Genomic DNA, 114,249 nt, shown 5'->3' on the forward strand with positions numbered 1-114,249 from the left:
TCCATGGCGTGCTCGACCACGACGACGGTGTTGCCGGCGTCGGTGAGGCGTGCGAGCTGTGCGGTCAGCAGCTCGACGTCGGCAGGGTGCAGGCCCGTCGTCGGTTCGTCGAGCAGGTAGAGCGTGTGCCCGGTGCGCGCGCGTTGCAGTTCGGTCGCGAGCTTGATGCGCTGGGCCTCGCCGCCGGACAGCTCCGGTGCGGGCTGTCCGAGTCGCAGGTAGCCGAGGCCGACCTGGCGCAGGGCCTCGAGCCCGCGGGCGGCTGCCGGCAGCGACGCCAGGAAGGGCGCCGCCTGGTCGACGGTCATGCTCAGCACGTCCGCGATCGACGCCCCGTCCCACTGCACCTCGAGCGTCTCGTCGTTGTATCGCGCACCGTGGCACTCCGGGCAGGGCGCCCAGCTGCCCGGCAGGAACAGGAGCTCGACCGACACCGAGCCCTCGCCCTGGCACACCTCGCACCGACCGCCGGCCACGTTGAACGAGAAACGGCTGGCGGTCCAGCCGCGGGCCTTCGCGTCGTCGGTCGCCGCGAACGCGGCACGCACGGCGTCGAAGAGCCCGGTGTAGGTGGCGAGGTTCGAACGCGGGGTTCGGCCGATCGGCTTCTGGTCGACCTGCACGACACGGTCGACGAGCGGGTGCGACGTCGCGACGCCGGGCAGGACCCCGCCGACGAGCGACGACTTGCCGGACCCACTCACGCCGGTGACCGCGGTGAGCACCCCGAGCGGCAGGTCGACGTCGAGACCCTGCAGGTTGTGCAGCGTGAGGTCGCGCAGCTCGAGGGTCCCGACGGGGGACCGGACGGTGCGCTCGCCGTCGCTCCGGTCGCCCGGGTGCAGGAAGCGTCGGGTGACCGATGCCTCGACGTCGGCGAGACCGTCGACGGGGCCGCTGTACAGGACGGTGCCCCCGCCGGACCCGGCGCCCGGGCCGACGTCGACGATCCAGTCGGCGCGCCGCACGATGCTCATGTCGTGCTCGACGACGAAGACGCTGTTGCCGCCGGCGCGCAGGTCGTCGAGGACCTCGACCAAGGACTCGGCGTCGGCGGGGTGCAGGCCGGCGCTCGGTTCGTCGAGCACGTAGACGACACCGAACAGGCCGGAGCGCAGTTGTGTCGCGATGCGCAGGCGCTGCGTCTCGCCGGGGAGAGCGTCGGGGTGGCCCGGTCGAGCGCGAGGTACCCGAGGCCCAGGCCGACGAGCACCTCGACCCGGGTGAGCAGGTCGCGGGAGATCGCGACGGCGACCTCGGTGTGCTCACCGGACGACGCACGCGAGGTCGCTGCGGCCGCGTCGGTCAGGGTCGCGATCGGGCGCAGGACGTCGGCCAGCGCCGTGAGCGGCAGGCCGTTCAGGTCGGCGATCGAGTGGCCGCCGACGGTGACCGCCAGCGCTGCCCGGGTCAGTCCGGTCCCGCCGCAGAGGCCGCACGGACCGGACTCGACGAACTGCAGCACCTTGGTCCGCTGCGTCTCGCTCTGCGAGTCGGCGAGGGTGTGCATCACGAACTGGCGTGCGCTCCAGAACCGTCCCTTGTACGGCTTCGCGACGCGGTCGCGCTTGGGGTGGACCTGGACGACGGGCTGCTCCTCGGTGAACAGCAACCAGTCGCGGTCCTGTCGGGAGAGCTCACGCCACGGCGCGTCGATGTCGTAGCCGAGCACCGCGGTGACGTCGCGCAGGTTCTTGCCCTGCCACGCCCCGGGCCACGCCGTGATCGCGCCGTCGCGGATGCTCAACGACGGGTCGTGGACGGCCGAGGCCTCGGTGACCTCGTGGGCGATGCCGAGTCCGTGGCACCGCGGGCAGGCCCCGGCCACGGTGTTCGGTGAGAACGAGTCGGACTCGAGCCGGTCGGCCCCGGACGGGTAGGTGCCGGCGCGGGAGAACAGCATGCGCATCGAGTTCGACAGGGTCGTCAGCGTGCCGACGGTCGAACGGCTGCTCGGAGCACCGCGGCGCTGCTGCAGGGCCACAGCGGGCGGCAACCCGGTGATCGAGTCGACGTGCGGCGTCGAGCCCTGCGCGATGAGCCGTCGGGCGTAGGGAGCGACGGACTCGAGGAAGCGGCGCTGCGCCTCGGCGAACACCGTGCCGAACGCGAGCGAGGACTTGCCGGAGCCGGAGACGCCGGTGAAGGCGACGATGCGGTTGCGCGGGATGTCCACGTCGACGTCCCGCAGGTTGTGCTCACGGGCGCCGCGGACACGGATGAAGTCGTCGGGCCCCGGTTGGTCGTCGGTCACGGTCGAGCGGGGAGCGGGCATCTGCTCGATGGTAGGCGGGTGCTGCTGAACGTGGTGAAGGGCCGTCCCGGTTGCCCGGGGCGGCCCTGCACGTGTGGTGCTGGTGTTACTTGATCTGTGCGGTGATGGTGGCGGTGCCGACGAGGAGGCCGCGCTTGACGGCGTCGGTGCCGAAGGTCTTGTTCAGCAGGCCGGCGGCGTCTTCGGAGACGTGGACGGTGGTGCCGGTCAGGATGGCGTTGTCGCCCTCGAGCTGGAGGGGCTTGAGGGAACCGCCCCAGAGCTCGAACAGGTACGCGTTGGACGCGGCGACCTTGCCGTTGACCAGGACGTCACCGTAGAGCTTGGAGGAGCCCGGGTTCACGACGAAGTTCTCGAGCGTGACGGTGGTGTCGCCGGCCTTGAGGGTGAGGCCGGAGTCGTCGTGGTTGAGCAGGCCCTGCACGTAGGGCTTGTAGTTGCCGTCCGGCGACCAGTAGGTGACCGACCCGGCGGTGATCGGGAACGACACGGAGCCGTCGGCGAGGGTTGCGTCGCCGGAGACGCCGGGGGTGAGCTTGAGGGCGGTGAGGGCGTCGGTGAAGCCGGAGTCGAGCTTCACGGCGGTGGAGCCACCGAGGACCTCGGGGACGGATGCGACGGGTGCGGGGATCTTCGACGACGACGACGAGACCGTGTGGATGGTCGGGGTGGCGGCCTGGGCGGAGGAGATGCCGAACGCGGCACCGCCGAGCACGAGGGCGCCGGTCGTGGCGAGGGTGATGGAGGTCTTCAGGCTCTTGCGCATGGTGATCTGTCCTTTGCTGAGGTGTCGCGCTCGGCGCGGCTGCTGTGTGCGCGCCGAACACACCCTGGTGCAGGGTGGAGAACCAGCAATGTGCGGCTGGTGAGCGCTCCGGGTGGTTCCCGGTCTGTGCAGGTGATTCGGGGCCTCCGGCAAACGGATTGGACCGATCTGTCTCCGTTACCGGTCTGTGACCTTCGCGCCCTGGGTGCGACCAGCGGACGGACGGGAGGCCCGGTGCCAGCTGGCACCGGGCCTCCCGTCCGTCGTCGTCGTGCGTTCAGAACGCCTTGCCGGGATTCAGGGTGCCCGCCGGGTCCAGGGCGTCCTTCACGGCGCGGTGCATCGCGAGGACCCGCTCGCCGAGCTCCTGTCGCAGGCCCGGCAGCTTGAGCAGGCCGACACCGTGCTCACCCGTGACGGTGCCGCCGAGTGCCAGACAGTCCGCGACGATCTGGTCGAACGCCTCCTTCGCGCGGGCCTTCGCGGCGGCGTCGCCCTCCGGAGCGATGATCAGCGGGTGCAGGTTGCCGTCGCCGGCGTGCGCGATGTTCGCGATGGTGACGTCGTGCGCCGCCGCGGTCGCCTGGATCCGCCGCAGCATCTCGGGCACCGCGCTGCGGGGCACGCAGATGTCCTCGGTGAGCACCGGGCCGAGCCGCTCGAGTGCCGGGTACGCCAGTCGCCGTGCCTGGAACAGCCGGTCGATGTCGTCCGGGTCCGTGGCGCGCTCGACGTCGGTCCCGCCGGCCTGCGCGAAGACCGCTGCGACCTGGTCGGCGAGCTCGTCCCCCGCGGCACCACGCTCGTCGACCCGGGCCAGCAGCAGGGTGTCGACGTCGGACGGCAGCCCGAGGTGCATCCATTCGTCGACGGCCCGGAGACAGGTCCGGTCCACGATCTCGAGTGCGGCGGGGATGATCCCGGCACGCGAGATCGCGGCGACGGCGTCCCCGGCGGCGCTGAGCGAGGGAAGTACCCGATCACGGCGCGTTCGTCGCGTCCGGCCAGGGGGAGCAGCTTGACGGTGACCGACACGACGATGCCGAGCGTGCCCTCCGAGCCCACCATCAGGCCAGCCAGGTCGTACCCGGCCACGCCCTTCGCCGTGCGGCGCCCGAGCTCCACCACGGAACCGTCGGCCAGCACGACGGTCATCCCGAGCACGTAGTCGCGGGTGACGCCGTACTTCACGCAGCAGATCCCGCCGGCGTTCGTCGCGACGTTGCCGCCGATCGTCGAGATGGCCGAGCTCGCCGGGTCCGGCGGGTACCAGAGTCCGTGTTCCGCGACGGCAGCCCGGAGCGCGTCGTTGATCACACCGGGCTGGGCGACGGCGTAGCGCTCGTCGGTGTTCACCTCGAGCACCGCGTCCATCAGCTCCAGGGACAGGACGACCGATCCGGCCATCGCGTTCGCCCCACCGGACAGACCGGTCCCGGCGCCGCGCGGTACGACCCGCACGCCGGCGGCTGCCGCCCACCGGACGGTGGCGACGACGTCGTCGGTGCTGCGTGCGAGGACGACGGCGAGCGGTGCCGTGGAGTCGGCCCACTCGGCATCGTCGTGGCGGTACCGCTCGAGCGACGCCGGGTCGCGGAGGACCTGGCCCGGCCCGAGCAGGTCGTCGAGGGCGGCGGTGTCGACGGCGTGACTGGCGGTCATCGGTTCGGGGGTCCTTCCGGGCGCTGCGGTGCGGCGCCGACGACGATACCGCGCTGAGTGGACGACCCGTGTCGTCTGCCAGGGACGCCGGACGACGGTGAGGCACGCGGCGGTCCCGTCGCGGTGAGCAAGGAGTGTCCATGTACTTCCACGCACAGACCTGGATCAACGAGATCGCCGACGGCGAGCCCGACCCGGCCGCCGCCAACGCCCTGCAGGAAGGGCTCGGCGGGCAGTTCGGCGAGATGCGCACGATGATGCAGTACCTGTTCCAGGCGATGAACTTCCGAGGACCGGCGGCGAAGCCGTACCGCGACCTCATCCAGGGCGTCGGTACCGAGGAGATCAGCCACGTCGAGCTCATCGGCACCACGATCTCCCGCCTGCTCGACGGCTCGCCCGAGTACACCGGCAAGCTCACCGACCCGCTGGACAAGCCGGGTGCGAAGGGTGCGACGCCGCTCAACATCGCGCTCGACACGAGCAACATCCACCACTACCTGGTCGGCGCGCAGGGTGCTCTGCCGGTCGATGCGGCGGGCAACCCGTGGAGCGGCAGCTACGTCTACAACTCCGGCAACCTGCCGCTCGACCTGCTCTACAACCTGATGCTCGAGTCCACCGGTCGCCTGCAGAAGTGCCGCATCTACGAGATGACGGACAACCCCACCGCGCGCAGCACCATCGCCTACCTGATCGTCCGCGACCAGGCGCACGAGAACGCCTACGCGAAGGCACTCGAGACCCTCGGCGTCGAATGGAAGACCCTGCTGCCGATCCCGAAGACGAACGCCGAGCGGTTCCCGGAGGTCAAGGAACTCGTCGACCTCGGGCTGCAGAGCAAGCAGTACAGCTTCGACCTCGACGGGGCGTCGGAGGCCGGCAAGATCTTCCGCGGGGCGTCACCGTCGAAGGACGGCACGGACCTGACCGCGACCGAGCAGGCCCCCGCCGGCGTGCCGTCGTTCATCGCTCCGGAGCGACTCGAGGAGTTCGCTCCCGGCCTCGACGCCGACCTGCTGGCACTCATCCAGCAGACCGCCGAACTCGAGCTCGACCAGGCGGAGACGCCGCTCTACGGGCCGGTGGTCTGAGCCCGCCTGCGCTCGCGGATCAGTCGAGGCAGAACTCGTTGCCCTCGACGTCCTGCATCACGATGCAGGACTCGTCGACCTGATCCGCGAGCATGCGGCGGAACTGCGTCGCGCCGAGTGCGACGAGGCGGGCGCTCTCCGCGTCGAGTGCCCCGAGGCGCTCCTCGCCGACCAGACCGGTGCCGACCCGGACGTCCAGATGCACGCGGTTCTTCACCGTCTTGCCCTCGGGTACCCGTTGGAAGAACAGCCTCGGGCCGGCGCCGGTCGGGTCGACGCACGCGAAGGCAGAGTCCTGGTGCTCGGGCGGCAGCGAGGCGTTGAAGGCCTGCCAGTCGACGAACCCGGGCGGGGAGCAGGGACCTCGTAGCCGAGGACCTCGCACCAGAACCGGGCGACCCGCTCCGGCTCGGCGCAGTCGAACGTCACCTGGACCTGTCGCACCGTTGCCATGCGCGCCAGGGTAATCCGGCCGCGCGGCCGGTGCGAAACGGTTCTGCGACGGACCACGAGTTGATCGACGAGTGGTCCGTCGGACACTCGTGTTCCGACTCGTGTCACTACGGTCCGGTGACGAACTGCTCCCGCACGACCGTCACCGTCGCCGCGTCCACGCCGACACTCAGGTGGAGCGGCGGCCGGTCGAGGACCAGTCCGAGCGCAGAGCGGACGCGAACGGCCTCGGTCCTGGTGAGGCGCTCGCCCACCCTGTCCCGTCTGGTGACGAGCGACGCGAGGATCGCGAGGTCGTTCAGGTGTCGGTCCGCACGTGCTCCTTCGCCGATGAGGAGCGCGGACGCCTTGGCGACCAGTGCTCCCTGCAGGGTCGGTCGGTTCACACGCCCGGTCCGGCCCGAGACCTCGACGTCGATCGTCTCCGATCGGTCGAGTGCCCCTTGACCGCCCGGCGCTGCGATCGTCCGACCACCCGTCACGCCGACCCGGTTGTCCGCTCGTTCGCCGAGGAAGCGTGGGATGAGGACGTCGATCTGGGCGTCGCCCTTCAGCCATCGGTGTTGCACGCCACGTGTCCCCTCGAGCACGGGCGGTGCTTCGCCGGCAGACTCGAACCCCAGCGCGCTGAGCACGGCGGTGAAGTCGTGGAGGACTCGCGGTCGTGCGCGGACGTCGAGCACGGCGTCAGCGTCTTGCGTTGGTCGGGGCGGAACGGCGCCTCGCTCCCAGCACAACGAATGCACCATCTGCCCGCCGACGAGCGCCCATCCACTCGGATGGCGTTCGTGGACCTGGAACAGCGCGTGCCACGCTGCGGCCTGGGCCGACGTCATGGCCGGAGCGACGATCGTCACGACGTGGCCTGGAGGAGCTCCGCAACCCGGGACCGTTCGCGGATTCCGTCGTGCCCCGCGAGGTCGACCAAGAGCAACCCGAGCGGAAGCGGCGATGGGGGCTTCTGATCAGATACGTGCAGCAGGACGTTGGGCTGGTCGGACGGGCGGAGGAGGTAGTCACGTCGGAGTGCATCGGCGTCGCCGGCCGCGACTCGAGCCTCGAGCTGCCCCGCCGCGGCGATCTCCGAGCGGGGATCGCTGAAACCCGACTTCACCAGGCGACCGTCAGCGGCGAGGTCCTCGAGGTCGGCATCGGCCACTCGGAGACGAAGTGCAGGGACCGGGCGAATCCAGGCTCCGAGCATGCGGTCCGGTTCGGCGCTCCGAAAGAGTTCGTCCCGGTAGCGGCGAAGACGGACCCGCTCCGGCGCTGAGAGGCCATCGATCGGCTGACCGGAGAGCGAGGCCAGCAGGTTGCTGCGCATCCGTGCACCGAGCGGTCGACTCGCGGCAGGACGATGCTCCGACGATTGGTCGACGAGCCACTGGCCGCCGACCTGGCGTGCTCGGATCGATCCCCTTCGATCAGCGCCCGGACGCGTCGCGGTGACAACCCCACGCGGACCGCGAACTCGGCCACACTCTCCTCAGCCATGTACACAAGTGTACCGATGGCGGAACAGAAGTGTAAGTCAGTGCTTCCCGCGGAGGCGACCGACGCCGAGGACGATCGCCACGACGACCATGCCGAGGACGACGCCGGCGACCGCCGAGACCGCGGTGTCGACGACCCACGTGATGACCGGGCCCGCGGCCTCGATCGCGTGCTCGATCGTGTGCAACAGGTCGTACGGGCCGTGCCAGAAGGTCTCGGCGAGGTTCGCGATGACCAGGTGCCCGCCGACCCAGAGCATCGCAACGGTGCCGATGACGCTGATGACCCGGAAGACCGTCGGCATCGCCCGCACGATCCGTGCTCCTGCGCGTCGCGTCCGGCGGACCGAGTTCTTCATCATCTGCAGACCGACGTCGTCGATCTTCACCAGCAGGGCGACTGCGCCGTAGACGACCGCCGTCATGACGAGTCCGATCACGATGAGGGCACCGAGCGTCGGCCAGAGCCCGAGGTCGGGGTCGAGGCCGGCCAGGGCGATGAGCATGATCTCGGTGCTCAGGATGAGGTCGGTCCGGATGGCGCCGAACACGAGCTTCGGTTCGGTGACCGAGTCGGTGGTGCCTGCGCCGTGGTGGACGCCGAACCACTCGGTGACCTTCTCCGCGCCCTCGAAGCACAGGTACGTCCCGCCGATGAGCAGGAGGTACGGCAGCACCCGGGGCGCGAACGCGGTGAGCAGCAGCGCCAGCGGGATGATGATGATGAACTTGTTGAACAGGCTGCCGAGCGCGATGCGCCCGACGACCGGCAGTTCTCGGGCGGGTGCGAGTCCCTGCACGTACTGCGGGGTGACCGCGGCGTCGTCGATGACGACACCGGCGGTCTTCGCGCTCGCTTTCAGGGCCGCGGAGAGGATGTCGTCCACCACGGCGAGCAATCCGACTGACATGACTTCGTTCTCCGCTCGTCCGGGCCTGTGACGGTGCTCAGCGTAGTGGGCGTTCGCGGTGGTCTGACGCCAGGGCGGTGCGCCACTGACGAAGGCCCCGTCGGGGGACGGGGCCTTCTCATCGGGTGGGTCAGCCGTTGAGGTGCGCGATGGCGAAGTCCGCCTCGGCAGGGGTGAACTTCTCGCCGTACTCGCTGACGAGCTGGTCGCGGATCGCGGCCGGAGACATCGACATGTTCGCCTGGTAGTCCTTGGCCTTCGCGAGTGCGTTCGCGTTCCAGTCCGCCTTGATCGTGTCGATCGCGTACTGGGCTGCCTCTGGCGAGAACTGCTCGCCGTACTCCGAGGTGAGCTGGTCGTACAGCCCGGCCTTGCTCATGTGCATCATCTCGGAGTAGCTCTCCGCCTTGGTCAGGGCCGAGGCGTACTCCACTGGCGTCGCGGGCTTCTCCGGAGTCGCTTCGGTCGACTCGGATTCCTTCTCGGCGGGCTCCGCAGCGGCCTCGGAGGGCTTCGCTGCTTCCGACGGTTCCTCGGCCTCGGCGGCCGCGGTCGGTTCTGGTGACTCTGCGACGACTGCGGACTGCTGGGTCGACTCCGAGCCGCTGACGACCGCGCCGATCCCGGCCGCGACGCCGATGGAGCTGAGCGCGGCGACGATTCCGAACACCAGGCCGGTCACGGCCAGGCCCTTCGGCTGTTGTTTCCGGAGGGCGAGGACCGCCAACACGATGGCGACCGCACCGACGATCGCACCGAAGACCGGAATGAGTCCGACCAAGAAGGCGCCGATCCCGACGAGCAACGCGGCGAGGGCGAGTCCGGAGGCTCGTTTCGGAGTGAGCGGTGCCCCCGGGAACGGGGCGAACGTCTGCTGGGGGGCCCCGGAGGGCTGTGGGTACGGGGAGGGGTCTGCGACATGCCGCCCCCTGCGGCTCGGATGTTGTCATACTCTCAAGTATCTCAAAGGTGAGAATTACCTCAAGATATGCTTCGATGCTGCTGTGCCCCAATTCGGGTGTCGTTCCGACGGGCGGACCCTGAACGCCGTCGGGGCGCCGTCCGTAGGCTGACGGCATGGCTGACTTCACCGCTGCACAGGCCGCCGTCGTGCGGATCGAACGCGCCGAGGAGGGGCGTTGGGACCTCACGGTGATCAGCGACTCGGGCGTGAAGATGGGGCACGGCGTGTACTTGTTCGACGCCGCGCACGACGACGCCGAGGACGAGCAGGCCGCCGCGCTCGACTTCGTGCGCGACTACGGCTTCCGGTTCGAGCGCGACGCCGTGCAGGCCGACGGCGCGGATGCCTACTGGGCGCCGCTGCTGCCGTCCGACCAGCAGTGACCGGCTACAGGGACGCGATCAACCGCTCGACCCGCATCCGGATGTCGTCGCGGATCGGGCGGACCTGCTCGATCCCCAGCCCGGCCGGGTCGGCGAGGTCCCAGTCCTCGTAGCGCTTGCCGGGGAACACCGGGCAGGCGTCCCCGCAGCCCATGGTGACGACGACGTCCGACTCGCGCACGGTCTCGGTCTCGAGCACTGCCGGTCGGGCGTCGGCGATGTCGATGCCCTGCTCGGCCATGGCCTGCACCGCGGCGGAGTTGACCTGATCGGCGGGCTCGCTGCCGGCGGAGAACACCCGGACGCGGTCACCGGCGAGGTGCTGCAGCCACCCCGCGGCCATCTGGGAGCGTCCGGCGTTGTGGACGCACACGAACAGGACGGCGGGGCGATCGGTCATGCGCCCATCATCCCAGCGAGGGCGGCCGTCATCCCAGCGAGGGCGGCCGTCATCCCAGCGCGGACGCCTCGAACCCGATCAGCCACGTGACGCCGAACGCGTCCCGCACGGTGCCGTCCCAGTCACCCCACGGCCGTTGCTGCAGGGCGTCGACGACCGTGCCGCCTTCGGCGAGCGCGTCGAACCAGCGCCGCAGGACGTCGGGTTCGTCGGCCCCGAGGAGCGAGAACAGCAGGCCGGTCGCCGCGAACGGCTCGTCGGTCCCGCTCGCGTCGGCGGCGAAGAGCTGCAGCCCGCCGGTGAGCTGCCCGTGGGCGACCGCGTCGGCGGGGCCGTCGGTCCGTGAGAAGTCGGCGTAGGTCGCGATCTGGACCTCGCCGCCGAAGACCCCTCGCCAGTGCTCGAGGGCCCGCCTGGCGGTGCCGGCGAGTTGGAAGTACGGCGACGGTCCGGTGACGTTCATGCCCGGACGATACCGCCGGGCGACGGCGCGCGCATCGACGCGCTGTCGCGCGACGTCCGTGGGAAGCGCGCGATGGGCTGAGCCCGGCCGGGTGCCGGACGGGAGGCCCGTGGCGCGCCCGCCACGGGCCTCCAGTCCGTCCGGTGCTCGCGTCCGGGGCGCGTCTCAGGTGAGCAGGGCGAGGGCGCGGTCCACGACGTCCTCCGGACGGCCGTCGCCGTGCAGTGCCCACCAGGTGAGGGCCGCGCTCGCCGCGGCCGCCAGGGCGTGCGCGCGCACCGACACCGCGAGGTCGTCGGGCGTCGCGCCGTCCCGCTCGGCCACGAACCGGATGATCGCGTCGGTCAGGCTCGTGACCGTGGTCGCGCCGACGTGTTCGAGCGAGGGGTTCGCCCGGATGACGCGGAGTCGGTGGCGGGTGACCTCGACGGCGTCGTCAGGGAAGGTCGCGCCGATCCGGTAGGCCGCGCGCAGGGCGACCGACGACGACTCCGTGGCCGGCCGCTGTCGGAGTGCGTCACCGAACCGCGAGGCGAACTCGTCGAGCCCGCCCCAGACGAGCGCCGCCTTGTTCGGGAACAGCCGGAACAACGACCGGCGGCTCACGCCGGCAGCTGCGGCGACGTCGTCCATCGACACGGCGTCGAAGCCCTGCTCGTCGAACAGCCGCAGCGCCACGAGGGACACCGCGTCCGGGTCGATCGTGCGGGGGCGTCCCGTCGCGTGCATGGAGTCCTTTCGGCACTGAGTGCTATAACCATCGTGGCGCAGCGAGCGCCTCTCAGTGAGGAGACGACATGACCGACAGCACCGCCGGACGTTTCACCGGCAGGACCATCATCGTCACCGGGGCGGGTTCCGGCATCGGACGCGCCACGGCGACGCGCATCGCGAACGAGGGCGGACGGGTGATCGCGACCGACGTCGTCGCCGAACGCCTCGACGTGCTCCGCTCCGAACTCGAGGGCCTCGCACTCGAGACCGTCGTCGGGGACGTCGCCTCGACCGAGACCATCGACGCGCTCATCGCTGCCGCGGGCGATCGCATCGACGGACTGGCGAACGTCGCCGGCATCATGGACGCCTTCCTGCCGCCGAGCGAGGTCGACGACGCCACCTGGGACCGCGTCTTCAGCGTCAACGTCACCGGACCGATGCGCCTCACCCGCGCCGTCCTGCCGCACATGATCGCCGCCGGCCGCGGCGCCGTCGTGAACGTCGCGTCCGAGGCCGCACTCCGTGCCTCGGCAGCGGGTGCCGCGTACACGGCGTCGAAGCACGCGATCGCCGGGTTCACCAAGAGCGTGGCGTTCTTCCACGGGCCGCAGGGCATCCGGGCGAACGCGGTCGCGCCGGGTGCGGTCGCGACGAACATCGAGGCGCCGATGCGCAGCGAGTACGCCGCCAGCCGGGTCGGCCCCATCATGCAGGTCGCGATCCCGCCGGTGGCGCAGCCCGAGCAGCTCGCCGCGGCCATCACCTGGCTGCTCAGCGACGACTCCGCCAACGTGAACGGCGCCGTGCTGCCGAGCGACGGCGGGTGGTCGGTCGTCTGACGAAAATGCTCAGATACGAGTAGAAATCTACTAGAAGTGGTAGATTTCTACTCGTATCGATCGGAGGTCCCGATGCAGTTGCAATCCCCCTTCGCGACGGTGACCACCTCCGTGGACGGCGATGTGCTCGCCGTCCTGGCACGAGCGCCAGGACCGATGACGATCGCGGACATCTGCAGCCTGGTGCCGGACCGGTCGTACGCCGGGGTCCGGAACAGTGCGGATCGGCTGGTCGAGCAGGGTGTCGTCGACGGGCACCGGACCGGACGGACGAAGTCGTTCAGCCTGAACCGGGAACACCTCGCCGCCGATGCGATCACCGCTCTGGCCGATCTCCGGCGCGCGTTCCTCGAACGACTCCGATCGGGCTGTCGACCGATCCCCTCGTGTACGCCGCGCTCTTCGGATCCGGCGCCCGTGGTGAGATGCGGCCGGACAGCGACCTCGATGTCTGCTTCATCGTCGAGCGCGGCCGACGTGCGGAGGCAGAGGACCAGATCCACGCGGTGTGCCGTGCGGCCGGTCGGTGGACCGGGAACGCCGTGCGGCCGGTCCTCTTCGACGAGGACGAGATCGACGGCATCGACCCGCTCCTCGCATCGGTCGCCGGGGACGGGATTCCCATCGCAGGCGATGGTCGATGGCTGTCCCGGAAGCTCCGTACCCTGACTGGATGACCCCGCGAACTGGCACCACCGCACCGGGCGACGAGTCGTTCCGGAGGGGCCGGCTCGCCAAGGCGACGGAGTTCCTCGACGCTGCAGAGGCCCTCCGCGCGCTCGGCGGTGATGCAGGAGTCTTCAGTGCCGGATCGCAGTTCGCGAACGCGTTCGTCACGCAGTGCGTCCTCAGCGGCATCGCCGCGGCTGACGCGATCTGCGTCGCTCGGACCGGCGAGTACTCGCGATCGGGAGCACACGACGAAGCGGTACCCGTGCTGCGTGCGGCTGCTGGACAGTCGGTTGCGAAGCACCTCGAGGTGCTGCTGGCGGTGAAGACCAAAGCCGAGTACAACGCGCGGTCGGTCAGCGACAGCGACATCGTGCGCGCCGGGGAAGCGGCCGAGGCCCTCGAGGCGGCCGCGCGGTCGGTCTGACGCGCCGGTCGATCCGGAGCGGCTGGCCCGCCTACACTGCCGACATGACCGAGGTCCCCGTCGCGCGCTCCGAGTGGGGCCGGTTCGCCCCCGACTCCGTCGAACGCCGGATGCTCGAACACACCGGCACCGCCCTCGGTCTCGTCCTCCGCCCGCGCACCGTCGTGCTCGACCGCGCCCGGGTCGAGGTCGAGGGCATCGACGACGCCGACCGCGTCGTCGTGCAGCTCGTCGCGAACCAGGGCGCCTACAAGCCCGCCTGGCGCAACAAGGTGATGGCGGACCTGTTCAAGCTGCTGTGGCTGCGGCGGTCGGTCCCCGGGGTGGAGCGGGCCGTGCTCGTCGTCGCCGAACCCGCGGCGAGGGCGCTCGCCGGGTGGGTGGCGGTGGCCGCCGAGGACCTCGGCGTCGAGGTGCTCGTCTGGGACGGGCAGACCACGGTGCCCTCGCCGCGCTGAGCCGTGCACTCGTTCACACGTTCGCAACACATGTGGTCCGACTCCGTAACACGGGCGTCCTAACCTCGTCACCAGCAGCGGATTTCCGCGTCGCAGACCAACCCGAGCTCGCGACGCACGCTCTCCGCCATACGAGACCGAGCCTGCGTGCTCGCCGACGGTATGGAGGAACGGATGACCACATCAGCGGTCCGCGTGGACGCGGTGCGCAAGGTGTACGGCAGCGGCCCGAGCGCCATGGTCGCGCTCGACGACGCCCGGCTGACGATCGAGCCCGGGAAGTTCGTGTCGCTCATCGGCCCGAGCGGCTGCGGGAAGTCGACGCTGCTCCGCCTGGTGGCCGGGCTCGAGCCCGCCGACAGCGGTGACGTCCGGGTGCACGGAGTCACGCCGGCCCAGGCCTGCGCGGCGAAGCTCATCGGACTCGTGCCCCAGGCGCCGGCACTGCTGCCCTGGCTCACCGTGCTGCAGAACGTCTCGCTCGCCGGGCGCGTGAACCCGGGCGCCGGTCGCCGCCGCGCCGCCATCGAGGACCTCGAGGAGCGCGGCACCGGCGCCGGCCCGGACATGCGCGAACTCCTGCGGATGGCAGGACTCGGCGAGGCGATGGACAAGCTCCCGCGCAGCTGTCCGGCGGCATGCAGCAGCGCGCCGCGATCGTCCGGGCCTTCGGCCTGCGCCCCGACGTCCTGCTGATGGACGAGCCGTTCTCGGCGCTCGACGAGTTCACCCGCGAGAGCCTGCAGGACCAGCTGCTCGACCTGTGGGACGAGCTGCGCACGACGGTGCTCTTCGTGACGCACTCGGTGTCCGAAGCCGTCCGGATGTCGGACACCGTCGTCGTGATGGCGCCGCGCCCCGGCCGGATCGTCGACGTCATCGACATCGACCTGCCCCGCCCGCGCAACCAGCGATTGTTCGAGGAACAGCGGTTCCACGAGTACGAAGACCTGGTCCGGACCCGCTTGCACAGCGCCTGGCGCATGACCGATGCGGCCTGAGGGAGACGGGACCATGAGCGCCACCACCACCTCCACGCCCGCCGCGACCGCCACCACGGCCGACGCCGAGCGACGCTCTGCCCGTCGACCGGTGCCGGGTTGGCTCCGACCGACCGTCTGGTTGCCCCTCGTCGTGATGCTCGCCGTCCTGGCGGTGCTCTGGCAGATCGGCGCGACGGCGATGCCGTACCTGCTGCCGCCGTTGCCCGCGGTGGGGAGACCCTCGCCACGCAGCTGCCCTACTACCTGCAGAACGCCGGCATCACCCTGGCGGAGTCACTCGTCGGCCTGGCAATCGGGTTCCTCGCCGCCTTCGTGCTCGCGGTGCTGACGAGTGAGCTTCCGATCGTCCGCCGTGCGGTCATGCCGATCGCCATCGTGCTGAACGTCACGCCCCTCGTCGCGATCGCCCCGGCCCTGGTGGTGGCGTTCGGGTTCGGGCCGCTGCCGAAGCTCGCCATCACGGCGCTCATCTGCTTCTTCCCGATCCTGATCAACACCGCCGCCGGCCTGCGGTCCGTGCCGCAGCCCGTGCTGCAGGTGTACAAGACGATCGATGCCTCCCGGTTCGAGATGCTCGTGCACCTGCGGATCCCGAACGCCCTGCCGTTCGTGTTCGCAGCCCTGCGGATCGTGTTCCCGCTGTCGATCATCGGCGCGGTCGTCGCGGAGCTGTCCGCCTCGGGTTCGACCGGCGGACTCGGCACCGTGATCAGCACGGCGTCGTCGATGAACCAGCTCGCCGTCGTCTACGCGGCGATCGCGATCCTCGCGGTGATGGGCGTGGTCCTGCTCGGACTCATCACGCTCGTCGAGCGGCGCGTCCTGCACTGGCACCGCACAGCGAACGACTGACGCGCCGTCCTCCGGCCGCACCACGCCGCCGCCCCGCGGCCCTGCCGCACCACCCGCCGGCGCGAGCCTGCCCGCGCGACGTCAGCCGCGCCTCCAGGCCGACGTCAGGCGACCCACCGACTCACCGACCCACCGACCCACCGACCCACCCGCACCACCTGCACCCGCACCCGCCCTGCACCACCCATCCCTTCCCACAGGAGTGACCATGCAGCACAGCACCATGCAGCACCGCACCACCCACCGCACCAAGGCCGCACTCGCGGCCCTCGCCACCGCCGTCGTCGCCCTCGCGCTCACCGGATGCAGCACCGGCTCGAGCGCCGGCACCACCTCGTCCGAGGGCAGCGCGATCTCGGCCGAGCGGTGCAAGGAGAACAAGGACGCCGGCAAGATCACCTACCTGTCCGGCTACCAGTACCAGTCGTCGGCGTCGATCCTCGAGTACATCGCGGCGGACGAGCTCGGCTACTTCAAGGACCTCTGCCTCGACGTGACCCTGAAGCCGGGCTCGGGTGACACCGCCCAGAACACGAAGCTCCTCGCCAGCGGCCAGGCCACCGTGTCCGCCGTCGCCGAGCAGGACCTCATCCAGGCCCGTGCGAACGGCATCGACATCACCGGGATCTCGTCGTACTCGAACGCCGGCCTCGACGTCCTGATGACGAACAAGGACATCACGAAGCTGCCGCAACTCGACGGCAAGGTCGTCGGCCACAAGGGCTACGTCCCCGCTTCGGTCCGGGCGATGATGGAGAAGGCCGGTGTCGAGTGGGACTCCCTCACGCTCGTGAAGGAGGGCTACGACCCGTCCGTCCTGCCCCGCAAGCAGAACGGCCTCGAGGCGCTGACGGGCTTCGTGTCCAACGAGCCGAACCTGCTCAAGGCCGCCGGCGACGACGTCACCGTCTGGCAGCCCGTCGACTACGACATCCCCTCGTCGATCGGTGCGATGGCCGTGAACCCCGCCTTCGCGAAGGCGCACCCGACCGCGGTCGAGGACGTCCTGCGCGCAGCCCTGCACGCCTACGACTTCTGCTCCGCGAGCGAGGCGAAGACCAAGCAGTGCGTCGGGTACGCCGCGAAGCTGTCCGGCGCGACCTACGACACCGCCCAGAACACCAAGATCTGGACCACCGAGACGAAGGTCATCGCGGACAACCCGACGCCGGACCAGCCGCTCGGCGGGATCGACCCGGAGAACGTGACGAAGCTTGTCGACATGCTGCACCAGTTCGACATCGTCAAGAGCTCGGTCACCGCCGACGACGCGAAGGGGTGGTTCACGAACGAGTACATCGACGCGATCACGAAGGACGGCGAGACCGTGTGGCCCGCACCGTGAGCCCCATCGTCACCGAGTGTTCCGCAACGACCAGAAAGGCGGCGTGAGATGCCCGCGAAGGAGTACGGGATCTTCCTCCCGATCGGCAACGGCGGGTGGATGCTCTCCACCACGGCGCCCCACCCCGAGGCGACCTACGCCTGGAACAAGCGCGCGGCGCTCCACGCCGAGACGATCGGTCTGGACTTCGTGATGTCGATGGCGAAGTGGCGCGGCTTCGGCGGCTCCACCGACCACTGGGGCCGCTCCCTGGAGTCGATGACGATGATGGCCGGCATCGCCGAGGCCACCGAGCGGGTCAAGATCTGGGCGACGATGCACGCCAACGTCCACAACCCGGCGGTCGCCGCGAAGATGTACACGACGCTGCAGGACGTCTCCGGCGGCCGGGCCGGCATGAACATCGTCAACGGCGCCTACGCGGCGGAGTTCGAGCAGTTCGGGATCTGGGACGCGGCCCTCAGCCACGCCGACCGGTACCGGATGACGGAGCTCTGGACCGAGGCGGTCACGCGCCTGTGGACCGAGGACAGCGTGACGATGCACACACCGTACTTCGACCTCGACGCGTGCGAGTCCCGCCCTCACCCCGCATCGCGGCCGACCATCATCAGTGCCGGCAAGTCCGAGGCGGCCCGGGCGTTCCAGGCGAAGCACGCCGACGGCGCCTTCCTGGCGGCGGACAGCCTGGACGAGATGCGCGACCTGTCCCGCGACGTCCACGACCGTGCCGCCGCCGAGGGACGCGAGTGCCGCACCTACTCGATGCTCACGGTCGTGCAGGACGAGACCGACGCCGCAGCCCAGCGCAAGGTGCGCGAGTGGGGTGCCGGCGTCGACCGCGAAGCACTGGCGTCGATGCGGGCGTCGTGGGGCGTCCCCGCCGAGCAGGCACGTGCCTGGGCGGACGGCGCTGCCGGTGAGGACGCGTTCCAGACCGCGTACGTCGCCGGGTCCGCCGAGACCGTCACCGAGCACATCGAGTACATCGTCGACCGGGGCGAGCTCGACGGCCTGATGCTGATCTTCCCCGAGTACGACCAGGACATGGTGCTGTTCGGGGAGACCGTCCTGCCGGCGCTCCGCCAGCACGACGCGGCGGTCGTCCGGTGACCGGGGACTCGACGCGGGTCGCGACCCGCGGCTCGTGCGGCTGCTAGACCGGGGTTCGCCAGCTGCCGGTTCGCCGGTGGGTGGTTCGCTGGCTGCCGGTTCGCCGGTCGGCGGTTCGCGTCCCGCGCTCGTCGTCGTCGACGTGCAGCGTGACTTCGGTGAGCCGGCGCGGATCGCCCCGTACGGACTCGACGCCCGCGCGTCCGTCGCCGTCGACGCCGCCGTCACCCGCATCGGTTCGCTCGTCGACGAGGCCCGCGCAGCGGGCGTCCCCGTCGTCTGGGTCGAACTCGGCAGCGACCCGGCCAGGCCGTGGCGCTCCAGCACGTGGCTGCGCGGCGGTGACCCGGCCGGACCCATGCCGGACGACGAACCCTGCCGGATCGGCACGGAGGGCGCCGAGTGGTACCGCACGGCGCCCGCGCCCGGAGAGACACGCGTCGTCAAGCGCGGCTACAGCGGGTTCCTGGGCACCGACCTGGAGGCCCGGCTCACCGCCGCAGGGATCGGCTGGGTCACCGTCGTGGGGCTCACGACCGAGTGCTGCGTCCTCGCGACCGCACAGGACGCGATGCAGCTCGGCTGGCCCGTGGTGGTCCCGCAGGACGCCACCGCCGCGTACGACACCGACGTGCACGACGCCGCACTGACGCTGATCGACCTCAACGTGGGCGTCGTGACCGACGCCGACGAGACGGTGGCGCTGTGGCGCGCGGCTGCTGCGTCTGCGTCCGCGTCTGCGTCGGTGTCGGCTTCGCCGGTGGGTGCCCGATGAGCGGCATGCACCTGGCCTACGACCTCTCCTTCACCCACACCGAGGGGCGGTGGGCAGCGGCCGGCAGCTGGGTCGGTCAGGACTTCCCCGACGTCCGCATGTACATGGAGGTCGCCCGGACCGCCGAACGCGCCGGCGTCGACATGCTGTTCTTCGGCGACGGGTCCGGTGTGCCGAGCACGTGGCGCGGCAGCATCGACCCGGCCGTCGAGTGGGGCATCCAGTGGCCTCGGCAGGACATGTCGCCCGTGATCGCCGCGATGTCCACCGTCACGGAGCACATCGGGTTCGGGCTCACCTACTCGTCCACGTTCACCCACCCCTTCTCCGTCGCCCGACTGCTCAACTCGCTCGACCACGTCACGGGCGGGCGGATGGCGTTCAACGTCGTCGCCTCGTCGCGGGGCGCGGACGCGGCGAACTACGGGTCGGACCACCTGATCGACCACGACCTGCGGTACGAACGGATGGAGGAGTTCATCGGCGTCTGCCGTGCGCTCTGGGACTCCGTCGCCCCCGACGCGATCGTCCGCGACCGCGCGACGGGGCGGTTCGCCGACCCGGCCGGGGTGCACCCGATCGACCACGACGGCCGCTTCTTCAAGGTGCGCGGCCCGCTCGCGAGCGTCCCGAGTCCGCAGCGGCACCCCGTCGTCGTGCAGGCCGGCAACTCGCCGCGCGGCATCGCCGCCAGTGCGTCGTTCGCCGACCTGGTGTTCGGGTTCGGATCGAGCGTCGCCGGACAGCTCCGGCACCGGAACGCCCTCGACGCAGCGCTCACCGACGCCGGTCGGGACCCGTCCGGCGTCGGGATCCTCTGGGCGACCCAGGTCATCGTCGGTGCCACCGACGCCGAGGCCGCCGCCCGTCGTGACTCGCTGCTGTCGTTCTGGAACCGCGAGGCCGTCGGCACCTTCATCTCGCACAACGCCGGGTACGACTTCTCCACGCTGCCGGCGACGTTCCGGCTCGGCGAGCTGCGCGACGAGATCGTCGCCGCGCAGGCGAGCCCGGCCGGCCTGGTCGGCAGCCTGGTCGCCGAGTTCGGCGAGGACCACACCATGGACCGCGACGACTTCTTCGAGCACGGCTGGCGTGCCGCGACGGGCCTCGACCACATGCTGGTCGGCGACGCCGCGGGGGTCGCCGACGCCCTGCAGGAGAACTTCGCGGCCACCGGCGGACGCGGCGGCTACATGCTGTCCAGCCCGCTCGGCATGCCCACCGGGTTCGCCGACCTGAGCGAGCTGCTCGTGCCGGAGCTGCGCGCCCGAGGTGCCCTGGCGCCGCGGTACCCGGGGTCGACGCTCCGCGAGAACCTGGCGGTGTGAGGTGACCCCGGCCCGTCGGTGGCTCGCGCTCGGCGGGCTCTGCCTCGGCTTCTTCATGCTGCTGCTGGACAGCACGATCGTGTCCGTCGCCCTGCCGGACATCGGCAGCGACCTCGGCACCGAGGCGTCGCTGTCGGTCTGGGTGAACAGCGCCTACCTGTTCGCGTTCGCGGTACCGCTCCTCGTCGCCGGTCGACTCGGCGACCGCTTCGGGCACCGCCGGGTCTACCTGCTCGGGCTGGCGGTGTTCACCGTCGCGTCGGTCGGGTGCGCGTTCGCACCGGGGATCGGCGCGCTCATCGTCTGGCGCGCCGTGCAGGGCGTCGGTGCCGCGCTGCTCACACCCCAGTGCCTGACGGTCATCCGCTCGTTGTTCGAACCACCCCGGCTCGCCGTCGCGCTCGCCGTCTGGAGCGCCGGCGGCGGTGCGGCGACCGTCGCAGGCCCGATCGTCGGCGGCGTGCTCGTCGAGGCGTGGGGGTGGCCGTCGGTCTTCCTGGTGAACGTGCCCGTCGGCATCGTCACCGCCGTCGCCGTGCTCCGGTTCGTGCCGGTGTCCCGACGCATCGCGGTGCCCTTGCCGGTGCTCGCCGTCGTCGGGGTGACCGCCGGGGTGTTCGCGGTGGTCGTCGGTGTCCAGGGCACGGGCGACGGCGTCCTCGCCGCACCCCTGCCGCGGGTCGGTCTGGTGGTGCTCGGCGCACTCGTCGTCGCTGCGGTGCTCACGGTGCAGCGCCGCGCGGGGACCGGGCGCTCGTCCCGCTCGGGCTGTTCGGTGACCGCGGGTTCGTGACCGGTTCGTGGGGCGCGACCGCCGCGTCGTTCTGCGTCGGCTCTGCCCCGATCCCGCTCATGCTCGACCTGCAGGACGGACGTGGTCTCGGACCGGGTGCCGCGGCCCTCGTGCTCGTGCCGATGGGGGTCGCCTGCCTGGCCGCCGCACCGTTCGTCGGCCGCACGACGAACACCGCGGGCCCCCGTGCGACGGCGACCATCGGCGCCGTCCTGCTCGTCGTCTCGGTGGCGCTCACCGCCGTGCTCATCGGGACCGGGGCGCCCCTCTGGGCGGTGGCGACGGCGTTCACCGGCTTCGGGGTCGCGAACGCGTTCGTCTGGTCACCGTTCTCGCTCGCGGCGGTGCTCGGGGCCGGACCGGCGACCATCGGTGCGGCGTCGAGCACGTTCAACACCGTGAAGCAGCTCGGCGCCGTCCTGGGCAGCACGGTCACCGCCGTGCTCCTCGCGGTGTCGACCGACGCGATTGCCCTCGGCGCCCTGGCGATGGCGGCCCTCGGGGCACTCGTGGCGGCGGCGTCCCTGCCAGGGCGAGCGCCGGCGGTCCTGACCGGCGCGGTCGTGCACGGCGCCGGGGTCGGGCACGGGCTCGGGTTCCCGACCGCCAACCTGCTGCCCGACGACGACGGCGCGGTGCCGTCGGACGGGGTCTACGTCGGCTGGCTCACCGCGCCGACGTGGTCCGGTGCCCGTGAGGCCCTCGTGTCGATCGGCAGCAACAGCACCTTCGCCGACCGGCCGCGCACCGTCGAGATCCACGTGCTCGACTTCGACGGCGACCTGTACGGCACCCCCATCGAGCTCACCGTCGGTCGTCGGCTCCGGCGGCAGCGCACGTTCCCCGGGCCGGACGCCCTCGTCGCCGCGATGCGTGCCGACGAGCGCCGTGCCCGCACCCTGCTCGCCCGCTCCTGAACGAAGGAACCACCATGCAGCACGACTTCATCGACGACCCGCTCGACATCCGGGAGGCGATCGCCGAGGTCCCCTCCGTCGTGGCCGCCATCGCCGCACGGGTCGAGGGCGTGCCGGTCGTCATGGTGGCGACGTCGTTCACCGTCGGGGTCTCGTACGACCCGCCCCTCGCGACCATCGCCGTGCAGCACTCGTCGACGACCTGGCCGGACCTGGCCGGGGCGCCGGTGCTCGGCATCTCCGTGCTCGCCGAGGGGCACGCGGCCCAGACCCGGCAGCTGGCCTCCCGCGATCGGTCGCAGCGACTGGTCGGCGTGCCGTCCACGGACACCGGGGCGGGAGCGATCCTGCTCGACGGCGCGCACTCGTGGCTGGAGTGCTCGGTCGAGGCCGTCCACCGCGCGGGCGACCACGACATCGTGGTGCTGCGGGTGCTCCGGTTCGCCCGCGACTCCGCGAACGCGGCGCTCGTGTGGCACCGGCCCGCTCGGCGGCCAGCAAGCGCCACCGCCTGACGTTCTTTCCCAGAACGCGGGCGATGGGAAGCGGAATCGGGCGTACCTGGTCAGAAGTTCTGGCCCGGTACGCCCGAAACGACCCGGTACGCGGCACGACCCCGCGCGACGCCCCTCAGGACGCCAGCGCCGCCATCTCGCGCACCACGGCCCGGAGCCGCACCGCGAGCTCGTCGTTGTTGCGCACGGAGTCGCGGTGGGCGGCCTCGCTGAGCGCCGACATCACGAGCGTCACCGCCGTACGTGCGGTCTGGTCGTCGGTCCTGGTGCCCACGACGCTGAGCAGGGACTGCCGCGACTCGGCCATCCACTGCATGACCATCGAGGACATCTCGGGCCGGAGCACCAGCAGCTCCTTCATCCGTCGGCGGTCCTGGGACAGCGGTACGGTCGCCGCGACGAGGGTGCAGAGGTCGTCGACCAGGCCGCCACGAGCCTCGGTGAACCATGCTGCGGAGGGCTCCGGGACCTCGACCGAGTCGAGTCCGAGGGCGGCGTGCGCCTTGGACGAGAAGTAGTTGAAGAAGGTGCGGGGCGAGACGTCGGCATCGGCGCAGATCTGCTCGATGGTGACGCCGTCCAGCCCGTGCGCGGACACCAGTGTCAGGGCCGCGTCGTGCAGCGCCTGCCGGGTCTGCTGCTTCTTGCGTTCCCGCAGGGTGCACGGCTCCGTCGCCGCTGCAGCTGCCGGGGTGGTGATCACGTGGACTCCTGGTGGTGGGGGTGGTGGTGGGCCGTCCGTGCCGGAAAGGGGGCACGGCACGGACGGCCTGGTCGGTCACCGACGGTGCGTCGGTGTGGATCCGGTCGAACCCGATCCGGTCGAACCCGATCCGGTCGAACCCGATCCGGTCGGACCCGATCCGGCCGGACCCGAGCCGGTCGAACCCGAGCCGGTCGGCACGGACCCGGTCATCGGACCGGTGAACGAGCCGGCGTCGGCAGCGGCGGCGCCGGCTTCGGCCTCGAGCTGGGCCTCGGCGGACAGGTCGGCACGCTCCTGCAGTGCGGAACGCTGGCGCAGCGGCGGCACCCGGAAGAACCAGGTGAGCACGAACGCGAGCAGGATCACGCCGAGGCCGACCCAGTAGATCGTCACGGACGAGGCGTTGAAGCCCGCCATGAACGGCCGGGTCAGGCGGCTGTCGGCACCGGTCAGGAACGACGTGTCGTTCGTGCTGGTGGCGCTGTCGCTCGTGGTGTTGCCGTCGTCGATCTTCTTCGCGAGCTCCGGGGTGAGCTCGTCGACCCAGTAGGAGCGCTGCGAGGCGTTCGACCAGTCGACGGACACGGTGCCGTCTTGCACGCTGGCGTGTGCCTGGTCGGCGACCTGCTCGAGGGCGGACTGCTCGGCCGCCGGTGTCGCCGCTGCGACCTGCTGGTCGATGACGGTCTGTGCCGAGGCGGCGGGGACCGCACCGGCGGCGACCTGCTGCTGCACGGCTGCCGTGACCTGCTCGGTGACCGCGGCGTCGGCGGCCTGCGTCGCCTTCGCGGAGGCAGCGTCGAGCTGCGACTGCACGGTCTTCGTCAGCGGGGTGACGACGGGCGTCCAGATCTTGTCCATCGCGCCCTGGTTCGCCTTCGCACTGGCGACGGTGGGGTTGAGCGCGGCGTCGAGCGCCGGGCCGAGGTCCTTCTCGTTCGCGGTCGCGTGCAGGATGTTCGCCGGCATCACCGAGAACAGGATGGACAGCAGGACCGCGGTGCCGAGCGTTCCACCGATCTGCCGGAAGAACGTGGCGGACGACGTGGCGACGCCCATGTCACGGGCCTCGACGGAGCCCTGCGAGGCCAGGGTCAGCGACTGCATGACCGAGCCGAGGCCCAGGCCGATCAGGAACATGCCGATCATCAGGAACCAGAGCGGCTTGTCGATCGACATGAAGGTCAGGACGACGTAGCCGGCGGACACGAGCGCGGTGCCGATGACCGGGAAGATCCGGTAGCGGCCGACGCGGGCGACGATCTGACCGCTCGTGATCGAGGCGATCATGAGACCGCCGACCAGTGGGAGCGTGGCGAAGCCGGACTCGGTCGGGGTGAGCCCCACGACGATCTGCAGGTACAGCGGGATGGTGAGCATCGCACCGAACATCGCGAAGCCGACCAGGAACCCGATGACGGTCGCCATCGAGAACGTGCCCGAGCGGAAGAGCTTGAGCGGGATGATCGCCGCGTCGCCCATCTTCGACTCGATGAGCAGCAGCCCGATCAGGCCGACGACCCCGACGACGTAGCAGGCGATGGCGGCGGGGAGCCCCAGCCCCAGATGCGGCCCTGTTCGGCGACGAGCAGCAGCGGCACGAGGGTGACGATGACGGCGGTTGCGCCCCACCAGTCGACCTTGGGCTTCGCGTCGTCGGCACTGTGCACCTTCGGCAGGTGCAGGAACACGATGACCATGAGGAGCGCGGCGACACCGATCGGCACGTTGATCAGCAGGACCCAGCGCCATCCCGTGATCCACAGGATCTCGGAGGAACCGGCGAGCAGGCCGCCGATGAGCGGCCCGATGACGGACGAGATGCCGAACACTGCGAGGAAGTAGCCCTGGTACTTCGCACGCTCACGCGGAGCGAGGATGTCGCCCATGATCGCGAGCGGCAGCGACATGAGGGCACCGGCACCGATGCCCTGCACGGCGCGGAAGGCCGCGAGCATGAGCATCGAGGTGGACATCGACGACAGGACCGCGCCGAGGATGAACACGACGATGCCGAAGATGTAGAGCGGGCGGCGGCCGAAGATGTCGGAGAGCTTGCCGTAGATCGGCGTCGCGATCGTCGAGGTGATGAGGTAGGCCGTGGTCACCCAAGCCTGCTGGTCGAGGCCGTGCAGGTCGTCGCCGATGGTGCGGATCGCCGTGCCGAACACCGTCTGGCCGAGGGACGACAGGAACATGCCCGCCATCAGGCCGTAGATCACCAGGAGGATCTGGCGGTGGGTCATCAGGGGCTGCGGGCCGGTCCCGCCGGAGGCTGCTGGGGCCTCGGCGGTGTGCCGACCGTGCTGCACCTGGACGGGTGCGGTGGCGGTCATCGAACTCCTTTTTCGTGCTGTGTAACTTTGCAGACCGCGCAACGATACATCTGTTGCTTCCAGCAAGCAACTAAATGTCCCACTACGCTTGCCCCATGTCCGACGACCGGCGCGCCGCCGAGCGACTCCTGCGATCCCAGCTCGACCGGCTGTGGGTCCGGCAGACCCTGCGTTCCTCGCTCATCGAGTCCCGCGGCGGCCTCGACCCGACCGCGCGGGTGATCCTGCGAGCCGTCGCCGGTCACGGACCGGTCCGGGCAACCGCGATCGCCGACGCGACGGGCCTGTCGCGCCCGGTGATCAGCCGCCGGGTGGCGTCCCTGGTCGAGGCCGAGCACCTGGTCGGCTCGCCGGACCCCGCCGACGGCCGAGCGACCCTGGTCTCGCTCGCACCCGCGGGCAAGCAGCTGCTCGACCAGCTCGACGCCGCCGGTGCCGAGGTCTTCGACGACCTGACCGAGGAGTTCGCCTCGGACGAGCTGCGCTCGCTCGCCGAGATGCTCACGCGGCTGAACGACCGGGCCGACGCGGTCCTCGGGATCGGCACCTCACGCCCGTGACGTGACCACGACATGACCGGGAGGCGCGGGGCGGGCCCGCCCCGTTCCTCCCGTCCGGACGCCCTCCGGTCACTGCGGGGCGTGCATTCGAGATACCGTTGGTGTATGAGCACGGACACCGCCACCACCACCGAGACCACCGACGAGGGGCCCGTGGTGACCTTCGCCGATCTCGGCCTGAGCGATGCTGTGCTCAAGGCCGTCAAGGACATCGGCTACGAGACCCCTTCCGCCATCCAGGAAGCCACCATCCCCACACTGCTCGACGGCCGCGACGTCGTCGGCCTCGCGCAGACCGGAACCGGCAAGACCGCCGCCTTCGCGCTGCCGATCCTGTCCCGCATGGAGCCCGGCAGCAAGAAGCCGCAGGCGCTCGTGCTGTCCCCGACGCGCGAGCTCGCCCTGCAGGTGTGCGAGGCGTTCGAGCAGTTCGCGTCGCACATGAAGCACGTCCACGTCCTGCCGGTCTACGGCGGTCAGGCGTACGGCGTGCAGCTGTCCGCCCTGCGCCGCGGCGTCGACGTCATCGTCGGCACTCCCGGTCGCATCATGGACCACCTGGCGAAGGGCACGCTCGACCTGTCCGAGCTGAAGTACCTCGTGCTCGACGAGGCCGACGAGATGCTCAAGATGGGCTTCGCCGAGGATGTCGAGACGATCCTGGCGGACACCCCCGACGACAAGCAGGTCGCCCTGTTCTCCGCGACCATGCCCGCTCAGATCCGCCGCATCTCGCAGCAGTACCTGACGGACCCGGCCGAGATCACCGTCAAGACCAAGACGAAGACCGCCGCGAACATCACGCAGCGCTACCTGATGGTCTCGTACCCGCAGAAGGTCGACGCCCTGACCCGCATCCTCGAGGTCGAGGACTTCGAGGGCATGATCATCTTCGTCCGCACCAAGAGCGAGACCGAGACCCTGGCCGAGAAGCTCCGGGCCCGTGGCTACGCCGCAGCCGCCATCAGCGGTGACGTCGCCCAGGCCCAGCGCGAGCGGACCGTCAACCAGCTGAAGTCCGGCAAGCTCGACATCCTCGTCGCCACCGACGTCGCCGCCCGTGGCCTCGACGTCGACCGCATCACCCACGTCGTGAACTACGACATCCCAGTCGACATCGAGTCCTACGTGCACCGCATCGGCCGCACTGGTCGTGCCGGCCGCTCGGGTGACTCGATCAGCTTCGTCACCCCCGCGAGCGTCGCCTGCTCTCCGCGATCGAGCGCCACACGAAGCAGCCGCTCACCCAGATGCAGCTGCCGACGATCGACGACGTCAACGAGACGCGCCTGACCCGCTTCGACGACGCGATCACCGCGGCGCTCGAGGACCAGGGCCGCATCGCCGCCTTCCGCGACGTCATCGCGCACTACGTCGATCACCACGACGTCCCCTCGGACGACGTCGCCGCTGCCCTGGCCGTGGTGGCGCAGGGCGACTCGCCGCTGCTCCTCACCGCAGCCGACGACGCCCTCCGCACGCAGATGGAGCGCGACGCCCGCCGTGGCGAGCGCGACGACCGCGGTGCACGCGACGACCGTGGCCCGCGCAGCGACCGAGGTGGCGACCGCGACCGCGACCGTGCGCCCCGCCGTTCGCAGCCGATGACCGCCTACCGCATCGAGGTCGGCCGTCGTCACCGCGTCGAGCCCCGCCAGATCGTCGGTGCCCTCGCGAACGAGGGCGGCCTGCGCCGCGACGACTTCGGCGCGATCCGCATCCAGCCGGACTTCTCCATCGTCGAGCTGCCCGCCGACATGGACGGTGGCGTGCTCGACCGCCTGACCGACACCCGGATCAGCGGCAAGCTCATCGAGATCAAGCCCGACCGCCGTGGTGGCGGCCGCCGCGACGAGCGTCCGGAGCGCAAGCCGCGCTACTGACGCGAGCCGCGTCCTCGACGCGACCACCGGCTGACGGGAGGCGCGGTGCCAGCTGGCACCGCGCCTCCCGTCCGTCTGTGAGGTGACGTTCCGCGCATGGGGTGGCGTTCCGCGCCTTGGATGCAGGAAGTCCCGACCGCCCACGCGCGATTCGTCCTCCGATCGCGAGTGCGATGGGACGTTCCGCTGCGCAGCCTTGCGGTGCGGGGAACCGCACATCACGCCCGGACCCGTTCCCCTGGCTCCCGAGCGGTGCTGTGATACCGGAAGCCGTGACGCAGGGAGCCGCGGGGAAGAGGGGAACGCACGTGTACCGAGCACTCATCACCGTTGCAGCAGCGGCGGCGCTCGTCATCGGGGAGTGGCGCCGGCGACGGCTGCCCCCTCGTCTCCGTCCTCGGCGCCGGGTGCGCCGACCTCCGTCCGGGTCTCGGGCGCTGCCGACAGCGCCACCGTCACCTGGGGTGCCCCGAAGTCCGGCGCGAAGGTCACCGGGTGGACCGTGGCGATCGCCCCCGTGCAGCAGCAGCCCGACGACGGCGTCGACCGACTGCCGGCGAAGGCACGGTCCGACCGGTTCGGTGACCTCACCCCGAAGACGACCTACACGTTCTCGGTGCGGGCGGTCAGCGGCAAGAAGGCCGGGCGCGCGGTGGCCGTCCGCTACACGGCACCGGCCGTCGTGGAGACGACGCAGTCGCTCTTCGCCCTCGACGCGTCCGGCAACGTCGTGCGGTTCGCCGAGGACGGTTCCGGCACCGGGAAGGTCGTCGCAGCGAGCGGGACCGGCTTCACCGCGGACGATGTCGGTGACGTGTTCACCCCGTCGGCCGACCACACCGCGATCCTCTTCCACCCCGCCGACGGCAGCGCGACGCGGACCCTGGCGACCGGCCTGCACCTGACGCCCGACCTGCGTTCCGACGTCGCCGGCAACCTGTACTGGATCGACTCGGTGACGGGTGCGGTGCAGAAGCTCCCCGTCGGCAGCTCCACCGCGGCCACGGCCGTCACGTTCCCGGCCGCGCAGAACTCGGCGTCCCGCTCCCAGTGGGCCGTCGGCCGTGACGGCACCGTCTCCGCCTACACGAGCACGGCCACCGGGGGCCTGGTCAACACCGCCAGCCCGACGGGCACCGTGACGAAGCGGACGGTGGCGTTCCCCGCCGGCCAGACGTACGGGTACCTGTCCGGGCTGCTCGCAGACGGGTCCGGAACCCTCTACGTGTCCTTCCAGTCGCCGGGCGGTTCGGGGTACTTCGGCTGGTACGCCCTGCCCGCCCGCGCCACGGCGTTCACCGTGATCGAGCCGCGGATCGCGTTCGAGTACGCGGCGGTCAACTCGACCGACCTCACGATCCTGCAGTCCGCGCAGTGGTGCGCCGCGATCAGCGAGGGAGCCCCGGCGGCTGCCACGTCGACCGGACCCTGACGCACCAGTTCGTCCGCAACGCCTCCGGCGCGACCACCGAGCGCACGACGAGCGGGATCACCGCGAACGGTCGTGCACCGTACGTCGGGGCGACGGATGCCCAGGGCGACGTCTTCGTCGCGATCGACGGCGGCGCGACGCCGGGGCTCTGGCGCGTGCCGGCCTCCGGCGGGGCTGCGCAGCAGCTGTCGTCGGCGCAGTACTCGCGGCTGCTGGTGATCTGACCGGCAGACCGAGGCAGGACGGGGTGGGACGCAACGGCGCGTCCCACCCCGTCCTGTGTCGCGGGCGCTGGCGGCGCGCGGCGTGCGGGACGTGCGGGCCCCAGGTTCCAAAGTATTGGATCCTCGACGCTCCCTGCGCTGATCCGTGGAACCTCGGCGGCGCACCTGCGGCGTGGTGTGGAACCTCGGCGCCACCACGCCCCGCCCGGCACCCCGCCCGGCACCCGGCACGCCGCCCGGCACCCCGCCCGCCTCACCCCACCCCCGCGACGGTCCGGCGGCACACCTCGTCCCACGGGGTCGGCTCGATGCCGAACACCGTGCGGCTCTCGGCATCGTCGACCACGTACGGTGCGGTCCACTGGTAGCTCATCTCGGCGAGCTCCCGCATCATCGGCGACACGAGCCCGAGCGCACGGATCGCCACCGCGGGCATCCGGCGGACGGGCACGGGTGCCTTGCCGGCCGAGGCCAGCACCTCGGTCAGTGCCTGCCGCTGGGTACGAGGAGCGTTGCTCGGCACCATCCACGTGCGGCCGTGTGTCCGCTCGTCCGAGGCCGCCGCCATCAGGGTCCTGGCGACGTCGAGCACGTCGGTGAAGGTGTGCGGCAGGTCGGTCCTGCCGATCATCGTCACGGCCTTCCCCTGCAGCGCGGCCGGCAGCACCCGCGTGACGTGCCCGTTCGCCCCGATGCCCGGCCCGACGTAGTCCGAGGCCCGGACCTCGACCGCGCGGACCCGTCCGGCCCGGTGCGCCGCCAGCGCGTCCGCCCACATCCGCGCGCGGAGGATCCCCTTGTGGTCGGTCGCCGCGTCCGGGGTGTCCGGGCGCATCGGTCCGTCGACCGGGCCGTACGGGTACAGGTTCCCGGTGATGGCGTAGACGGCTCCGGTCCGCTCGGCAGCGGTCAGCATCGACGCCGCGAGCGGTGGCCAGGTGCGCTCCCACTGGGTGTAGTCGCCGGGGTTCGCGCAGTTGTACAGCACGGCGGCGCCGTCGGCTGCCCGGGTGAGCGCCTCGGCGTCGGAGGCGTCGAGCGCGAGGTGTCCGACCCCTGACAGGCCGGTGTCGCGGCCCGAGCGTGTGGCGACGGTGACGTGATCGCCGCGTTCGGCGAGCAGTGCGGCGACGTGGCGGCCCACCGGGCCGGCGCCGATGACGAGGTGGTGGTGCGACATGGTCCCTGCTTCCGTCGGTTCGCGAGAGCGGTGCTCTCGCAACCAGGATGCGTGCTCGGCGACAAAAGAGCAAGAGCACTGCTCTCATTTGTGTGCAGTGCTCTCGTGTGGCATGGTGGCCGGATGGCCCCGACAGCACGCGAGCTCGCCCGGCAGACGATCCGGACGGACATCCTGGCCGCCGCGCGCACCCGCCTCACCGACGAGGGGCCCCCAGCGCTCAGCCTCCGAGCCGTCGCCCGCGACGTCGGCATGGTGTCGTCCGCGGTGTACCGCTACTTCCCGAGCCGCGACGACCTGCTCACCGCGCTGCTCATCGTCGACTACGACGAACTCGGCGCAGCGGTCGAAGCTGCGGACGCCGCGGCCGGCCCGGAACCGGGTGCACGCTGGGTCGCCGCGTGCCGCGCGATCCGATCGTGGTCCGTCGCGCACCCGGGCGACTTCGCGCTGCTGTTCGGGTCGCCCGTGCCGGGCTACGCCGCACCGCGCGAGACGGTCGCGCCCGCCGCGCGGACGACGCTCGCGCTGGTGCGGGTGGTGGCCGACGCGGCCGCGCCCGGCGGGGACGTCACGTCGGCATCGGGAGTGGACGGGAGGCCTGGATCACCCGCCGCGCCCACGGCGGCTCCCGGGGCGGCCGGTCCCGCCGTCGCGGACGCAGTGACCACCCTGCGGTCGTTCGGCATCGCACTGCCCGACGAGGTCCTGGTCCGCACCCTGATGGCCTGGTCGACGGTGTTCGGGACGATCTCGTTCGAGCTCTTCGGCCACTTCGTCGGCTCGGTGTCCGACGGCGCCGCCTACTTCGACCAGGTGATCGCGCGGCTCGCCGACGACCTCGGGTTCGCCGCAGCGTTCTGACCGGTCGTGTGGGCGGCCCGGGCCGTTGTCCACGACTCGCACTCGGGGCCTGACAGAGTGCCGGTCGCTGCGGTAGACAGGTCCTTACGCCGAGGTCGTGCCCGACGACCGGAGCGGACGGACGGCACGGTGCCCCCTGGGCAGCGGCCGGACGACACCACACCCGGGCGCGCGCTGCGGCCGGGGTCCGCGCGGATCAGGAGGCACCCTTGCGACGCAGCTCGGCCGACGGCCCCGCAGACGGAGTGACCGGGTGACCGCGCTCGAGGTCAGCCGCCAGGACCGCCGCCGGCTCACCACCGGCACGGCCCGTCGTCGGCTCGTCACGGTGCGGACGGTTGCGCTCCTGGCGTCGATCGCCGGTGTGAACTACGTCGTCTGGCGCTGGGCCGCATCGGTGAACTGGCACTCCTGGTGGATCGCCGTGCCGCTCATCCTGGCCGAGACCTACAGCGTGATCGACTCGCTCCTGTTCGCGTTCGGGGCGTGGCGCCTGCGCGAGCGCGGTGAGCCCCCGACGAAGCCGTCCTCCGACGTCACGGTCGACGTCTTCATCACCACCTACAACGAGCCCGTCGAGATGGTCGTGCGCACGGCCCGTGCGGCGCAGGCGATCACCCACCCGCACACGACGTGGATCCTCGACGACGGCAACCGCCCCGAGATGCGTGCGGCCGCCGACTCGCTCGGCATCGGCGTCATCACCCGTGGCGCCGACTGGATCGACCGTCCCCGGCACGCCAAGGCCGGCAACCTCAACAACGCCCTGCTCGCGACCCAGGGCGAGTTCCTGCTCATCCTCGACGCCGACCAGGTGCCCGAGCCCGGCATCCTCGACCGCACGCTCGGCTACTTCAAGGACCCGCGGATGGCGCTCGTGCAGACGCCGCAGTGGTTCGAGAACGTTCCCGAAGCGGACCTGCTCGGCAGTCAGGCGCCGCTGTTCTACGGGCCGATCCAGCAGTCGAAGGACGGCTGGAACGCCGCCTTCTTCTGCGGGTCGAACGCGATCCTGCGGCGCGAGGCCCTGATGCAACTCGGCATCTCCCGCTACGTGGTCGAGGTGGAGGCCTCGGTGCAACGCACGATCACGACGTCGCGGAAGCTGTTGGCCCGTGCGCGTGAGACCGAGACGGACCCGCGGGTGCTCGGTGCCCTGGACGAGGCCGAAGCCGTCGTCGACCGCGCCCGCGACCAGGTCCGGGCCGGCGAACCGCTCGGCGACGTCACCTACGCGTTCCAGCGGGGGATCGACACGATCGCCTTCCGGTTCGCCGCCGCCGACCTCGAGTCCGTGCGGAACGACCTGCAGGAACTCGCCGCGATGTCGACCGACGCGAACACCTTCGCCGGGCTCGACGACGCCGCGCTCGACGTGCTCGGGCGGCGCGACGCATCGCCGGTGGCGGCCATCGAGTCGATCGCGGTCCTCGCACGGGCACTCGACGTCAACCGCGACGACGAGGCGCAGCCGATCATGCCGCTGGCGACGATCTCGGTGACCGAGGACATGGCCACCGCCATGCGGCTGCACGGGCTCGGCTGGAAGTCGGCGTACCACGACGAGATCCTGGCGAAGGGCCTGGCGCCGGAGGACCTGCCGACCATGCTCGTGCAGCGGCTCCGCTGGGCGCAGGGCACCATGCAGGTGTTCTTCCGCGAGAACCCGCTGGTGCAGAAGGGCCTGTCCTGGGGCCAGCGTCTGATGTACTTCTCGACGATGTGGAGCTACCTGTCCGGGTTCGCCGCGATCGTCTACATCGCGGCCCCGGTGCTCTGCCTGTCGTTCGGCGTCGTGCCGGTGCAGGCCTACAGCGTCGACTTCTTCGCCCGGCTGATCCCGTTCCTCGTGCTCAACCAGCTGCTGTTCTGGGTGGTGGCCGCCGGCAGACCGACGTGGCGCGGGCAGCAGTACTCGCTCGCGCTGTTCCCGGTGTGGATCGAGGCGGTGACGAGTGCGTTCGAGAACGTGTTCCGCGGCAAGCCGCTCGGGTTCCGGGTCACGCCGAAGGTGCGCGACGAGACCGAGCAGAAGCCCCGGTGGGACCTCGTCAAGCCGCAGCTCATCGCGATGGGGGCGCTGGTCGCGGCACTGCTCGTGATCGGCATCCGCTACCTGACCGGGCAGGCGTCGGGTATCGCGCCGCTCGTCAACACCGCGTGGGTCGTCTTCGACCTGTTCATCTTCAGCATCGTGATCCGGGCCGTGCGCTACCGCGGCCCGAGCACGGGGATCCAGTCAGAGCACGAGTCGAGCACCGCCGGAGGACCACTGTGAGCGCCGAGACCACCTTCGACGTCGCCGCGACGCCCGTGTCGCTCGACGAGGTCCAGGACCGCTTCGGCGTCTGGTGGGACGGACTCGGCATCGACGACGCCCGGCTCCGCTTCGCGCTGGAGACCGCGCTGGCCGAGGTCGCCGCGAACATCGTGGAGCACACCACGCGCGCCGACCAGGAGACCGGTCGGCGCTACACCGTGCGGCTCGAGGCGACCGATCGGGCACTCACCGCGGAGCTCACCGACAACGGTCTGCCGGTGGACATCGACCTGAGCGCCGTCACGATGGCCGACGTCGAGCAGGAGAGCGGACGCGGCCTGGCGCTCGCGATCGCTGCCCTCGACCGTCTGGAGCACCGGCACGAGCACGGACACAACGTCTGGACGCTGGTGTGCGACCGGTGAGGCTGCTGGCGGCCCGCGTGGTCGCCGTCCTCGTCACGATCGCGACACTCCTGCTCGGCGGAGCGCTGCCCGCGTCCGCGATGACGGTGCACGCGGCCGCGGCGACGGAGCCCGCGAGCGGCACGACCTGGTTCGGTCCGGACCTCGACTGGGGCGACGACTCCCCGGCGGGGTACGAGGGACGGCTCGGCGCGACGCCGTCGATGTACGGGGTGGAGATCGACTACCCGCTCGACCGCTCGGCCCGGCGGGAGCTCCTCCGCGCGACGCGTGCCGCGGCGACGCAGGGCGCGGTCCTCGTCGTGAGCCTCGAGCCCGGGCAGTCGCTCCGGTCACTCGACGCCGCCGACGCCCGCGCCGTGAACACCGTGTTCCAGGAGATCCACGACCAGTACGACACCCAGGTGCTCGTGCGGTTCGCGCCGCAGATGAACGGCACGTGGGTTCGCTGGGGGCAGCAGCCGACGCAGTTCGTGCAGGCGTTCCGGACGCTCGCGACCGCGGTGCACGGCGGCGACTCCGAGGCGCGCATGGTGTGGTCGCCGTCGTACGGTGCGGGCTACCCGTTCGGCGAGTCCGCCGGGCGCCTGGCGGACCTCTCCGCGACCGACGTCGCGAGGCTCGACACCAACGGCGACGGCGAGCTGACCGCGGCCGACGACCCCTACGAGCCGTACTGGCCGGGCGACGCCGCGGTGGACTGGGTCGGGTTGTCGATGTACTACTTCGGCAAGGGCAAGTCGACCGAAGCCGCCGGTCGTGACGTCCCCCTCACCCGCAACGACGTGCCGGAGCGCGGCGAGGTCGAGTCCCGGTTCGACGAGACGTGGGGCTACGAGCAGCAGCAGGCGGACAGCTTCTACGACCGGTTCGCCGTCGACGGCGACCGGCCGATGCTGCTCGACACCGGTGCGTTGTACGACCACACCCGCCGGGGCGACGCAGAACTGCCGGTCAAGCAGGGCTGGTGGCGGCAGGCGATCGCCTCGGTCCAGGACCGCCCGTTGATCCGGGGCGTGACCTTCCTCGAGACGAACCGCCGCGAGCCCGAGGCCGGCAACCGTGTCGCCGACTGGCGCGACACCGCGGTGCCGGGGATCGCCGGTTCGTTCCGCACCGACCTCGAGCGCGGCGACCACTTCGCCTTCGGGCCCGTCACCGACCGCATCACCACGCAGCAGGGCAACGCCGCGACCGACCAGCAGTACGACACCGGCGGCGACCAGATGGCGTGGATCGTCTGGGTCGCCGTGGGCCTGGCGGTGGTGTTCCTGCTGAGCGGGCTGTTCGGGCGGTTGCTGCCGAGCTGGCGCTACCCCGACGACGGGAAACCCGGGCGCGACCTGCGGCTCGACCTGTTCCGTGGGTTCATCATCCTGGCGGTGGTGATCACCCACATCGAGATCGGCGGGCCGTACTCGTACCTCACGCTGCACGCGGTCGGTGCGATCACCGGCGCCGAGATGTTCGTGTTCCTGTCCGGCATGGTCCTCGGCATGACCTACCCGTTCGCCATCAAGAAGTTCGGCGAGTGGGCCGCAGCGATCGGGGCGTGGAAGCGTGCCCGCAAGCAGTACCTCGTCACGCTCGTGGTGATCGCGGTCGTCTTCGCGCTGAGCTTCGTCCCGTTCCTGAACACCGACGCGATCACGACGTTCACCGACCGGGGGACCGGCACCGGCGGCGTCGGTGCCGAGGGCCGGGTGTACGACCTGTACCCGAACGCGATGCAGCTGCTCGGCTACCCGCCGCCGTGGTACGCCATCCGACAGTTCCTGTTGCTCGAGATGGGCCCGTGGCCGTTCAACATCATGGGCCTGTTCGTGGTGCTGAGCCTGTTCATCCCGCCCCTGCTCTGGCTGATCCGCCGCGGCTTCTGGTGGGTGGTGCTCGTCGTGAGCTGGGCGCTGTACGTGTTCCAGGCCCTCAACCCGGAGTTCCGCCCGCTGAACTCGCAGTTCGAGGCGGTGTTCCCGCTGCTCACCTGGCAGGTCGTGTTCACCCACGGACTCGTGCTCGGGTACTACCGACGGCAGATCATCGGCGCGCTCACCGGGCGGCTCGGCAAGGTCCTGGTCGGCATCGGCGTCGGCGGCTACGCGGCGTTCCTGGTGTACGTCTGGGCGGCGAACCACGCCGGGTTCACGCCGGTCCCGTTCCCGGCGTCGATGTACGAGGACCTGTACAACACGGCGTACCAGCGGGTGGACCTGCAGTGGGGCCGACTGGTCGACATCGCGTTCTTCGCGATCGTGTCGTACGCGATCCTGACGGTGTTCTGGAAGCCGATCTCGACGGCGATCGGGTGGCTCTGGATCCCGATCGGGCAGGCGAGCCTCTACGTCTTCGTCTGGCAGGTGTTCTTCGCGCTGGCGATCGCGTCGATCCCCGGCGTGCCGTGGGGCGACTTCTGGATCGGCTTCGTGGTGCACTCGGCGTTGATCCTGCTGGCCTGGTACATGGTGCGGAAGAAGTTCCTGTTCTCGGTCATCCCGCGCTGACGCGTGCACCGACGGACAGGAGGCCCGTGGCGGTGTCGCCACGGGCCTCCTGTCCGTCCTCGGCCACGTCCACCGCACGCGCCGCGCCCGACATGAGTGGTCGCGGTCCCGCGACCCGCCGCTCACGTCCGCCGAGGTTCCGATCCGGATGCTGTCAGACGCCGACATGCCGAGATCTCGGAACCTCCGGGGGACACACGCGGGCGTGCCGGGCGGGCCGGGCTTGCCGGGCGGGTCGTGGGCCCTACGACGTGGGCACCGACGCACTCAGGGCCTCGCGCACCGAGCGCCACGACGCCAGGCGGTCGCGGACCGCCTCGTGCCGCTCGGCGGCGAGTGCGTCGGCGTGTGCACGCTCGAGCACCTCGTCGATGACGATGCGCTGCCCGGTGCGGGTCGAGGCGATCGCCGCCTCGACCATCGCGAGGCTCATGACGTTGCCGTGCACCTCGCCGTCCGGGGTCTCGCCCGAGCGCACGGCGTGCACGAAGGACGTCAGCGCCCCGGCGATCTCGTGCCCCACGCTGGCGGCGGCCGACGGCGTGCCCGCGGCGCCGTCGAGGTCGCTGGACGGGGGTGGTCGCCGTCCCACAGCGCCGTGCCGGCGGCACCCGAGGCCCGCCAGTCGCCGTTCCACGAGGTCTCGGCCCCCGGCGCGCACCACGAGCCGTCGTACACGTACCGGACGTCGTCCTCGAAGGTGAAGACCGCTGCCGCCGCCGCGTCGCCGCGGTACCAGGACCACGACGGGTTCCACGACTCGCAGTACACCGACACCGGGTCGCGTTCGAGCACGTAACGGGCGGAGTCGAACGCGTGGATCGCCATGTCGAGCAGCAGGACGTCGTCCATCTGCTCGCGGAAGCCGCCGAAGTGCGGGGCCTTGGCGAACCGGGTGCCCAGGCCGCCGATCGCGCCCAGACCGCGCACGTGCTGGCGGAACGCGACGAGCTGGTCGTTGTAGCGCCGCGACTGCGACACCATGAACAGCTGTCCGGTGGCCTCGGCGGCCGCGGCGAGCGACAGCGCCTCGGCGACCGTCTGCGCTGCGGGCTTCTCGCCGAGCACGGGGAGACCGGCGTGCAGGGCCTGCAGCGTGACGGGGTGGTGCGCGACCGGGACGGTGATGTCGAGCACCGCCTGTGCGCCGGTCTCGGCGGCGAGCACGGTCAGGTCGGTGCCGACGGGGATGCTCGGGTCGCCGGCGTGTTCGGCACCGGCCCGGGCGGCGTCGAGGTCGAGGTCGACGATGCCGACCAGTTCGACGTCGGGGTCGGCTGCGACGGTGCCGAGCCAAGCCCGACCCATGCCCCCGGCGCCGACCTGCAGGACGCGGAGCGCGGTCACGCCTGCGCCCCGGCGTGGCCGTCGACGGGGGCGTCGCCGACGGCGGCGTCCTCGACAGGGGCGTCCTCGACGGGCGCGTCGTCGAATGGGCCGCGGTAGTGCTGCCCATCGAAGTACTCGCCCAGGTCGTAGCGGCGGAGCGTCGGGATCTCACGCTCGCGCTCCGGCCGCGCCCACTCGGTCGCGTTCGCGATCACGCGGCGGACGTCCTCGTGGTGGTACACGGGGAAGTCCTGGTCGCCGGGCGAGAAGTAGAAGATCTTCCCCAGGCCGCGGCGGTACGTCATGCCGCTCCGGAACACCTCGCCGCCGGTGAAGCCCGAGATGAAGACGAGCCTCGTCTGGGGTCGGGACGTCGAAGTACTCGCCGTACATCTCCTGCTCGGGGATGACGATCGGGTTCGGGACACCGCGGGTGATCGGGTGCTGCGGGTTGACGGTCCAGACGAGTTCCTGGTCGTGCTCGCTCCGCCAGCGCAGGGTGCACGTGGTGCCCATCAGCTTGCCGAAGATCTTCGACCAGTGGCCGGAGTGCAGGACGACCAGGCCCATGCCGGACAGGACGTGCTTGTGCACCCGGTCGACCACGGCGTCGTCGACGTCCTGGTGCGCCGCGTGCCCCCACCAGGTCAGGACGTCCGTCGCGGCCAGGACCTCGTCGGTCAGGCCGTGCTCGGGCTCCTGCATGGTCGCGGTCCGGACGACGGCCTCGGGCAGGTTCTCGCGGATGCCGTCGGCGATCGCGCCGTGCATGCCGTCGGGGTACCGCTCGGCGACGTGCTGCTCGACCTGCTCGTGGACGTTCTCGCCCCAGACGGTGATGCGCAGCGGGGTGGTGGTCATGGTGTGCCTTTCTGGCTGGGTTGCATGGTTGCGTCGGTCCGGGGCCGTCACTTGACGGCACCGCCGAGGGCACCAGCGGAGATGTACTTCTGCGCGAAGATCAGCAGGACGGCAGCGGGCAGGGACGCCAGCACCGAGGTCGCCATGACGGGCCCCCAGTCGGTGACGTTCGACCCGATGTAGTTGTAGATGCCGAGCGTGATCGGTCGGACCGCGGTGGTCGACGTCAGGGTCAGTGCGATGAGGAAGTCACCCCACGCGCCGAGGAACGTGAAGAGCGCCGCGGTGACGATGGCGTTCCGGCTGATCGGCACGACGATCGACACGAACGCCCGGAAGTCGCTGGCGCCGTCGACGAGTGCCGCCTCGACCAGGCTCGGCGGGATCGACTCCATGAACGCCCGCATGAGCAGGATGGCGAACGGCACCTGGACCGCGCTGTCGGCCAGGATCAGCCCGACGTAGCTGTTGAGCAGCCCGATGTTGTTGAACAGCGTGTACAGCGCGTTCGCGATGACGATCGCCGGGATCATCTGGGTGATGAGCAGCACGAGCAGGAACACCCGGCCGCCGCGCATCCGGAACCGGGCCAGCCCGTAGGCGGCCGGCGTCGCGATGGCCAGCGTCAGCAGGACGGTGCCGAGGCCGATGATCATGCTCGACAGGAAGTTCTGCCCCTGCTGGGCGAACGCCGCCTCGTACCCGGCGAAGGTGGGGAGAACGGGAACCACGTCGCCGTGGCGGCCCCGGACGTCGCCTGCAGGCTGGTGTTCACCATCCAGTAGACGGGGAACACCATGATCGCGAGGAACACGCACCCGAGGATCGTGAACGGGATGCCCTTGGCGGAACCGCGTGGGCGGGGTGCCCGGGTGGTCCGCTTCGTCGTGATCGCGCGGGTGGCGGTGACGGTCTGGTTCGCGAGTCCGACGCTCATTCGTCGACCGCCTTCCGGGAGATCGCGATGTAGACCATCGCGAAGACGAACGAGACGACGATGAGCACGTTGCTCACCGCGGCTCCGATGCCGAACTGGAAGTTGATGAACGACTGGTGGTACGCGTTCGTGGCGAGGGTCTGCGTCGAGTTCGCCGGCCCGCCGCCGGTCAGGCCGAGGATGATGTCCACGACCTTCAACGTGTAGACGACCCCGAGCACGACCACGACGCTGACCACCGACCGGATGCTCGGCCACGTGATGTACCAGAACGCCTTGAACCCGGTGGCGCCGTCGAGCGACCCGGCCTCGTAGAGCTCCGGCGGGACGGACTGCAGACCGCTGTAGAGGATGGTCGTGTTGAACGGGATGCCGAGCCACACGTTGACGCCGATGACGGCGATGAGCGCGAGGCTCGGGCTGACCAGCCACGGGACCGGCGCGATGCCCACCAGGCCGAGGAGCTGGTTGAGTGCCCCGCTGTCCTGGTCGAGCAGCCACTTCCACACCGCGCTCGAGGCGATGAGCGGCAGGAGCCACGGCAGGAGCAGCAGACCCCGCAGGAAGCCCGACAGCGGGAAGTGCCGACGGAAGAACAGCGCGAGGCTCAGCCCGATGACGAACTGCAGGATGATCGAGCCGGCCGTGAACAGGGCGGTGTTCACGAGGCTCGTCGTGAAGACCGAGCTCTGGAACACCGAGATGTAGTTGCCGAGCCCCACCCAGGGGGCTTCGCCGGTGAAGAAGGTCGCCGTCGTGTAGTCCTGGAAGGACATGATGATGTTCTTCACCACGGGGTAGCCGAAGAAGACGGCCACGAAGACCGCCGCTGGCACCACGAAGAGCCATCGGGTCACGCCGGAACGGAACCGGGCTCGTCGCTGCCCGGGTCGGGGGTCACCACGGGCGGGATCGTCCGTGGTCGTGTCTGTGTCGAGGCGCTCACGCCGGGGTCCTTTCCTGCACGCCGGAGGGAGCCGACCGGTCGGCCGGCTCCCCGTGGACTACTGCTCTTGCGACTGCGCCTGCTTGAGCGCTGCCTCGGGGCTGGCCTTGCCGGTGAGGGCGAGCTGGACGGCGGTGTAGATCTTCGTGGCGGCCTTGGGCCAGTCGGGTCCGAGCTCACCGGTGCGGGCGCGGGCGGTCTGCACCGTGGTGACGAAGGACGCGACCTGCGGGTGGTCCTTCGCCCAGGCGGCGCCGGCCTCGAGGTTGGTCGGCACGTTGCCGCTCACCTCGGACAGGGTCTTCTGCATCTTCTGCGAGTGGAGGCAGCCGACGAACTTGCCGGCGAGCTGCATCTTGTCCTTGTCGCCGGTCTGCGGGACGGTGAACGCCTCGCCGCCGAGCGGTGCGACCGTGGCCTCGCCGGTGCGCGTCGGGATCGGCACGCTGTCGAACTCCAGGCCCTTCTTCTCGTTGAGCGCCGGCAGCTGCCAGGGACCGTTGATCATCATCGCGGCCTTGCCGGCCAGGAACTGGTTGTTGACGTCCGCCTGGGCCCAGTTGATCGAGCTCTTCGACATCGAGCCGTCGTCCTGCAGGTCCTCGACGAGCTGCAGCGCCTGGGTGGCGTCCGCGGTGGCGATGTCCTTCTCGTCGCCGCCGTTCGACCAGAAGAACGGCAGGAACTGCCAGGTGCCCTCGTACGTGTTGATGTTGCTCATCGCGAAGCCGTAGGTCGAGCCCTTGGTGAGTGTCTTCGCGGCGGCCTTGAGCTCGTCCCACGTCTTGGGCGGCTGGACGCCGGCGTCCGCCAGGAGCTTCTTGTTGTAGTAGAGCGCGATGGAGTTCGTGTTCGACTGCAGGCCGTAGAGCTTGCCCTTGTAGGTGCTCGCCGCCTTCACGCCGGGGACGTCGCCGTCGGCGTCGAGCCCGTAGTCCGACAGGTCGGACAGCGCACCGGAGGAGGCGATCTGCTGGACGTCGGGGTTGTCGAGCATGAGGACGTCGGGCAGCGTCTTCGACGATGCCTGCTGCAGCACCTTCGCGATCAGGCCGGCGCCGGCGACGTGGTTGATCGTGACCGTCGCGCCGACGTCCTTCGCGCACTGCTTGTAGACCGGGTTGTAGTTCGCGTCGTAGTAGTCCTCGATCGTCAGGGCCTTGCTGCCGCCCGACGAGGCCGATCCGGAGCCGGAGCAGCCGGACAGGACCAGGGGGATCGTGGCGACGACGGCGACTGCGCCGACGAGGGCGCGCGTCCGGCGGGACATGGAGGGGAATCTTTGCTTCATTGCAGAGCTCTTCTCTTCACGGATGCTGGGGCAGGCACGCATCGACGAGGCCGCTGACGTCATCGTCGCTGTGCTCCTGGGGCGAGAAGCTAACAGATAAGCGCTTCACCTGTAAAGCGCTTTTCTGACTTCGTGCGCGCTAGGATCAGCGCCATGGCCACGATGCAGCAGGTCGCCGATCGGGCGGGGGTCTCGATCGCCACCGTGTCCTTCGTGGTGAACGGGACGAAGTACGTGACCCCCGGCACGACCGCGCGGGTGAAGACCGCGATGCGCGAGCTGAAGTTCCGCGGCAACGTCGTCGCCCGGGCCCTGGCGAGCCGGCGGACCCGGATCATCGCGCTGCTGTTCCCGACCACCGGCAACCGCTTCAGCCCGACGACCTCGCAGTTCTTCATGAGTGCGGCGGAACGGGCGTCCGAGCGGGGACACCACCTCGTGCTCTGGCCGGTGGACCCCGCTGGAGACGACCTCGACGACCTCGTCTCGGGTGGGCTCGTGGACGGCGTCATCCTGATGGAGGTGCGGATGGACGACCCCCGCGTCGCCGTCCTCACCGACCTCGGCGTGCCGTTCACCCTGATCGGCCGGACCCGCGACAGCAGCGGTCTGCCCTTCGTCGACATCGACTTCGAGACGACCATCGAGGACAGCCTCGACCACCTCGAGACGCTCGGGCACCGCCGCTTCGGACTCGTGCTCGAGGACCTCGAGGGCACCCCGATGGCCGGCTACGCCCCGCACCTGCGCGTCGAGGCGACCTTCCGGCGAGCGATCGCCGAGCGCGGGTTGGCCGGAACGGTCGTCACCGCCGGGCCGGGCAGCGACGGCGGACGCCAGGCCACGAGCGACCTCCTCGCGGCGGACCCCGACGTCACCGCGCTGCTCGTGATGAAGGACGACTCGTCCGCCGGCGTCCTCGTCGGCCTCTACACCGCCGGCCGGCGGGTCCCCGAGGACGTCTCCGTGCTCAGCATCGCGTCGTCCGAGGCGAACGCCGACCAGCACTACCCACGGCTGTCGACGATGGTCGCCCCGGGCCAGGAGCTCGGGATCCGGGCCGCTGACGCCCTCATCGAGCAGCTCGACGGCACGTCCGACGACCTGCCGCACTTCCTGCTGCCGTGCACGCTCCGCACCGCGGAGTCCACGGCCCCCGCGCCCGCCTGACCATCCCCGCCGGCGCCGCCCGCGAAAGCGACAGATCTCCGCGAACGGTTCGCGGCACACTGTCGCTCGCGCAGCACTGATGGGGGCGCCAGCGCGCGTTCTGTCGCTTTCGCGCCCATGTGTCGGCCGGGAGGCGCGGTGCGGCCCCGCCACGGGCCTCCAGGCCGCCGCCCCGCGGCTCACCCGCCCCACTCGCCGAAGCGACAGATTCCCGCGAACTGTCGGCGTGGAGCTGTCGCTTTCGCGACAACGACCCCCGCCCACCGGGCGCTCAGGGTCCGTTGGTTGTGTGGATGCACAGGTTCGCAGCACCACACGTCGAGGAGGACGGATGGCCATCGACCGCAGGATGTTCCTGCTCGGGGGAGCGGGGTGCTGCTCCTCGCGGGTTGCTCCACGCGCCCCGAGCGCACGCTGGTCCAGGACTGGCCCACCGACCCGCCGGAGGGCGAGGCGACGATCAGCTGGTGGGCGGGTCAGGTCGCCTCGAAGGACGGCGGTGACCTGCGGCGCCGGCTCATCGCCGAGTTCCGGAAGGAGCACCCGAACATCCGGGTGCGCATCGTGAGCGCCCCGAGCGACACGGACACGAACCGGACGAGCCTGACGACGCAGATCGCGGCCGGCAGCAGCACGCCGGACGTGTACCTCGGCGACGTCGCCTGGCCCGGGCAGTTCGCGAAGAACAAGCTCGCGACCCCCGTGAACCAGCTCGTGGGCGAGGACTTCTTCGACCAGTTCCCCGAGGGCCTGCGGCAGGCGGCGAGCGTCGACGGGACGTACTACATGTTCCCGCTCTACATCGACGAGTCGTTCTTCCTGTACCGGAAGGACCTGCTCGCGAAGCACTCCCTGCAGGTGCCGGGGTCGTGGGAGGAAGTGCGCGAGACGGCCGCGAAGCTCGTCGACACCGGTGACGTGTCGTACGGGTTCGCGTTCCAGGGCGACGTGTACGAGGGCCTCACCTGCAACGTCACCGAGTTCGTCGCGGACGCCGGCGGCTCGCTCCTCAACGACGACCTGACGAAGCCCGAGACCACCAGCTCGGAGACGAAGCGGGCGTTCGAGTTCATGCGGTCCCTGGTCACGGACGGCGCAAGCCCCGGGCCACGCTGACGTACCAGGAGCAGGACACGAACGACGCCTTCTCGGGCGGTCGGGCGGCGTTCCTGCGCAACTGGTCGTACGCGTGGGGCATCGCGAACGGGCCGGACAGCCGGGTCGCGGGCAAGGTCGGGCTCGCCGCCCGTCCCACGTTCGACGGGCAGGACGAGCACCACTCCACCATCGGTGGGTGGGGGAACTACATCAACCCGCACACGCAGCAGCCCGCGGCAGCACTGACGTTCGCGCGCTGGATGTCGAGCGAGACGGCGCAGCAGTTCCTGACCCGCGAGGGCGGCGTCCTGCCGGCCCGCAGCGCGTCGCTCGTCAGCGAGGACGCCAAGCGCCAGCAGCGTCCCACCTACGACACCGCGGCCGGTATCACGCTCGTGCCCCGTCCGACGTCGACGGCGTACTACCCGAAGGTCTCACAAGGCGTGTACCAGAACGGCAACAGCATCCTCGGCGGACAGGCGTCCGTCGACGGCGGCACGAGGACGATGGCCTCGGCCATCGCGCTCGCCCTGCAGGGGAGGCGCTGTGACCGCCGGCACGGCCACACGGTCGGGCACCAGGCCGGGAGGCACGGGCCGCCTCGACCCGCCGCCGCGCCTGAGCGGACGGTCGCGTCTCGACCGCATCCGCGCGCGGGGTGCGTGGGGCTTCGCGGCCCCGGCGCTCCTGGTCGTCGCGGCGGTGACGATCTTCCCGGTGGTCTACTCGATCGTCCTGAGCTTCGCGGACGTCGAGGTCGGCTACGAGGGGTTCACGATCCAGTCGTTCGGGCTCGGCAACTACGCGGCCCTGCTGCAGAGCGCCGACTGGTACCGGGCGCTCGGCTTCACGGTGTTGTACACGGTCGTGACGGTCTCGGTGGAGCTCGTGCTCGGCATGCTCGTCGCCCTGGTCCTCGAGCGGCTCGGGGCCACCCGCGGCTGGATGCTCGCGCTCATGCTCATCCCGTGGTCGCTCGTCACCATCGTCAACGCGCAGCTGTGGAAGTACATCTACGACAGCACCTACGGCGTCGCGACCTGGTTCTTCGGCCTGTTCGGGGACGCCCCGGTGATCCTCGGCGAACCGGTGCCCGCGATCACGGGCCTGATGGTCGCGGACATCTGGAAGACGACACCGTTCGTGGCGATCATCCTGCTCGCCGGGCTCGTGCAGATCTCCGAGGACCACTACGAGGCCGCGGAGCTCGACGGGGCCAGCACCTGGCAGACGTTCTGGCGGGTGGTCCTGCCGCAGCTCACCCCGACGCTGACGATCGCGGTGCTGTTCCGCATCCTGCAGGCGTTCGGCGTCTTCGACCTGCCGTTCGTGCTGACGAACGGCGGACCGGGCACCGCCACCCAGTCGCTCGCGATCATGGGCTACAAGGTCCTGTTCCAGGACATCAACATCGGCCCGGGCGCGGCGATCGCGACGTCCACCGCGATCATCGTCGCGGCCGGGTGTCTGCTGTTCCTCCGGGCGTTCCGGAACCAGGCGAAGGGAGGGGATGCCTGATGCCCCGTCAACGTGTGCGCAAGGGCTGGCGCAGGTGGGTCAACACCGTCAACGTCAGCGGCGTCGTCATCGCGGTGCTCACGGCGCTGCCGCTGTACTGGCTGGTGTCGACGTCGCTCAAGCCGGCGTCCGAGATCGGGCAGTCGCCGCCCACCGCGTTCCCGCAGTCGTTCACCCTCGACAACTTCGTGGTGGCCTTCCGCGACAACGCGCTCGGGCAGTACATGGTGAACAGCGTCATCGTCTCGGTGTCGACGACGGTGATCGTGCTCGCGCTGGCGTTCCTGGCGGGCTACGCGCTCGCCGGCCGGTGGATCAAGGGCCGCACGGCGATCATGACGTCGCTGCTCATGCTGTCGGTGTTCCCGGCGATCGCGGTGCTCACCCCGCTGTACCTGCTCGAGCGCAACCTCGGACTGCTCAACTCGTACCCGGGCCTGATCGTGCCGTACGTCGCGTTCAACCTGCCGTTCGCCATCTGGATCATGCGGAACTACCTGGTCGGGATCCCCTCGACGATCGAGGAAGCGTCCGAGATCGACGGGGCCGGGGCCTGGCGCACCGTGCTCAGCGTGATCCTGCCGATGGCGAAGCCGGGCCTGTTCACGGTCGGGGTGTTCACGTTCACGGCGTCGTGGAGCGAGTTCCTGATGGCGCTGACGTTCAACAGCGAGAACTCGTTCCGGACGATCCCGGTCGGCATCGCGCTGTTCGGCACGCAGTTCACGGTGCCCTTCGCGCAGATCTTCGCGGCGAGCGTCGCGGCGACGGTGCCGATCGTGATCCTGGTGCTCGTGTTCCGCCGCTCGATCGTGTCGGGCCTCACCTCCGGTGCCGTCAAGGGGTGACGCGTCCATTGATTCCTGAGGGATAGTCCGCCAGGATCGGAGCAGACGTCGATGGCGACGGCCGGGACCAACCACCCCGACCGTGGCCGCCACCGATCGGCGTCACGGATCAGGAGACTCGTCATGACTGACAGCACTGCGCCCCCGCGCGCCCGCACCCACGGCCGTCGCGCCGCGGACGACACCGCCCGCCGCACCCGGCGCCGCAACCGGGTGTTCGCACTCGCTGCCGGCGGGGTCCTCGTCATCGGTGGCGCGGGCTACACGCTCGCGTCCTGGACGGACACCGAGTGGGTGTTCGGCGGCGACGGCTCGGGCGGGCCGGGCGTCGGCACCTCCGGGTTCGAGGTCGAGCAGAACGTCACGGCACCGTTCGCCGCGGCTGGCTTCACCTCGGACGAGACGAACCCGGGCCAGGCGCTCCGGTTCACCGTCGACGCGCTCGCCCTGTCGCCGGGCACGGCGACCTACGCCCCGTCGCGCTCCGCACCACCGCCGACTCGATCGCCGGCGACCTGGTGCTCCGAGCAGCGGTCCCGGCGTCCGGGGTCACGGTCTCCGACGCCGACGACGTGCTGTGGAACGCCCTGCAGGTCCGGGTCGCCGCGATCACGGACACCACCGCCGTGTGCGACGCCACCGCGTTCGACGTGCCGTGGACGAGCGTCGCGTCCGGGCCGCTCGGCACGGCTGCCGCGACGATCGCGCGGCCCCTCGCCGCGGCCGGCGGGTCGACGCAGGTGTACTGCTTCGAGGTCTCGCTGCCGGCGTCGCCGACGCTGCCCGCCGGCACAACGGTCGACGCGCTCCAGGGGCGGACGGCCGCGCCCGCGTGGCAGTTCGCCGCCGAGTCCGACTGAGCGCGGCCGTGCGCGGCTCCACCGCGCCGACGTCCTCCGACGAGGGCGCGGCGCCGCCCCGTCGTCCCGCCGACCGCGTCCGATCCGTCGTCCTGACGGTCGCCGGCGCGATCGGACTCACGTGCCTGCTCGCCTGGGCCGCCGTGGCGTTCACCGGACTGTCGTTCGTCGTCGTCACCACCGGGTCGATGGCCCCGACGATCCCTGCGGGTGGGCTCGCCATCACGCACCGCGTCCCCGCGGCCGAGATCACCGACGGGGACGTCGTCACGGTCCCACGTGCGGGGTCGGCCCTGCCCGTCACCCACCGGGTGGTCGCGGTGGACCGGGTCCCGGGGGACACCGCGGCGCGGTCGCTGACCCTGCGGGGCGACGACAACGCATCCGACGATCGCGACCCGTACGTCGTCCGGCACGTCGGACTCGTGCTGGCGCACGCCCCCGGCCTGGGCTCGGTGCTCGTCGTGGTCACGAGTGCCCCGGCCCGTGGGCTGGCGGTCGCGCTCGTCGGCGTGCTCGTCGCGTGGGCGTTCTGGCCGGTCCGGCGGGAGGACTCGTGACCCGCGTCCTCGCCACCTCCGCGGCGGTCGCCGCGGTGCTCGTCGGTGCGACCGGGATCGGCACGACGGCGGTGGCGGTCGCCGCGACGGACTGGAGGCCCGTGGCCGAGACCGGCACGCCGGGCCGGCTGGTGCTGCACACCGGTCCCGAGCCCCTCGTGCTGCCCGGGGCGGGGCACGACGGCGACGTCACGTGGCAGGTGCGGACGAGCGTCGACGAACCCGGCCCCGTCACCCTCGACCTGCAGCTCACCGGGCGGGGCGGGCCGCCGGGCGGGACGGACGGCGTGCTCGTGTCGGTGGCGACGTGCGACCAGCCGTGGGGGGACCCGTCCGGAGCTCCCACGTGTGGCGGGCCGACGGCCGCCCTCGTCGACACGGTCCCCCTCGTCGACTGGGCGACCTCCGCGCCGTCGGTCCGTGTGCCCGACCCGGACGGCGACGGCTCGGCGTACCTGCTCGTCCGGCTGTCCCTCGGTGACGCCGCGACCACGGTGCCCCGGACCGCCGAGGTCGGCGTCGGCGTGACCGCCGGCGGCGGGGAACCCGTCGTGTCCGGACGCCCGGCGCACGGCAGCGGCGAACGCGACGGAGACGGCGCTGGCGTCGGCCCGGTCGTGCTCGCGATGACGGGTGGTGGGTTCGCGGGGCCGGTGCTCGTCGCGGTCGCGGCCCTGCTCACCGGCGTCGCCCTCCGGCTCCGACGCCCCAGGAGCCGGTCGTGAGCCGGCGTCCGCTGCACCTGCGCCGTGGCCGGATCGCGGTCGTCACCGGCATCGTCGTCGCAGCAGCCCTGGTCACGCCCACCGCCGTCCCGAGCACCGCGTCGTGGTCGGACCGCGAGTGGGCGCACGGGGCCGTGGGGACGTCGTCGTTCGACTGCGGCACCGACGCGGACTACACGTCGACGGCCTCGAGCCGGTTCCTGGGCGGGAGCATCGCCGGCATCGACCTCGACGACGTCGCCACCGTGCGCGGGGTCGACGTCGCGAAGACCGGCGCCGCACCGGCATCGGTCGAGCCGGCCACCGCGCCCGAGCTCGGCACCGGCGGCCGCCCGTTCACGCAGGCGTTCGGCAACCCGCTCGACGTCGGGCTGCTCGGCGACGTGGCGGGCATCGACCTCACCGGTCTCGGCCTCGGACTGCCGGCCGGTTCGGCCGGAGCGGTGAACCAGGTCGCGACGGCGTCGGGAACCGGAGAAGCCGTGGCGGCGTCGGGGCTCGTCGCGGACTCCGGTGGCGTGCTCGTCACACCGACGACCCCGTCCGGCGACCTGCCCGACCCGGCCTCGATCACGCTCGGCCGCGCACTACCGGGCATCGCGGACGTCACCGACGTCGGGCTCGACGTCGGGGCCGTCGGTGCGAGTGCGCAGCTCGCCGGGTGCGACGCCATCAGCGAGGACGTGTGGGGCGGGGTCGTCCAGCGCACGCTCGCGACGAACCTGCGGGCCGCAGTGCAGCAGGTCGCTGCCGACAGCGGGCCCGCCGGGCTCGAGCGCGACTACGGGATCGCGAGCCTCGACCTCCGCGTGGACAGCCCGCTCGTCGGCGCGCTCGTCACGGCGGTGAACGACACCGTGGTGCAGCTCGACGCCGCGGTCGACGCGCTCGGCGGGCAGGACGGGGTGCTCGCACGCACGATCGACCAGGGCGTGCTCGGAGTGCTCGGCGGGCTCACCGGCAGCCTCGGGCTCGGCACCATCGGTGGCACGGTCGAGATCACCGGGCCGGACCTGGCAGGCGCGGTCGCGCCGCTGCTCGCCGAACCCGTGCAGGACGCCGGCGGCACACTGTCGCTCGACCTGTCGGCCGGATCCGTCCGGGTCGACCTCGCGCACCTGCTCGGCGACGACGAGCACGGGCTCAACGACCTGCCGCCGAACCACGAGGTGGTGCTCGACGCCGTCACCCTCGGTGCGCTGGCCGACCGGCTCGGGCAGGTCGTGGACGCCTGGGCCGGGAAGATCACGACCGCCCTGACGACCGCGCTCGAGTCCCTGCACGTCCGGATCGCGCTCGCCGCCGACCTCAGCGCACCCCTGGTGCTCGGCATCCGCGTGAAGATCGCCACGCTGTCGATCGGCGTCGACACCGGGGTCGCGGCGCTCATGGCGGGCCAGACGAGAGCTGTCGGTCGGGGTCGCGCTGCTCGGACTCGACCTGGGCGGCCTGCTCGGCGTCGTGACCGGCCTCGCGACGTCGCTCGTGAACCCGTTGACCCAGGCGGTGGTGGGGACGCTCACGACCCGGTTGTTCGCGCTCGTCGGGACGCTCGGCACGACGCTGACGACGACGATCGGCGGCCCGGTCGTCCGTGCGCTCGGGACGGTCCTCGCGCGGCTGCCCGGGGTGCTCTCACTCCGGGTGAACGTGCAGCAGGACCTCGCCGCCGCCGCGACCCCTGCCGGCCGTGCGACGACCCGGCAGTACACGCAGACCGCACTCCGCCTGTCGATCGCGGACGCCCTGGTGCCCGGGGGACTGGCCCGCGTCGACCTGGCCAGCGCCGTGGTGGGGCCGAACTCCGTGCCGCTCCTCGATGCCGCCCGTGCCCGAGATAGGTAGCATCGTTACCTAGCTGCGCATGGCGGACAATCGCCGGAGCCGCACGCTGACCGCCCGTACCCTGCCCTCAGGGGCTCGGGGCGCCGAGGTCGACGGCCGCGATGATGCGGTCGACGATCCGGACGAACCGGACCCTGTCCCGTTCCGAGAAGGAGGCCAACAGCTCGTGCAGGTGCTTGTTCGTGCCGTCCATGGCGATCGAGTAGTCACGCCTGGCGGTCTCGGTCAGCTCGATGTGCCGACTCCGCCCGTCGGCCGGGTTCGGCACACGGCTGAGGTGTCCGCTCTGCTCGAGTCGGTCCACCATGCCGGTCACCGCCGGTCCGGTCAGGCCGAGGTGCTGCGCGAGGTCCTTCACACGGACGGTCCGGTCGGCCGCTTCGGCGCGGGACACGAACTGCAGCACGGTCAGGTCGCTGCCGGACACGTCGAGTTGCTCGCGCAGCCGCGCTCGCAGCGCGGACACCGCTGCTTCGAGTCGCGTCAGTGCCGCCACGAGGTCGAGATCGCTCACGGGAGCGCCCCTTTCGAACCGGTCGGGTCTGCGCCACCGTACGCCGTGCTCACCGGGTCAGCGTATCCACATAACGAGTCGCGCGGTCAGGTTCGGGTGTCCGGCACGGGGGCGATGCACCGTGACTGACACCTCCGAGGCCCCGCGCGCCGGTGGACGCGCGAGCGAGCCGGTCCGCTTCGAGGTGTCCGGCATCGATCCGCAGTCCGCGGCGCGTGACCTGGCCACGGTGCACGGTGCCGATCAGTGGTCCGCCCAGCAGACCGGCAGCGACTTCGTCTACCGCTACACCGCGGTCGGCGACACGGAGATCAGCATCCGTCGGTCCCAGATGCGCGGCGTGCTGCGCGGTGCGATGCCGATCAGCACCGACTACATCGTCGCGTGGATGACGAGCGGCAGCGCCCACCTCGACGTCGCCGGGCAGCGGGTGGACCTGCACCGGAACGTGCCGACGCTCCTGCCCTGCGACACCGCGTTCGTCTTCGCAGCCGAGGACCACGACCAGCGCCTGGTGCACCTCGACCGGGAGCTCGTGCACCGGATCGCCGGCGAACAGCTCGACCTGGGGGACCGGCCGCTCCGCTTCGACCACGCGCGCGAACCGGACAAGGCGATGTACGGCCGGTGGCAGGGTGCCCTCGCCGCGCTGTCCCGCGCGCTCCGTGTGGGCGGTCCGGACTCGGAGACCTGGACCGAGGCGAAGTCGCTCGCGATCGCCGCGTTCCTCGAGACCTTCCCGCCGCAGCTCGACGACCTGCCGGCGGAACTGGCCCTGCCGCGGAACGCCCGGCTGCGCGCCGCCGTCGAGTACGTCCACGCGCATGCGTCCGAGACCGTGACCATCGCCGACCTCGCCGCGGTGGCCGGCCTGAGCGTGCGGTCGGTGCAGGAGTCGTTCCGTCGGGTGTTCGACGTGTCCCCGCTCACCTACCTGCGGGACGTCCGTCTGGACCGCGTGCGCAGCGAACTCCTCGCACTCGACCCGCAGGTCGGAGCGATCGGGGACGTCGCCCGACGCTGGGGGTTCGCGCACCTCGGCCGGTTCTCGGCGTCGTACGCGGCACGGTTCGGCGAGTACCCGAAGCAGACCCTGCGCCGCTGATCAGCGATCAGGCGCGCGGCGCGGCGCGGGGCCGGTGCTGGAACGCACCCGCAGCGTGGTCGACAGGCGGACGTGGTCCGACGCGGCCTCGCCACGGAGCATCGTCAACAGCATCTCGACCGCGCGGGACCCGAGTTCGGCAAGCGGCTGCGAGACGGTGGTGAGGGGTGGTGTCGTGATCGACGCCTGGGGGACGTCGTCGAACCCGACGACGGACAGGTCCTCCGGCACCCGCAGGCCGAGCTCCGCCGCGGCCCGCAGCACACCGACGGCCGACGAGTCGTTCGCGGCGAACACCGCGGTCGGTCGCTCGTCCATCGTGAGCAGGTCCCGCGCCACGGCCGCGGACTGCTCCTCTTGGTAGTCGCCGTCGCGGACGAGCCGCTCGTCGATCGGGAGTCCGGCAGCGGTCAGTGCGGAGCGGTACCCGGCCTCGCGCAGCTGGGCGGACGCCAGGTCGACGCGGCCGCGCAGGTGCGCGATCCGGGTGTGCCCGAGCCTGAGCAGGTGCTCGACGGCCTGGACGGCCCCGCCCTCGTTGTCGGCGTCGACCGTCGCGTGGCCCTCGGGTCCGGTGTGCGGGTCGATCGCGACGACCGGGATCGACGAGCTCGACAGGGCCGTGGTCGGGGTGACGACGATGGCGCCGTCGATGAGGGTGCCGGACAGGCGTGACAGTGACCGGCGTTCCCAGCCCGGACGGTCGGCGCCGGTCATCAGGCCGGCGTAGGCGAGCAGCTCGTAGCCGGTGCCGGTCGTCGCACTCGAGATGCCGCGCAGGAGCTCGGTCGAGAACGGCTCGAACTCGGGCACCAGGATGCCGACGACCCCGGTGCGGGAGCTCCGCAGGCTGCGGGCGACCAGGGACGTCTCGTAGCCGAGGTCCGCGACGACCTGCTGCACGCGGATCATCGTGGCCGCGGCGACGCCGTCGCGCTGGTTGATGACCTTCGACACGGTGGGGATCGAGACCCCCGCGACCCGTGCGACGTCGCCGATCGTCACCCGGCCGGCACCGGGACGCGCGCCGAGTGCCGAGTCCATGTGCTCACCGTACCGCTGATGCGGCGTCGAAACGGCGTAGAAAACGTTATCGATATCGATTGACAAGCGGCAGGAGCACCTGGCACGCTCTCCGCAGCGGCAGTGGATGTCGCTGCATGTCAACGACGACACGAGGAGTTCCACGATGACGAGGAAGATCCGTGCCGCGGCAGCCATCGCGCTGATCGGGGCGACAGCACTGGTGGCCACGGGCTGCTCGGCAGGCGGCAACGCGGCCGACGACGGCAACGGGAAGGTCACGATGACCTTCTGGCACAACTCCACCACCGGACCGGGCAAGGCCTACTGGGCCTCGACGGTCAAGGCGTTCGAGGCGAAGTACCCGAACGTCACCATCACGACCCAGGCGATTCAGAACGAGGACCTGGACGGCAAGCTGCAGACCGCGCTCAACTCGGGCGACGGGCCGGACGTCTTCCTGCAGCGCGGCGGCGGCAAGATGGACGCGATGATCGCCGCCGGGCAGCTCATGGACATCTCCGACTCCATCAGCGCCGACGCGAAGAAGTCGATCAGCGCCGGGACCTTCGCGGGCTACGAGAAGGACGGCGCCACCTACGCCATGCCGGGCGCCGTGCTCCCCGAGGGCATCTGGTACTCGAAGGACCTGTTCCAGAAGGCCGGCATCGACGGCACCCCGACCACGATGGACGAGCTGAACGACGACATCGCGAAGCTCAAGGCCGCCGACATCGACCCCGTCGCCGTCGGCGCGAAGGACGCCTGGCCCGCCGCCCACTGGTACTACAACTTCGCGCTGCGCGAGTGCAGCCAGAAGACGCTCGAGGGCGCGGCGAAGTCGCTCGAGTTCGACAACGCCTGCTGGACGAAGGCCGGCGAGCAGCTCGAGGACTTCAACGCCACCGAGCCGTTCAACAACGGCTTCCTGACCACCGCCGCGCAGCAGGGTGCCGGCAGTTCCGCCGGTCTGCTCGCCAACCACAAGGCCGCCATGGAGCTCATGGGGGCGTGGGACCCGGGCGTGATCAGCTCGCTCACCCCGGACGGCAAGCCGCTGGCCGACCTCGGCTGGTTCCCGTTCCCGACCATCGACGGTGGCAAGGGTGACCCGAAGTCGATGATGGGCGGCGTCGACGGCAACTCCTGCTCGGCGAAGGCCCCGAAGAAGGCCTGCACGGACTTCCTCAACTTCATCGTGCAGAAGGACAACCAGGAGGCCTACTACACGGCGTTCCAGGCCATCCCGGTCAACCAGGAGGCCCAGTCGGTCGTCGACGCGGACTACCTGAAGTCGGCCCTCGCCGCCTACCAGGAGGCCCCGTTCGTCTCGCAGTACCTGGACACCCTGTACGGCCAGAACGTCGGCAACGCGCTGAACACCAGCGTCGTCGACCTGCTCGCCGGCAAGGGCAGCGCGAAGGACATCGTGGACACCACCAACCAGGCTGCGGCCAAGGGCTGACCATGACCCTCGACACCTCGCTCGGCACGACCCCGACCACCGGGTCGGACACGGCCGCGGGGACGTCCCCGGCGGGGAGCGGTACGCCGCTCCCCGCCGGACGGCGGTCCACGCGTCGCATCGCGGACTGGCGGAAGCGCGTCGAGATCGCGGTGCTCGCCGGCCCCGCGGTCATCGTCTTCGTCACCTTCGTGATCCTGCCCGTGGTGCTGGCCGCCTACTACGGGTTCTTCAAGTGGCAGGGCTACGGCCCACCCACCGACTTCGTGGGGCTGCAGAACTACCTGATCATCTTCCAGGACAAGGCGTTCCACGCGGTCCTGATGCACAACGGCTTCATCGTCGTGCTGTCCCTCGTGCTGCAGGGGCCGATCGCCATCGTGCTCGCGCTGCTGCTCAACCAGAAGATGCACGGCCGCGGGCTCGTCCGCGTGCTCGTGTTCGTGCCGTACGTCATCTCCGAGGTGATCGTCGGCACCGGCTGGAGCCTGATGCTCCAGTCGAACGGCGCGGTGAACGACCTGCTCCAGGGCATGGGCCTCGGCGGGCTGCGGGCCGACTGGTTGTCCAACCCGGACATCGCCATCTGGACCCTGCTCGTGATCATCTCGTGGAAGTACATCGGCTTCGCGGTGATCCTGTTCCTGGCCGGCCTGCAGAGCATCCCCGAGGAGCTGTTCGAGGCGGCGGCCATCGACGGCGCCGGCTACTGGCAGATCCAGCGGCGGATCACCCTGCCGCTGCTCGGCCCCACCATCCGGATCTGGGCGTTCCTGTCGATCATCGGCTCACTGCAGCTGTTCGACCTCGTCTACATCATCTGGGGGCAGTACATCTCGTCGACCGCAGGCACCTCGACGATGGCGACGTACATGGTCGCCAACGGCCGCACGTCCGGCAACTTCGGCTTCGGCAGCGCCGTCGCCGTGGTCATGTTCGTGATCTCGCTCGCCGTCGCCCTGATCTACCAGCGCTTCGTGCTCCGCCGCGACACCGCGGGTGCACTCACCGAGAGGAAGAACTGATGGCCACCACGAGCATCGTCGCCCCCGGCCGGCGGGCCACGCGGGAGCGGCGGTCCAGCGCGGCCATCGGTCGCGCGAACCCGCTCACCTACCTGGTGGCGATCCTGTTCGTCGCCGCCAACCTCGCCCCGGTGCTGTACATCGTGCTGGGCGGCTTCCGGACGAACTCGCAGATCACCACGAGCCCGGCCGGGCTGCCCGCGCCGTTCGAGCTCGGCAACTACGGGTCCGTCCTGTCCAGCGGCATCTTCTGGCAGCAGCTCGCGAACTCGACGATCAGCGCCGTGACCACCACCGCGGGCGTCGTCGTGCTCGGCCTGATGGTGAGCTTCGTGCTCGCCCGCTACCGGTTCGCCGGCCGCGGTGCGCTGTACGCCCTGTTCGCCGCCGGTCTGATGTTCCCGATCACCGTCGCGATCACGCCGCTGTACCTGCTCGTGAAGGACCTGGGGCTGACGAACAGCCTGGCCGGCGTGATCCTGCCGCAGATCGCCTTCGCCCTGCCGACCACGGTCATCATCCTGGTGCCGTTCCTGCGGGCGATCCCGGACGAGCTCGAAGAGGCAGCGTCGATCGACGGCGCAAGCCGCCTCGGGTTCTTCTTCCGCATGGTCGTGCCGCTGTCGCTGCCGGGTGTCGTCACGGTCGGCATCCTGGCATTCATCGCGAGCTGGAACAGCTACATCCTGCCGCTGTTCATCCTGAACAACGAGGGCAGCTACACACTGCCGCTCGGCGTGCAGGCGTTCTCGTCGCAGTACTCGGTCGACACGGCCAAGGTGCTGGCGTTCACGTCGATGTCGATGATCCCGGCACTGGTGTTCTTCACCATCTTCCAGCGCCGCATCGTCGGCGGCCTGACCGGGGCGGTGAAGGGGTGACGACGACGGACGCGACCCGGGACACCGGACGCCAGCCGCGCCTCCAGGCCGACCACGACGCACCCGACGCGACCGGACCCGACCGCGCCACCGCCCTGCTCGCCGCCATGACCCTCGACGAGAAGGCGGCGCAGCTCGTCGGCTACTGGCTCGACCAGACCGGCGTCGTCGCGCCCATGCAGGGTGAGATGGCGGCGGCCGCCGACGGCCGCACCCTGGCGGACATCACCCGCGACGGCATCGGCCAGTTCACCCGCGTCTACGGAACGCGACCGGTCGAACCCGACGACCGCGCGGCCTGGCTGTGGGCGGAACAGCGGCGACTCAAGCGCGAGACCCGGCTCGGGATCCCAGCGCTCGTGCACGAGGAGTGCCTGACCGGGCTCGCCGCGTGGAAGGCCGCGACGTTCCCCACCCCGCTGGCGTGGGGTGCTGCCTTCGACCCCGCCCTCGTCGAGCAGGTCGGCGCCGCCATCGGCGCGTCGATGCGGCAGCTCGGCGTGCACCAGGGGCTCGCCCCGGTGCTCGACGTGGTGCGCGACCCGCGATGGGGGCGGGTCGACGAGTGCATCGGCGAGGACCCGTACCTGGTCGGCACCGTGGGGACCGCCTACGTTCGCGGCCTGCAGGCGGCCGGCGTCGACGCGACGCTCAAGCACTTCCTCGGGTACTCCGCCTCGCAGGCGGGGCGGAACCACGCGCCCGTGCACGTCGGCCCGCGCGAGGTCGCCGACGTGTACCTGCCGCCGTTCGTGATGGCCCTGCGCGACGGGGGCGCCCGGAGCGTCATGAACTCGTACGCCGAGGTCGACGGCGTGCCCGTCGCGGCGAACGGCGAACTGCTGACCGGCCTGCTGCGTGACGAACTCGGCTTCGACGGCACCGTCGTCGCGGACTACTTCTCGGTCGCGTTCCTCGAGGTCATGCACGGCATCGCCGCCGATCGTGGCGACGCCGCGGCGCTCGCGCTCGAGGCCGGCATCGACGTCGAGCTGCCCACCGGCGACGCGTACCTCGCACCGCTCGTCGAGCGGGTCCGTTCGGGGCTGCTCGACGAGGCCCTGGTCGACCGAGCGGTCCTGCGGGTGCTGCGGCAGAAGGAACGCCTGGGATTGCTCGACCCGCAGGCGTTCGAGGACGAACCGCCCACCGGGATCGACCTGGACACGCCGCTGCACCGGTCGTTGGCGAAGCAGTTGGCGGCGCGGTCGCTGGTGCTGCTCTCGAACCACGACGTGCCGGCCGGCACGCCTGTCCTGCCGCTGCGCGCCGGAGCGTCCGTCGCCGTCATCGGCCCGAACGCCGACCGTGCCGAGGCCCTGCAGGGCTGCTACTCCTTCGCGAACCACGTGCTCGCGTCGCACCCCGACCTGCCGCTCGGCTTCGCCATCCCGACCGTGCGCGAGGCGATGGTCGAGGCCCTCGGCGGCGACGCCGTGCGCTTCGCCGCGGGCTGTGCCGTCACCGGGACCGACCGTGCCGGGTTCGCGGACGCCGTCGCGGTGGCCGCTGCGTCCGACGTCGCGGTCGTCGTCGTCGGCGACCAGGCCGGCCTGTTCGGCCGCGGGACCGTGGGCGAGGGCAACGACACCGCGTCGCTCGACCTGCCGGGTGTGCAACGCTCGCTCGTCGAGGCGGTCGTCGCCACCGGCACCCCCACCGTGATGGTGCTGCTGACGGGGCGCCCCTACGCGATCGGGTGGGCGCTCGACGGCGACGCCGGGGCCGACCACGGTGCCGCTGGCCCGGCCGGCGTTGGACGTCCCGCCGCCGTCGTGCAGGCCTTCTTCCCCGGCGAGGAGGGCGGCACCGCCATCGCCGACCTGCTCACGGGAGCCGCGTCACCGTCCGGCCGCCTGCCCGTCTCGCTGCCGCGGGCTGCCGGCGCCCAGCCGTACACGTACCTGCACCCGCGGCTCGGCGGACCCTCGGACGTCACCGCCGCCGACTCGACGCCGGTCCGCCCGTTCGGCTTCGGCCTCGGCTACACGACGTTCGCGTACGAGGAGCTGACGGTCGGCGCGTCGGTGCCTTCCGACGGGTGGTTCGACGCTTCGGTGACCGTCCGGAACACGGGCGCACACGCGGGCGAGGACGTCGTCCAGCTCTACGGCCACGACGTGCACGGCAGCGTCACCCGACCCGAGGTCCAGCTGCTCGGCTACGCGCGCGTCGCGCTCGCCGCGGGGAGTCCACCCGGGTCCGCTTCCGCGTCCCCGTCCAGCGGTTCGCGTTCACCGACCGTCGCATGCGCCGGGTCGTCGAACCCGGGGACGTGCAGGTCTGGGTCGCCTCCCACGCGGCGGCGTCACGACCGGGAGGCCCGGTACCGGCAGGTGGGATCGTCGCGTCCGGCGACGGGCCGGTCCGACACCCCGTCCCCGGCTCCGCGACGGAGCGCGCCACGGTCGACGTGACGGGGCCGGTGCGCGAGGTGACGCTGGACGACCCGCGGGTCGTCGAGTGGACGGTGGCCTGAACCGGGGCCGCGCCGATGGGGCGGGCCGTGCGGACGGATCAGGACGCACGGCCCGCCCCGGCAGCGCTACCGCGAACCCTGCTGCAGGGTCTCGGGCAGCGGCGGCAGGGGGCGGTCGCTGTCGGCGACCCGGGTCAGCCGTGCTGCCAGTGGTCGGAAGAGCGCCGACAGCAGCACCTTGTCCGCCACACCCCGGGCAGCGAGCCCGAGCCGGGTCTGCGGGTACGCGAAGTGCACGATGCCCTTCGGGATGCCCTGGATCTTGTCGACGAGGGGGCGCATCCACGCGTCGAAGGCGTCGAGCGCGCGGTCGAGGTCCTCGTCCGCCGTGACCGATGCCGCCAGAACGTACCCGCTCGTCAGGGCGAGCGAAGCGCCACCGCCGCCCATCGGCGTCACGCACCAGGCCGCATCGCCGATCACGCAGACACGGCCGCGGTGCCAGCGCGGCATCCGGATCTGGGTGAGCTCGTCCAGGTAGACGTCGTCCGAGCCGTCGAACCCGTCGAGCACGCGCTCGGTCTGCCAGCCGGCGTCGGCGTAGCGGGTCCGCAGCGTCGCCAGGGCCTCCGACCGCGAGCGGCCGACCAGGTCGTCGCCGCCGGCGTAGGCCAGGATCGCCCGGGTCGTGCCGTACGGGTCCGGGCGCAGGTGGACCTGACGGCCGCCGACGGCGTTGTACCAGCGCCACCGGTCGTCGTCCGAGGGGATGCGCGGGATCGTGCCGAAGACCATGGTCACCCCGAGGTCGCGCTCGTCGACCTCGCCCTCCGCGGCGAACAGCCGGTCGCGGGTGCGGGAGCGGACGCCCTCGGCGATGACCACGAGGTCGGCGTCGAGCACCCGTCCGGCGTCGGTGGTCACGGTCGCCCGGCGTCCGCCGACATGGTCGACGACGTCCTGGATCGTCTCGCCGTAGACGATGCTGACGCCGTCGGGCAGGTCGTCGAGGATCACCCGGGCGAAGTCGCCGCGCAGGACCTCGAGTTCGGCAGTGGCACCGTCCGGGCCGTCGGAGGGCAGCTCGGACCGGACGGCACCGTCACGATCGACGATCACCGTCCCGGTCTCGGTCGTGTTGCGGGCGCGGACGGCGTCGACCAGGCCCATGCGGTCGAGTACCTCGCGAGCGACCCCGCGGACGTCGACGTTCTGCCCGCCGTCGCGGAAGGACGGCGCACGTTCGATCACCGTCACCTGCCACCCGACGTGGCGCAACCACCAGGCGGCGGACAGGCCTGCGATGCTGGCTCCGGAGATCACTGCGTGCTGTGAGGTCATGCTTTACAGTAAAGCAACTGCACAGTAAAGGAACCTGGATGCCCGACATCGACCCCCTCACCACGGTGTGGTCCGACGACGAGGTGGCCGTCATGCACGCGCTGCGCGACTGGGCCGTCACCTTCGACGAACTCCAGCGCCACCTGTCGTCGTGGATCGGTCTGCCCGGTTCCGACGCGAACGCCCTCGGGCAGATCGTGTGGGCGGACCAAGCCGGCGAGCCACTCTCCCCGGCGCAGTTGGCCCGGCGGATCGGCATGACGTCGGGCGCCACGTCGGTACTGCTCGACCGCCTCGAAGGGGCCGGGCACGTCACCCGGCACCGCGAGAGCGTCGACAGGCGTCGCGTGACCCTGCGGCCGACCGAGTCCGCGCGCGCCGAGAGTGGGCGGTTCCTCGCGTTCTCCGGTGCCGAGATCGCCGCGACGGTGCGGGACGCCGACCCGGAGGAGACGCGGGTCGTCCTGGCGTTCCTGCGGCGCATGACCGACGCTGCCGCGTCGGCGAACGGTCGCCTGCAGGCGCGCTGAGGGGACCGACGGGCCGCGTCGCCGCGCTCAGTGCTCCTTGACGAGCGCCTCGACGTTGTTGCCGTCGGGGTCGCTCACGAACGCCGTGTAGGCGCGGTACTCGGGCCAGTACCGAGGCTCGTGGCGCGAGACCCCGCCGGACGCGACGGCCGCCCGGTGGAACGCATCGACCTCGGTGCGGCTCGCCGCCTCGAACGCCAGGTGCAGACCACGGGTCACCGCCGCCGTCGTGGGTGCGGTCTCGAGCGAGACGCTCGGGGTGTCCTGGCCGGTGGTCCAGTACTCCGCGACGGACTCGGTGCGGTAGCCCGCCTCGACCCCCAGCGGCGCGAGTGCCGCCGTGTAGAACGCCTCGCTCGCGGCGAAGTCGCTGGCGAAGACCCCGAGGTGGTGGATGAGGCGACGGCTCGGCATGCCTCGAACCTAGCCGCCCACGGAGGGACCGGCCGGGTCACGAACGGGTCGACGGTCCCTTCTGCCGCGCAGGCGTCGAGGAGCTTCCCGACCGCCGTGGCCGTCGAATCCCGCGAGGCTGCGACGGCGTCCCGCCGTCAGGACGCCGCCGTGATCGTGGCCCGGGCCGTGTCGATGACCCGCATCACGCCGACGACATCGTCGTGCGTGTGCACCGGCGACTCGGTCCGCCCCTCGGCCGCGAAGGACGCGAGTGCGGTGGCCTGGTAGGCGAGCCCGTCATGCAGCACCTCGAGTCGCTGGTCCGTCCAGGTCGCGGACTCCGACGCCGCGAAGTTCCCACGAACCGCGGTGATCGACGACGGCCCGAAGAACGGGCTGCCGATGTCGATGCGGCCCTCGGTGCCGACGACCGAGGCTCGCACGGGCAGCGCGGTCTCGAGCGACGTCGACAACATCGACCGGGCTCCGCCCGCGTACGAGAGCAGCAGGTCTGCGCGCACGTCGACGCCGCCCGGACCGCTCGCCCCTTCGACCAGCACGCGGTCGGGGAGCCGAGCACCGAGGCGGCGAACGAGATCGGGTAGACGCCGGCGTCCAGCAGCGCGCCGCCGCCGAGCTCCGGCGCCCACAGGCGGTGCCCCGGTTCGTACGGCATCACGAACCCGAAGTCGGCGTTCACGAGCCGGACGGTGCCGATCGTGCTGTCGGCGAGCAGTCGCCGCATGATGTCCGACTGCGGCAGGTACCGCGTCCACATCGCCTCCATGACGAGCACGCCGGCGGCCCGTCCCGCACCGGTGATCTCCTGCGCCTCGGCAGCGGACATCGCGATCGGCTTCTCGATCAGGACGTGCTTGCCGGCGGCGATCGCAGCGAGGGCCTGCTCGCGGTGCAGCGGGTGTGGGGTGGCGACGTAGACGACGTCGACCTCGGGGTCGGTCACGAGTGCCTCGACGCTCGACACGGTCCGGTCGATGCCGTGCTCTGCGGCGAACGCGCTGGTCTTCGCGGCGTCACGGGCGGTCACGGCGATCGCGCGCTGCGGCGTGTGCCGGTGGATCGCGGTGACGAACTTGCCGGCGATGCCGGTGCCGATCACGCCCCACCGCAGGGCTGGCACGGCGTCGGGGTCGGGCAGGACCGGGGTGGGCAGCGTCAGGGTCATCGTCGTCCTCTCGCAGGGATTGGCTCGTGCCATCCCAGCCTACGTGTCCTTCGCACGTGCCAGACTGGTCCGGTGACGACGGGGATCGACGACCTGCCGGAGCGGCGCTCCACCGGTGGCCGCCTGCCGACGATGCGTGACGTCGCCGAGCACGTCGGGATGTCCCGGCAGCTCGTCTCGCTCGTGCTCCGCGGTGCGCCCGGTCCCAGCGCTGAGTCCCGCGACCGGATCCTCGCCGCGGCCGCTGAGCTCGGCTACCGTCCGCACACCTCGGCTCGGCTGCTCCGCGAAGGCCGCACGCGGCTCATCGGTGCGGTCTTCAGCATGCGCAACCCGTTCCAGGTCCGGTTCGTCGAACGGCTCTTCGCCCGTGCCGCCGAGCAGGGCTTCGGTGTCGCCCTCGGGCCCGCCGGCGCAGAGCGCTCCACGGACCAGGTGGTGGCCGACCTGCTCGGCGAACGCGTCGAGGCCCTCGTCGTGTTCAACCCCGACCCCGACGCGACCGCGCTCGAGGAGGCGAGCCGCCTCGTGCCGGTCGTGCTCCTCGGCGAGTGGACGGACGCCCCGTACGCCGACAACGTGCACGTGGACGAGGCCGGTGGACTCCGCGCCGCGGTCGAGCACCTGGTCGGTCTCGGTCACCGCCGCATCGCCTACGTCGGTGGCGAGGACGGGCTGGTCGGCCTCGATCGTGCGACCGCCTACCGTGCCGCGATGCAGGGCGCCGGGCTCGCAGCCGAGACCGACGTCGTCCCCAGCGGCTTCAGCGAAGAGGATGGCGCCGCGGCTGCTCGCACGCTCGTCGCCCGCGACGCCCTGCCCACCGCCGTGGTCTGTTGCGGTGACCAGTGCGCCACCGGCCTGCTCGCCGTCTTCGCGCAGCACGGGGTCGACGTGCCGCGGCGGGTGTCGGTGGTCGGCTTCGACGACAGCTACCTCGCGTCGCTCAGCTACCACCGCCTGACGTCGGTGCACCAGGACGTCGAAGCGACGGTGGATGCAGCGCTCGCCGCCGTGTTCGACCGGACCTCGGGAGGCGGTGGCGAGCGACGTCGTGTCGCGACACTGACCCGCTTCGTGGTGCGTGCGTCGACGGGTCCTGCCGAGCGCTGAGTCGGAACGACGTGGTGGACGTCGTGCGACGTCGACCACGTCGTTCCGGGTCGGGGTGGCTGCGGCTCAGCGCACGCTGCGGATCGGGATCACGACGAGTGCGCCGACGAGCGCCACGATGCCGGCGCCCCAGAGCAGCACCGGGTAGTTGTCGCCGGCGCCGACCCCGAGCAGCAAGGCACCGAGTGCCGGCGCGAAGGACTGCGGCAGGGAGTTCGCGATGTTCATGACGCCGAGGTCCTTGCCGGGCTTGTCCTTGTCGGGCAGGACGTCGACCACCAGGGCGTTGTCGACGGCCACGTAGATGCCGTAGGCGAAGCCCATGATCACCTCGGCGACGTAGAACACGGTGACGTCCTGCGCGTAGACGAGCACGACGAGGCCCACGCCGAAGAGCAGGGTCGAGCCGCCGACGAAGACCTTGCGGCGGCGCAGCCGGTCGGACAGCCAGCCGGAGAACGCCGTGCCGATCATGAGCGCGATCGTGTAGAGCAGGACACCGAACGCCACTGCCGAGGTGGCGCGTTGCGCGGTCATGCCGAGGTGGTCCTGCATGTAGAACAGCCGGAACGTCGTGAACAGGAACGTGGCGAGGATGATCAGGAACCGCGACCACCACGCCAGACCGTAGTCGCGGTGCGTGATCGGGTTCGTCCAGAAGGTCTGCACGATCGTGAGCCACGAGAACGGCTTCGGTCGGACCTCGGGGATGCGGTCGGGGGTGACGAACGCGTACACCAGCACGCAGAGCACGCCGAGGACGCCGGGCAGGATGAACAGCAGCGGCAGGTTCTCGACCAGCAGGACGGCGGCGTAGGTGCCGGCGAGCACGGCGAGGTTCTGCGCCAGGCCGATCACGCTCGATGCCCGGCCGCGTTGCAGCTCGGGGACGTTGTCCGCCCAGCTGGCCATCATCGCCGAGTACGCGGCGTTCGACCCGAGCTGGCAGACGATCCACGCCACGGTGAGCATGCCGACGTTCGGCGAGGAGGCCACCATGGCGAGTCCGCCGAGCAGCACCAGGATGCCGGCGAGCAGCCACGGGCGGCGGCGCCCCCACCGCGTCCGGGTTCGATCACTCAGGGCGCCGAACAGCGGATTGCCGAAGATCGCGCCGAGTGATCCGAGCGGCAGCGCGACGGCGATCACCGAGGCGGGGTCGTCGGGGTTCAGCGCCTGGGCCTTCAGCTGCATGCTGACGTAGACCGGCGACAGGATCGCCACGTAGATGCCGAACTGCGCCAGTCCGAGGGCGGTCAGGTACCAGTTGCTGACGTGGTTGGTCGGGGTGGCGGTGGTGAACGGGTGCGCCGGCAGCCTTGTCGACATCGACTCCTCCTCGGGTCGTGTGCACGTCGTCCGGTCGGAAACCCGGTCATCGGTGACGCGCGTTTGGCTCGTGCTAACCTGACGACGTCGGCGATGTTATCTCGTGCCAAGCGCAAACGCCACCGCCCGACGACGAACCACGGAACCGCGAGCACTGGAGCACGATGATCCCCACCGCCCTGCCCGAACCCGAGCTCTTCACGACGGCGTCCGGTGATCCGTCCCTCGGCTGGGGGATCGTCGGACCCGGCTGGATCGCCGGCGAGTTCGCCACCGCGGTGCGCGCTTCGACCGCCCAGCGCATCGTCGCCGTCGCGTCCCGGTCACTGCCCCGCGCATCCGCGTTCGCCGCCGAGCACGGGATTGAGGCGGCCGTCGAGGGTGTCGACGCCCTCGTCGCCCGGCCCGACGTCGACGTGGTCTACATCGCGACACCGCAGAGCGAGCACGCCGCGGTGGCCCTGGCAGCGATCGCCGCCGGCAAGCACGTGCTCATCGAGAAGCCCTTCACCGTCACGGCTGCCGAGGCCCGCACCGTCGCCGACGCCGCACGCGTCGCCGGGGTGCTCGCGATGGAGGGCATGTGGAGCCGGTACCTGCCGCAGGCCTCGGTGCTCCGGACCCTGCTGGCGGACGGAGCGCTCGGCGAGGTGCGCAGCGTGCTCGCCGACCACGGCCAGGCGATCCCGTTCGGCCCGGACCACCGGCTGTTCCGTCCGGAGCTCGGCGGGGAGCGCTGCTCGACCTCGGCATCTACGCCGTGCAGTTCGCCTCGATGGTGCTCGGCGCACCGCAGCGGGTGACGGCTCGCGGGCGTATGACCGAGTCGGGCGTCGACGCCTCCGGCTCGCTCGTCCTCGAACACGGCGCCGCCCAGGCCGTCCTGCACACGACCATCGCCGCGCGGACGCCGACGACCGCGTCCATCGCCGGCACCGAGGGCACGATCGCCTTCGCCGGGCCGTTCTACAACCCGACGACCTTCACGATCTCGGCCGCCGCACACGGATCGCCCGTCCTGCACTGGGACGACCCGACACCCCTGCGGGGCTTCGCCGCCCTGGCGTGGGAGGCCACTGCCCTGGCACGCTTCGTCGGCGAGGGGCGGACGGAGTCCCCGCTGCACACCCTCGACGAGACGATCTCGATCCTCGAGACCATCGACACCGCCCGCGCGCAGATCGCCGCGGGCTGAGCAGGAGACGACGATGTCCGACCTCATCACCACCCTCGAACAGCAGGAGCGCGACCTCGTGCTCGACGCCTTCACCCACGACGACGCCTGGGAGCTGGGTTCCCTCATCCGCGGCATCGCCCACGAGGCCGGCCACGCCGTCGGCATCGACATCCGACGTCCAGGCCTCGGGCTGTTCCGCGCCGCCACCCCGGGAATCACCCCGGACCAGCACGTCTGGATCGACCGCAAGGCCGCGGTGGTGCTCCGGATGGAGCAGTCGAGTGCCCTCGTCGACGCCCGGTTGTCCGCCGCCGGGGTCGATCCCGCTGCGATCGGATGGCTCGGCGCCGAGTACGCCGTGACCGGAGGGTCGTTCCCGATCCGGGTCCGCGGAGCCGGGGTGGTCGCCGCGGCGACGGCGTCCGGGCTGTCCTCGGCGGAGGACCACGACCTCGTCGTCGCCGGCCTCCGTGCGTTCCTCGAGGAGCGCCGGTGACCGCACTCCGCGTCGCCGTGATCGGGACGGGCATGATCGCGGACGCGCACGTCCGGGCGGCCCGTGATGCCGGCGCGGTCGTCGGCGGTGCGCTCGGCTCGTCGGAGTCGCGATCCCGGCAGGCCGCCGAACGGTGGGGCGTGCCGGCCGGGTACGCGTCCGTCGACGAACTGATCGCGGACCGGCCGGACGTCGTCCACGTCTGCACGCCGAACGACACCCACGTCGACTACGCCCTGGCTGCCACGGCGGCCGGGCTGCACACCGTCGTCGAGAAGCCGGTCGCGATGACGCTCCCGGACGCCCGACGGCTCGCCGAGGCCGTGCACGCCGCCGGCACGGTGAGCACGGTCCCCTACGTCTACCGGTACCACCCGATGGTCCGGGAGCTCCGTGCCCGGGTCGCCGCCGGCACGCTCGGCCGGGTGCTGACCGTGCACGGCTCGTACCTGCAGGACTGGATGGTGTCGCCGGACGCCTCGACGTGGCGGGTCGACCCGGAGCGGGGCGGGCCGTCGCGGGCGTTCGCGGACATCGGGACGCACTGGACCGACCTGGCCGAGTTCATCACCGGAACTCGGTTCACGGAGTTGACCGCCCGGACGTCGATCGCCTACCCCGAGCGCCCCGATCCCACCTCCGCCGGTGCAGCGTTCGGCGGAAGCGGAAGCGCTACCGGCGCCGGCGCGGGCACCGGCACCGTCCCGGTCCGCACCGAGGACACCGCCGTCGTGACCTTCGCCACCGCCGACGGCACCCTGGCCAACACCGTCGTCTCGCAGGTTGCGGCCGGCCGGAAGAACCGCCTGTGGATCGAGGTCGACGGCTCGCAGGGTTCAGCCGTGTTCGACCAGGAGCACCCCGAGTCCGTGTGGTTCGGCGGCGAGCACGGTTCCACGACGGTGCACCGGGCCGAGGGGCCCGTATCCGCCGACCAGGCGCGGCTCAACCGGACACCGGCCGGGCACTCGCAGGGTTGGACGGACGCCTTCGCGGCGTTCTGCGCCGACACCTACGCCGCGGTCCGTGGCGAGACACCCGAGGGACTCCCCACCGTCGAGGACGGCGTCCGCTCGCTCGAGGTCGTCGACGCCGTCCTGCGCGGAGCCGTGACCGGACGGTGGACGAGCACCAGCACGGAGGAACGATGAGCACCACCACCAACCCCGTCACCCTGTTCACCGGGCAGTGGGCCGACCTGCCCTTCGAGGAGGTCGCCCGCCTGGCCGCGGAGTGGGGCTACGACGGCCTCGAGATCGCAGCGTCCGGCGACCACCTCGACCTCGCTCGCGCGGACGAGGACGACGCCTACCTGCGCAGCCGGCTCGAGGTCCTCGACCGCCACGGCCTCGGGGTGTGGGCGATCTCGAACCACCTCGCAGGGCAAGCCGTCTGCGACGACCCGATCGACTTCCGCCACCGCGCGATCCTGCGCGACGCCGTGTGGGGTGACGGTGACGGCGAGGGAGTCCGGCAGCGCGCCGCCGCCGACATGCAGCGTGCGGCCCGTGTGGCGCGGAAGATGGGCGTCGACACCGTCGTCGGGTTCACCGGGTCGAGCATCTGGCAGTACGTCGCGATGTTCCCGCCCGTCGGGCAGGACGTCATCGACGCCGGCTACCAGGACTTCGCGGACCGGTGGAACCCGATCCTCGACGTGTTCGACGCCGAGGGCGTCCGCTTCGCCCACGAGGTCCACCCATCCGAGATCGCGTACGACCACTGGACGAGCGTGCGTGCCCTCGAGGCGATCGACCACCGCGCGGCCTTCGGGTTCAACTGGGACCCGTCGCACATGGCGTGGCAGGGCATCGACTCCGTCGGCTTCATCACCGACTTCGCGGACCGCATCCACCACGTCGACTGCAAGGACACCCGCATCCGTCCTGCGTCGGGCCGGCAGGGCATCCTCGGATCGCACCTGCCGTGGGGCGACCCACGCCGCGGATGGGACTTCGTCTCGACCGGGCACGGGGACACCCCGTGGGAGGACGCGTTCCGCGCACTCCGGCACATCGGCTACGCCGGCCCGATCTCCGTCGAGTGGGAGGACGCCGGCATGGACCGCCTGCACGGCGCCGCCGAGGCGGCCGCGTTCGTCCGCTCCCTGCTCTGGCCGCAGCCGCAGGCTGCGTTCGACGCCGCCTTCAGCAACCAGTAGCGGTGGTCGTCACCGCGTGACGGACGGGAGGCCCGGTGCCAGCTGGCACCGCGCCTCCCGTCCGTCACCTGGTCGCGTTCGCGACCCACACCCGCTCAGGCGGGCAGCGGCACGAAGTCGAACTCCTGGAACGACGCGACCTCGTCCGCCCAACGGGTGGCGACGAAGCGTTGGTGCGCGGGGTGTGCGTCGTACGCCGAGTAGGTGTCCTGGTCGGCGAACACCATCGAGAACTGGAACCGGAAGTCGCTCTGCGTGGACACCTGGCGCGACACCGTGAAGTCCCGCACGCCGGGGATCGCCGGCAGGGTGTCGCGGGCGGCCTCGAGGAACGCGGCCTCGTGCGGGGAGCCGGCGGCGTGGACGAGCGTGAAGCAGACGGTGTGGACGATCATGCGGGGTCTCCGATGGGGTAGTCGACGAAGGCGAAGGCGGACCCGTCGGGAGCCCACCCGTTGACGTTGAGGGTGCCCTGCCCGCCGTCGAGCTCGACGATGGTCTCGGCTGCCTGCCAGACCTCGGGTCCCCAGGCGCTGACGGATCCGTCACCGGTGACGAGGCGCAACCGCACGCGCTTGTCGGCCGGGTGCCCTTCGGTGCCGGGCGGGAACGACAGGTAGACGGCGGCGTCGTCGGTCGGGGCGGGATGTGGGAACCAGTTGACGTGCTCGTCGACGGTGAGCTGCTCGATCCCGGTGCCGTCCGGGCGAACCCGGGCGATCTGCGCGTGTCCGGGCGCCCGCTCGAACTGCTCGGTGTTGAACAGGATCCACGCGCCGTCCGGGGTCCACTCGGGGCCGTCGGCGGCGGCGGGTACGGTCGTGACGGCTCGGTCGGCGCTGCCGTCCGCGGCCATCACCCGGATGGTCCCGGACGACCAGACGGCGTCGCCGGAGGGGTCGAGCCGCACGTACGCGAGCTCGGAGCCGTCGGGGCTGACGCCGTGCAGGAAGTGCAGGCCGCCGTCGTCCGCGGTGACCCGGGTCGCTGGGCCGCCGGCGAGCGGGGCATTCCAGATGTGGAAGTCGTTCGCGCTGACGTGCACGGTGACGCCGTCAGGGTCGAGCACGTGGTCGTTGTTCAGGGGCGGGACGCCCTCGATCGCGACGCGCTCCGGAGCTGCGGCACCGTCGGCCGGCATCGTCCAGAGGACCCCGTCGCCGTTCAGCACGAGACGGCCGTCGGTGGTCCAGTTCGGCGCTTCGTAGAGCCGCTCGGCGGACTCGTGCACGGTGGTCACGCTGCGGTCGGCTCGGTGCCAGATCCGGATCCGGCAGGTCTGGCCCGGTGCGAGCACGCGACCCGGGGCTGCATCGTCGAGGGGCATGGCACACCTTTCCACAGTGAACGTTGGCTCGTGACAACCCTACCGGTTCATGGAGTCCGGATCGGGTCCATGACTGGGGGCGGCGGTCGGAGCGCGGAACCCCCGGTCGAGGAACGCGATGATCCACCCGAAGCTCGCGTCGACGTCGGTGCGCATCTGGAACCCACCGGACGTCTCGATGGTCGCGAAGCCGTGCAGGACGCTGCGCAGCAACCGGAGTGCGTGCACCTCGTCGGCGGGGTCGAGTCCGTAGCCGCGCAGCGCCGCTGCGAACGAGGCGAGGGTGCGCTCCAGGGCCATGGCCAACGGGTCGTCCGGCCCGGTGGGGCGGATCCCGACCGTCGCCTCGTACCGGCCGGGGTGCCGCTGCACGTACCGGCGGACGGTTTGTGCGGCCGCCTCGACGGCATCGCGCCCGGCGAGTCCCTGCATCGCGTCGCGCAGGTCGTCGCCGAGTTCGTTCGCGGCGAGGATCGCGATCCGGCGGGTCAGGTCGGTGAGCCCGTCGACGTGCTTGTACAGCGACGGCGACTTCACGCCGAGCCGTTCGGCGACGACGCTCATGCTCAGCCGCGCGAGCCCGATCTCGTCGGCCAGTTCTGCCGCCGCGGTGGTGACGGCGGCGGGGTCGAGTCCAGCCCTAGCCACGGTGGCCACCGACCGGCGCGAGCGTGCGGCCGAGGAAGGGGAGCACGAGTGCGAGGACCTCGGTCGGGGTCTCGGTGTGCGGGTAGTGCCCGGCACCGTCGATGACGGCCAGTTCGCCGAGCCCGTCGGGCAGGTCGGCCAGGATCCGCTCGCCCTCGGCACGTGGGACGGCCCAGTCGGGGTCGGCGCTGCCCTCGATCACCAGGACGGGGCACCGCACGTCCGACAGCCGTGCACCGGCGTCGGCGGGCGAGGTCTTCGTCATCGCGCGCAGCACCGCCATCCGCTCGGGCTGCCGCAGCGTCGACTCGATGCGGCCCAGTTCCTCGGCCCAATCGGCCGGCTTCGTCGGCACGGCGATGTCCAGGTAGGCCAGCCAGCCGGCCAGGCTCCCCGTCGTCATCACCTTGGCGAGCTGGAGAGTGCCGGCGCGGTGGTGGCGGTTCCGGAGCAGGCCGCCGAGGTCGAACGACTGCGTGCGCGTGAATGGCGCGAGCTCGACGATGCCGGTGACGACGTCGGGGGCATCGGCGGCGGCGATGGTGGCCGCCCCGCCGCTGATCGACTGCCCGACGATGACCGCGGGGCCGCCGAGGTGCCGGACGACGGCGACCAGGTCGCGGGCGATGTCGGCGCGCTGGTACGACCGCCAGGCGGTGCTCGAGTCGCCGCACCCGCGGATGTCGACGTTCGCCACCCGGTAGCCGGCGGCGACGAGCTCGGGGACCAGGAACCGGTACGCGTGCCGGCTGTCGCCCATGCCGTGCGCGAGGACGACGAGCGGGCCGTCGCCGGTGACGTCGTACGCGATGGTGCCTTCGTCGGTGCGCAGGTGTTCGAGCATGACTGCCTCCATGGCTAAGTGTGTTAGCTAAAAGCTAAGACCGTTAGCCGACGTTGTCAAGCCCGCCTCGGCAGTTGCGTCGCGCGACGGTGGACGGGAGGCCCGTGGCGGGCCCGCACCGGGCCTCCCGTCCGCTCGTCGGTCGCCGTCAGTGCACCGTGTCCAGCGTGTCGGACAGGTCCAGGGACCAGACGGCGACCCCGGCCAGGCCGAGCCGCTCGGCGAGTGCCACGCGCTCGCGCAGCGACCGCGCGTCGGACCACCAGAGCACCTCGCCGCTGGGCAGGGTCGCCGTCCACTCGCTCGCTGTCGCGTTCCAGGTCGGGGTGGCGCCGGCCTTCCGGACGCGACGACGGGCCTGGTCGTCGGACAGCTGCCCCGCCGGTCGCGGCCCCTGCCAGTGGTAGCCGTACCCGGCGACGCCGAGCACGATCTGGTCGGCGGGCGCGAGGGTGGCGAGCGCCCTGGCGGACTTCGTCGCCCAGGGCAACGACCCGACCGGCCCCGGTGCGTCCGGCTCCCACGGACCGTGTTCGTCGTAGGCCATCAGTGTGAGGTGGTCCAGCGGAGCGCGGAGTGCCCTGATGTCGTACCCCGTGCGCGCGTACCCAGCCGCGGTCGTCGACGCCGACAGGGCGATGTCGAGCCGGACGTCGTCGCCGACCGCCGTACGGAGCTCCCGCGCGAAGGCGGTGAGCCCGGGAGCGTCAGCTGCATCCAGCGCCTCGAGGTCGATCATGATCGAGTCCCATCCACCGGTCTGCACGTCTGCCGCGAGGGAGCGGACGACGTGCGCGCGGTTGGCGGCCGACCGGAGCATCCGCCGGGCGATCGGTTCGCTGAAGTCGCCGTCGGCGTAGTTGCTGACGAGCAGCTGCGCCGGGAGCCCGCGGGCGTGCGCCCGGTCGCGCTGGGTCCTGGCTTCGTGGGACGGTGCGGTGACGCGCGTGCCGGTCCGGTTCACCAGCAAGCCGTCCACGCCGACGACGTCCACGGCAGCGGCATTGGTGTCGATCAGCATCGGATCGGCGCCTTCGGGTTGGAAGCCGGTCACGTCGAAGTCCGTGGTGGTCCGGTCGTTCGCGGCGACGTTCGCGGTGCCCGTGCACCCGGTCAGGACGAGTCCCGCGGTCAGGGCGACGGCGAGGAGGGCGGAACGCGGCCTGGTGATCACGCTCCGAGTGTCTCAGGCCGGAGCGGCCGCCGCGTCGACCGGTGTGCTGAACTGCTCGACCAGCGTGCGCTTCAGGACCTTGCCGCTCGGTCCGAGGGGCAGGGCGTCGACCACGTGCACCACGCGCGGGAACTTGTACGCCGCGATCTCGTCGGACACGAAGTGGACGAGCTCGTCGGGGGTGACGGTCGCGCCGGCGCGGAGCACCACGGCAGCCTCGATCTCCTGGCCGTGCAGCTCGTGCGGCACACCGAAGACCGCTGCCATGGTGACGTCCGGGTGCGTCGCCAGCACTTCTTCGACCTGCCGCGGGTACACGTTGTAGCCGTTGCGGATGATCATGTCCTTCGTGCGGTCGACGATCGTCAGGTACCCGTCGTCGTCCTTCGTGCCGAGGTCACCGGTGCGGAACCAGCCGTCGACGATCGCGGCGTCGGTGTCCTCCGGGCGGTCCAGGTACCCGTTCATCAGGTTGTGGCCGCGGATGACGAGCTCGCCGATCTCGCCGTGCGGCAGCAGAACGATCGCGTCGGGCGTGGCCGGATCGGCGATCTCGACGTCGACACCCCACACGGGCGTCCCGATCGTCCCCGGTCGCGGCGCGCGACCGACGTGGTTGAAGGTGGCCACGGGCGACGTCTCGGTCAGTCCGTAGCCCTCGTGGATCGGCGCATCGAACACGGACTGGAACCGCTCGAGGACGGCCAACGGCAACGACGCGCCGCCCGAGATCGCGTAGCGCAGGTCCGGGCGGGCGTCGCCTCGGGTCGCGGCGTCGAGCAGTGCCATGTACATCGTCGGCACCCCCATGAAGATCTCGCAGCCGTGCTCGACCATCGCCGACAGCGCTGCGTCGCCGTCGAACTTCGGGAGCATCACGATGGTGGCGCCCGCGCGGAACCCGGTGTTCATCGTGCAGGTCTGACCGAACGTGTGGAACAGCGGGAGCGCCCCGAGCAGGACGTCGCCGCGGTGCATGTCGAAGGTGCTCATCAGGTTCGTGTTGACCTGTTCGAGCAGGGCGAAGTGCGAGCCCTCGGCACCCTTCGGCTTGCCGGTGGTCCCGCTCGTGTACAGGATCGTCGCCGTGTCGAAGGGGTCGCGGGGGACGTAGGTGTGGAGGGGTTCGGCCGCCGCGGCCAGGGCCTCGAGGCGGTCCGGGCCGTCGTGGTCGTCGTGGTCGTCGTGGTCGTCGTGGTCGGCCGGTGCGAGGACGGTGGTGACGTCGACGCCGGCGAGTTCGGCACCGGCTGCGCCCTCGGCCAGCAGCGGGGCAGCGCAGACGAGCAGCATCGCGCCGCTGTCCTGCAGCAGGTACTCGATCTCGCGCCGCTTGAGCAGCGCGTGCACGGGGACGACGACGGCGCCGAGCGCGAGGGTGGCGTAGTAGACGCGGGCGAAGTCCGCGACGTTCGGCACGAGCATCGCGACGCGCGATCCCTCGGTGACCCCGCGGGCGCGGAGCGCTCCGGCGTAGGCGAGGGTCTCGGACCACAGCTCGGCGTAGGTGGTGCGGTGGTCGCCGACGATCACGGCGACGTCGTCCGGGTACCGCACGGCGGATTCGGCCAGGATCGCGGCGACCGAGGCGGTGGCCCGGGTCGGCCTGGGGGTGCCGTGGTGGGCGGCGGTGGTGGGCTCGGTGCGCGTCATTCCGGTCTCCGTCTTCGGTGACGAGTGGTTCTCCGGATCATACGTGCGGTCAGAACGTCGTGCGCTCCTCGAACACCGACATGATCATGGCCGCTCCGAGCCGCGCGCTCCGGGCGGGCTTCGCCGATCCCTGCACGGCTGACTCGACTCGGGCGCCCTCGACCAGCAGCGACAGGGTCTCGGCGATGTGCGCCGGCATGTCCGCACGGGTGCAGAGCAACGTGAGGTGGCTCTCGACGTCGCGGAAGTGCTCGGCCGCGAGTGCGGCGATCTCCGCGTCCTGCCGCCCGAGCTCGGCGTGTCCGTTGATGAACGCGCAGCCGCGCCACCCCTCGTCCGCGAAGCACTCCTCCAGGTAGCTGAAGATGCCGAGGATCTCGTCACGGGGATCCGCCGAGGTGGTGGCGATGTGGTCCAGTGCCCGACGCCACGCACCGTGCCAGCGTCGCAGGACCGCCACGACGAGCGCCTGCTTGGACGGGTACGCCGCCGTCAGTTCGTCCACGCTCATGCCCGCGTGCGCGGCGACGTCCTCGAAGCGCACCGGGATCACGCCGTGCGCCGTGAAGAGGTCGTCGGCGGCCTTGGATGCGGTGCGCTGCGCGGTCGTCTCGACGGCCGGGGGCGTGAGTGTGAGGAGCGTCATGAGGAAGTGGGGTCGGGGGTCAGGCTGCGAAGAAGTCCGCGTAGGACGGGTCCGCGTGACCCATGTGCGCGCTGAGACGGGCCTGGACGATCTGGTCGAGGTCGGCGGGTGGGGTCAGCCCACGCCGGCGCCACTCGAGGGGGCTCTGTCGGAGCTGTTCGAGCGTGCTCTGGTCAAGCATCGTGGCGTTCCTGTTCTGCGAAGAGTGCGGTCATGTCGATGGCCTGGGTACGGACGTCCTCGAAGGCGTCGCCGTCCCGGATCACGCGGAGAGTCCGATCACGGCGGCTGCGGAAGCGAGGACGCTCACCGAGACGATGCCGGTGGTGACCGCTGCGATCTGCAGGGTGCGCTGACGCTGCGCGTCACGGAGTTCACTGAACGTGCCACGGTGGCGGTTCCGTCGGCTCTGCGCCGAGGCCGCTTCGAAGGCGTACTCGGGGGCGCTGATCGGGTGGACCGGAGCTGCGGTCACGGTGGTCATGTCGTCCTCGTGTTCTCCTGAGCGGCCCGATGCCGCTGGATGAGACGACCGTACGAGCAGGAAGTCCTTGGTGTGCGCAAGGACCGATGACTCGACGGATCGCGGATGTCGGCAGTGGCCCGGCGGTCGAAATCCGGACATCGTCCCGTCGCCGTGCACATCCGGTCCACGCGTCGGCGGGCGCGGGGAGCGCTTCTCGGACAGTGGTGCGGACGGGCGGCCCTGCGTCCGTCACACTGCACTCGGTGAACCGATGACAGACGAACGAGCTCGCGTGCAGGACGACGTCCGGTCCGCCGACGTCGACGAAGCACGCGACTTCCTGGTCGGGGCGTACGACGCCTCCGAGTGGCGCGCCGAGACGACCGCGCAGCCGTTCACCTTCCGGTACTCGGCGGTCGGTGACTCGACGATGACGTTGCGCGCGATCCGGTTCGACGGGCACCTGGACGGCGTCATGACGCCGTCGGACGACTTCGTCGTGCAGTGGATCACCCGGGGCACCGGCTTCATCGGCGAGGGCGACGACCGTCTCGTGAGCGCCGTGGGCCGGCCGCAGCTGTGGCCGCAGGACGGCGCCGCGTTCACGTACCAGGACTACGACCAGCGTCTCGTCCAGATCAACCGGGCATCGCTCGAGGAGGTCGCCGGCGAGCGCGGTGCGGCGTCGGGCGGCGTGCAGCTCGACCACACCGTGCAACCCGACGACCGGGCGGTGACGATGTGGCGGAACACGGTCAAGCTCATCTCGCACACGGTGCTCGATCGGCAGGTCTCACCGCTGTTGCAGGCGGAGATGGGACGGCTGGGGGCGCTGGCGCTGCTCGAGCTGTACCCGGTCGTCTCGGCCACGCTGCCGGACGAACTCCTGCTTCCGCGCAACGCGCACATCCGCCGGGCCGTCGAGTACGTGCACGAGCACGCCCACCTGCCGATCACGAGCACCGACCTGGCCGAGGTGGCCTCCCTGAGCCTGCGTGCTCTGCAGCAGGCGTTCCAGCGGCAGCTCGGGGTGAGCCCGAACGGGTACCTGCGCGGGGTCCGTCTCGACCGGGTGCACGACGAGCTCCTGCACGCCGACCCGGCGGGGACGAGCATCGCCGACGTCGCCCGGCAGTGGGGGTTCGCCCATGCTGGTCGGTTCTCGGCCGCCTACCTCGAGCGCCACGGCGAGTACCCCCGGGACACGGTGCGGCGGGCCTGACCTCGGTCGGCGCCCGCGGATGCGTCCCTGAGAGCTCCGACACACGATCGGGGGCGTCCTACCACCCCGACACGGCACCGTGAGACCGTGCTGACCCGCCGAGCCGTCGCCCCCGTCGTCGTCTCCGGGGTGGTGGTGCTCGGCAGTGCGTTCGTCTTCGCCCCGTGGCTCGGGATCGCCCGCGCACCGGTGCTCGCGGCGGTGCTGCCCGCACGCGCGGTGGTGTCCGTCTGCGTCGTCGTCGCAGCCGTGGTGCTGATCGTCCTCGGCGTCGCGCGGCGCCGGTCGCGTGTCATGGCCTTCGCGGTCGGTGCCGTGCTCGTCGCCCTCGCGGGAGCCAACGGTGCGGTCCTCGAGACGAGGGGCTTCGACGCCGGTCCGCCGCACGTGGCGGGCGGCCTCCGCGTGTTCGAGTGGAACACGAACGGCGGTCTCGTCGGGCCCACCGCGATCGGGCGCGCAGCCTCGGCGGGCCGTGCCGACGTGGTCGTGCTGCCCGATGCCGGCTCGTCCGCCGCCGCCGAGGCCGTCGCCGCCGCGATGGGATCCGGTAGCGGACCGATGCGCGTGTTCGCCGAGCCCGGCGCGCAGGTCGCCGTGCTCGTCCGGGACGACCTCGCCGCGCACGCCACGATGCACCCGGGCATCGACCCCGTGAAGACCCTGGTCGTGTCGGTTCCCGGAGCCCCCGTGATCCTCGCGGTGCACGCACCGCAGCCCCTCCTGCGCGGACTCGCGGGGTGGCGTGCGGACCTCGACTGGGTGCGGCGGCGGTGCGCGGACGATGCCGACGTCATCGTCGCCGGGGACTTCAACGCATCGGTGGACGCGTTCGGTGGCGGCGGTCTCGGATCCTGTCAGGACGCCGCGTCGACCGTGCACGCGGCAGGCCTCGGGACCTGGCCCACCTCGGTCGTCCCGGCGCTCGCGATGCCGCTCGACCACACCCTGGTGAGCCCGGCGGCGGGCGCGGTGCGGTCGTGGACGGTCGTCAGGACCGAGGACGGGTCAGGAGCTCGGCACCGACCGACCATCACGGTCATCGGTGTGCGGGCCTGGTGAGCCGCTCGCTCGCGCCGCGGTCGGGCGCACCGGTGGGATCGGAGACGGTTCAGGAACGCTGCACGGGTCGGACCACACCCCGTGACCGCAGGAACGCCACCTGGCGTTCCCAGTGCCGGAAGCCGCCGCCCTCGTGCCCGTTGTACGGGTAGACCTCGATCTGGCGATCGTCCGGGCCGAGCGCGCCGGTCGACCCGAGCGCGTTGAAGGCGGCGAAGGTCGTGCGCGGCGGCACGACGTCGTCCATCAGGGCCACGGAGAACAGCGCCGGGGCGGTGATGCCGGCGGCGTGGTTCACCCCGTCGAAGTACGCCGCGGTGTCCCAGACGGTCTCGGCCGCGTCGCGGTGGACGGACAGGTAGGTCGCGAGCTCCAGGTACGGGCCGCCGACGGCGACGTCCGTGCCGCCCTCCCAGTCGCACAGGAACGCGACGTCGGGCAGCACTGCGGAGATCGGTCCGACGTGGGCCTCGACCAGGGCAGCTGCGGCGATGGCGATGCCGCCGCCCTGGCTGCCGCCGGTCAGGGCGATGCGCCCTGGGTCGACACCGGGCAGCGTCCGCACGGCGTCCACCAGGCGCACGGCGTCGGTGTACACCCGGCGGTAGTAGTGGTCGGCAGGGGAGCCGATGCCGCTCGTCATCCACCCGCTCGCGTGCGGTCCGGAGCCGTGCGGATCGGGGGTGTCGCCACCGGCCCACCCGCTGCCCTGGCCACGGGTGTCCATGACGACGTGCACGTACCCGGCGAGGGCCCAGTGCACGCGTTCGCCGGGGCGCCCGCGGCCGCCGCCGTAGCCGAGGAACTCGACCACGACGGGCAGCGCGGTGTCACGACCGGCCAGCGGTCGCGAGACCCAGGCGCGCACCGGATCGCCGGCGAACCCCGGGAACGTCAGGTCCTCGACGACGAGTCCGGTCACGGGGGTGTCGGCCGGAGCGAGGACGGGAGCCGTCCCCGCTCCGGCCGTCCGGGCCGCGGTGATCGTGTCCGCCCAGAACGCGTCGAAGTCGGCCGGTCGCCGGACCTCGGGTCGGTGCCGACGGAGTTCGTCGAGCGGGAGGTCGGTGCGTGCCATGGGTCTCCTCGGTCAGCGCGCCGCGGCGCGGTACTGCTCGAGCACCTCGGGGTGCGGGTCCGCCGGCACGGTCGTCGTCGCGATGTCCCACGACGGCAGCGCGCCGGTCAACGCCCAGGCTGCCTGACGCGCGGCCCCGGACGCCACGTACTCGCCCGGTTCCGGGATGAGCACGTCGCGTCCGAACACCTGCGCGGCGACGGTCCGGACGGCGTCGTTCCGCGCTGCCCCGCCGATGAGCAGCAGTCGCGACACGGTCACGCCGGTGCCCTCGACCGCGGCGAGTCCGTCGGCCAGGGCACAGAGCATGCCCTCCACCGCGGCGCGCGCCAGGTGCGGTCGGTCGGTCGTACCAGGGGTCATCCCGAGCAGTGACGCGGTCGCGTCCGGCCGGTTGGGCGTGCGCTCGCCGACGAAGTACGGCACCAGCACGAGGCCGTCGGCACCGGCCGGCGCCTGCAGCGCCAGCTCGCCGAGCGCGGCGTGGTCCACGCCGAGCAGGCCGCCGATCACCTCGAGCACGCGGGCTGCGTTGAGCGTCGTGACGATCGGGAGGCGCGACCCGGTCCCGTCGGCGAAGCCCGCCACGGTCCCGCTCGGGTCCAGGACCTCGGTCGCGGTGACGCCGAAGACGGTCCCGCTGGTCCCCAGGGACACCGCGATGTCCCCGGGGGCGAGCCCGAGGCCGAGCGCCGCACCGGCGTTGTCGCCGAGTCCGGCGCCGACGACCAGTCCGGCCGGCGCGGCCGCGCTGTGCGGCAGCGTGACGTCGACGGCGAGCGTCCCCATCGCCTCGTCGTGGGCGACCACTCGCGGCACGACGACCGTTTCCGCGGTCGGCTCGGACCCGGCGACGCGCATCGGTCGACCGAGCGCGAGTTCGAACAGCTCCGGGTCGTACTCCCGGCGCACGGGGTCCCAGTAGGCCGTGCCGCTGGCGTCCGAGGCGTCGGTGGCGAGTGCGTCCAGATCGGGGCCGAGCGGACTGGCGTCGGCCGGGCCGTACCCGCGCAGCCGCCACGACAACCAGTCGTGGGGGAGCGCGACAGCTGTGACGCGGCCGGCGTTGTCCGGCTCGGCGTCGCGGAGCCACCGCAGCTTGGTACCGGTGAACGATGCCACCGGGACCAGACCCGTGCGGGCGACCCAGGATTCCCGTCCGATCTCCTCGACCATCTGCGCGGCCGCATCGGCACTGCGCACGTCGTTCCAGAGCAGGGCGTCGCGGACCACGTGACCGTCGGCGTCGAGCGCGACCATGCCGTGCTGCTGCCCGGCGATCGCGACTGCGCCGACGTCGGTGAGCCCGCCGGCGTCCGCGACCGCGGTGCCGAGGGCGTCCCACCAGTGGCTGGGGTCGACGGACGTGCCGTCCGGGTGGGCGGCACGTCCCTCACGGACGACGGCACCCGTCGCCGCGTCGCGGATCGTGACCTTGCAGGACTGGGTCGACGAGTCGACGCCGGCGACGAGCTGTGTCATCCCCGCAGCCCGTCAGCGCGCGCCGAGCAGGTGCTCGATGGCGAGCTGCTGCAGCCGGACGAAGCCGAAGCCCTTGCCGCCGAAGTACGCGTCGGCGTCGAAGTCCTCGTAGGCCGAGCGGTCGGACAGGAAGGCGTCGTAGGACTCGCCGTCGTTCAGGGTCGGCGTGCTGAGCTCCCCGACCTTCGAAGCCTCGAGTGCGGCCTGCACCTCGGGGTCGGCGCGGACGGCCTGCGCACGCTCCTTGAGGAGCAGGTACATGCGCATGTTCGCGGCCGCCGAGTCCCAGACGCCGGTGATGTCCTCGGTGCGGCTCGGCTTGTAGTCGAAGTGGCGCGGGCCGTCGTAGGCCTGGCCGCCCTGCGGCGAACCGTGCTCGAGCAGGTCGACGAGCGAGAACGCGTTCTGCAGGTCGCCGTGGCCGAACACCAGGTCCTGGTCGTACTTGATGCCGCGCTGACCGTTGAGGTCGATGTGGAAGAGCTTGCCCTGGTAGAGCGCCTGGGCGATGCCGGCCGTGAAGTTCAGGCCCGCCATCTGCTCGTGGCCGACCTCGGGGTTGATGCCGAACAGCTCGGGGCGCTCGAGCGTCTCGGTGAAGGCGATCGCGTGGCCGAGGGTCGGCAGGAGGATGTCGCCGCGGGGCTCGTTCGGCTTCGGCTCGATGGCGAAGCGGATGCCGTAGCCCTTGTCGGTGACGTAGTCGGCGAGCAGGTTGACGGCCTCGCGGTAGCGCTCGAGTGCGGCCTGCACGTCCTTCGCGCTGTCGTACTCGGAGCCTTCGCGGCCGCCCCACATCACGAAGGTCGACGCACCGAGCTCGGCGGCGAGGTCGATGTTGCGCAGGACCTTGCGGAGCGCGAAGCGGCGGACCTGCCGGTCGTTGGAGGTGAAGCCGCCGTCCTTGAACACGGGTGCGGAGAACAGGTTCGTCGTCACCATCGGCACGATGAGGCCGGTGGCGTCGAGCGCACCCTTGAGGCGGTCGATCTGCGTCTGCCGTTCGGCGTCGGTCGAGCCGAACGCGAACAGGTCGTCGTCGTGGAAGGTCAGGCCGTAGGCGCCGAGCTCGTCGAGCTTCTCGACCGCCTCGACCACGTCGAGGGCCGGGCGGGTCGGCCCGCCGAAGGGGTCGGAGCCGTTGTAGCCGATGGTCCAGAGACCGAAGGAGAACTTGTCTGCACGGGTGGGCGTCGTTGCCATGGTGGTCACCGTTCGTCGTCGAAACAAAATGTTGCCGCGCCCAACATAAGCGGTAGTGTTGGCTGTGGCAAGGACGTGATCGCAAAGGAGCGAGCGGATGGCACAGGAACGACTGCGGATCGCCATGGTGGGGCACGGCTTCATGGGAGCCGCGCACTCACAGGCATGGCGGACCGCCCCCAGGTTCTTCGACCTCGGGGTCGAACCCGAGATGGCGGTGGTCGTCGGGCGCGACCCGGAACGCACCGAGGCCGCTCGTGTGCAGTACGGCTGGCAGTCGGCGTCGACCGACTGGCGCGCCGTCGTGGCCGACCCGGACATCGACGTCGTCGACATCGTGTCGCCCGGGTCGTCGCACGTCGAGATCGCGATCGCCGCGCTCGAGGCCGGCAAGCACGTCCTGTGCGAGAAGCCGCTCGCCAACACCGTCGAACAGGCCGAGGCGATGACCGCCGCTGCCGCAGCCGCCCGGGCGCACGGGGTCCGCGCCATGGTCGGGTTCAGCTACCGCCGGGTGCCGGCCATCGCCTTCGCCCGACAGCTCGTGCAGGACGGCCGGATCGGCACCGTGCGCCAGGTCCGCGCGCTCTACCTGCAGGACTGGCTCGCCGACGCGGACGGCCCGATGACCTGGCGCCTCGACAAGGAGCTCGCCGGCTCCGGTGCGCTCGGCGACATCGGCGCGCACGCGATCGACCTCGTCGAGCACGTCACCGGCGCCGAGCTCACCCGGGTGTCTGGTCTGCTCGAGACCTTCGTGACCGAGCGCCCCCTGCTCGCCGACGGCGTCGGACTCTCCGGCACGGCGTCGAGCGAGCGCGGGCAGGTCACCGTCGACGACGCCGCGTTCTTCACCGCCCGACTCGGCGGCGGTGCGGCCGACGGTGCGATCGGCACGTTCGAGGCCACGCGCTACGCGACCGGCCGGAAGAACGGCCTGACGCTCGAGATCAGCGGGTCCGAGGGAGCGATCCAGTTCGACCTCGAGTCCATGAACGAACTGCGGCTGTACGAGTCGTCGGCACCCGCGGGGAGCAGGGCTTCCGCCGCATCCTGGTCACCGAACCCGAGCACCCCTACATGGCGGCGTGGTGGCCCACCGGACACCTCATCGGGTACGAGCACACCTTCAGCCACCAGGTGAAGGACTTCGTCGACGCGATCGTGGCCGGCACCGACCCGGCGCCCTCGTTCGAGGACGGCCTGCACGTGCAGCGGGTGCTCGACGCCGTCGAACGCAGCGCTGCCGACGGCAGCAGCTGGACGGCGACCTCGTGACCGCCGCCGACGGCACACGTCAGGCCCTGGTCGTCCGCGGGGGCTGGGACGGCCACCAGCCCGTCGAGACCACCGACCTGTTCGTCCCGTTCCTGCGTGACAACGGGTTCGCCGTCCGGGTGTCGGACTCGACGGCCGTCTACGCCGACGAGTCCGTCATGGCCGAGGTCGACCTGATCGTGCAGGTCGTCACCATGTCGACCATCGCCGACGACGAGTTCGCCGGGCTGCAGCGCGCGGTCCTGGGCGGCGCCGGACTGGCCGGCTGGCACGGCGGGATCGCGGACGCGTTCCGGAACACCGCCGACTACCTGCACATGGTCGGCGGCCAGTTCGCCCACCACGCCGGCAAGCACCCCGACGAGCGCGTCGGGGAGCAGCCCGACAACTACATCCCGTACACGGTGCACCTCACCGACCTCGGACGATCGCACCCGATCACGCAGGGCATCGAGGACTTCGACCTCGTCACCGAGCAGTACTGGGTGCTGTCCGACGAGTACAACGACGTCCTCGCGACCACCACGCAGGAAGCGCGCGACTTCGACGCCTGGAACCGTCCGGTCACCGCACCGGCGATCTGGACACGGCAGTGGGGTGCTGGCCGCGTGTTCGTCTCCGCGCCCGGGCACCGCCTCGAGGTCGTCGAGTCGCAGCCACTCCGCACCATCATCGAGAGGGGCCTCCTGTGGGCAGCACGATGAACGAACCCGTACTCCGCGTCGGGGTGGTGGGCGTCGGCGTGATCAGCCAGCAGTACTTCGAGCACTTCCCGGCCCTGCCCGGCCTGTCGCTCGTCGCGGTCGCCGACCTCGACGTCGACCGGGCGCAGACGGTCGGCGCCGCACAGGGCGTGCGCGGCACGAGCGTCGACGAGCTGCTCGCGGCCGACGACGTCGACGTGGTGCTCAACCTGACGATCCCCGCCGCCCACGCCGACGTGGCGACCCGGGCGCTCGCCGCGGGCAAGCACGTCTACGGCGAGAAGCCCCTGGCGATGTCCACGGCCGAGGCCGAACCGGTGCTCGAGGCCGCCCGGACCGCGGGCCTGCGGGTCGGCAGCGCCCCGGACACCGTGCTCGGCACCGGCATCCAGACCGCTCGGGCCGCCCTCGACGACGGCCTGATCGGCACCCCGGTCGGCGCGGCCGTCGCCTGGAGCGCCCCCGGCCACGAGCTCTGGCACCCGGCACCCGCGTTCTACTACCAGCCCGGTGGCGGCCCGCTGCTCGACATGGGCCCGTACTACCTGACCAGCCTCGTCACCTTCTTCGGACCGGTCGTCCGGGTGAGCGGCAATGCCACCCGCTCCACCCGCGAGCGGACCGTCGCGACCGGACCGAACGCCGGCACGGCGATCCCGGTCGACATCGACACCCACGTGGTCGCGATCCTCGAGCACGAGAACGGCGTCGTCTCGACCGTCACCGTCTCGTTCGAGGTGTGGGCGACCCGCGCACCGCTCTTCGAGGTGTACGGCACCGCCGGCACCCTCGGCGTCCCGGACCCGAACCGGTTCTCGGACCCGGTGTCGATCGCCACCGCGGACGACCGCGAGTGGCGAGGCTGCCGGTCTCCGCCGGGTACGCCGACGCCGGTCGCGGGTACGGGCTCGCCGACCTGGCGCACGCGATCGCCTCGGACCGTCCGCACCGGGCCTCGGGCGATCTCGCGTTCCACGTGCTCGAGATCATGGAGGCCGTCTCGGCCGCGGCCCGCGACCACGCGGTCGTCGACGTGCACTCGCGCGTCGACCGCCCCGCCGCCGTCCCCGCCGGGTCCGCACCCGGGTCGTGGTGACGGACCTCAACCACAGCACGGACCTCGACCGCAGCACCCACCTCGACCACCGCACGGAAGGACGACGACGATGACGACGACGGACGCGAGCGACCCGGCGGAGCCGACCCGGGCCTCCCGGCCGGTCACGCTGTTCACCGGACAGTGGGCTGACCTGCCCTTCGAGGAGGTCGCCCGGCTCGCCGGCGACTGGGGGTACGACGGACTCGAGATCGCCTGCTGGGGCGACCACCTGGACGTCCGGCGCGCCGCGACGGACCCGTCGTACGTCGCCGAGCGCAAGGCGATCCTGGAACGCAACGGACTGCGTGTCTGGACCATCGCGAACCACCTGGTCGGTCAGGCCGTGTGCGACGACCCCATCGACCAGCGGCACGAGGACATCCTGCCGCCGCACGTCTGGGGCGACGGCGAGGCCGAGGGCGTCCGGCAGCGTGCCGCCGAGGAACTCCAGTGGACCGCGCGCGCCGCAGCGGCACTCGGCGCCGACACCGTCACCGGGTTCTCCGGCTCGTCGATCTGGAAGACCGTCGCGGGCTTCCCGCCGGTCCCGCCGAGCATGATCGACGCCGGGTACCAGGACTTCCACGACCGCTGGTCGCCGATCATCGACGTGTTCGAGGAGGTCGGGGTCCGCTTCGCGCTCGAGGTGCACCCGTCCGAGATCGCGTACGACTACTGGACCGCCGAGCGCACCCTCGAGCTCTTCGCGGACCGACCGGCGTTCGGGTTCAACTTCGACCCCTCGCACTTCGTCTGGCAGGACCTCGATCCCGCTGCGTTCCTGCTCGACTTCGCCGACCGGGTGTACCACGTGCACTGCAAGGAGTCGGTGAAGCAGCTCGACGGGCGCAACGGCCGGCTCGGCTCGCACCTGCCGTGGGGCGACCCGCGCCGCGGCTGGGACTTCGTGACCGCCGGACACGGTGACGTGCCGTGGGAGCGCGTGTTCCGCGTGCTGAACCACATCGGGTACACCGGACCGACCAGCGTCGAGTGGGAGGACGCCGGTATGGACCGACTCGTCGGAGGACCCGAGGCGCTGGCGTTCGTGCGGCAGCTCGGCACGATCGCACCGCCGTCGGCCTCGTTCGACGCCGCGTTCTCGCGGTCGCGGGCGTGAGCCGGGGCTGACCGGGGCCGAGACTCGGGCTGAGCGACACTTCGCGGGCCCGCGAGCGCGAGGACTGTCGCTCAGCGCGAGACTCGGGCACCCATCCACCGACGCAACCGACCAATCGACCAACCGACGAGGAGGACCATGGCCCGGCAACCGACCGCGACACCCGGCAATGCCGCGCGCGTCCTCCGCCTGGTGCACGAGGAAGGCCCGGTCACCCGCGCCGAACTCACCCGGCGCACCGGCCTGAACCGTTCGACGGTCCTGGCGCTCGTCGGCGAACTCGTCGAGGCCGGACTCGTGCTCGAGGAGATGCCGTCCGCCGGTGCCCCCGGCGTCGGGGTCGGACGGCCGAGCGGTGTCGTGCGGGCGGCCGGCGACGTGCTCGCCGCCGCCGTCACGGTCGAGATCGACGCGGTCGGGGTGACCCTCGTCGCCCTCGACGGCACCGTGCGCGACCGACTCGTCGAGCCGCAGGCCACCGTACCGACGGCAGAACGGGCGATCGACGCGGTCGAACGGATCTTCGGCGTCCTGAGCACCCGGACCGCCGCGCGGGCGAGGACAGCCCCAGGCGCCCGGATCGTCGGCGTCGGCGTCGCCGTCCCCGGCATCGTGCGCGTCGAGGACGGCACCGTCCGCAACGCCCCGCACCTCGGCTGGCGCGACGAACCGCTCGCGGTGCCGCTCGCTGCACGTCTCGGCCTGCCCGTCCGGGCTGCGAACGACGCCAACCTCGGTGCCTGGGCCGAACGCCTGTACGGCAGCGCCCGCGGAGTCGACGCCCTCGTGTACCTGAACGGCGGCGCGAGCGGAATCGGCGGCGGGATCGTCAGCGCCGGGCGGCCCTTCAGCGGCGCCGACGGGTACGCGGGGGAACTCGGCCACACCTTCGTGGCGGCGAACGGCATCCGGTGCCACTGCGGCGCCGTCGGGTGCCTCGAGACCGAGGCGTCGCGGTCGGCGCTCACCGACGTCACCGGGACACCGCCCGACGACCTCGACGCGCTCGCCGCAGCGCTCGCCGAGCACCGGCCCGAGGTCGAGCGGGTGGTCGACCGTCAGGTGACGGCCCTCGCCACCGCGCTCCGCAACGCGATCCACACCGTCAACCCCGAGGTCGTGGTGCTCGGCGGGTTCCTCAGCACGTTGCTCGGACACGTCGGGGACCGCGTCGAGAACGACGTCCGGGCGCAGACGATGGCCGCGATGACCGACCGGCTGCGCGTCGTGCCGGCAGCCCTCGGGCGGGACGTCCTGCTCCGCGGCGCCGCCGAACTCGGGTTCCGCGACCTGCTGCGCGACCCGACGGCGGCCCGGCTCGTCCCGAGGCCCGCTCCAGCCGACTCCACGACCGGCCACACGTCCGACCGCTCCACCACCCACACGCCCGACCGCTCCACCACCCACACGTCCGACCGCGACGACGCGGCCGAGGAAGCGAGAACCCCATGACCTCCATCCAGCGCCAGCGCACCAGCGTGCTGCTCGGGACCCAGGACCTGACCGTCGAGGACCGCCCGGTCCCGGAGGTCGACCCGGGCGACGTGCTCGTCCGGGTCGCCGCCGTCGGGGTGTGCGGCTCCGACGTGCACTACTACCGGCACGGCCGCATCGGGGACTTCGTCGTCGAGGAGCCCCTCGTCCTCGGTCACGAGCTGTCCGGCACGATCACCGCCGTCGGTGCTGGCGTCGACCCCGCCCGCGTCGGCGAGCGCGTCGCCGTCGAACCGCAGCGCCCGTGCCACCGGTGCGCGCAGTGCCTGGCCGGCCGCTACAACCTCTGCCCGCACATGCGCTTCTACGCGACCCCACCGGTCGACGGTGCCTTCGCCGAGTTCGTCACGATCGAGGCCGAGTTCGCCCACGTCCTGCCCGACTCCGTCTCGTTCGAGGCCGGCGCCCTGCTCGAACCGCTGTCCGTCGGGATCGCCGCGGTCCGCAAGGCCGGCATCGTCCCCGGCTCCTCGGTCCTCATCGCCGGTGCCGGTCCGATCGGGATCATCTGCGCCCAGGCCGCGCGGGCCTTCGGCGCCACCCGGATCGTCATCAGCGACCTGGTCCCCGAGCGCCGGGAGCGCGCGTTGCACTACGGCGCCACCGAGGTCGTCGACCCGACCGTGGTGTCCGTCGCCTCGGACATCGCCCCGGTCGACGCGTTCATCGACGCCAGCGGTGCTCCCCGTGCCGTGTCCGACGGCATCAAGGCCGTCGGACCGGCCGGCGCCGCGGTGCTCGTCGGGCTCGGCAACTCCGAGATGACCCTGCCCGTCGAGCACATCCAGAACCTCGAGGTCACGGTCACCGGCATCTTCCGCTACACCGGCACGTGGCCCGTCGCGATCGGCCTGGTCGCGTCCGGGCAGATCGACCTCGACTCGCTCGTGACGGGTCGGTTCGGCCTCGACGAGGTCCGCGAGGCACTCGAGAGCGACACCGACCCGGAGTCCCTCAAGTCGGTCGTCTACCCCGGCGGCGTGCCCGCCTGAGCCGACGTGCGCGACGCGCGCCGGGTCCTGGACACCGCACAGGGCGGACGGGAGGCCCGTGGCCAGGCCGCCACGGGCCTCCCCACCGGCACGGCCGACCCGCCGCTGGCGCGTCGGTCCGGAACCGGCGGCGTGGGCCCAGTCCGGCACGTGACCCGGAACGGGGCCACCGGTGCGTCACCGGGACGCGCTACGGTTCGCGCATGACCGCTTCACCGGCCGCCGTCGTGCCGCAGCGCACCGACCGGCGCGCGCTCGTGTCCTGGGCGCTGTGGGACTGGGGGTCCGCGGCGTTCAACGCCGTCGTCACCACGTTCGTGTTCAGCACGTACCTGGCCAGCCGGGCGTTCGTCGACCCGGCGAAGGTGTCCGACACCTCCGCCGCGGGCACCGCGTTGGTGGAGCGCGAACTCGCCCACAACGCCGCGGTGGTCTCCACGGCACTGACGATCGCCGGCATCGTCGTCGCGCTCGTGGCACCCGCGATCGGGCGCCTGGCGGACTCGTCCGGGCACCGCCGCCGGTCCGTGCTCATCGCCACGATCGGCATCGTGCTGTCCATCGGCGGCATGGTCTTCGTCGCGCCGAGCCAGCCGTACCTGGTGCTCGGGGCGGCGCTGCTCGGCATCGGGACGGTCGCGTACGAGATCGCGAGCGTGGGCTACAACGCGATGATCGGGCAGGTCGCGTCGGGGAGCGCACCGGACGGGTGTCCGCGATCGGGTGGGCCGCCGGGTACTTCGGCGGGATCGTGCTGCTCGTGCTGCTGCTCGTGCTCTGCATCCAGGACTTCCGCGGCGACGGCGTCGTCGGCGGACTGCTGCAGCTGCCGGCCACCGTCGCGACCGGGCAGTGGGACGTCCGCGTCGCGATCGGCATCGCTGCCGTGTGGCTCGCGGTCAGCTCGATCCCGCTCTTCATCGTCGTGCCCGAGGCCGCGCCCGACCACCGGCACACCGGCGGTGTGTTCGGCGCGTACCGCGACCTGGGTCGGGACATCGCCCGGCTCTGGCGCGAGCGGCGGAACGTGCTCGCGTTCCTGGTCGCCAGCGCGGTGTTCCGCGACGGTGTCGGGGCGGTGTTCACCTTCGGCGGGATCATCGCGGCGCAGGTGTTCGGCTTCACCGCCTCGCAGGTCATCCTGTTCGCCATCGCCGCGAACGTCGTCGCCGGCGTCGCCACCTTCGTGTCCGGACGGCTCGACGACCGCTTCGGCTCGCGCGCGCTCATCATGGTGTCGCTGATCGGACTCGCTGCCTGCGGGCTCGGCGTGCTGGCGGTCGGTACTCGGACGGAGTGGTTCTGGGTGCTCGGGCTGACCCTGGCGCTGTTCGTCGGGCCCGTGCAGTCGTCGTCGCGGGCGTACCTGGCGCGGCTGGCGACCCCCGGCCGCGAGGGCGAGCTCTTCGGCCTCTACGCCACCACCGGCCGGGCGGCGTCGTTCCTGGCCCCGGCGCTGTTCGGTGTCGCGGTGACGGTCGGCGGCTCGACGCGCTTCGGGATCCTCGGGATCGTGGTGGTGCTCGTCGTGGGGCTGGTGCTCATGGCGTTCGTGAAGCCCGAGCCGCGGGCGTTCCGCGCGTAGGTGTGTGGGTGTAGCTGTGTGGGTGTAGCTGGTCGTTTCGGGCGAAGCTGGTCGTTTGTTCCGGCCAGGTATGCCCGATCCCGCTTTCCATCCCGAGGTCGATGGGAAGGAACGTCACCGGTGCGGTTGTGCGCACGGTTCTGCACAGGGCCGCGGTTCCACCGGACTCCGCAGCGCGGGTGCGCCAGGATGGACCCATGACCGACCAGCGCATCGCCGTCGTCGTCCTCGCCGCCGGGCAGGGCACGCGCATGAAGTCGTCCACCCCCAAGGTGCTGCACCGGCTCGCCGGGCTGCCGCTCATCGCGCACGTCCTGCGGACGGCGTCGTCCCTCGGGCCGGAGCACGTCGCCGTGGTCGTGCGGCACGAGCGCGACCTGGTCGCAGCGGAGGTCACCGAGCGTGCGCCCGACGCCATCGTCGTCGACCAGGACGACGTGCCCGGCACCGGCCGCGCGGTCGAGGTCGCGGTCCAGGCGCTCCCCGCCGACTTCGACGGAGCCGTCGTGGTGCTCTCCGGCGACGTCCCGTTGCTCGACGCGGCGTCGCTCCGCCTGCTCGTCGACGCCCACGCCGGCGGGGAAACGGTGCGACCTTCGTCAGTGCGATCGCGCCGGACCCGACCGGCCTCGGACGGATCGTGCGGGATGCTGACGGCGCGTTCGTCGGCGTCGTCGAGCACAAGGACGCGACAGCCGAACAGCTGGCCATCGCCGAGGCGAACGCGGGCATCTACGCGTTCGACGTGGCGCGCCTCCGGGCTGTCCTGCCGTCGCTCACCACGGCGAACGCGCAGGGCGAGAAGTACATCACCGACGCCCCCGCGCTCATCAGTGCGCGAGGCGGGCGCATCGACGTGGTCACCCTGACGGACCCGTGGCTCGTCGCCGGCATCAACGACCGAGCGCAGCTGTCCGACGCCGCCCGCGAGCTCAACGCCCGCATCGTCCGCCGGCACCAGCTCGCCGGTGTCACCGTGCAGGACCCGGCCACCACCTGGATCGACCTCGACGTCTCGATCGAACCGGATGCCGAGGTCCTGCCCGGCACCCAGCTCCTCGGCGCGACCGCCATCGCCGCCGGTGCCGTCGTCGGGCCGGACACCACGCTGCGCGACACCGAGGTCGGTGCCGGCGCGACGGTGAACCGGGTCGACGCCACCCTCGCGGTCATCGGTGACGGCGCGTCGGTGGGACCGTTCGCGTACCTGCGTCCGGGCACGATCCTGGGCGACCAGGGCAAGATCGGCACCTTCGTCGAGACGAAGAACGCGAAGATCGGGCGCGGCAGCAAGGTCCCGCACCTGTCGTACATCGGCGACGCCGAGGTGGGCGAGGACTCGAACATCGGTGCGAACACGATCACCGCGAACTACGACGGCGTGCACAAGCACCGCACCGAGGTCGGCTCGCACGTTCGTACAGGCTCGCACAACGTGTTCGTCGCCCCGGTTAGGATTGGTGACGGTGCGTACACGGGTGCCGGAACGACGGTCCGCAAGGACGTCCCGGCCGGATCGCTCGCGATCAGCTACGCCCCACAGCGCACCACCGACGGATGGGTCGAGGAACACCGACCCGGCACACCGGCGGCCGAGGCTGCTCGGCACGCGAACGGCGAATAGATCCTGGCGACCACCGGTCGTCGACATCGACCCCACACGGGTCAGGGAGTGAGCACCGCACTTGTCCGGAATCAAGACAACCGGCCAGAAACGACTCGTCCTCGTCTCGGGGCGAGCACACCCGGCGCTCTCCGCCGAGATCGCAGAGGAACTCGGCGTCGACCTGGTCCCGACCGATGCCCGGACCTTCGCGAACGGTGAGCTGTACGTCCGGTTCGACGAGTCGGTCCGCGGGTGCGACGCGTTCGTCATCCAGTCGCACACGGCGCCGATCAACGAGTGGCTCATGGAGCAGCTCATCATCGTCGACGCGCTGAAGCGGGCCTCGGCCAAGCGCATCACCGTCGTCGCGCCGTTCTACCCGTACGCCCGTCAGGACAAGAAGGGCCGCGGCCGCGAGCCGATCTCGGCCCGCCTGGTCGCCGACCTGTTCAAGGCCGCGGGCGCGCACCGCATCATGAGCGTCGACCTGCACGCCGCCCAGATCCAGGGCTTCTTCGACGGCCCGGTGGACCACCTCTTCGCCATGCCGGTGCTGCTCGAGCACTTCCGCGAGATCCTCGACCCGTCGATGCTGACGGTCGTGTCGCCCGACATGGGCCGCGTCCGCGTCGCCGACATCTGGTCCGAGAAGCTCGGCGCGCCCCTCGCCATCATCCACAAGCGTCGCGACCCGCTGGTCCCGAACCAGGTCACGGTCCACGAGATCGTCGGCGACGTCTCGGGCCGCTGGTGCCTGCTCGTCGACGACCTGATCGACACCGGGCGCACGATCGCCAAGGCAGCCGAGGCGCTGAAGGAGGCCGGCGCGATCGGTGTCGTCGTCGCCGCGACCCACGCCGTGTTCTCCGACCCGGCCACCGAGCTGCTGCAGAGCGAGTTCATCGACCGTGTCGTGGTCACCGACACCCTGCCGGTGCCCGTCGAGAAGCGCTGGGACCGTCTCGAGATCCTGCCGATCGCCCCGCTCCTGGCCCGCGCCATCCACGAGGTCTTCGACGACGGCTCCGTCACGTCGATGTTCGACGGCGCAGCGTAGCGGAGCCGTCGAACCATGGGCACAGCCGACGGCGCCTCACCGTCTCGTCGACGTGACGTGTCTGCGGAACGTTGGTGACCCATCCCGCGCGTGACGCCCTCGCGGCCCGGCTCCGGGCAGCGGGGAGCGTCTTCGCCGAGGACGAAGCCGACCTGCTGCTCGAAGCAGGCGCCGGTGACCCCGTCCGGCTGCGTTCCCTGCTCCAGCGTCGCCTCGGCGGGGAGCCGCTCGAGTACGTCCTCGGCTGGGCCGCCTTCGACGGACACCGCATCCGGGTGACCCCCGGGGTGTTCGTGCCGCGTGCCCGGACCGCTGTCGTCGTCGAGCAGGCTGCCCGTCGGTTGCAGCGCTACGACCGCGTGGTCGACCTGTGCTGCGGTGCCGGAGCGATCTCGGTGGCGTTGTTCGGCCGGGTCGGCGCACTCGACCTCGTGGCAACGGACATCGACCCGGACGCCGTCGACGTCGCGGCTGAGAACATCGGCGACCGCGGGATCGTCGTCGCCGGTGACCTGTTCGCGCCGCTGCCGGACCGGTTCCGCGGCGCCGTCGACGTCATCGCGGTGAACGCCCCCTACGTCCCGACGGCGTCGATCGCGCTCATGCCGGTCGAAGCGCGGGAGCACGAGCACCGCGTCGCCCTCGACGGTGGGGCGGACGGCCTCGACCTGCACCGGCGGATCGCCGCGGGAGCGGGGAGTGGCTGCGCCCCGGTGGTTCGGTCGTGATCGAGGTGTCATTGGCGCAGGCGGACGTCTCGGTCGCGGCGTTCCTGGCCGCCGGGTTCACTGCTGTCGTCGAGCAGGACGACGAGGTCGACGGCACCTGCGTCGTCGCGACGCTCCCCGCCTGACCCGCACGAGTACGGCCGGCGTCTGGTTCGCCGACCGGTCGCGACATGCCGCTCACTTCCGCCGAGGTCGCACAGACGGCCGTTCGAGCGCTCGACATGCCGAGATCTCGGAACCTCGGCGATCAGCAGACGGCGTGCCGCGCGGCCCCGGCCCGACCTGGCCCCGACCCGACGCCGCGCTACTTCGCGTCGACCGTCACCGACGCCCAGCCAGAGGCCCCGTTCGGCGCGGGCGGCCGCTCGACGCTCGTCTGCACCTCGCCGTCGGCGCTCACCGCGCGGACCTCGATCCGGTGCGACCCCGCGGTCGGCGTCCAGCGCAGCACCCACTGGCGCCAGGTGTCCGCAGACACCGAGTCCGCGAGTTCCGCCTGCTGCCACGCACCCGAGCCGACCCGGACCTGCACGGCCTTCACCCCGGTGTGCGGCTGCCAGGCGACCCCGGCGATGGCGACCTGCTCGCCGACGGTCACGGTCGTCCCGTTCCGTGGGGTGTCGATGCGCGACTCGAGCTTCCACGGGCCCGCGTTCCGACCATCCGCGCGGCGTCCAGTAGCCCTGCGCATCGGCGAAGCGCGTGACCTCCATCTCGGTCACCCACTTCGTCGCCGACACGTACCCGAACAGCCCGGGCACGACCATCCGCGCCGGGAACCCGTGCTCGGTCGGCAGCGGTTCACCGTTCATGCCGATGGCGAGCAGCGCGTCGGTGTCCTCGTCCTGCAAGACGTCCAACGGCGTGCCGGCGGTGAACCCGTCGATGCTGCGGGACAGCACCATGTCGGCGTCCCCGGTCGGCTTCGCGCGGGCCAGCAGCTCGCGGATCGGGTACCCGAGCCAGAGCGCGTTGCCGATCAGATCGCCGCCGACCTCGTTGGACACGCAGCTCAGGGTGGCCATGTGCTCTTCCAGTGGCAGGGCCAGCAGCTCGTCCCACGTCAGCGTGACCTCGTTCTCGACGGCGCCGTGGATGCGCAGGCTCCAGTCGGCCGGGTCGATCGAGGGGACGCGCAGCGCGGTGTCGATCCGGTAGAAGTCGGCGTTCGGTGTGACGTACGGCGTGATCCCGTCGACGTCGAGCGAGGCGCCGCCCGGTACGGCCGGTGCGGGCATCGCCGCCGCGGGCAGGCGCACGGCTCGCCGGGCAGCGGCGACCGCCTGCATCGCGGACGACCCCACCCGGGAGGCAGTGCCCACCACGACCGCGACCGCTGCGGTACCGACGCCCCAGACCAGGAACGCGCGGCGCTCGGTCGAGGCAGGTCGCGGTGATGCCGACGGGACGGCCGCTGCGGCCTCCCAGCGCCGGAGCCGGCGGAGCAGCAGCCGCAGGGTGATCACGGCGGCTGCCACACCGAACACGGTGGGAGCGCCGTCGAACGTGCCGCTGCCGGAACGGGTGCTCACCGCGATGAGCGCGAGCACGCCGCCGATGGCGAAGACGAGTGCCCCGAAGGGCGGCCGGGCGCGCTCGAGGACCCCGGCCCCGGCGCTGATCGCGGCGACGATGACGGTCATGAGCGTGAACAGTGCGACCTTGTCGCCGGTGCCGAACAGGGCGACCATCAGGTTCTTGGCCCCGGCCGGTGCGAGGTCGATCACGGCGGACCCGACGGCCACCAACGGGCTGCCGGCACCACCGAGGAGCAGCGCCCCGAACTCGGCGATCCCGAGGAAGGCGGCGGCGGCCACGAGACCGACGGCCGCAGCGAGGACCGCGGGCCGGCGGAGCGGGGCTCCGGCCGGGCGTTCGTCCGTCGATGGGTCGTCCGGCGTCGGGACGTCCGTGGTGCGTTCGGTGGTCACCGCCCGAGCGTAGGTCGCCCGGCCGCTCGTCGGCTGTGCGTGCGGTTCCCCGGTCGTTCACCGACCCCGGCCAGCACCTGCCGATCGGGTCGTGCGAGGATCGGGGTGTGCCGAGGCGTCCAGATCCCGTTCCGCGCCCCGGCCGCGCCCGCCGATCCGACCGCACACCGATGTCCGCTGCACAGCGCCTGTCCACGCTGCGGTGGGTGATCGTGGGTATCTGGGCGGCACTCCTCACCGCACGGATCATCGTGGTCGGGGCGGCGCCCGACGTCGACCTGTCCTGGTTCGGGATCGTCGAGTTCGGTGCGATCGCGCTGGGTGTCACGGTCATCGTGGTCGCGGTCTTCCGTGCCGCTGCGGTGCGACGCCGGCACGCTGACGAGGCCCTCGCGCTCGCCATCCGCCGCATCGACCCCACGGTCTGGCTCGTGCCGGCGGCTCCGACGACCGAACTGCGCGACGCGATCGCCGAGGTCCGGCCGGAGGTGAGCCTCGGTGCCCGCGTGACCTGGGCGTTCGGGGCGACCGAGGCCTCCCTGTGGGAACTCGACGACCGCAAGGCCACGCGGTTGCTCGTGATCCGGTGGAGCAGGGTGGTGCACGTCGGGATCGAGGACGTCCGCGGCGACGGTGACCGCGCCGATGCCCGTCGGGCGTGCGCGGTCGCGATCCACTACGTCCGGCCGGACGACACCCCGGCGGTCGCGACCTTCTTCGTCCGGACGGCTCCGGGCTCCCGTCGGTTGCTCGGCCGCGGGCAGCGGCTGGACCGGCTCGTCGCCGACCTCGCGCGCGAGCGCATCGTCGCCTGAACCGAGCACACAGCGGTCGGACGTGGGAAGGGCCCCGCCGATCGGCAGGGCCCTTCGAGGGTGCGGTCGTGCCGCGGTCTAGTGGGTGGACGGTTCCTGGTCGACCTCGCGGCGGTCGTCGTCGGACCACAGCGTGTGGAAGGTGCCGTCCTTGTCGATGCGCTGGTAGGTGTGCGCGCCGAAGAAGTCGCGCTGCCCCTGGATGAGCGAGGCGGGCAGCCGCTCGGACGCGAGCGAGTCGAAGTAGGACAGCGCTGACGAGAAGCCCGGCGCGGGGATGCCCGACGCGGCGGCGATCCCGACGATGCGGCGCCAGGCGGCTTCGCCCTCCTGCACGGCGTTCGCGAAGTACGGGTCGACGAGCAGTGACTCGAGCTCCGGGTTCTTGTCGTACGCCTCGACGATGCGGTTGAGGAACTGGGCACGGATGATGCAGCCACCCCGCCAGATCTTCGCCACGTTGCCGAGGTTGATGTCCCAGCCGTACTCCTTGGCACCGGCGATGATGAGGTCGAAGCCCTGCGCGTAGGCGACGACCTTCGAGGCGTAGAGCGCCGCCCGGACGTCGTCCTCGAAGCCGTCGGGGACCGCGGCGATGTCGGGCCGGTCCGGGAACGCCTTCTGCACCGCGGCACGCTGCGACGGCTTCGACGACACCGCGCGGGCGAACACCGCTTCGCCGATGCCGGAGACCGGGATGCCGAGCCCAACCGCGTTCTGCACGGTCCAGACGCCGGTGCCCTTGGAGCCGGCTTCGTCGCGGATGACGTCGACGAGGGGATTGCCGGAGTCGGCGTCGCGCTGCTTCAGGACCTCGACCGTGATCTCGATCAGGTAGGACTCGAGGTCGCCGCCGTTCCACTCCTGGAACACCTTGACCAGGTCCTCGACGGAGAGCCCGCCGACTCGGCGGAGCAGGTCGTAGGACTCGGCGATGAGCTGCATGTCGGCGTACTCGATGCCGTTGTGCACCATCTTCACGAAGTGGCCGGCGCCGTCGGTGCCGATGTGGGTCACACAGGGCTCGCCCTCGGCGACCGCCGCGATCGACTTCAGGATGGGCCCGAGCGTCTCCCATGCCTCGGCGGAGCCGCCGGGCATGATCGACGGGCCCTTGAGCGCGCCCTCTTCACCACCGGAGATGCCGGTGCCGACGAAGTTGAGACCCTTCTCGCGCAGGTCGTGCTCACGCCGGATCGTGTCGTGGAAGTTGGCGTTGCCGCCGTCGACGATGATGTCGCCTTCCTCGAACTTCTCGGCGAGCTGCGAGATCACGGCGTCGGTGCCCTTGCCAGCCTGCACCATGATGATGGCGGTGCGCGGCTTGGACAGCGAGGCGACGAAGTCGTCGATCGACTCGGACGCGATGAAGCCGGCGTCACCGTGCTCTTTGATGAGTTCTTCGGTGCGGGCGTAGGTGCGGTTGTACACCGCGACCGTGTTGCCCTCACGCGACGCGAGGTTGCGCGCGAGGTTCGACCCCATCACCGCCAGACCGACCACGCCGATGTTCGCCTGTCCGTTGTTGTCTGCCACGAAGGTCTCCTTTGTCCTGACGTTCGCCACCAACCTACGGTCCGCGGCTCGGGATCGCACGGGTGTTACGGCAACTGGGGACCACTGTTCACCCCGTCAATACTGTGGAGGGATGACCGACACCGCTGTCCTCCCACCCGTCCTCGTCATGGGCGTCTCCGGTTCCGGCAAGTCCACGATCGGGCAGGCCCTCGCCGACGCCCTCGCCGAGCAGGACCAACCGACCGTGTTCGTCGACGCCGACGACCTGCACCCGGCCGCGAACAAGGAGAAGATGCGGCAGGGCATCCCGCTCACCGACGACGACCGGTGGCCGTGGCTCGACGCCTGCGCCGCGCGCATCGCCGCGGTCGAGGCGTCCGGGCACCGCTGCGTGATGGCCAACTCGGCCCTCAAGCGCGTCTACCGCGACCGGCTCCGGCAGTCGGCGCCCGGCCTCGTCATCGCGTTCCTCGACGGCTCGCACGACCTCATCGCCGAGCGGCAGGCGCACCGGCACCACGAGTACATGCCGTCGTCGCTGCTCGACTCCCAGTTCGCGACGCTCGAACGGCCGCAGTCCGATGAGGCTGCCGTCGACGTCTCCATCGACGGGCCGGTCGACGACACGGTGCGGGACATCGTGGCTGCGCTCGTCGTCACCTCCGCCTGAACTGCTCGCGCGCCGCACGGTGCAACTCCGGTCGGCCCGTGCGACCTTGATCGCTCCGTGCCGCGCGGCAACCCAGCACGGAACCGCCCACCTCGCGCCGGGCGACGATCCTCGCACCGTGCGGACGGGTTCGCGGGACACCCCGGCTGGGAGGCACGGCCGACGGGATCCGTCAGCGGCGCACCGCGCTGATCGCCCCGTGCGGTCGGTGCTCGGGCGCTGACCGGGTGTGGACGTCCACCACGTCGAAGCCCGCTCCGTCCAGCCGCGCTGCCAGGGACGCGACCGGCCAGCGGTACGCGGTGACGACCGCGTGGTCGAAGGCCTCGACCGCGGGGCCCTCGAAGAACCCGAGCAGGAGCCCACCGCCGGGGGCGAGCACCCGCCGGAACTCGTCCAGTGGCACGCCGACCCGCGAGGGTTCGTGGTGGATCACCGAGTACCAGGCGAGGACGCCGCCGACGCTGCCGTCCGCGAGCGGCAGCGCATCGATCGATCCGTCCCGGAAGTCGACCGAGGCAGTGTGCGTCTGCCGTGCGTGCTCGACGAACTCCGGCACGGCGTCGATCCCGATGACCCGGTACCCGTTCCGAGCGAGGTGCGCCGTCCAGTGACCGGGGCCGCACCCGGCGTCGACCAGCAGATCTCGGCGACCCGCTGCCCAGGCGTCGACGAGCGCGCGGTCGTCGGGGTGGACGGCGTCCATCGATCCGAGCACTGCCGCGTACTCCGCAGCGCGAGCGCCGTAGGCAGCCGTCACCCGCTCGGTCATGCGCCTGACCGTACCGCCTCGGCTGGTTCACCTCGCACCACGCGGCACCCCGCACCCCTACAGCTTGAACGTCGCCCGTGGGATGTCGGACACGATGCGCCGAGCGGTGCGGACGGCGTCCTCCTCCGAGATCTCGTGCGTGACGACGAGCGACGCCAGGTACGCCGCGTCCGCTCGCCGCGCCATGTCGTGCCGCGCGGGGATGGAGCAGTACGCCCGGGTGTCGTCGATGAACCCGGAGGTCTTCGTGAACGACGCCGAGTCGGTGATCGCGGAGCGGTAGCGGCCGATCGCCGCCGGGGTGTCGATGAACCACCACGGAGCTCCGGCGTACACGGCGGGGTAGAAGCCGGCGAGGGGGCCGATCTCGCGCGAGAACACGGTCTCGTCGACGGTGAACAGCACGAGGTGGAAGCCCGGAGCGGTGCCGAACGACTCCAGGAGCGGCCGCAGCGGCGTGGTGAAGGACCCGACGGCGGGCAGATCGTGGCCGGTGTCGGGGCCGAAGCGTTCGAGCGTCGGTGCGTGGTGGTTCCGGATGACGCCGGGGTGCAGCTGCATGACGAGGCCGTCCTCGACGCTCATCTCGGCCCAGCGGTAGAGCATGTCGTGCCGGTACGCGGTGGCGTCGGCTGTCGAGACGTCGCCGCGGAGCGCCGCTGCGTGGATGCGCTCGCGGTCGGTGACGGACAGGGGCGCGGACCCGGCGTCGAGCACCCCGGTGTCCGTGGCGGTCGCGCCGTGCTCGATGAAGTACCGGCGACGTGCGCGGAGTGCTGCCAACAGCCCTGCGTGGGTGCCCGTGTCGATGCCCGCGGCCTCGCCGACGGACGCGACCACGGGCCTCCAGTCCGGCCGCGACGGGTCGAAGACGGCGTCCGCGCGGAACGTGGGGACCACCCGGCCGGTGAACGTGGGGTCGGCGGCGAGCTGCGCGTGCGCGGCGAGGTCGTCGGCGGGGCCGTCGGTGGTGGCGAGGACCTCGATGCCGAAGGTGCCGAACAGCGCGCGCGGGCGGAAGGCGGGCGACGCCAGCAGACCGGCGATGTGGTCGTACTGGGCGTCGGCGTTCGCCGCCGACGGCTGCTTCGTCAGCCCGAAGACGTCGTGCAGCTCGGTCTCGAACCAGTAGCGGACGGGGGTGCCGAGGAAGTCGTCCCAGTGGTCCGCCAGGTTCCGCCAGACGGCACGACCGGGAGGCACAGGACTGGTCCCCGACAGGTCGGCGCGTCCCAGCGCGGCCAGGTCCACCCCGTTGGCGTGCAGCAACCGGAGCACGTAGTGGTCGGGCGTGATGAGCAGCGACGCGGGGTCGCTGAACGGCTGGTCGGCGGCGATGAGCGCCGCGTCGACGTGGCCGTGCGGGGAGATGATCGGTGCGTCCTTGACCGTGTCGTAGACGGTCCGTGCCACCTGGCGTGCACCGGGGTCGGCGGGGAGCAGCCGGTCGGGGTGCGGGGCGAGACGGGTGGCGGTGCTGGTCTGGGTCATCATCGACTCCTTCGGGGAACGGTGGGACGGCGGGGACGGGCGTGCGCCAGCGTCAGGCGGGCGCGGGACCCGTCGACTCCCGGACGGTCAGGTGGGTGGGCAGTGCGACGGCGCCGGTCATGTGCTCACCGGGCAGCTCGTCGGCGGGGATCGCACCGAGGCGGCCGAGCAGCATCCGGATCGCGACCCGGCCGGCGCGTTCGATCGGCGAGGTCATGGTGGTGAGCGGCGGGTTGCAGAAGTCGGCACCGAAGATGTCGTCGCAGCCGACGATGCTCATGTCCTCGGGGACGCGGACGCCCCGTTCCCGCAGCCGTGCGAGCATGCCGATCGCGATCAGGTCGTTGAATGCGATGCAGGCGGTGGCCCCGGCGTGCACGGCTGCGTCGGCGGCTGCGGCGCCGGAGTCGACGAACGGCGCGTGCGGCCCGATGCGGGCGACGCGGACCCCGAGGCGCTTCGCGACGCGCACGAGCGCCTTCCACCGGCGTTCGTTCGACCACGAACTGTCCGGACCGGCGACGTAGAGCACGTCGCGGTGGCCCAGGGAGACGAGGTGCTGCACGGCCTGCTCGACGCCGCCGGGGGTGTCGATGAGCACCGAGGGCACCCCGGCGGGGCGACGGTTGACGACGACCAGGGGTATCCGCTCGGCGAACCGGGCGATCTGGGCGTCGGACAGGCGCGAGGCGGTGAGGACGACGCCGTCGGCCTTCGCGCCGATCGAGCTCAGGGTGGCGAGTTCGGCGTCGGCGGACTCCTCGGTGTCGACGAGCAACTGCGTCCACCCGGCGCCGGCGAGCTGGTGCTGCGTGCCACGGATGACGTCGAAGTAGAACGGGTTCGTGATGTCGGAGACGAGCACGGCGACGGCTCGGGTGCGGCCGGACGTCAGGGCGCGTGCCTGCGAGTTGGCGACGTAGCCGAGTTCGCGGGCCGCTCGTTGGATGCGCTCCTGCGTGGTGTGGTTCACGCGGTCGGGCAGCGAGAGTGCGCGGGACACGGTCGACGGGGCCACGCCGGTCGCGTCGGCGATGTCCCGGATGGTCACGCGCCGGGCGGCGCTGAAACCGGTGCCGGCGCTCGCGTCGGCGTCGGTGCCGAAGCCGCCGCCGGCACCGGAGACGTCGATGTCTGTGTCGCTCACGAGGCCGAACGTATTCGCGTCTGGCAACAAGTGGCAACCGGTTGCCGGATGTTGCCAACGGCGGAACAGTGGTGCCACCGGGCAGCGCCGCCCGGAGGAGGTCTCGAGGAGGAAGCCCCCGGATGAACAGAACACGGCTGAAGCCCCGCACCCTCGTCGGTGCCGTCGCGGTGATCGCCCTCGCCGCTCTCTCCCTGCAGGGCTGCGCCGTCGTGAACGGCAGCGGTGACGACCCGAACACCCTCCGCGTGATGATGGGCGCGGACACCACGTACCCCAAGGAGCGCAAGCAGTGGCAGCAGGACACCGCTGCCGAGTTCAAGCGCACCACCGGTGCGGACATCCAGTGGGAGACCTACTCGTCCGCACAGGAGGAACTGACCGCGATCCAGACCAGCGTCATCTCCGGCCAGGGCCCCGACGTCTACGCCATCGGCACCACGTTCACCCCGACCGCCTACGCCACCGGTGCCTTCGTCGAGATGGGATCGAAGGAGTGGAAGGCCATCGGCGGCAAGGACCAGTTCGACCCGGCCTCGTTCGGCATCTCGGGTCCGAGCGACTCGAAGCAGATCGGGATCCCGTTCGCCAGCCGTCCGTTCGTGATGGCGGTCAACAAGGACCTCCTCGCGAAGGCCGGCATCACCGACATGCCGACCACGTGGGACGAGCTGACCGAGGACGCGAAGGCCACCACCAGCGGTGACGTGCACGGCATGGCGATCGCCTACGCCGACGGCTTCGACCCGTGGAAGTTCGTGTGGGGCATGGCGCAGAACGCCGGCAACACCATCGTCGACGGCTCCGAGGCCGAGATCGACAGCGACGCCGTCGAGAACGCGTACCGGACCTACTTCGACTGGGTCACGAAGGACGGCGTCGTCGACAAGGCCGCGATCGGCTGGAACAACGCGCAGGCCCTGGCCCAGTTCACCGAGGGCAAGGCCGCGTTCTTCCCGATGACGACCACCACCGCGATCAACTCGTTCAAGGACACGAAGGTCGACGGCAAGTACGAGTTCGCCCTGCTCCCCACCGTCCCGCCGGGTGCGAGGGAACGCCCCGCCGACGGCATCGAGGCCGCGAGCATCCTGTCCGGCGACAACTGGGTGGTGGCCGATTACGGCACCAAGCAGCAGCTGTCCTTCGACTTCGTCAAGCAGCTCAGCGCACCGAAGGCGCAGCTCGAGTACTACGACCTGTTCGGCAACCTGCCGACCAACGCGTCCGCCGCCGCTGACCTGGCGGCAGACAACCCCCGACTCAAGCCGATCATCGACGCGGGCCGCCTGTCGAAGCCCACCGCCTTCACCGGCGCCTGGTCCGACATCCAGCTCGCCCTGGTCGACGTGGTCGTGCAGTCGATCCCGTCGCTCAAGAGCGGCGAGGTCACCGACGACCAGCTCCGCAAGCGTCTGCAGGACGCCCAGAAGGACGCCCAGTCCACCCTCGACCGTCAGAAGAACGGAGGTCTGTGATGACCGCCACACAGACCAAGCCGCAGCAGCGCGCACCGCAGGCGGTCCGCCCGCACGGCACGACGCCGCTGTACAAGAAGGAGCGTCCGCTCTGGATGCTCATCCCCGGCGGCGTCCTCATGCTCGCCGTCATCGTGGTGCCGCTCCTGGTGGGCTTCTTCATCGCGATGCTCGACCTGGACCAGTACACGCTGCGGCAGTGGTTCAGCGCCCCGTTCGTCGGCTTCGCGAACTTCACCGAGGCCTTCACGAACTCGCCCCTGCTCCACTCGATCTGGATCTCGGTGTCGCTGTCCGTCCTGGTCACCGCGGTCACCGTCCCGATCGGCGTCGCTGCGGCGATCTCGACGCAGAACCGGTTCCCGGGGCGCGGCCTCGTCCGGTCGATCTACCTGATCCCGTACGTGCTGCCCGCGTTCGTCGTCGGCACGTTCTTCCGCACGATGCTGCAGCCGCAGGGCGTCGTGAACTCGATCCTGCACACCGACGTGCTCTGGCTGAACGGCTCCGCGTCCTACTGGGCGCTGGCCGGCGTGATGATCTGGACGAGCTGGCCGTTCGTCTACCTGCTGTCGCTCGCCGGACTGCAGGCCGTGGACAACGAGGTGCACGAGGCCGCCGCGCTCGACGGGGTGACCTGGTGGGCGAAGCTGCGCTACATCATCTTCCCGTACCTGCGCGGGCCGCTCAGCCTGGCGGTGATCATCGCGATCCTGCACAACATCAACAACTTCACCCTGCCGTTCGTGCTGTTCGGCATCCCGCTGCCGTCGAGCGTCGAGGTCATGCCCGTCCTGACCTACATCGCGAGCTTCCAGTCGTTCCGCTTCGGCCTGTCAGCGGCCATGGCGATCTGCTCGCTCGTGATCGTCGCCATCCCGCTGTTCGTCTACCTGCGAGCCGTCAAGCTCGACACCGGTGACGACGCGGGCCCCAACCGGAAGCAGCGCCGCGCCGACCGCGCCACGCTCGCCGCCGCCCCGACCGCCGCCGACATCGACGGAGCACGCGCATGAGCACACCGAGCTCGACCTTCAGCACCCGCACCCGCCCCACCGCGACGCTCACCGAGAGCATCACGACCGGAGACCGCAGGCAGCCCCACAAACGCCCCTACGACACCGACGTCACCCGGCTCCTGCCCCGCTGGCTGCTCATCGTGGTGATCGCGATCATCATCGCGTTCATCGCCGTCCCGGTCCTGTACATCCTGTTCGGCTCGGTGAACTCGGACGTCGCGGTCGCCCGCGGCGAGTACTTCCCGTCCGAGTTCACCCTGTCGAACTACGTCGAGATCTGGTCGACGGTCGCCCTCGGCGAGGGGCTGGTCAACTCGATGCTCACCGCCGGTGCGGTCGCCATCGCGAGTGCCGCGCTCGCCGTGTCCACCGCGTACGTGCTGGTCCGGTTCCGGTTCCTCGGCCGACTGACCATCCTGCGCGGGCTCCTCGCGCTGCAGTCGATCCCCGGCACGCTCCTGCTGCTGCCCGTGTTCGTGGTGTTCTCGAACATCGCCAGTGCCACGGGCGTGCAGATCATCGGCACCCGCTGGGGTCTGTTCGTCACCTACCTGACGTTCGCCCTGCCGTTCTCGACCTGGGTGATGGTCACCTACTTGCGTGGTCTGCCCAAGGAACTCGAGGAGGCCGCCCGCATCGACGGCGCCTCGAGCACGAAGATCCTGACGAAGATCGTCCTGCCGCTGTCGTGGCCCGGCATCGTCGTCTCGGCGATCTTCGCCTTCCTGCTCGGCTGGAACGACGTCCTGTTCTCCACGATCATGACGACCCCGAACACCCGGACGGTGGCCGTCGTCCTGCAGGTGCTCGGCACGGCGCAGGAAGGCGGTGCGGTCCCGATCTACGGCCAGATGATGGCCGCGTCGATCGTCTGCGCCGTGCCGGTCGTCGCCCTGTACCTCATCTTCCAGCGCTACCTGGTGGGCGGTCTGACGGCCGGCTCCGTCAAGTGAGCGCGGCAGTCACCGCAACCCAGAACCGGACTGGAGGCCCGTGGCGGCCCCGCCACGCGCCTCCCGTCCGACACGAAAGGACACCATGACCGACCAGCCCACGTGGGAACTCTCCGGCTTCGGCGACGAGATCGACGCCGACCCCGTCGTCCAGGTCGCGGTCCTGCAGGCGCTCGGCGCGAGCGCCATCGAGGTCCGCAGCGCCTGGGGCGTGAACGTCGTCGACCTCGATGAGGACCAGCTCGCCGGACTCCACCGCCTGCTCGAGGAGCGCGGACAGACCGTGTCCGCCATCGCCTCGCCGATCGGCAAGGTCTCCGTCGACGAGCCCGTCGAGCACGAGGTCGGACGGCTCGGTCGCGCGATCGCCGCCGCGCACGCCCTCGGCACCACGAACATCCGGATCTTCTCGTTCTACTTCGAGGGCCGGCAGCCGGAGGACGTCCGCGACGACGTCCTCGTCCGGATGCGCGCCCTGGCCGACCTCGCCGCACGCGAGGGCGTGACCCTGCTGCACGAGAACGAGAAGGACATCTTCGGCGACGTCCCCTCCCGCGTGCTCGACATCGTCGAGAGCGTCGGGTCGCCTGCGCTCCGACTGGCCTGGGACAACGCGAACTACGTGCAGTGCGGCGTCAAGCCGTTCACCGACGGGTGGGCGCAGCTCGCGCCCTACGTCGACTACCTGCAGGTCAAGGACGCCCTGGCCGCCGACTCGTCGGTGGTCCCCGCGGGTGAGGGCGACGGCGAACTGCTGCAGACCCTCACCGCGCTGCGCGACGCCGGGTACTCCGGCTACGCCTCGCTCGAGCCGCACCTCAGCGACTTCACCTCCCTCGGCGGGTTCTCCGGCCCCGCGGCCTTCGGTCGCGCCGGTCGTGCCCTCCGCACCCTCACCGACCAGATCGGAGTCACCCTGCGATGACCACCCCACTGAAGCTGGCAGTCGTCGGCGCCGGCGTCATCGGACGCCACCACGCCACGGTCGCCGTCCACCACCCGGACCTGCAGGTCGTCGCCCTCGTCGACGCGATCCCCGCCGCCGCCACGAGCGCCGCCGACGAGATCGAGGCGATGGGCGTCGCCCGCCCCATCACGACGGCCACCATCGAGGAGGCGATCGCGCAGACCGACATCGACGTCGTCGCGATCTGCTCGCCCTCCGGCATGCACGTCCAGCTCGCCGAGGCCGCCCTGGCCGCCGGCAAGCACGTCGTCATCGAGAAGCCCCTCGACACCACGATGCCCCGGGCCCGGCAGATCGCCGCGCTCGCCGCATCGGCCCGCGACCGAGGACTCGTCACGAGCGTCATCAGCCAGCACCGCTTCGACCCGGCCTCGGCCGCCGTCGCCGCAGCCGCCCACGACGGCGGGTTCGGCACCGTGACCTCCGGCCTGGCGAGCGTCGCCTGGTACCGCTCGCAGGGCTACTACGACTCCGGCGACTGGCGCGGCACCTGGGCGCTCGACGGTGGTGGCGCGGTGATGAACCAGGGCGTGCACACCGTCGACCTGCTCGTCTGGGCGCTCGGTCGCCCGGTCGAGATCTCGGCCCAGACCGGGCTGCTCGCGCACGACCGCATCGAGGTCGAGGACACCGCCGTCGCCACCGTCCGGTTCGCCGGCGGCGCACTCGGCGTCATCCACTGCACGACCGCCGCGTACCCGGGCCTCTCTGCGCGCTACGCCGTGTACGGCACGCACGGTTCCGCGATCGTCGACGACGACCGCTTGGCCTACTTCCACATCGCACCCGACGCCGCGACCCTCGAGTCCGCCTCGACCACCTCGAACGCCTCGGCGGTCGCGGGAGCGGTCGACCAGAAGGACGAGGTCGTCCCGCCGGAGCACGTCGTCGGCGGGCCGGCCGAGCCCGACCACTTCGCCGCGGGGCACGGCCGGCAGTACACCGACATCGTGGCCGCGATCCGCGAGGGCCGTGCGCCCGGCGTGACCGTCGACGCGGCCCTCGTGTCGCTCGCCGTCGTGCGCGGGCTGTACGTCAGCGCGACGCTCGGGCAGCCCGTCCGGATCGACGACGTGATCGAGGGCAAGTACGACGACGTGGTGCCCGTGGTGGGCGCCCACGAAGGAGCATCCCGATGAAGTTCTCCGTGTTCACCGCCTCGACCCCCGACTGGACCCCGTCGCAGGCCGCCTCGACGCTGGCCGAGCAGGGCTGGGACGGCGTCGAGTGGCGCATCGTCGACGACCGCCCCGCGGACGGCACCGTCGTGCCCGCCGGTCGCTCGTTCTGGGCCGGCAACAACTCCACGTGGCAGTTCACCGGCATCCAGGACCAGGTCGGCGAGATCGCGCGGATCACCGACGCCGCCGGCCTCGAGTACTCCGGCATCGGCGGGTACCAGCAGGCGTCGGACCACGAGGGCGTCGAGACGATGCTCCGCGTCACGAGCGAGCTCGGCGCCCGCCAGGTCCGGATCTCGATGCCGGTGTACCGGCAGGAGAAGGAACGCACCGGCGAGACGTACGGGCAGGTCTTCGACCGCACCCGTGCCGACCTCGAGTGGGCGGTGACCCGGGCGACCGAGCTCGGCGTGAAGGCGCTCGTCGAGCTGCACCACATGACGATCACGCCCTCGGCCTCGGCGGCGCTCCGGCTCGTCGACGGCCTCGACCCGGAGCGCGTCGGCGTCATCCACGACCTCGGCAACCTGGTCATCGAGGGGCAGGAGGACCACCTCGCCGCGTTCGAGCTCCTCGGCCCGTACCTCGCGCACGCCCACGTGAAGAACGCCCGCTGGGTCGACACCGGCGACACCCGCGCCGACGGCAGCACGATCTGGCAGAACGAGTGGGCGCCGCTGCGCACCGGGCAGGCGTCCGTCTCCGAGTACCTCGACGCCCTCCGCCAGGTCGGCTACGACGGCTGGGTCACCATCGAGGACTTCTCCACCGACCTGCCGCTCGAGGCCCGCACCGCCGACAACCTGGCGTACCTGCGGTCCCTCGTCCCGGTGTCGGCATGACCGATCGCCGACCGGGCATCGTCCACCTGGGGGTGGGTGCGTTCGCGCGTGCCCACCTCGCCTGGTACACCGCCCACTCCACGGGGGAGCCGTGGGGCATCACCGCCTTCACCGGCCGCTCGCCCGCGGCGGCGGACGCCCTCACCGCACAGGACTGCCGCTACACGCTGGTCACGCGTGCAGCGACCGGCGACGACGCCGAGGTGGTCGACACGATCGTGGCCGCCCACCCGGGCAGCGACGACACGGCCTGGAGGCACGTGGTCGCGTCCCCGGAGACCACCATCGTCACGCTGACGGTCACCGAGCAGGGCTACCGGTCCGGTTCCGACGTCCCCGCCCGGTTGGTCGCGGGGCTCGACGCCCGGCGCAGGGCCGGCGGCGGCCGCATCGCGCTGGTCAGCCTCGACAACCTGACGCACAACGGTGCGGTGCTGCGCGAGTCCGTGCTGGGTGCCGCCACCGACCCCACACTGCGCGCGTGGATCGAGGCGACCGTCTCGTTCCCGTCGTCGATGGTCGACCGGATCACCCCCGCGACCACCGACGCCGACGTCGAGGGCCTCGCCGCCCTGCTGGGAGCGCTCGCCGGCGACCGGGTGCCCGTCGTCACCGAGCCGTTCGCGGAGTGGGTGCTCGAGGACGCCTTCGACGGGATCGACCGTCCCGCGTGGGACACCGCCGGCGTGCGCATCGTCGACGACGTCACCCCGTACGAGCAGCGGAAGCTCTGGCTGCTGAACGGCTCGCACTCGCTGCTCGCGTACCTCGGGCTCCAGCGCGGGCACGAGACGGTCGCGGCGGCCATGGACGACCCGGTGTGTCGTGCCGCCGTCGAGCAGCTGTGGGACGAGGCCGCCCGCGAACTGCCGCTGCCGTCCGACGAGGTCGCCGCCGCCCGCGCCGCCCTGGTGGACCGGTTCCAGAACCCGCGCATCCGGCACACCCTGCGGCAGATCGCCTCCGGTGGATCGCAGAAGCTGCCCGTCCGGGTCGTCGACGTCGTGCGGCACCGACTCGAGCGCGAGCCGTCCGCCGGCATCGGGCCTGGCGCCGCGACCGCGATCGCCGCGTGGCGGCTCCACGTCACGACGCAGCCCGACCTCGTGGACGACGACGGAGCCCCCGGGGCAGACTCGGACGTGCACGACGTGCTGCGCGTCATCGCCCCCGACCTCGACACCACCGCCGTGGTCGACGCGATCACCGCGGCGGCCGACGACATCCGGGCGGCGAGCACTGCCGCACGCACCACCACCAGCACCGACGAAGGAGTCCACGCATGACCGACACCACCACGAACCCCGCGGCCCCGGTGCCGGGCGCCGCCGACACCGGTGCGGCGACCGGGCACACCTCCGGGCGTCCGGACACGTGGGCGTCGGCCGACCGCGGCCAGCTCATCGAGCGCGCCGAGGTCATCGTCACCAGCCCGAACCGGAACTTCGTGACGCTGAAGATCACGACCGCCGACGGCGTCACGGGCCTCGGTGACGCGACGCTGAACGGCCGCGAGCTCGGCGTCGCCGCGTACCTGTCCGAGCACGTCGTGCCGCTGCTGATCGGCCGCGACGCCAGCCGCATCGAGGACGCCTGGCAGTTCCTGTACCGCTCGTCGTACTGGCGCCGCGGCCCCGTCACGATGGCGGCGATCGCGTCCGTCGACATGGCGCTCTGGGACATCAAGGCCAAGGTCGCCGGCATGCCGCTCTACCAGCTGCTCGGCGGCGCCTCGCGCACCGGGCTGATGGCGTACGGGCACGCCTCGGGCAAGGAACTCCCGGAGCTGTTCGACTCGATCCGCGAGCACCAGGAGGAGGGCTACCGCTCGATCCGCGTGCAGACCGGCGTCCCCGGCCTCGAGAGCATCTACGGCATCGCCTCGAACAAGACCACCGAGGGCAACGAGGGCGTCCGGTACGACTTCGAGCCCGCACAGCGCGGGGCCTTCCCCGCCATGGAGGACTGGGACACCCGCGCCTACCTGCGCCACGTGCCCACCGTGTTCGAGGCCGTCCGGAGCGAGTTCGGGCCCGAACTGCCGCTGCTGCACGACGGCCACCACCGGATGACCCCGCTGCAGGCCGCGAAGCTCGGCAAGTCGCTCGAGCCGTACGACCTGTTCTGGCTCGAGGACTGCACCCCGGCCGAGAACCAGGAGGCGCTCAAGCTCGTCCGGCAGCACACCACCACGCCGCTCGCGATCGGCGAGGTCTTCAACACGATCTGGGACTTCAAGGACATCATCCGCGACCAGCTCATCGACTACGTCCGCGGAGCCGTCACGCACATGGGCGGCATCTCCCCGCTCAAGAAGACGATGGACTACGCCGCGATGTACCAGATCAAGTCCGGGTTCCACGGGCCGACCGACATCTCGCCCGTCGGCCTGGCAGCCCAGATGCACCTCGGGATGGCGATCCACAACTTCGGCATCCAGGAGTACATGCAGCACGGGCCGCAGACGAACCAGGTGTTCCAGCAGACCTTCACCTTCACGGACGGCTACCTGCACCCCGGTGACGAGCCCGGCCTCGGGGTCAGCCTCGACGTCGACGAGGCCGGCAAGTACCCCTACGAGCAGGCGTACCTGCCGTTCAACCGCCTGGCCGACGGCACCGTCCACGACTGGTAGCGGGCAAGCTGGGGGCATGGAGTTCGCCGACGTCGCCAGGGAGCTGCTGCTCGTCGCGCCGGGGGACTTCGTCGCCGAGCGCACCGCCCGGCAGCGTGCGGTGCGGAAGGACGACCGGACCCTGGCGGCGGCGATCGGGAAGCTCCGGAAGCCCGCACCGGCAGCGTGGGTCGTGGACCTGCTCGCGCACGACGGCGCCCTCGACGACGCGGTCGACCTCGGCCCCGCGCTGCGCAAGGCCCAGGCGGACGCCGACCCCGCTGCGATCCGGACGCTCCGACAGCAGCGCTCCGAGGTGATCGAGGCGTTGGCGCAGGCCGGCGCCGACCTCGCCTCGGACGCCGGACACCCCGCGACGCCCGCCGTGCTCGACCAGGTGCGCGCGACCATCGAGGCCGCGATGGCCGACCCGCACGCCGGAGCCGCCGTGCGCTCGGGGCTGCTCGTGGCACCGCTGGAGAGCGTGGGGTTCGACGCGGTCGACCTGGACGGGGTGCTCGCGGATCCGGACGCGGTGCCGGACGCCTGGTCCGGCAGTGACGCCCCACCCATCCCGATCACCGAGGCGAGGGGCGCGCGGAAGGCGAGCCGTGCCTCCCGGTCGACGGAGACCGCACCACAGGACCGACCGGAGTCGGACGCCGAGCCGGAGCCGGAGCCGAAGCCGAAGCGTGACCCGGCCGCTGAGCGGAAGGCCGCGCGCCAGGCGGAGACCGCTGCCCGGAGCGAGTCGCGGGACGCCGACGCCGCACTCGACGCGGCGGAGTCGGAGCTCGAGACGGCCGAGGAACGCCGGGCCGACCTGCAGCGCGAGATCGAGCGGGCGGCGGCGACGATCGAGGAACTCGAACGCGCTCGCGACGCCGCCGAGGTCACGAGCAACGACGCCCGCGAGCTGCTGGCGGCCGCGCAGGAGCACCGGCGCAGCCTCGGTCGCTGACCCCAGTACGCCGGGAACGCCCTCCGCGCACGCTCCGCTGCCCGGATCGTTACACAACAGTTGTCGTTCTTGACGAGTGGTGTTGGAGCGGTCTAACGTCGGGCACCATGCTTCGGGCCGGCGATGGTCCGCCGGGATCCGTCTCCGCATCAGCACGGGGCGCCCCGGGTACAGGACTCGCATCATCGCCGACGCCCCGACCGCCCGCAGCCACTGCGCGGGCGGTCGGGAGCGTGGCGCGCGGCGCACCCCGGAGACATGCCGCGATGCCGGGTCGAGCACTCCGGGGCCCCTCCAGGAGAGACGACACATGTCGGAACCCCGCACCAACCGCACCACGACCCTGACCCCGCCGAACGGCGTGACGACTGCTCCACCCACGGCCGCACCACCGGCCGCCGAGCGCGAGGGCTTCATCGCCCGCCTCGGCATCCCGCACCCGCTGCGATGGGGCTTCCTCGGTGTCCTCGTCTTCATGACGGGCGACGGCATCGAGTCGAACTTCATCGCTCCGCACATCGCCGCGGCCCTCGGCTCGGGCGGCACGGACAGCGCCGCGATGGTCATCGGCATCTACGGCGTCGCCGTCCTGGTGGCGTCCTACTTCGCCGGCGTGCTCTCCGAGCTGTGGGGCCCGCGTCGCGTCATGACGATCGGCGCCGTCCTCTGGGTGGTGTTCCAGGTCGCGTTCCTCGCGGCGCTGCCCACCGGGTCGGTCGGCCTCATCGCCCTGACGTACTTCCTCCGTGGACTCGGGTTCCCGCTGTTCGCCTTCTCGTTCCTCTGCTGGGTGAACCACACCGTCGCGCGCGACCGGAACGCCACGGCCGTCGGCTGGTTCTACGTCGTCTTCACCGGTGGCCTGCCGACCCTCGGATCGCTCATCGCGATCGGCAGCATCCCCGCGTTCGGCGGCGGCCACACGGGTGAGACGTGGTCGATGGCCCTGTCGCTCGTGCTGGTCGTGGCCGGCTGGGTGATCGTCCGGTTCGGCGTGCACGAGCGGACCGGGCTCGGCCGCATCGCCCCGCGCTCGCACTCCGCCGCACGGGTCATCGCCAGCGGCATCGAGGTCTGCATCACCCGCCCCAAGGTCCTGCTCGCCGTCGTCATCCGGCTCGTCAACACGGCACCAGAGTTCGGCATGTTCGTGATCATGCCCGCGATCATCGGCACCGAGCTCGGGTGGGGCCAGTCGAAGTGGCTCACGATGACGGTGATCGTCTACGCCGGCAACATCCTCTTCAACGCCTTCTTCGGCGCACTCGGCGACCGCATCGGCTGGATCCGCACCGTCAAGTGGTTCGGCATCGGCGCCTCGGCGATCGGACTGCTGGCCTGGTGGTACGTCCCGCACCTGGTGCCGGCCGGTTCCGCGTGGGGCTTCTGGCTCGCCACCGCCGCGGGCACGGTGTTCGGCATCATGCTCGCCGGGTTCACGCCCATGGGCGCGATCGTCCCCGCGTTCGCCGGCGAGGAGCGCCGCGGTGCCGCGATGGCCATGTACGCCACGGCAGCCGGCGGGGCGACCTTCCTCGGCAACGCCGTGGTCAGCGCCGTCCTGCCGTGGGGTGGGCCCGGTGGTGTGGTCTGGACGTTCGTCGGCCTCTACGTCCTCGCCTTCGTGGTGCTGTCGTTCCTCAAGGTGCCGGAGGAGGCGGTGGCCGCCGGGCACTGAGGCACGACACGCCCGACGGGTGCTGGTAGAGTGGGTGATTGACTTCGGCGAGGGCCGCGACAGCGGCCGTGATCGACGCGGTGGGAGACCCGGCCCAGCCCAGGGAACGTTCCTCACGCGTGCACGCGTTCGAGTTGCAACACCACAGACCCCCACGATGCCGGACCGCCGGTGTCGACCCCCGAGACCAGGAGGCACCATGGCCGACTACACGAAGCTCGCAGCGGACGTCCGCACCAAGTTCGGCAAGGGTGCAGCGCGCAAGCTCCGCGCCGCCGACAAGATCCCCGCGGTGGTCTACGGCCACGGCACCGAGCCGAAGCACATCTCGCTGCCCGGTCACGAGACCATGCTGCTCGTCCGTACCGCCAACGCGGTCGTCGACCTCGACATCGAGGGTGCGGCGCAGCTCGCCCTCGTCAAGGACGTCCAGCGTGACCCGGTGCGTCAGATCATCGAGCACATCGACCTCGTGGTCCTGCGCCGCGGCGAGAAGGTCACGGTCGACGTGCCCGTCGTCGTCGAGGGCGAGTCCTTCTCCGGCACGATCCACGTGCAGGACCTGAACACCGTCTCCCTGCTGGTCCTCGCGACCGACATCCCGG

Annotated in this window: 102 protein-coding genes and 15 pseudogenes (2 of these 117 cut by a window edge); 71 read left to right on the forward strand and 46 right to left on the reverse strand. The window is 71.4% G+C overall.

Translation table 11 applies throughout. The annotated features are described in order from the left end of the window. The 4 genes and pseudogenes from JN350_RS06575 to JN350_RS19085 form a co-directional block, all read right to left on the reverse strand. Window positions 1-2,275, reverse strand: a pseudogene (locus tag JN350_RS06575) (excinuclease ABC subunit UvrA); it reaches 151 nt to the left of the window's first position. 85 nt (window positions 2,276-2,360) lie between these two features. Continuing rightward, complete coding sequence (locus JN350_RS06580) at window positions 2,361-3,041, reverse strand: hypothetical protein (RefSeq protein ID WP_205462047.1); 681 nt, start codon at window positions 3,039-3,041, stop codon at window positions 2,361-2,363. Between the two features lie 277 nt (window positions 3,042-3,318). After that, window positions 3,319-4,314, reverse strand: coding sequence for an FAD-linked oxidase C-terminal domain-containing protein (locus tag JN350_RS06585; RefSeq protein ID WP_240347695.1), 996 nt, complete (start codon window positions 4,312-4,314; stop codon window positions 3,319-3,321). Then, a pseudogene (locus tag JN350_RS19085) lies at window positions 4,215-4,703 on the reverse strand (FAD-binding oxidoreductase); the annotation flags it as partial. The gene JN350_RS06585 and the pseudogene JN350_RS19085, both read right to left, overlap by 100 nt. A gap of 140 nt (window positions 4,704-4,843) precedes the next feature. On the opposite strand from JN350_RS19085, the gene JN350_RS06590 reads away from it, so the two are divergent. Continuing rightward, window positions 4,844-5,797, forward strand: a complete 954-nt coding sequence (locus tag JN350_RS06590; protein WP_205463993.1) for a manganese catalase family protein — start codon at window positions 4,844-4,846, stop codon at window positions 5,795-5,797. A gap of 19 nt (window positions 5,798-5,816) precedes the next feature. Here the strand turns inward: JN350_RS06590 and JN350_RS06595 are convergent. The 5 genes and pseudogenes from JN350_RS06595 to JN350_RS06615 all read right to left on the reverse strand — a co-directional run bounded on the left by JN350_RS06595 (window position 5,817) and on the right by JN350_RS06615 (window position 9,459). Then, window positions 5,817-6,250 (reverse strand): annotated as a pseudogene (locus JN350_RS06595) (VOC family protein). Between the two features lie 107 nt (window positions 6,251-6,357). Next, the gene (locus tag JN350_RS06600) at window positions 6,358-6,933 is read right to left on the reverse strand and encodes a hypothetical protein (protein WP_240347589.1); all 576 of its coding nucleotides are present in this window, start codon (window positions 6,931-6,933) and stop codon (window positions 6,358-6,360) included. A gap of 170 nt (window positions 6,934-7,103) precedes the next feature. Beyond that, window positions 7,104-7,409, reverse strand: coding sequence for a hypothetical protein (locus JN350_RS06605; RefSeq protein WP_205463995.1), 306 nt, complete (start codon window positions 7,407-7,409; stop codon window positions 7,104-7,106). 372 nt (window positions 7,410-7,781) lie between these two features. Beyond that, window positions 7,782-8,654, reverse strand: a complete 873-nt coding sequence (locus tag JN350_RS06610; protein WP_205463996.1) for a DUF808 domain-containing protein — start codon at window positions 8,652-8,654, stop codon at window positions 7,782-7,784. A 130-nt stretch (window positions 8,655-8,784) separates the two neighbouring features. Continuing rightward, complete coding sequence (locus tag JN350_RS06615) at window positions 8,785-9,459, reverse strand: Ltp family lipoprotein (RefSeq protein ID WP_240347590.1); 675 nt, start codon at window positions 9,457-9,459, stop codon at window positions 8,785-8,787. Window positions 9,460-9,731: 272 nt separating this feature from the next. On the opposite strand from JN350_RS06615, the gene JN350_RS06620 reads away from it, so the two are divergent. Next, window positions 9,732-10,001, forward strand: a complete 270-nt coding sequence (locus tag JN350_RS06620; protein WP_123294645.1) for a hypothetical protein — start codon at window positions 9,732-9,734, stop codon at window positions 9,999-10,001. A 4-nt stretch (window positions 10,002-10,005) separates the two neighbouring features. Here JN350_RS06620 and JN350_RS06625 read toward each other — a convergent pair whose 3' ends face one another. The 3 genes from JN350_RS06625 to JN350_RS06635 form a co-directional block, all read right to left on the reverse strand. Then, complete coding sequence (locus tag JN350_RS06625; protein WP_205463997.1) at window positions 10,006-10,401, reverse strand: arsenate reductase ArsC; 396 nt, start codon at window positions 10,399-10,401, stop codon at window positions 10,006-10,008. Window positions 10,402-10,450: 49 nt separating this feature from the next. Next, entirely contained in the window at window positions 10,451-10,864 is a 414-nt protein-coding gene (locus JN350_RS06630) for a VOC family protein (protein ID WP_205463998.1), read from the reverse strand. A 165-nt stretch (window positions 10,865-11,029) separates the two neighbouring features. Next, window positions 11,030-11,593, reverse strand: a complete 564-nt coding sequence (locus JN350_RS06635) for a TetR family transcriptional regulator (RefSeq protein WP_205463999.1) — start codon at window positions 11,591-11,593, stop codon at window positions 11,030-11,032. A gap of 68 nt (window positions 11,594-11,661) precedes the next feature. Here JN350_RS06635 and JN350_RS06640 point away from each other — a divergent pair, with 68 nt between their 5' ends. From JN350_RS06640 to JN350_RS06695, 14 genes and pseudogenes are all read left to right on the forward strand, one after another. After that, the gene (locus JN350_RS06640) at window positions 11,662-12,420 is read left to right on the forward strand and encodes an SDR family NAD(P)-dependent oxidoreductase (RefSeq protein ID WP_205464000.1); all 759 of its coding nucleotides are present in this window, start codon (window positions 11,662-11,664) and stop codon (window positions 12,418-12,420) included. A 386-nt stretch (window positions 12,421-12,806) separates the two neighbouring features. After that, window positions 12,807-13,097 (forward strand): nucleotidyltransferase domain-containing protein, encoded by a 291-nt coding sequence (locus tag JN350_RS06645; RefSeq protein WP_205464001.1) that lies wholly within the window; start codon window positions 12,807-12,809, stop codon window positions 13,095-13,097. After that, window positions 13,094-13,516 carry a DNA-binding protein gene (locus tag JN350_RS06650; RefSeq protein ID WP_205464002.1) on the forward strand — a complete coding sequence of 141 codons (423 nt, stop codon included), beginning with the start codon at window positions 13,094-13,096 and terminating at the stop codon, window positions 13,514-13,516. The genes JN350_RS06645 and JN350_RS06650 overlap by 4 nt, the downstream gene beginning before the upstream one ends. A 44-nt stretch (window positions 13,517-13,560) precedes the next feature. After that, on the forward strand, window positions 13,561-13,974 hold the full coding sequence (locus JN350_RS06655) for a hypothetical protein (protein ID WP_205464003.1): 414 nt from the start codon (window positions 13,561-13,563) through the stop codon (window positions 13,972-13,974). A gap of 237 nt (window positions 13,975-14,211) precedes the next feature. Then, window positions 14,212-14,975: pseudogene (locus tag JN350_RS20675) on the forward strand (ABC transporter ATP-binding protein). Window positions 14,976-15,074: 99 nt separating this feature from the next. Continuing rightward, on the forward strand, window positions 15,075-15,830 hold the full coding sequence (locus tag JN350_RS06665; protein ID WP_240347593.1) for an ABC transporter permease: 756 nt from the start codon (window positions 15,075-15,077) through the stop codon (window positions 15,828-15,830). A gap of 208 nt (window positions 15,831-16,038) precedes the next feature. Then, entirely contained in the window at window positions 16,039-17,175 is a 1,137-nt protein-coding gene (locus JN350_RS06670; RefSeq protein WP_240347594.1) for an ABC transporter substrate-binding protein, read from the forward strand. Between the two features lie 48 nt (window positions 17,176-17,223). Beyond that, on the forward strand, window positions 17,224-18,288 hold the full coding sequence (locus JN350_RS06675; protein ID WP_205464004.1) for an LLM class flavin-dependent oxidoreductase: 1,065 nt from the start codon (window positions 17,224-17,226) through the stop codon (window positions 18,286-18,288). A gap of 76 nt (window positions 18,289-18,364) precedes the next feature. Beyond that, entirely contained in the window at window positions 18,365-19,063 is a 699-nt protein-coding gene (locus JN350_RS06680; protein ID WP_205464005.1) for a cysteine hydrolase family protein, read from the forward strand. Then, window positions 19,060-20,394, forward strand: coding sequence for an NtaA/DmoA family FMN-dependent monooxygenase (locus tag JN350_RS06685; RefSeq protein WP_205464006.1), 1,335 nt, complete (start codon window positions 19,060-19,062; stop codon window positions 20,392-20,394). The genes JN350_RS06680 and JN350_RS06685 overlap by 4 nt, the downstream gene beginning before the upstream one ends. A gap of 55 nt (window positions 20,395-20,449) precedes the next feature. Beyond that, the gene (locus JN350_RS06690) at window positions 20,450-21,187 is read left to right on the forward strand and encodes an MFS transporter (protein WP_275898030.1); all 738 of its coding nucleotides are present in this window, start codon (window positions 20,450-20,452) and stop codon (window positions 21,185-21,187) included. Further along, window positions 21,154-21,552 (forward strand): annotated as a pseudogene (locus JN350_RS20090) (MFS transporter); the annotation flags it as partial. The gene JN350_RS06690 and the pseudogene JN350_RS20090, both read left to right, overlap by 34 nt. 123 nt (window positions 21,553-21,675) lie before the next feature. Then, entirely contained in the window at window positions 21,676-22,104 is a 429-nt protein-coding gene (locus JN350_RS19100; protein ID WP_240347696.1) for a riboflavin kinase, read from the forward strand. A gap of 14 nt (window positions 22,105-22,118) precedes the next feature. Next, the gene (locus tag JN350_RS06695; RefSeq protein WP_205464007.1) at window positions 22,119-22,619 is read left to right on the forward strand and encodes a flavin reductase family protein; all 501 of its coding nucleotides are present in this window, start codon (window positions 22,119-22,121) and stop codon (window positions 22,617-22,619) included. Between the two features lie 115 nt (window positions 22,620-22,734). On the opposite strand, the gene JN350_RS06700 is transcribed toward JN350_RS06695, so the two are convergent. Both JN350_RS06700 and JN350_RS06705 read right to left on the reverse strand, forming a co-directional pair. Continuing rightward, window positions 22,735-23,322 carry a TetR/AcrR family transcriptional regulator gene (locus tag JN350_RS06700; protein ID WP_205464008.1) on the reverse strand — a complete coding sequence of 196 codons (588 nt, stop codon included), beginning with the start codon at window positions 23,320-23,322 and terminating at the stop codon, window positions 22,735-22,737. Between the two features lie 75 nt (window positions 23,323-23,397). After that, a pseudogene (locus JN350_RS06705) lies at window positions 23,398-25,661 on the reverse strand (MDR family MFS transporter). A 95-nt stretch (window positions 25,662-25,756) separates the two neighbouring features. Here JN350_RS06705 and JN350_RS06710 point away from each other — a divergent pair. From JN350_RS06710 to JN350_RS06725, 4 genes and pseudogenes are all read left to right on the forward strand, one after another. Continuing rightward, complete coding sequence (locus JN350_RS06710; protein WP_205464009.1) at window positions 25,757-26,221, forward strand: MarR family winged helix-turn-helix transcriptional regulator; 465 nt, start codon at window positions 25,757-25,759, stop codon at window positions 26,219-26,221. A 105-nt stretch (window positions 26,222-26,326) separates the two neighbouring features. Further along, window positions 26,327-28,104: pseudogene (locus JN350_RS06715) on the forward strand (DEAD/DEAH box helicase). Window positions 28,105-28,465: 361 nt separating this feature from the next. Continuing rightward, window positions 28,466-29,536: a fibronectin type III domain-containing protein gene (locus tag JN350_RS06720; protein WP_205464010.1), complete on the forward strand. Its 1,071-nt coding sequence runs from the start codon at window positions 28,466-28,468 to the stop codon at window positions 29,534-29,536. Further along, window positions 29,482-29,760, forward strand: a complete 279-nt coding sequence (locus JN350_RS06725; RefSeq protein WP_205464011.1) for a hypothetical protein — start codon at window positions 29,482-29,484, stop codon at window positions 29,758-29,760. Before JN350_RS06720 ends, JN350_RS06725 begins: the two co-directional genes overlap by 55 nt. 253 nt (window positions 29,761-30,013) lie before the next feature. On the opposite strand, the gene JN350_RS06730 is transcribed toward JN350_RS06725, so the two are convergent. Beyond that, entirely contained in the window at window positions 30,014-30,940 is a 927-nt protein-coding gene (locus JN350_RS06730; RefSeq protein ID WP_205464012.1) for an NAD-dependent epimerase/dehydratase family protein, read from the reverse strand. Window positions 30,941-31,063: 123 nt separating this feature from the next. Between JN350_RS06730 and JN350_RS06735 the strand changes: the two genes are divergently transcribed. The 4 genes from JN350_RS06735 to opgC all read left to right on the forward strand — a co-directional run bounded on the left by JN350_RS06735 (window position 31,064) and on the right by opgC (window position 36,990). After that, window positions 31,064-31,804 (forward strand): TetR/AcrR family transcriptional regulator, encoded by a 741-nt coding sequence (locus tag JN350_RS06735; protein ID WP_205464013.1) that lies wholly within the window; start codon window positions 31,064-31,066, stop codon window positions 31,802-31,804. A gap of 253 nt (window positions 31,805-32,057) precedes the next feature. Continuing rightward, the gene (locus tag JN350_RS06740) at window positions 32,058-34,082 is read left to right on the forward strand and encodes a glycosyltransferase (RefSeq protein ID WP_461964080.1); all 2,025 of its coding nucleotides are present in this window, start codon (window positions 32,058-32,060) and stop codon (window positions 34,080-34,082) included. Then, window positions 34,079-34,489 carry an ATP-binding protein gene (locus tag JN350_RS06745; protein WP_205464014.1) on the forward strand — a complete coding sequence of 137 codons (411 nt, stop codon included), beginning with the start codon at window positions 34,079-34,081 and terminating at the stop codon, window positions 34,487-34,489. Before JN350_RS06740 ends, JN350_RS06745 begins: the two co-directional genes overlap by 4 nt. Beyond that, window positions 34,486-36,990, forward strand: coding sequence for an OpgC domain-containing protein (gene opgC / locus JN350_RS06750; RefSeq protein ID WP_205464015.1), 2,505 nt, complete (start codon window positions 34,486-34,488; stop codon window positions 36,988-36,990). The genes JN350_RS06745 and opgC overlap by 4 nt, the downstream gene beginning before the upstream one ends. A 244-nt stretch (window positions 36,991-37,234) precedes the next feature. Here opgC and JN350_RS20680 read toward each other — a convergent pair whose 3' ends face one another. The 7 genes and pseudogenes from JN350_RS20680 to JN350_RS06775 all read right to left on the reverse strand — a co-directional run bounded on the left by JN350_RS20680 (window position 37,235) and on the right by JN350_RS06775 (window position 42,333). Beyond that, window positions 37,235-37,513: a hypothetical protein gene (locus JN350_RS20680; protein WP_461964084.1), complete on the reverse strand. Its 279-nt coding sequence runs from the start codon at window positions 37,511-37,513 to the stop codon at window positions 37,235-37,237. After that, the gene (locus tag JN350_RS06755; RefSeq protein WP_461964087.1) at window positions 37,486-38,337 is read right to left on the reverse strand and encodes a Gfo/Idh/MocA family protein; all 852 of its coding nucleotides are present in this window, start codon (window positions 38,335-38,337) and stop codon (window positions 37,486-37,488) included. The genes JN350_RS20680 and JN350_RS06755 overlap by 28 nt, the downstream gene beginning before the upstream one ends. Further along, a pseudogene (locus JN350_RS06760) lies at window positions 38,334-39,180 on the reverse strand (ThuA domain-containing protein). The gene JN350_RS06755 and the pseudogene JN350_RS06760 overlap by 4 nt, the downstream one beginning before the upstream one ends. A 47-nt stretch (window positions 39,181-39,227) precedes the next feature. After that, window positions 39,228-39,911 (reverse strand): carbohydrate ABC transporter permease, encoded by a 684-nt coding sequence (locus tag JN350_RS06765; RefSeq protein ID WP_461964090.1) that lies wholly within the window; start codon window positions 39,909-39,911, stop codon window positions 39,228-39,230. Next, entirely contained in the window at window positions 39,833-40,117 is a 285-nt protein-coding gene (locus tag JN350_RS20685; protein WP_461964093.1) for a hypothetical protein, read from the reverse strand. The genes JN350_RS06765 and JN350_RS20685 overlap by 79 nt, the downstream gene beginning before the upstream one ends. Further along, complete coding sequence (locus tag JN350_RS06770) at window positions 40,114-40,974, reverse strand: carbohydrate ABC transporter permease (protein WP_111084886.1); 861 nt, start codon at window positions 40,972-40,974, stop codon at window positions 40,114-40,116. The genes JN350_RS20685 and JN350_RS06770 overlap by 4 nt, the downstream gene beginning before the upstream one ends. A 147-nt stretch (window positions 40,975-41,121) precedes the next feature. Then, window positions 41,122-42,333 (reverse strand): sugar ABC transporter substrate-binding protein, encoded by a 1,212-nt coding sequence (locus JN350_RS06775; RefSeq protein ID WP_205464016.1) that lies wholly within the window; start codon window positions 42,331-42,333, stop codon window positions 41,122-41,124. 174 nt (window positions 42,334-42,507) lie between these two features. Between JN350_RS06775 and JN350_RS06780 the strand changes: the two genes are divergently transcribed. The 5 genes and pseudogenes from JN350_RS06780 (at window position 42,508) to JN350_RS06800 (ending at window position 46,988) form a co-directional block, all read left to right on the forward strand. Next, a complete protein-coding gene (locus tag JN350_RS06780) occupies window positions 42,508-43,524 on the forward strand; it encodes a LacI family DNA-binding transcriptional regulator (protein ID WP_205464017.1) in 1,017 nt (338 codons plus the stop codon). Between the two features lie 372 nt (window positions 43,525-43,896). Further along, window positions 43,897-44,640, forward strand: a complete 744-nt coding sequence (locus JN350_RS06785) for an extracellular solute-binding protein (RefSeq protein WP_205464018.1) — start codon at window positions 43,897-43,899, stop codon at window positions 44,638-44,640. Further along, window positions 44,637-44,846: pseudogene (locus JN350_RS20690) on the forward strand (hypothetical protein); the annotation flags it as partial. The gene JN350_RS06785 and the pseudogene JN350_RS20690, both read left to right, overlap by 4 nt. A 322-nt stretch (window positions 44,847-45,168) precedes the next feature. Next, window positions 45,169-46,140 carry a carbohydrate ABC transporter permease gene (locus tag JN350_RS06795; protein WP_205464019.1) on the forward strand — a complete coding sequence of 324 codons (972 nt, stop codon included), beginning with the start codon at window positions 45,169-45,171 and terminating at the stop codon, window positions 46,138-46,140. After that, complete coding sequence (locus JN350_RS06800) at window positions 46,140-46,988, forward strand: carbohydrate ABC transporter permease (RefSeq protein WP_228510603.1); 849 nt, start codon at window positions 46,140-46,142, stop codon at window positions 46,986-46,988. The genes JN350_RS06795 and JN350_RS06800 overlap by 1 nt, the downstream gene beginning before the upstream one ends. A gap of 260 nt (window positions 46,989-47,248) precedes the next feature. Here the strand turns inward: JN350_RS06800 and JN350_RS19105 are convergent, their stop codons facing one another. Beyond that, on the reverse strand, window positions 47,249-47,449 hold the full coding sequence (locus JN350_RS19105) for a hypothetical protein (RefSeq protein WP_240347595.1): 201 nt from the start codon (window positions 47,447-47,449) through the stop codon (window positions 47,249-47,251). Window positions 47,450-47,506: 57 nt separating this feature from the next. On the opposite strand from JN350_RS19105, the gene JN350_RS19110 reads away from it, so the two are divergent. From JN350_RS19110 to JN350_RS06820, 4 genes are read left to right on the forward strand one after another with little or no spacing between them, the layout of a single operon-like run. Next, on the forward strand, window positions 47,507-47,848 hold the full coding sequence (locus JN350_RS19110) for a hypothetical protein (protein WP_240347596.1): 342 nt from the start codon (window positions 47,507-47,509) through the stop codon (window positions 47,846-47,848). Window positions 47,849-47,856: 8 nt separating this feature from the next. After that, window positions 47,857-48,408, forward strand: coding sequence for a signal peptidase I (locus JN350_RS06810; RefSeq protein WP_205464020.1), 552 nt, complete (start codon window positions 47,857-47,859; stop codon window positions 48,406-48,408). Then, the gene (locus JN350_RS06815; RefSeq protein WP_205464021.1) at window positions 48,405-49,133 is read left to right on the forward strand and encodes a hypothetical protein; all 729 of its coding nucleotides are present in this window, start codon (window positions 48,405-48,407) and stop codon (window positions 49,131-49,133) included. The genes JN350_RS06810 and JN350_RS06815 overlap by 4 nt, the downstream gene beginning before the upstream one ends. Continuing rightward, entirely contained in the window at window positions 49,130-50,974 is a 1,845-nt protein-coding gene (locus tag JN350_RS06820) for a choice-of-anchor G family protein (RefSeq protein WP_205464022.1), read from the forward strand. The genes JN350_RS06815 and JN350_RS06820 overlap by 4 nt, the downstream gene beginning before the upstream one ends. Window positions 50,975-51,045: 71 nt before the next feature. Here the strand turns inward: JN350_RS06820 and JN350_RS06825 are convergent, their stop codons facing one another. Beyond that, window positions 51,046-51,492 (reverse strand): MarR family winged helix-turn-helix transcriptional regulator, encoded by a 447-nt coding sequence (locus JN350_RS06825; RefSeq protein WP_194648820.1) that lies wholly within the window; start codon window positions 51,490-51,492, stop codon window positions 51,046-51,048. Window positions 51,493-51,613: 121 nt separating this feature from the next. On the opposite strand from JN350_RS06825, the gene JN350_RS06830 reads away from it, so the two are divergent. Then, window positions 51,614-52,597: an AraC family transcriptional regulator gene (locus JN350_RS06830; protein WP_205464023.1), complete on the forward strand. Its 984-nt coding sequence runs from the start codon at window positions 51,614-51,616 to the stop codon at window positions 52,595-52,597. Here the strand turns inward: JN350_RS06830 and JN350_RS06835 are convergent, their stop codons facing one another. After that, window positions 52,598-53,641 (reverse strand): LacI family DNA-binding transcriptional regulator, encoded by a 1,044-nt coding sequence (locus JN350_RS06835; protein WP_205464024.1) that lies wholly within the window; start codon window positions 53,639-53,641, stop codon window positions 52,598-52,600. It abuts the gene before it with no gap. Window positions 53,642-53,786: 145 nt separating this feature from the next. Here JN350_RS06835 and JN350_RS06840 point away from each other — a divergent pair, with 145 nt between their 5' ends. The 4 genes and pseudogenes from JN350_RS06840 to JN350_RS06855 all read left to right on the forward strand — a co-directional run bounded on the left by JN350_RS06840 (window position 53,787) and on the right by JN350_RS06855 (window position 59,470). Beyond that, window positions 53,787-55,085, forward strand: a complete 1,299-nt coding sequence (locus tag JN350_RS06840) for an ABC transporter substrate-binding protein (RefSeq protein WP_205464025.1) — start codon at window positions 53,787-53,789, stop codon at window positions 55,083-55,085. A 2-nt stretch (window positions 55,086-55,087) separates the two neighbouring features. Further along, window positions 55,088-56,110, forward strand: coding sequence for a carbohydrate ABC transporter permease (locus JN350_RS06845; RefSeq protein WP_123313216.1), 1,023 nt, complete (start codon window positions 55,088-55,090; stop codon window positions 56,108-56,110). Further along, complete coding sequence (locus JN350_RS06850; protein ID WP_123313217.1) at window positions 56,110-56,991, forward strand: carbohydrate ABC transporter permease; 882 nt, start codon at window positions 56,110-56,112, stop codon at window positions 56,989-56,991. The genes JN350_RS06845 and JN350_RS06850 overlap by 1 nt, the downstream gene beginning before the upstream one ends. 107 nt (window positions 56,992-57,098) lie before the next feature. Continuing rightward, a pseudogene (locus JN350_RS06855) lies at window positions 57,099-59,470 on the forward strand (beta-xylosidase/alpha-l-arabinosidase). Between the two features lie 66 nt (window positions 59,471-59,536). Here JN350_RS06855 and JN350_RS06860 read toward each other — a convergent pair. Then, complete coding sequence (locus JN350_RS06860) at window positions 59,537-60,751, reverse strand: FAD-dependent monooxygenase (RefSeq protein WP_205464026.1); 1,215 nt, start codon at window positions 60,749-60,751, stop codon at window positions 59,537-59,539. 38 nt (window positions 60,752-60,789) lie between these two features. On the opposite strand from JN350_RS06860, the gene JN350_RS06865 reads away from it, so the two are divergent. Further along, a complete protein-coding gene (locus JN350_RS06865; protein ID WP_205464027.1) occupies window positions 60,790-61,281 on the forward strand; it encodes a MarR family winged helix-turn-helix transcriptional regulator in 492 nt (163 codons plus the stop codon). 27 nt (window positions 61,282-61,308) lie between these two features. On the opposite strand, the gene JN350_RS06870 is transcribed toward JN350_RS06865, so the two are convergent. Then, the gene (locus JN350_RS06870; RefSeq protein ID WP_205464028.1) at window positions 61,309-61,695 is read right to left on the reverse strand and encodes a VOC family protein; all 387 of its coding nucleotides are present in this window, start codon (window positions 61,693-61,695) and stop codon (window positions 61,309-61,311) included. Window positions 61,696-61,879: 184 nt separating this feature from the next. Next, window positions 61,880-62,863: a Gfo/Idh/MocA family protein gene (locus JN350_RS06875; RefSeq protein WP_240347597.1), complete on the reverse strand. Its 984-nt coding sequence runs from the start codon at window positions 62,861-62,863 to the stop codon at window positions 61,880-61,882. A 72-nt stretch (window positions 62,864-62,935) separates the two neighbouring features. On the opposite strand from JN350_RS06875, the gene JN350_RS06880 reads away from it, so the two are divergent. Next, window positions 62,936-63,976, forward strand: coding sequence for a LacI family DNA-binding transcriptional regulator (locus JN350_RS06880; RefSeq protein WP_205464029.1), 1,041 nt, complete (start codon window positions 62,936-62,938; stop codon window positions 63,974-63,976). A gap of 66 nt (window positions 63,977-64,042) precedes the next feature. Here JN350_RS06880 and JN350_RS06885 read toward each other — a convergent pair whose 3' ends face one another. After that, window positions 64,043-65,305 (reverse strand): MFS transporter, encoded by a 1,263-nt coding sequence (locus JN350_RS06885; protein ID WP_111084872.1) that lies wholly within the window; start codon window positions 65,303-65,305, stop codon window positions 64,043-64,045. Window positions 65,306-65,469: 164 nt separating this feature from the next. Here JN350_RS06885 and JN350_RS19115 point away from each other — a divergent pair, with 164 nt between their 5' ends. The 5 genes from JN350_RS19115 to JN350_RS06905 are packed head-to-tail and all read left to right on the forward strand — an operon-like array spanning window position 65,470 to window position 69,139. Beyond that, the gene (locus JN350_RS19115) at window positions 65,470-66,108 is read left to right on the forward strand and encodes a Gfo/Idh/MocA family protein (RefSeq protein WP_240347598.1); all 639 of its coding nucleotides are present in this window, start codon (window positions 65,470-65,472) and stop codon (window positions 66,106-66,108) included. Next, window positions 66,057-66,500, forward strand: a complete 444-nt coding sequence (locus JN350_RS19120) for a Gfo/Idh/MocA family protein (protein ID WP_461964380.1) — start codon at window positions 66,057-66,059, stop codon at window positions 66,498-66,500. The genes JN350_RS19115 and JN350_RS19120 overlap by 52 nt, the downstream gene beginning before the upstream one ends. 13 nt (window positions 66,501-66,513) lie before the next feature. Further along, window positions 66,514-66,978: a heme-degrading domain-containing protein gene (locus tag JN350_RS06895; protein WP_205464030.1), complete on the forward strand. Its 465-nt coding sequence runs from the start codon at window positions 66,514-66,516 to the stop codon at window positions 66,976-66,978. Then, the gene (locus JN350_RS06900) at window positions 66,975-68,129 is read left to right on the forward strand and encodes a Gfo/Idh/MocA family protein (protein WP_240347600.1); all 1,155 of its coding nucleotides are present in this window, start codon (window positions 66,975-66,977) and stop codon (window positions 68,127-68,129) included. The genes JN350_RS06895 and JN350_RS06900 overlap by 4 nt, the downstream gene beginning before the upstream one ends. Next, window positions 68,126-69,139 carry a sugar phosphate isomerase/epimerase family protein gene (locus tag JN350_RS06905; RefSeq protein ID WP_205464031.1) on the forward strand — a complete coding sequence of 338 codons (1,014 nt, stop codon included), beginning with the start codon at window positions 68,126-68,128 and terminating at the stop codon, window positions 69,137-69,139. Before JN350_RS06900 ends, JN350_RS06905 begins: the two co-directional genes overlap by 4 nt. Window positions 69,140-69,234: 95 nt before the next feature. On the opposite strand, the gene JN350_RS06910 is transcribed toward JN350_RS06905, so the two are convergent. The 9 genes from JN350_RS06910 to JN350_RS06950 form a co-directional block, all read right to left on the reverse strand. Continuing rightward, a complete protein-coding gene (locus JN350_RS06910) occupies window positions 69,235-69,534 on the reverse strand; it encodes a Dabb family protein (RefSeq protein WP_205464032.1) in 300 nt (99 codons plus the stop codon). After that, window positions 69,531-70,466, reverse strand: coding sequence for a TolB family protein (locus tag JN350_RS06915; RefSeq protein ID WP_205464033.1), 936 nt, complete (start codon window positions 70,464-70,466; stop codon window positions 69,531-69,533). Before JN350_RS06915 ends, JN350_RS06910 begins: the two co-directional genes overlap by 4 nt. Before the next feature lie 39 nt (window positions 70,467-70,505). Then, window positions 70,506-71,114 (reverse strand): TetR/AcrR family transcriptional regulator, encoded by a 609-nt coding sequence (locus JN350_RS06920; protein WP_205464034.1) that lies wholly within the window; start codon window positions 71,112-71,114, stop codon window positions 70,506-70,508. Continuing rightward, window positions 71,107-71,958 carry an alpha/beta fold hydrolase gene (locus JN350_RS06925; protein ID WP_205464035.1) on the reverse strand — a complete coding sequence of 284 codons (852 nt, stop codon included), beginning with the start codon at window positions 71,956-71,958 and terminating at the stop codon, window positions 71,107-71,109. Before JN350_RS06925 ends, JN350_RS06920 begins: the two co-directional genes overlap by 8 nt. A gap of 148 nt (window positions 71,959-72,106) precedes the next feature. Beyond that, entirely contained in the window at window positions 72,107-73,132 is a 1,026-nt protein-coding gene (locus JN350_RS06930; protein WP_205464036.1) for a glycosyl hydrolase family 18 protein, read from the reverse strand. Window positions 73,133-73,144: 12 nt separating this feature from the next. Then, entirely contained in the window at window positions 73,145-74,785 is a 1,641-nt protein-coding gene (locus JN350_RS06935) for a long-chain-fatty-acid--CoA ligase (protein ID WP_205464037.1), read from the reverse strand. A 49-nt stretch (window positions 74,786-74,834) separates the two neighbouring features. Next, the gene (locus tag JN350_RS06940) at window positions 74,835-75,431 is read right to left on the reverse strand and encodes a TetR/AcrR family transcriptional regulator (RefSeq protein WP_205464038.1); all 597 of its coding nucleotides are present in this window, start codon (window positions 75,429-75,431) and stop codon (window positions 74,835-74,837) included. 19 nt (window positions 75,432-75,450) lie between these two features. Further along, window positions 75,451-75,612: a hypothetical protein gene (locus JN350_RS06945; RefSeq protein ID WP_205464039.1), complete on the reverse strand. Its 162-nt coding sequence runs from the start codon at window positions 75,610-75,612 to the stop codon at window positions 75,451-75,453. A gap of 81 nt (window positions 75,613-75,693) precedes the next feature. Continuing rightward, complete coding sequence (locus tag JN350_RS06950; RefSeq protein ID WP_205464040.1) at window positions 75,694-75,915, reverse strand: hypothetical protein; 222 nt, start codon at window positions 75,913-75,915, stop codon at window positions 75,694-75,696. 253 nt (window positions 75,916-76,168) lie between these two features. On the opposite strand from JN350_RS06950, the gene JN350_RS06955 reads away from it, so the two are divergent. Both JN350_RS06955 and JN350_RS06960 read left to right on the forward strand, forming a co-directional pair. Beyond that, a complete protein-coding gene (locus JN350_RS06955) occupies window positions 76,169-77,119 on the forward strand; it encodes an AraC family transcriptional regulator (RefSeq protein WP_205464041.1) in 951 nt (316 codons plus the stop codon). A gap of 87 nt (window positions 77,120-77,206) precedes the next feature. Then, window positions 77,207-78,181: an endonuclease/exonuclease/phosphatase family protein gene (locus tag JN350_RS06960; RefSeq protein ID WP_205464042.1), complete on the forward strand. Its 975-nt coding sequence runs from the start codon at window positions 77,207-77,209 to the stop codon at window positions 78,179-78,181. A 49-nt stretch (window positions 78,182-78,230) separates the two neighbouring features. Here the strand turns inward: JN350_RS06960 and JN350_RS06965 are convergent, their stop codons facing one another. The 3 genes from JN350_RS06965 to xylA are packed head-to-tail and all read right to left on the reverse strand — an operon-like array spanning window position 78,231 to window position 81,944. After that, window positions 78,231-79,259, reverse strand: coding sequence for an acetylxylan esterase (locus tag JN350_RS06965; protein ID WP_205464043.1), 1,029 nt, complete (start codon window positions 79,257-79,259; stop codon window positions 78,231-78,233). Between the two features lie 12 nt (window positions 79,260-79,271). Continuing rightward, entirely contained in the window at window positions 79,272-80,741 is a 1,470-nt protein-coding gene (locus tag JN350_RS06970; RefSeq protein WP_205464044.1) for a xylulokinase, read from the reverse strand. 12 nt (window positions 80,742-80,753) lie between these two features. Beyond that, entirely contained in the window at window positions 80,754-81,944 is a 1,191-nt protein-coding gene (gene xylA / locus JN350_RS06975) for a xylose isomerase (protein WP_205464045.1), read from the reverse strand. 124 nt (window positions 81,945-82,068) lie between these two features. Between xylA and JN350_RS06980 the strand changes: the two are divergent. From JN350_RS06980 to JN350_RS20095, 11 genes and pseudogenes are all read left to right on the forward strand, one after another. Beyond that, window positions 82,069-83,222 (forward strand): annotated as a pseudogene (locus JN350_RS06980) (Gfo/Idh/MocA family protein). After that, window positions 83,219-83,926, forward strand: a complete 708-nt coding sequence (locus tag JN350_RS06985) for a ThuA domain-containing protein (RefSeq protein ID WP_205464046.1) — start codon at window positions 83,219-83,221, stop codon at window positions 83,924-83,926. Before JN350_RS06980 ends, JN350_RS06985 begins: the two are co-directional and overlap by 4 nt. Next, window positions 83,923-85,022: pseudogene (locus tag JN350_RS06990) on the forward strand (Gfo/Idh/MocA family protein). The gene JN350_RS06985 and the pseudogene JN350_RS06990 overlap by 4 nt, the downstream one beginning before the upstream one ends. 70 nt (window positions 85,023-85,092) lie before the next feature. Continuing rightward, window positions 85,093-86,145: a sugar phosphate isomerase/epimerase family protein gene (locus JN350_RS06995; RefSeq protein WP_205464047.1), complete on the forward strand. Its 1,053-nt coding sequence runs from the start codon at window positions 85,093-85,095 to the stop codon at window positions 86,143-86,145. Window positions 86,146-86,283: 138 nt separating this feature from the next. Further along, window positions 86,284-87,597 carry an ROK family transcriptional regulator gene (locus JN350_RS07000; RefSeq protein WP_205464048.1) on the forward strand — a complete coding sequence of 438 codons (1,314 nt, stop codon included), beginning with the start codon at window positions 86,284-86,286 and terminating at the stop codon, window positions 87,595-87,597. Next, window positions 87,594-88,631: an NAD(P)-dependent alcohol dehydrogenase gene (locus JN350_RS07005; RefSeq protein WP_205464049.1), complete on the forward strand. Its 1,038-nt coding sequence runs from the start codon at window positions 87,594-87,596 to the stop codon at window positions 88,629-88,631. Before JN350_RS07000 ends, JN350_RS07005 begins: the two co-directional genes overlap by 4 nt. Window positions 88,632-88,834: 203 nt before the next feature. Beyond that, window positions 88,835-90,216, forward strand: a pseudogene (locus JN350_RS07010) (MFS transporter). A 197-nt stretch (window positions 90,217-90,413) separates the two neighbouring features. Further along, window positions 90,414-91,840, forward strand: a pseudogene (gene glmU, locus JN350_RS07015) (bifunctional UDP-N-acetylglucosamine diphosphorylase/glucosamine-1-phosphate N-acetyltransferase GlmU). A gap of 61 nt (window positions 91,841-91,901) precedes the next feature. Then, window positions 91,902-92,879: a ribose-phosphate diphosphokinase gene (locus JN350_RS07020; RefSeq protein WP_111084848.1), complete on the forward strand. Its 978-nt coding sequence runs from the start codon at window positions 91,902-91,904 to the stop codon at window positions 92,877-92,879. A gap of 74 nt (window positions 92,880-92,953) precedes the next feature. Next, window positions 92,954-93,607: a putative protein N(5)-glutamine methyltransferase gene (locus JN350_RS07025; RefSeq protein ID WP_240347601.1), complete on the forward strand. Its 654-nt coding sequence runs from the start codon at window positions 92,954-92,956 to the stop codon at window positions 93,605-93,607. Further along, window positions 93,604-93,732, forward strand: coding sequence for a hypothetical protein (locus tag JN350_RS20095; protein WP_275898019.1), 129 nt, complete (start codon window positions 93,604-93,606; stop codon window positions 93,730-93,732). Before JN350_RS07025 ends, JN350_RS20095 begins: the two co-directional genes overlap by 4 nt. A 179-nt stretch (window positions 93,733-93,911) precedes the next feature. On the opposite strand, the pseudogene JN350_RS07030 reads toward JN350_RS20095, so the two are convergent. Beyond that, window positions 93,912-95,538: pseudogene (locus JN350_RS07030) on the reverse strand (molybdopterin-dependent oxidoreductase). Window positions 95,539-95,708: 170 nt separating this feature from the next. Between JN350_RS07030 and JN350_RS07035 the strand changes: the two are divergent. Next, window positions 95,709-96,353, forward strand: a complete 645-nt coding sequence (locus tag JN350_RS07035; RefSeq protein WP_205464050.1) for a hypothetical protein — start codon at window positions 95,709-95,711, stop codon at window positions 96,351-96,353. A gap of 78 nt (window positions 96,354-96,431) precedes the next feature. Here JN350_RS07035 and gndA read toward each other — a convergent pair whose 3' ends face one another. Then, entirely contained in the window at window positions 96,432-97,889 is a 1,458-nt protein-coding gene (gndA, locus tag JN350_RS07040) for an NADP-dependent phosphogluconate dehydrogenase (RefSeq protein WP_205464051.1), read from the reverse strand. A 112-nt stretch (window positions 97,890-98,001) separates the two neighbouring features. Here gndA and JN350_RS07045 point away from each other — a divergent pair, with 112 nt between their 5' ends. Next, complete coding sequence (locus JN350_RS07045) at window positions 98,002-98,541, forward strand: gluconokinase (protein WP_205464052.1); 540 nt, start codon at window positions 98,002-98,004, stop codon at window positions 98,539-98,541. Between the two features lie 172 nt (window positions 98,542-98,713). Here the strand turns inward: JN350_RS07045 and JN350_RS07050 are convergent, their stop codons facing one another. The 3 genes from JN350_RS07050 to JN350_RS07060 are packed head-to-tail and all read right to left on the reverse strand — an operon-like array spanning window position 98,714 to window position 101,951. Next, the gene (locus JN350_RS07050) at window positions 98,714-99,313 is read right to left on the reverse strand and encodes a class I SAM-dependent methyltransferase (RefSeq protein ID WP_205464053.1); all 600 of its coding nucleotides are present in this window, start codon (window positions 99,311-99,313) and stop codon (window positions 98,714-98,716) included. Window positions 99,314-99,370: 57 nt separating this feature from the next. After that, the gene (gene uxaC, locus JN350_RS07055) at window positions 99,371-100,804 is read right to left on the reverse strand and encodes a glucuronate isomerase (RefSeq protein WP_205464054.1); all 1,434 of its coding nucleotides are present in this window, start codon (window positions 100,802-100,804) and stop codon (window positions 99,371-99,373) included. A gap of 52 nt (window positions 100,805-100,856) precedes the next feature. After that, a complete protein-coding gene (locus JN350_RS07060; RefSeq protein ID WP_374114417.1) occupies window positions 100,857-101,951 on the reverse strand; it encodes a LacI family DNA-binding transcriptional regulator in 1,095 nt (364 codons plus the stop codon). Between the two features lie 122 nt (window positions 101,952-102,073). On the opposite strand from JN350_RS07060, the gene JN350_RS07065 reads away from it, so the two are divergent. The 11 genes from JN350_RS07065 to JN350_RS07115 all read left to right on the forward strand — a co-directional run. After that, window positions 102,074-103,429 carry an ABC transporter substrate-binding protein gene (locus JN350_RS07065; RefSeq protein WP_205464055.1) on the forward strand — a complete coding sequence of 452 codons (1,356 nt, stop codon included), beginning with the start codon at window positions 102,074-102,076 and terminating at the stop codon, window positions 103,427-103,429. After that, entirely contained in the window at window positions 103,429-104,445 is a 1,017-nt protein-coding gene (locus tag JN350_RS07070; RefSeq protein ID WP_205464056.1) for a carbohydrate ABC transporter permease, read from the forward strand. Before JN350_RS07065 ends, JN350_RS07070 begins: the two co-directional genes overlap by 1 nt. Beyond that, window positions 104,442-105,401, forward strand: coding sequence for a carbohydrate ABC transporter permease (locus JN350_RS07075; protein ID WP_205464057.1), 960 nt, complete (start codon window positions 104,442-104,444; stop codon window positions 105,399-105,401). The genes JN350_RS07070 and JN350_RS07075 overlap by 4 nt, the downstream gene beginning before the upstream one ends. Before the next feature lie 85 nt (window positions 105,402-105,486). Further along, entirely contained in the window at window positions 105,487-106,326 is an 840-nt protein-coding gene (locus JN350_RS07080) for a sugar phosphate isomerase/epimerase family protein (RefSeq protein WP_205464058.1), read from the forward strand. Next, entirely contained in the window at window positions 106,323-107,507 is a 1,185-nt protein-coding gene (locus JN350_RS07085) for a Gfo/Idh/MocA family oxidoreductase (RefSeq protein WP_205464059.1), read from the forward strand. Before JN350_RS07080 ends, JN350_RS07085 begins: the two co-directional genes overlap by 4 nt. Next, window positions 107,504-108,391, forward strand: a complete 888-nt coding sequence (locus tag JN350_RS07090; RefSeq protein WP_205464060.1) for a sugar phosphate isomerase/epimerase family protein — start codon at window positions 107,504-107,506, stop codon at window positions 108,389-108,391. The genes JN350_RS07085 and JN350_RS07090 overlap by 4 nt, the downstream gene beginning before the upstream one ends. Continuing rightward, on the forward strand, window positions 108,388-109,677 hold the full coding sequence (locus tag JN350_RS07095) for a mannitol dehydrogenase family protein (RefSeq protein ID WP_205464061.1): 1,290 nt from the start codon (window positions 108,388-108,390) through the stop codon (window positions 109,675-109,677). Before JN350_RS07090 ends, JN350_RS07095 begins: the two co-directional genes overlap by 4 nt. Then, on the forward strand, window positions 109,674-111,026 hold the full coding sequence (gene manD, locus JN350_RS07100) for a D-mannonate dehydratase ManD (RefSeq protein ID WP_240347602.1): 1,353 nt from the start codon (window positions 109,674-109,676) through the stop codon (window positions 111,024-111,026). Before JN350_RS07095 ends, manD begins: the two co-directional genes overlap by 4 nt. Before the next feature lie 16 nt (window positions 111,027-111,042). Beyond that, window positions 111,043-111,966, forward strand: a complete 924-nt coding sequence (locus tag JN350_RS07105) for a hypothetical protein (RefSeq protein WP_205464062.1) — start codon at window positions 111,043-111,045, stop codon at window positions 111,964-111,966. 310 nt (window positions 111,967-112,276) lie between these two features. Further along, window positions 112,277-113,644, forward strand: coding sequence for an RbtT/DalT/CsbX family MFS transporter (locus JN350_RS07110; protein WP_205464063.1), 1,368 nt, complete (start codon window positions 112,277-112,279; stop codon window positions 113,642-113,644). Between the two features lie 199 nt (window positions 113,645-113,843). After that, on the forward strand, window positions 113,844-114,249 hold the 5' portion of the coding sequence (locus JN350_RS07115; RefSeq protein WP_205464064.1) for a 50S ribosomal protein L25/general stress protein Ctc. The gene runs 227 nt beyond the window's last position; the window shows 406 of its 633 coding nt (coding positions 1-406); the start codon lies at window positions 113,844-113,846; its stop codon lies beyond the right edge, outside the window.

Origin of the sequence: Curtobacterium sp. 24E2 (assembly GCF_016925595.1) — a bacterium.
Taxonomy (GTDB): domain Bacteria; phylum Actinomycetota; class Actinomycetes; order Actinomycetales; family Microbacteriaceae; genus Curtobacterium.

What these genes read in the sequence shown, in the direction of transcription:
- JN350_RS06580 (WP_205462047.1), bottom strand. Translation starts at nt 3,041, where the DNA reads ATGCGCAAGAGCCTGAAGACCTCCATCACCCTCGCCACGACCGGCGCC.
- JN350_RS06590 (WP_205463993.1), top strand. Translation starts at nt 4,844, where the DNA reads ATGTACTTCCACGCACAGACCTGGATCAACGAGATCGCCGACGGCGAG.
- JN350_RS06610 (WP_205463996.1), bottom strand. Translation starts at nt 8,654, where the DNA reads ATGTCAGTCGGATTGCTCGCCGTGGTGGACGACATCCTCTCCGCGGCC.
- JN350_RS06620 (WP_123294645.1), top strand. Translation starts at nt 9,732, where the DNA reads ATGGCTGACTTCACCGCTGCACAGGCCGCCGTCGTGCGGATCGAACGC.
- JN350_RS06625 (WP_205463997.1), bottom strand. Translation starts at nt 10,401, where the DNA reads ATGACCGATCGCCCCGCCGTCCTGTTCGTGTGCGTCCACAACGCCGGA.
- JN350_RS06630 (WP_205463998.1), bottom strand. Translation starts at nt 10,864, where the DNA reads ATGAACGTCACCGGACCGTCGCCGTACTTCCAACTCGCCGGCACCGCC.
- JN350_RS06635 (WP_205463999.1), bottom strand. Translation starts at nt 11,593, where the DNA reads ATGCACGCGACGGGACGCCCCCGCACGATCGACCCGGACGCGGTGTCC.
- JN350_RS06640 (WP_205464000.1), top strand. Translation starts at nt 11,662, where the DNA reads ATGACCGACAGCACCGCCGGACGTTTCACCGGCAGGACCATCATCGTC.
- JN350_RS06650 (WP_205464002.1), top strand. Translation starts at nt 13,094, where the DNA reads ATGACCCCGCGAACTGGCACCACCGCACCGGGCGACGAGTCGTTCCGG.
- JN350_RS06655 (WP_205464003.1), top strand. Translation starts at nt 13,561, where the DNA reads ATGACCGAGGTCCCCGTCGCGCGCTCCGAGTGGGGCCGGTTCGCCCCC.
- JN350_RS06670 (WP_240347594.1), top strand. Translation starts at nt 16,039, where the DNA reads ATGCAGCACAGCACCATGCAGCACCGCACCACCCACCGCACCAAGGCC.
- JN350_RS06675 (WP_205464004.1), top strand. Translation starts at nt 17,224, where the DNA reads ATGCCCGCGAAGGAGTACGGGATCTTCCTCCCGATCGGCAACGGCGGG.
- JN350_RS06685 (WP_205464006.1), top strand. Translation starts at nt 19,060, where the DNA reads ATGAGCGGCATGCACCTGGCCTACGACCTCTCCTTCACCCACACCGAG.
- JN350_RS06690 (WP_275898030.1), top strand. Translation starts at nt 20,450, where the DNA reads ATGCTGCTGCTGGACAGCACGATCGTGTCCGTCGCCCTGCCGGACATC.
- JN350_RS19100 (WP_240347696.1), top strand. Translation starts at nt 21,676, where the DNA reads ATGGCGGCCCTCGGGGCACTCGTGGCGGCGGCGTCCCTGCCAGGGCGA.
- JN350_RS06695 (WP_205464007.1), top strand. Translation starts at nt 22,119, where the DNA reads ATGCAGCACGACTTCATCGACGACCCGCTCGACATCCGGGAGGCGATC.
- JN350_RS06710 (WP_205464009.1), top strand. Translation starts at nt 25,757, where the DNA reads ATGTCCGACGACCGGCGCGCCGCCGAGCGACTCCTGCGATCCCAGCTC.
- JN350_RS06730 (WP_205464012.1), bottom strand. Translation starts at nt 30,940, where the DNA reads ATGTCGCACCACCACCTCGTCATCGGCGCCGGCCCGGTGGGCCGCCAC.
- JN350_RS06735 (WP_205464013.1), top strand. Translation starts at nt 31,064, where the DNA reads ATGGCCCCGACAGCACGCGAGCTCGCCCGGCAGACGATCCGGACGGAC.
- JN350_RS20685 (WP_461964093.1), bottom strand. Translation starts at nt 40,117, where the DNA reads ATGAGCGTCGGACTCGCGAACCAGACCGTCACCGCCACCCGCGCGATC.
- JN350_RS06775 (WP_205464016.1), bottom strand. Translation starts at nt 42,333, where the DNA reads ATGTCCCGCCGGACGCGCGCCCTCGTCGGCGCAGTCGCCGTCGTCGCC.
- JN350_RS06780 (WP_205464017.1), top strand. Translation starts at nt 42,508, where the DNA reads ATGGCCACGATGCAGCAGGTCGCCGATCGGGCGGGGGTCTCGATCGCC.
- JN350_RS06800 (WP_228510603.1), top strand. Translation starts at nt 46,140, where the DNA reads ATGCCCCGTCAACGTGTGCGCAAGGGCTGGCGCAGGTGGGTCAACACC.
- JN350_RS06835 (WP_205464024.1), bottom strand. Translation starts at nt 53,641, where the DNA reads ATGGACTCGGCACTCGGCGCGCGTCCCGGTGCCGGCCGGGTGACGATC.
- JN350_RS06840 (WP_205464025.1), top strand. Translation starts at nt 53,787, where the DNA reads ATGACGAGGAAGATCCGTGCCGCGGCAGCCATCGCGCTGATCGGGGCG.
- JN350_RS06845 (WP_123313216.1), top strand. Translation starts at nt 55,088, where the DNA reads ATGACCCTCGACACCTCGCTCGGCACGACCCCGACCACCGGGTCGGAC.
- JN350_RS06850 (WP_123313217.1), top strand. Translation starts at nt 56,110, where the DNA reads ATGGCCACCACGAGCATCGTCGCCCCCGGCCGGCGGGCCACGCGGGAG.
- JN350_RS06860 (WP_205464026.1), bottom strand. Translation starts at nt 60,751, where the DNA reads ATGACCTCACAGCACGCAGTGATCTCCGGAGCCAGCATCGCAGGCCTG.
- JN350_RS06865 (WP_205464027.1), top strand. Translation starts at nt 60,790, where the DNA reads ATGCCCGACATCGACCCCCTCACCACGGTGTGGTCCGACGACGAGGTG.
- JN350_RS06870 (WP_205464028.1), bottom strand. Translation starts at nt 61,695, where the DNA reads ATGCCGAGCCGTCGCCTCATCCACCACCTCGGGGTCTTCGCCAGCGAC.
- JN350_RS06875 (WP_240347597.1), bottom strand. Translation starts at nt 62,863, where the DNA reads ATGACCCTGACGCTGCCCACCCCGGTCCTGCCCGACCCCGACGCCGTG.
- JN350_RS06885 (WP_111084872.1), bottom strand. Translation starts at nt 65,305, where the DNA reads ATGTCGACAAGGCTGCCGGCGCACCCGTTCACCACCGCCACCCCGACC.
- JN350_RS19115 (WP_240347598.1), top strand. Translation starts at nt 65,470, where the DNA reads ATGATCCCCACCGCCCTGCCCGAACCCGAGCTCTTCACGACGGCGTCC.
- JN350_RS06895 (WP_205464030.1), top strand. Translation starts at nt 66,514, where the DNA reads ATGTCCGACCTCATCACCACCCTCGAACAGCAGGAGCGCGACCTCGTG.
- JN350_RS06905 (WP_205464031.1), top strand. Translation starts at nt 68,126, where the DNA reads ATGAGCACCACCACCAACCCCGTCACCCTGTTCACCGGGCAGTGGGCC.
- JN350_RS06910 (WP_205464032.1), bottom strand. Translation starts at nt 69,534, where the DNA reads ATGATCGTCCACACCGTCTGCTTCACGCTCGTCCACGCCGCCGGCTCC.
- JN350_RS06915 (WP_205464033.1), bottom strand. Translation starts at nt 70,466, where the DNA reads ATGCCCCTCGACGATGCAGCCCCGGGTCGCGTGCTCGCACCGGGCCAG.
- JN350_RS06925 (WP_205464035.1), bottom strand. Translation starts at nt 71,958, where the DNA reads ATGCTCGAACACCTGCGCACCGACGAAGGCACCATCGCGTACGACGTC.
- JN350_RS06935 (WP_205464037.1), bottom strand. Translation starts at nt 74,785, where the DNA reads ATGACGCGCACCGAGCCCACCACCGCCGCCCACCACGGCACCCCCAGG.
- JN350_RS06940 (WP_205464038.1), bottom strand. Translation starts at nt 75,431, where the DNA reads ATGACGCTCCTCACACTCACGCCCCCGGCCGTCGAGACGACCGCGCAG.
- JN350_RS06945 (WP_205464039.1), bottom strand. Translation starts at nt 75,612, where the DNA reads ATGCTTGACCAGAGCACGCTCGAACAGCTCCGACAGAGCCCCCTCGAG.
- JN350_RS06950 (WP_205464040.1), bottom strand. Translation starts at nt 75,915, where the DNA reads ATGACCACCGTGACCGCAGCTCCGGTCCACCCGATCAGCGCCCCCGAG.
- JN350_RS06955 (WP_205464041.1), top strand. Translation starts at nt 76,169, where the DNA reads ATGACAGACGAACGAGCTCGCGTGCAGGACGACGTCCGGTCCGCCGAC.
- JN350_RS06965 (WP_205464043.1), bottom strand. Translation starts at nt 79,259, where the DNA reads ATGGCACGCACCGACCTCCCGCTCGACGAACTCCGTCGGCACCGACCC.
- JN350_RS06970 (WP_205464044.1), bottom strand. Translation starts at nt 80,741, where the DNA reads ATGACACAGCTCGTCGCCGGCGTCGACTCGTCGACCCAGTCCTGCAAG.
- xylA (WP_205464045.1), bottom strand. Translation starts at nt 81,944, where the DNA reads ATGGCAACGACGCCCACCCGTGCAGACAAGTTCTCCTTCGGTCTCTGG.
- JN350_RS06995 (WP_205464047.1), top strand. Translation starts at nt 85,093, where the DNA reads ATGACGACGACGGACGCGAGCGACCCGGCGGAGCCGACCCGGGCCTCC.
- JN350_RS07000 (WP_205464048.1), top strand. Translation starts at nt 86,284, where the DNA reads ATGGCCCGGCAACCGACCGCGACACCCGGCAATGCCGCGCGCGTCCTC.
- JN350_RS07005 (WP_205464049.1), top strand. Translation starts at nt 87,594, where the DNA reads ATGACCTCCATCCAGCGCCAGCGCACCAGCGTGCTGCTCGGGACCCAG.
- JN350_RS07035 (WP_205464050.1), top strand. Translation starts at nt 95,709, where the DNA reads ATGTCCGCTGCACAGCGCCTGTCCACGCTGCGGTGGGTGATCGTGGGT.
- JN350_RS07045 (WP_205464052.1), top strand. Translation starts at nt 98,002, where the DNA reads ATGACCGACACCGCTGTCCTCCCACCCGTCCTCGTCATGGGCGTCTCC.
- JN350_RS07050 (WP_205464053.1), bottom strand. Translation starts at nt 99,313, where the DNA reads ATGACCGAGCGGGTGACGGCTGCCTACGGCGCTCGCGCTGCGGAGTAC.
- uxaC (WP_205464054.1), bottom strand. Translation starts at nt 100,804, where the DNA reads ATGACCCAGACCAGCACCGCCACCCGTCTCGCCCCGCACCCCGACCGG.
- JN350_RS07065 (WP_205464055.1), top strand. Translation starts at nt 102,074, where the DNA reads ATGAACAGAACACGGCTGAAGCCCCGCACCCTCGTCGGTGCCGTCGCG.
- JN350_RS07070 (WP_205464056.1), top strand. Translation starts at nt 103,429, where the DNA reads ATGACCGCCACACAGACCAAGCCGCAGCAGCGCGCACCGCAGGCGGTC.
- JN350_RS07075 (WP_205464057.1), top strand. Translation starts at nt 104,442, where the DNA reads ATGAGCACACCGAGCTCGACCTTCAGCACCCGCACCCGCCCCACCGCG.
- JN350_RS07080 (WP_205464058.1), top strand. Translation starts at nt 105,487, where the DNA reads ATGACCGACCAGCCCACGTGGGAACTCTCCGGCTTCGGCGACGAGATC.
- JN350_RS07085 (WP_205464059.1), top strand. Translation starts at nt 106,323, where the DNA reads ATGACCACCCCACTGAAGCTGGCAGTCGTCGGCGCCGGCGTCATCGGA.
- JN350_RS07090 (WP_205464060.1), top strand. Translation starts at nt 107,504, where the DNA reads ATGAAGTTCTCCGTGTTCACCGCCTCGACCCCCGACTGGACCCCGTCG.
- JN350_RS07095 (WP_205464061.1), top strand. Translation starts at nt 108,388, where the DNA reads ATGACCGATCGCCGACCGGGCATCGTCCACCTGGGGGTGGGTGCGTTC.
- manD (WP_240347602.1), top strand. Translation starts at nt 109,674, where the DNA reads ATGACCGACACCACCACGAACCCCGCGGCCCCGGTGCCGGGCGCCGCC.
- JN350_RS07105 (WP_205464062.1), top strand. Translation starts at nt 111,043, where the DNA reads ATGGAGTTCGCCGACGTCGCCAGGGAGCTGCTGCTCGTCGCGCCGGGG.
- JN350_RS07110 (WP_205464063.1), top strand. Translation starts at nt 112,277, where the DNA reads ATGTCGGAACCCCGCACCAACCGCACCACGACCCTGACCCCGCCGAAC.